Here is a 115,343-nt window from a genome sequence, read left to right as displayed (position 1 = left end):
ACCTTTTCGGTTTGCCTACGACGGGATTACGATTTTTTACAGTGTACGGTCCGTGGGGTAGACCCGACATGGCCCTGTTTATTTTCACGAAAGCGATCCTTGAAGGTTCGCCGATCCACATCTACAATAACGGGAAGATGAAACGGGATTTTACCTACATTGATGATATTGTCGAAGGGATCGTTCGTTTGATTCCCTTGAATCCTAAACCGAATCCGACTCCTTATAAGGTTTACAATATCGGTAACCATAGCCCTGTCGACTTGATCGCATTCATAGAAATCATCGAAAAGAAGCTGGGCAAAGTGGGAGACAAGCGTTTCATGCCGCTTCAACCCGGGGATGTCCCGGTAACTTATGCAGATGTTTCGGACCTAATGAAGGATACCGGTTTTAAACCGGATACGCCAATTGAGATTGGCATCGGAAATTTTATAGATTGGTATAAGGCATATTACCCTATTTAAGTGAGCGTGACGAGAATGAAAATACTTTTGGTGCCTAATGATCCTGGATGGGCTTTCGATAACCGGGCGAAGGATCTAATGGCGCTCAAGTGGAAGGGGATTCGATTTGATTTAAAGTATCAATGCGAAATCAAGTCCATTGATCACAAAAATTATGATCTGATCTATCCGCTCTCTTTGACGATTGCCCGAAAGTTGAATCGTGGAGGCGTCCCGTTTAACAAGATGGCAACAGGGATAACGTCAATTAGAGTTTATGAAAAGCAATTGATTGACAAGGGAATGTTCAAACCGGAATTTTTGCAATTTATAAACAAAATGCGTGGGATTAATGCCTGGTCAGACGAGATCGTTCGAACATTTAAACCTCATACCCCCATATACAAAACTCGGATAGGTATTGATACAAATTTATTTAAACCAAGGCGTAGAAGAAAAAAGGATTCCGATACGTTCAAGGTAGGCTGGGTAGGCCGGATAGATGAAGCCAAGCATCGAGAACTGAAAGGATATGACCTCGTGCTTAAGGCACTGAAAGGATTGGATGCAAAGCTTGAAATAAGATCCTATAAAGAGCATTACGTGCCGCGGGTCAAGATGGTAGACTTCTATCAGGATATTGATTGTTTCATATGTTCAAGCCGATCTGAAGGTCTTCCGAATCCCGTTCTGGAAGCAGCCGCTTGCGGTGTGCCTATCATCACGACAAAGGTAGGAATTGTTCCTGAATTGATTGAACACAAAAAGAATGGGATTATTATTCCGAGAACAGCTGAAGCAATGAGAAAGCAAATTAAATATTTGATGAAACATCCAGAGGAGTGTAAAAAGTTCGGGACAAATATCAGGGAAACGATCGTTAATAACTGGACATGGGACATTTGTAAAAAAGACTGGGAGGCATTCTTTAAGTCAGTCGTTTAGTGAAAAAGAAAGGAGGGATAGAAGCCGAATTTCAAACAAGGAAGCGGGCATAGCTTCCTTGTTTCTATCGAGAAGTGCTAGATAGGGGAATAAAATCCGAACGTTTCAGGAACACAGAATCGATACAACTAGGGGTGAGATCAAATTAGAGTACTATATCTTGTACCAAGGCCAAATGTAGGAGGATTGCAGACAACGCTGCGAAACCGAATTCTCGCACTCCAAAAATATGGCGTCAAATCGGAGGTCGCTTTTTTTGCTCGAGGTGATGGTGAATATATCTTCAACGATATCCCCCATTGCTTCATAGAATCCGTGGATCACTTTAAACGAAAGATTAATGACGGGAACTACAATTATTTGTCATTTATCTACTCCCTAGAATATCTTCCGCATGTACCTGATCGTTTTGCCGGAAAAATTATATATGAAGTGCGCGGATGGAATACACGCATTGCTCAGTACATCAGCAATCTCAATCAATACGGAAGAGTGGACGGCATTCTATGTATCGCCGAGTATTTGAAACCGATGGTTAGGCGGTTAGCGCCGAATATTCCGGTCTTTGTGGATGGCAATACGGTACATCCGATGTTTCATTATCGCAAGCCATCGGACAGAAGTTGGAAGGAATGCCCTGCTCCTCAAAAAGACCATAAAGTTATCGCATATGTTGGAAGGATTGAACGCAGTAAAAACTGGCGGGAATTTGTACGAATTTGTGCAAAGTTGAGAAAAACAGAAATTATAGAGCCTTGGATCATTTGCAATAGAGATACAACTAGAGAATATCCGAGATTACTCAGAAAAAGCTCTCGGAAAGGACTGGAGAATGTTCTTAAAGTAATTAGCCATGTACCAAATCATTATATGCCGGAAGTTTACTCTGTGATAAGAGATACAGGAGGTTGCATACTATCGACATCTACTAGAGAAGGATTAGGTAATCACATACTTGAGCCAATGGCGTGTGCGCTTCCAATTGTAAGCTCCAATGTACCCGGGAAAAATGAGATCATTACGCATAGACAAAATGGTTTGCTTTACCAACTTGGAGATATTGACAATTCTGTTCGGTATGTCAAAGAAGTAATAACTGACCAACGTTTACGTGATACGCTCCAAAAAAATGGTCTACGAAAAATAAGAAAGGAATTTAATGAAGAGAAATATGCAAATCGTTACTTGAAGATATTATCCAAACTTTCATAAGTTTCATAAACCAAGCCGGGCAGTTAAACTGCTCGGCCTGTTATTATACCACATGAATATGCTTGGCTTGTGAATTACATGTTTCATAATGGAGCTGTTGTTCACAGGGCAATACTCTTACACTATTAACCTATCGGCGGACTTGCCCGCGAATTTCACCATCCGGATTTTGGATCGTATGAACATTCACATAGGCATTGCCACGCTCGAATTCACGGATCAGATCTCGAATCGTTCTGCCTTGCAGAGGACCGATCAAATCCTGATTCGTCAATATTCCCTGGACGACTCCCCGTCTTACGGTGATACCGAATTTTGATGGCCCGAACAAAAAGGCGACAATGGGACCGTTTTCTCCGACTCTTCCGAGATGAATATGAGCTTGGGTAACACGGCTAATATTATTGACCACAAGTCTGAACCGAAGTTGGGTACCCGTTCTGTTGACCCGAAAAACCGTATTTCCAAAGGCTATCGTTCTAACAGGTGGTACCTCGTTTCTACCTAATAATGATGCCCTGAATGTTCTGATAGGTCTTCACTTCCTTCCTTTTTGATGCTCTAGTTTATTCAATTTCGATAGAGTTGTATGTTTATTGGTCCATTAGCTCAACCCAATTTTATTTCGGTGTAAGGTACGAACGCCGTTACAGTAAATAAACCTATACATAAAATGAGGAGGAAGTGTTCTTAATCCCAACTTGGCAGGTGAGAAACATGTCGAAACGAAGTCCTGCGAGTCCCTTTAACAGAAAAAAGAGGAGAGGATCCTTGTCCCCGATCATAAATGCCGAGTTTCCTAAGGTATCCGTCATCATTCCTGCCATGAACGAAGCGAAGACCATTGCGGCAGTCATTCGGCAAGCCAGCCAAGTGCACGCCAACACAGAGGTTATCGTTGTTGCCAATGGTTCAACGGACGGTACGGCAGAAATTGCTCAGAGCACCGGAGCGAGGGTGATCCACCTGCCGTTTCCGCTCGGTCATGACGTGGGACGAAGTATCGGCGCTGCAGCGGCTAGAGGAGACATCTTGCTGTTTACCGATGCAGACATCGTAATCAAAGCAAGTGATATGACCCCTTTGACAAAAGCCGTAGAAGAGGGGGTGGACGTGGCTTTGAACAAGTATTTGGGTCCGACCGATAAACATCACGTTCACAGCGTTATCCTTGCTAAGCATACGTTAAACATTTTGGTATCCAATCCCGATTTGAAAGGAGCTTCACTTACAACCATTCCACATGCAATGAGCCGAAAAGCGGTAAATCTGATTGGTATCGACAATTTGGCCGTTCCTCCGAAAGCTCAAGCCATGGCCATTTATAATGGCTTGAAGGTACGGGGGATTCATTACGTGGATGTAGGAAAAAGAAATCCCAGGAGGGGTAGAACCAGAGGGAATGATCCCCTTGAAACCCTGATTGTGGGGGACCATTTGGAGGCAATAAATTGGTTAATCTCTCAATCCGGCATGCGGGGGAATCGATCAGATCTCGCACGAAAAAGAGAAAGCGTGTGGTGATGAGATGGTGCGAAGAAAGCGGAGACGAGGTATGATACCCGCCTCAAGTTCTTTAAGGAGAGCAATGAAACCCATAAATAAAAGAGCTAGGACCAAGAGAAAACGGAGCGGTCATAAATTGGGGGCTCTTATTTTCAAGAATCGCCGGATTTCAAACGAAGCGGTCGACAATTGGAAAGAGAGAGCTTATGCTGCCGGTTATCAGCAAGCGGCCCATGAAGCTTCAACAACGGCGGATACCCCCCCCCATATCAAAGTGAACGAGAGCTGGAATCGCTGGTACCATTCAGTCAAACCGCTGCCATGGACGGTTTACCACGCAGCGGCGTCCAAATTTGTGGAAGGACACAGTAAGCATTCCGGAATATTTCTAGGAAATGCCGTTCTCCTGCCGACGGACAAAAGGGTAGCGGCGATCGTCTTGGTGATGAACGAGAAAGACACGATTATAAAATTGCTGGAGCAGCTTCATCGGCTGCCGCTTCATGAAATCATTTTTGTGGTGAACGGATCCACCGATGAAAGCTTTGAAATGATCCGAAACCAATCGAAAGCCATCATTGTACACTACCAACAAGCTTTGGGACACGATGTTGGCAGAGCGGTCGGGGCGAAGTTAGCCGATTCTGAAATTCTGCTGTTCCTTGATGGAGATGTTCCGATATTAGCAGAGCATCTCGTACCTTTCATTGATGCCATTGAACAGGGTAGCGATATTGCCTTAAATGATATTTCTCCATTGATCGGAATGTTTACCAACAGAGACTACGTAACCATAGTGAAGGAGTTTATTAACCGATCCATGGGCAGGGCGGATCTCGAAGCCAATTCGCTTACCGCGGTACCTCACGCGATGAGGAAGGAGGCTGCCCAAATCATCGGATACGCCAATTTATCTGTCCCACCGAAAGCGCAAGTCATTGCCCTTGAAAAGGGTTTGAAAATAAATGCACCGGCCAGCGTAGACGTCATTACGAAAAATCGGCTCCGAGCTCGAAATGTCGGACAACAAAATGCAGTTGCCGATTTGATCATCGGAGACCACATCGAAGCTCTCAAAACGGTATTCGACATAAAGGGGCCGCGGCTATCTTTTATGGATCAGATTAGACAAAGGCAGCTAACCAAGGTTTAGAAGGTGGTAGCTATGAAAAAAACAAGCATCATTATTCCGACTTTCAATGGCAGGGAGCTGCTAAAGGATTGCATTTATTCGATTAAACGCCATACGAATGAGCCTTACGAGATCATCGTTGTTGATAATGGTTCCTCCGACGGTACCGTTGACATCTGCCGTCAGGAGGGGATTACCTTCATTTCATTGGCAAACAACATTGGCTTTCCAGCTGCATGCAACAAGGGTTTGAAAATTGCAACCGGCGATACGCTGCTCCTGCTGAATAATGATGTCATCGTCACCCGCAACTGGTTGCAGAATATGTTGAATTGTTTGAACAGCGAAACCAAGATCGGAATCGTCGGGCCGCTTACCAACTATGCAAGCGGAAAACAACAGATCGATATGCCTTATACCAGCTTAGAAGAGATGTCGAACCAGCTGAATGAGCCGGATGCCAGTAAGTGGCTTCAAGTGGATCGAATCGTAGGCTTATGTTTCCTGTTTAAACGGGAATTGATGGATCGCATCGGACTGCTGGACGAACGATATTCACCAGGTCATTTTGAAGACGATGACTATTGTTACCGGGCCAGGAATGCGGGATATACGTTCAGGATCGCGGGCGATGTTTTCGTTTTTCATCATGGGAGTGCCAGTTTTGCCAAGCAGGACATGAGTCAAGTGAAGCATCTTATCGATACAAACAAACAAAAATTCATGGATAAATGGGGCGTCGATCCAACGATCTATGTATAATCATCTATTTTGCGAAAGGAAGGATTATATGAAGGGCGTCATTCTGGCAGGAGGTACGGGTACCCGGCTTTATCCATTGACCAAAGTCATAAATAAACATCTGCTGCCTGTCGGGAAGGTTCCGATGATATGTCATGGAATCGAGAAATTCAAAAAAGCGGGCATCGAGGAAATTCTCATCGTGATCGGCAAGCAATCGGCAGGTTTATATATAGACCTGATCGGCAGCGGAAAAGAATGGGGAGTCAGCGTCACATTTAAAGTCCAGGAAGAAGCCGGGGGAATTGCCCAAGCATTGTACCTTGCCGAACCGTTCATAACACCTGGCGAAAAGTTCGTTGTGCTTCTTGGCGATAATCTGTTTGAGGATCAACTAATCACCTTTGTGCAAGCTTTTGAAAAACAGGCCACTGGGGCGCGCGTGCTTCTGAAGAAAGTTCATGATCCGAAGAGATACGGTGTTCCCGTCTTGGAGAAAGACAACATCGTCATGATCGAAGAGAAGCCGGAGGAGCCTAAATCCGATTATTGCGTAACCGGTATTTATATGTATGATTCGACGGTGTTTGAAACGATCCGAACCATAAAACCATCGGCACGAGGCGAATTGGAAATCACCGACGTGAACAATGTGTATGCATCGAAGGGGCAGCTTACCTATGACATATTAGACGGATGGTGGACGGACGCCGGAACCTTCCAGTCCCTGTACCAAGCCAGTGGGCGATTGTGGTGAACCCTATTTCGGGAATGAATAAATCCGGAGGCCTGACCGCATGAGAACAATGAATGAGCATTTGCTGCTTCAGGGGGGAGAGCAATCCGCCCAGCTGGAAGGATACAGAAAAGGTTATTCCGTGGGACGGAGAGAGGGATACAGGCTCGGTTTTTCCGATGCGGTAATAAGGTCCTTACCCAAGGAAGAGGAGCAGGTCCGCGATCTCCGTATTCTTTATGTCACTGCAGGCATTGGCGTTCCTTATCCTGCGCTGGATCAGGCGGTGACTGACGCATTAAAGGGACTGGTTCGAAGTCTCTCGGTTGCGAGCCCTTCAGAAGATATCGTCCTTTTGGCTAAGAAATTCCAGCCGGACCTAGTACTTGCTTTAAACGGTGTCGTTTTGGAAGCCGATACGCTCAAATCGCTCCGGGATAGCGGATTTAAAACGGCCATTTGGTTTACGGATGACCCGTACTATACGGACTGGACGGTTTCGATCGCTCTCCGTTACGATTATATCTTTACGCTTGAATCCAACTGCGTATCATTTTATCGCGATTTAGGTTGTCAGCATGTGTATTACTTGCCTTTTGCAGTCAATCCGAACGTATTTTATCCGAAGCATGTGCCGACCTCCAATCAGACCGATATTTGTTTTATCGGAACGGCCTATTGGAACAGAGTGGAGTTAATGGATCATCTGGCCCCGATATTGAATAATAAAAAAGTCGTCATTTCCGGATGGTGGTGGGACCGGATGAAACATTACGCCCAGCTGTCCGACAAGATTAAGCTCGGCGATTGGATGACGCCGGAGGACACGGCAACGTACTACAATGGAGCCAAGATCGTCATCAACCATCACCGTTCTTCCGATGACGATACAATCAACGCCAACAGCAGAAAGGTAAAGGCGCTTTCCGTCAATCCCCGCACGTTTGAAATATCCGGCTGCGGCACGCTTCAGTTATCGGATATCCGCCACGATATGGATCAGTTATATTCCCCTGGTACGGAAATAGAAACCTACGGCTCTTATGATGAACTGATGGATAAAATCGACTATTACTTGCGTCATGAGGAAGAGCGACAGCGAATTGCTTTAAACGGCTTGATGAGAACGAGAAAGGATCATACCTACCATAAACGATTGAGCACGATGCTTCGTATCATTTTTCCTTGAGTCAAGCCAAATTGGATTGTTATACCCGTTTCCTAATGAGTTCCAAAGAATATATTGTGCGTAAGACGGGGTGATCATCATACGGCAGCACTTAGAGAAAAGAAGACACAGGCCGGTAAAGAGGCGACATAAGCGAAAAGTTATTCTTCAGAGAACAAAAGGCCAAACGCCAAGCGACTGTACCCAGAAATTGCTGGAGCAAGCGGCAGCTTCGTTTAATGAAGGCTTTGATACCGGCTACGACCAGGCGATGATGAGGTCGCAGCATTCGGAACCCGAAACGATGGTTAAACCCAGCTCGGGAGAGGACTACTCGAAGGGATTATATGAAGGAGGAGAAGGGATCGTGGACTCGATACTCCCGGAGCTAGAGATTCTTCCTGAAATTTCGGTTCGCCAGATTATCGAAGCTGGTATGGAGCAAATGAGTTCTCGGTATTATCGTCTTCTAAGCGCGGCGGAGGTCGCAAGGAGGCTTAACGAAGCTTTGGATTCAAGCTCCCCGTTGTCCGTTATCCGCTTAGGGGATGGGGAACTGCTTACGCTTGCGCAGGAGTTGGTTTTGAACATGGACGAAGTGCGCAAAGAAGGACATTTTTTAAGTTATGCCGGTGTTCGTTTACCTGATCTAAAAGCAAGAGATATGTTGGCAGCCTCCGTGAGAAAGGCCGATATCGTTGGCATTCCCAAACTAAGATTGCCGAACTTTCAACCACTGGGCTTTTCTGTTTTTAGAGCCCATGGCATTGATTATCGAAAGTTGCAACTAACGTTATCGACGGTCAACTATGCATTGCATTTGGAAGGTTTACTGGGAGGGATCCTTGCAGGACGTCGAGTTCTCGTGGTGGGCAATTCCGCTCCCGGTCTTTCACGGGTGCTGTCAGGCCGCGGAATCAAGGTGGCGGGCACGGTCGCCCCCGTGGAAGGAATCCACGATATTCCCAGAATCATGGATGAAATTCGAGGGCATCCATTCGACATCGCGCTGGTGGGTGCCGGCATTCCGGCTGTTATCATTACAGAGCGAATTGCCTCCGAGCTCGGAAAGGTCGCTATCGATTTCGGGCATCTGGCTGATTCCTTAGCAAGCGGGGAAGCAACCTTATGAACCGCATCAGCCATCATAAAACGGACGGTTACAACGACGGGTTTAACAAAGGCTTCCATTCCGGCTACAAGGATGGATACAGCCGGGGGCGGCATATGGGAATATCCCAATTCAGGAATGTTTTTGAGGGTACAAGTATCATTATACCGACCTATAATCAGCTTCCTTATTTAAAAGAATGCATTGAAAGTATCGCTCAATATACCGGCACCCCGTATGAACTCATTATTATTGATAATGCATCCGATGACGGAACTGCGGAATTCCTCAAATCTTCCCAAGGGCTCCGCTATCGAATCAATGAAGAAAATTTAGGCTTTGCAGGGGCTGTAAATCAGGGACTGATGATGGCAAAAGGAACAACGTTGATGATCTTAAATAATGATTCCGTTGTAACGACCAACTGGCTCTCGAATTTGCTCGTCTGTCTGCACAGCGACCCGCAGTTCGGGATTGTCGGTCCGGTGACAAATTATATCAGCGGAGAGCAACTTATTCATGTCAGCTACCACGATATCGCCGAGATGCAGCAATTCTCCAAATCATACAATCACTCTAATGCGCACAGCTGGACCGTTACAGAACGCTTGACAGGTTTTTGCATGTTGATCCGGCGTGATGATTTTTACCGATTGGGTTTTTTTGACGAGGGCTTTGAGATCGGCAACTGTGAAGATGACGATTATGGGCTGCGTGCCCGTCTTCTTGGAATGCAGCTCATTATCGCCAAGGATACGTTTATTCACCATTATGGCAGCGTCAGCATGAAGACGTTAAATTCCAGATTCGAACAAGTGTATGCGAATAATCTTACTTTCTACTCCAGCAAGTGGGAAGATCCTCAAGAGATGTTGTCCCTGAAGTGGCAGCGGAGCTTGAACCGGGACATGAAGCTGCGGACCGTTGATATGTATCCGACGTGTGTCTTCGTGACAGGGGCAGACTCGGTAATCTATTGGATTGAGAACGGAATCAGGCACCCGGTTCATGGAGCCGTCGGCATTCAGGCAGTACGGGTTTCACAGGTTGATCTCCGCTGCTGGCCGCTTGGGGATCCCATGGCTGCGGAGGAAGCCGTTGGGCGTATGAGGACTGTGTATTTTCCATCCACGGAATCTTGGGAGCAAGAAGGCAAACTGATCAAGCATAAGAACGGCAGCGTTTATCAGTACAAGGGGAATCGGCTGCAGCGATTCCTGAATCGGCTCGTCTTAGCGGCTTGGCGCCTTGATTTTTACGAGCCGCTGCTAGTGAACGAGCACGAAATCCAGCAACATGGGGAGGAAATTCCAATCATTTCTCCTCCGGTGATCAAGGCGGATAACATTTAATTAAGAGAAAAGGGTGAGACGGATGAGAGCAAGGAAAAAAAATGGCGGTGCTGCGTTGAAGAGAAAAGGAATCCGTGGAAGAGGCTTAAGAGGGAAGGGGGCGAATCGAGTTTTTGGGGGAAAGAGAAGAAAAGGTCCAGGAAGAATAGCTCCTCGACAAACGGCTGCCGAATACAATCAATCCTATGATGCGGGGTTTGATAAAGCGTATAACGAAGGATTTAACGTTGGTTATGCGGAGGGTATGGAGGCCGGTCATCAAGAAGCTTATAAAGGAGAAGGATAAGATGGCTTTAAGAAAAAAAATAAGGCCTCGAAAGCGAGCTGGAAAACGAAAACACCATCCTGTTCGTCTTAGCGCATATCAAAAGGGCAGTTTAGACGGTTTCCAGCGGGGAAAAGAGGAAGGGCTCGCTCAAGGGCGCGCCGATGCCCAGAAAAGGTCCCAACACGCTGTTGCCGTCATCGAGACGGCCCTGCCCAAGATGGACGTTCTGGTTATCGCGGCAGGCATGATACCGTCGCTTGAAATCGGCGTTATCCAGCCCCTCCAAACGCTGAATAAACAAGAGAACCTGCAATTCGACGTGAAACTGGAAACCGACGTGACCCACGAAATGATTGCGGCCGCGAACACGATTGTATTCGTTCGTAATGTGGAACCGGCGGCCTATGCATTACTAGAGCTGGCTCATCAGCTGAATAAAAGGACGGTCTATGTTATTGACGATAATTTCCTGGAGATTCAGCCAACCACTCCGGTGGGCGAATATTATAACGATCCGATCCGTCGAGAGACGTTTATTAAGTTTTTGAAAAACACGCAAATCATTAAAGTCGATGCACCTGATCTCGGCACCTATATTCATGAGCGGTACAATAGACACGTGATTTACTTCCCTGCCAGCATCGATTTCGAGTGGCTGGACCAGAACGAGAAGTCGGTTAAGGATCAGGGGCAAGTGGTTATCGGTTATGCAGGAGGGGACAAAGAGGAAGATTTCGTTCCCGTCATTTCAGCGTTGAACAAAATTTTGGATTATTACGGGGGATTCGTGAGATTGGAATTTTACGGCTACCTTCCGCCTTCGCTGGCTGATCATCCAAGCGTCAAATATGAAGGCGGGGGGATGGAATACAAGGAGTTTATGAAAAAGCTTAATAAGAGCAACTGGAACATCGGGATAGCGCCGCTTGCCAACAATTCATTTAACAAGGGGAAAACGAATACCAAATTCCGTGAATACGGTGCCTGCGGCATCCCGGGCATATACTCGAAGTCTCCTGTTTATACGCATTGGGTCGAGCAGGGCGAAACCGGCTACTTGGTTGAGCATACCGAGCAGCATTGGTATGAGGGAATCAAGGCCATGATTGAAGATCCGACGATGCGGCAGAGAATCAAGGAGAATGCGCATAGGGCAGCCCGGCAGCATTTTTCGCTACAGACATGCATCGATAATTGGAAGAAATTTATATTCAAAACGTAAAATCGGGGGAGAGAGCGGGAACATGGGGAAAAGAGGGAAAAGAGGGGATATAAACGTACTCATCGTCGGATCGGAAAAAATCGCTTCCTATAAAATCGGCATTGAGCAGCCCCTCCGCCATCTGGAGAAGATGGGAGTTTGCGACTTTGACGTCAGATCCGATGATGAGATGGACAGATCAAGGCTGGCTGAAGCGGATATCGTCCTCTTCTTCCGAACGGTTCAGCCCGAAGCTTATAAGTATCTGGAGATGGCCCGGGAGATGGGAAAAAGAACGGTGTACGTGATCGACGACCATTTTATCGCGATGTCTCCGGGCTCGGATATGGGACGATATTACCATGATTCTTCACGAAGAAAGACGTATGTTAAATTTCTGAAAAACGCCCAAAGCGTAAAGGTTGCTTCCAGTTTTTTTGCCAAACATCTTGAAACGCATTTTAGTCCCCAAAAAATAATCTATTTTCCGGGAAGCGTTGATTTCTCCGTTTTTTCCGGTTTGAAAAAGAACCGGAAAGAAGAAGGGAAAGTCGTAATCGGGTATGAAGGCGGAAAAAAACAAGTGGCTTTTGAACCTGTTATCGGGGCATTGCATAAAATCATTGGGAAGTACGGGGATAAACTCAGAATCGAGTTCTGCGGGTATGTTCCCGATGAACTCAGGGAGAAGCCGCAGGTGTTTACGGAATCCTACGATGAGAACTATAAAAACTTTCTGAAGCGCCTTTACCGTTCCAACTGGGATATCGGGTTAGCGCCGTTGGAGCGAACGCTGCTGCATGATTGCAAAAGCAACAATAAATTTCGCGAATATTCCGCTTGCAGGATTCCGGGCATCTATACATCTTCTCCGGCCTACGATGAATGGGTTGCCGGAAAGGAAAACGGCCTGATTGTATCCGGTGAGAGCGATGATTGGTACGAAGCCATGGTCCAACTGATCGAACAGCCGGAACTACGGCAGAGCATCGCGGAGCGTGCGGAACAAGTAGCATGGGCGAATTTTTCAGTGGAAGCTTGCGCCGAACGATGGCGTTCACAAATTCTAATGTCGGAATAACGTGGGATTATGAAAGGAGAGGTTCACTTGGACCATAAGCTGATACCCGTTCTTCAACCGAGTATAGGTCAAGAGGAGATCGACGCGGTGGCAGATGTTTTACGGTCAGGATGGCTTGGACTTGGCCCCAAAACGGAACAGTTCGAGCAGGAATTTGCCAAGTATGTCGGCAGCCGTTTCGCGGTTGCGCTCAATTCTGGTACGGCCGCGCTCCATCTGGCCATGGACATTTTGGGTATTGGGCCGGGTGACGAGGTCATCGTGCCTTCCATCACGTTCATATCCACTGTCCATGCGGTTAGCTATGTGGGAGCAACGCCGGTTTTTGCGGATATTGAACCCGATACGATGAACATATCGCCGGAAGATATCAAGCGGAAGATAACAGATAAAACCAAGGCAATTATCGTCGTTCACATGGGCGGGCATCCCTGCGATATGGATACCATCCATGAGTTGGCGCATGCCAATGGAATCAAGGTAGTAGAAGATGCTGCGCATGCATGCGGCGCGGAATATAAAGGCAAAAAGATCGGCTCCATCAGCGATATTACCTGCTTCAGCTTTCATGCCGTCAAAAATTTGACGAGTGGTGAAGGCGGCGCAATCACCTGCAATACCGAGTGGATGAACCGTAAGCTGCGTGAGAAGAGGTGGGTAGGCATTTCCCGCGATACGTGGATACGATCGTCACATGAGAAGGTGTATGCATGGCAGTATTTCGTTGATGACGTAGGATACAAATATCATATGAACGACATGCAGGCTGCCATCGGGCTCGTTCAGTTAAATAAGCTAAGCCAATTGAACGGGAGACGAAAAGAAATAGCGGCCCGTTACCAATCCGAACTGAAGGATTTGGAATGGCTGGAACTTCCTCATGAACAGCCGTATGCTCAAAGCTCCTGGCATTTGTTCCAGGTTAAATTCAGCAAGGAAAGCCAGAGGGACCGTATGATTGGACACTTGCAGGAACACAATATCGCGACGGGCGTCCATTATTATCCGTGCCATCTGCATCCGAGCTACCTGCATCTCAAAGCGATCGTGCCGCTCTCCTCGGAGATCTGGAAAAGAATTCTGACCCTTCCTATTCATCCGAACATTACGGAGGAGGACTTGGATCGGATCATAACCCGTATAAGGGAGTTTAAGCCATGAGAAAACTGTTGGTTCTAGGTGCGGGAATCTCCCAGCTCCCATTAATTGAAACCGCGAAAAGAATGGGATTATACGTTATTGTGGTGAGCCGTCAAGGAAACTATCCCGGGTTTGCCAAGGCAGACAAGGTTTACTACGAGGATACGACCCATATGGATAGGATTGTCGAAATCGCCCGGCATGAAGGAATTCATGGAATCTGTACAACGGGTACGGACGTGGCCGTCAAGTCGATCGGCAGAGTCGTGGATGAATTGGGAGTAAGCGGATTGAGTTATGAATCCGCTCTACTCTCCTCCAATAAATGGAAGATGAAACAGGCTTTTATGAAACATGGCGTACGAACGGCACGATTTCTGAAAGTCCAAACCTTGCAGGAAGCTTACAGCGCTTTCGAAGTATTGTCGCCGCCGCTTATCTTTAAGGCAGTGGACGGGGGAGCAAGCAAGGGCATTGTGAAGGTTGCCGATATGGCCCATGTGGAATACGCATTTGAAACCGTGCGCAAGGATACGAAACTGGATTTTTTCATCGTTGAAGAGTTTATTGAAGGAACCGAGTTTGGCGCACAGGCATTCGTCTACGATAACCAAATTCAATTCATCATGCCGCACGGGGATTTCGTCTTTTATGGGGATACCGGTGTTCCCATCGGTCATTATGTCCCATATGAATTGCCCGAAGAAGTGCAGCAAGATCTGTTTTCCCAGTTGAAACAAAGTATCGAAGCGCTGGAATTAAATCATTGCGCAATCAATGCGGATTTTATTTTGAAAGACGGGCATGTGTATGTACTTGAAATCGGAGGCAGAGCAGGAGCTACATGTTTGCCCGAACTGGTGTCCACTTTCTATGGATTCGATTACTATGAGCAGATCATCAAGGCTGCTCTTCGCATGAATCCGTCATTTCCCTCTCATACTTCACAGCCTTGTGCGTGTGAATTACTGATCTCCGATAAAGATGGGGATATTACTGGACTTGAGAACGGAAATGAACTGCATGAGAATATTATTCAAATATCATTTGATTATCATATAGGTGAGAAGGTAAATAAATTCAGGGTTGGCACTGACCGAATCGGCCAGATCATCGTGAAAGGGGACCGTTTGGAAGAAGTGCTGAGCCTGCTGGAAGAAGTTAAAGAGAAGATAAGAATCGATTTAGGTTAGATCTTATATATATCATTGCGAAATCTCGATCTGCAGCGGCGATCGGGATTTTTGCATTGGGGAGCGTTATTGCCTATAACCTAATTGGGGATTAGACATATAAATAATCGAGAGAGCGGCAACCGATCTTTTCGGTAAAGCTCTCTCAAATCCATGTACCGGAGGCAGCAGATGAAAATCACGGATACAAAGCTCCAAGGCGTGAAACGGATTGAACCGACCGTTCACCAAGACCATCGGGGATTTTTTATGGAAAGTTTCAATGATCGAGTTCTTAAAGGATGCGGCATTAACGACCATTTTATTCAGGACAATCACTCGATGTCACGTGAGGCAGGTGTTATTAGAGGGCTGCATTACCAACTGTCTCCCGAGGGACAGACGAAATTGATCCGCGTTGTAAGCGGGGCGATCTATGATGTGGTCGTTGATATTCGGTCGGGCTCCCCTACCTATGGACAATGGCAAGGTTTTATCTTATCCGCAGCCAATTTCATTCAACTTCTCGTTCCCAAAGGATTTGCTCATGGTTTTTGTACCCTTGTTCACGATACGGAGGTCATATACAAGGTCGATGCCTATTATTCGCCAGAGCATGATCGAGGAATAGCCTGGAACGATCCGGATCTCAATATCGATTGGCCTGTGAACAAACCTGTTCTCTCAGACAAAGATTCAAAGCATCCTCGATTGGATTTGGCAGAAAATAACTATATATACGAGGGGTGAGATCGCATGAAGATCGTTGTCACAGGCGGTGCGGGATTTATAGGCAGTAACTTTATACGATATATGCTGTCTCAACATCCGAATGACGAATTTATTAATGTGGATAAACTAACGTATGCCGGCAATTCAGGAAATCTGAGCGAAGTACGGACGAATCCTAAATATCGTTTTGTGAAAGCGGATATCAGAGACCGTGCAGCTTTAGAACCTCTCTTTAAGGAGGGGGTTGATGCGGTCGTTAATTTTGCGGCTGAATCCCATGTCGACCGCAGCATTTTGCAGCCTGAATTGTTTGTCTTGACGAATGTGGCAGGAACTCAGACGCTCCTCGACCTGTCGAGGCAGTATGGAGTCGGCAAGTTTGTCCAGGTCTCTACTGATGAAGTCTATGGAACGCTGGGAGCCACTGGCCTATTTACCGAAGAATCAACGCTTCAACCGAACAGTCCGTATTCTGCAAGCAAAGCAGGCGCCGATTTGATGGTTCGAGCTTATTATGAGACGTTTGGATTGCCGATCAATATCACGCGCTGTTCAAACAATTACGGCCCATATCAGTATCCTGAAAAGCTAATACCGCTAATCATTTACAATGCTTTGCATAACAAGCCCCTTCCGGTATACGGCGACGGTTTGAACGTTCGCGATTGGCTGTACGTGGAAGATCATTGTCGAGCTGTTGATCTGGTATTGCGTCATGGAGCCGCCGGCGAAATATATAATATCGGAGGACATAATGAACGGAATAATTTGCAGGTTATTCGAACGATCCTGTCTGAACTGAACAAACCCGAAACCTTGATTCGGCATATCCAAGATCGTCCCGGACATGATCGCCGCTATGCGATAAATGCAGATAAGATAAGGAAGGAACTCGGTTGGACTCCGCAATATCATTACGAAAGCGGCATTCGTGAGACGATTCGATGGTATCAGAAGAACCTGGCTTGGGTGGAACAAGTGCTTGAAAAGTCAGCAGATAGCGGTCATTAAGAAGGACTTCTTTAATTGAATGGATTAGTTAAAATGATCGCCGATGATTCCATCGGCGTTTTTTGTGCATAAATGGCCTGTAGCGCATTTTTCTCCATGTTAAAACCTTTCAGCATACCGCCTTTGTCCCGAGGTCATCCTATACGATGTTATTACATTCATTATAGAGATGGAGGATGAATCATGATTAAATCCAAAGCCCTCAACCTGACCGTCTCCACGGCACTGCTGCTCAGTATGGCTGCAGTAGCAGGGTGCGGTAACGCCAACGACGGCAACACGACTCGTACGAACAATGTGGACGGTGGCCGTATCGGCGTGAATTCCGTACGTAACAACCAGAACGTCGGCAGCACGCAGCAGCATGACTTGTCCAACCTGAAATACAGCAAGGCGCTGTCGAAAAAAGTCTCGGATATCAGCGGCGTAGGATCTGCCCATGTATTCGTAACGAACCGCAATGCCTATGTTTCGCTGTCCAGGGACGGCATGAACACCAACAACATCAACGGTCGCGTGACAGGCATGAGCACTGGGGCGAATCGTTCCGCTGACGGCATGATGAACGGTACGAACCGCACGATGAACGGCACAAATACAACGAATGTCAGAAACCGTACCTTCGGCACTTCGAGCACGGGCAGCGTCGGTCTTCTCCGTGGTATGGCCAATGACACCAGACGTGCGGTAGACAATACGACAGGCCTCGGCCGCAATGCCGATAACCGCGGCTTCGGGGTGAACGGAACGACAACCAATGGCGGCTTTGGCGGAAGCAATTATAATACGTTAAACGGCACGCGCACGAACGGTCTTATGGGAACGAACGGCACGCGTACCAATACCTTTACCGGAACAAACGGCGCAACCAACGACACGTACATGGGAACAGGCATCAATGGCGTTCCTTATGGGACCTACAATAATAATATGGGCATCATGAGCAACAATCGTGAAGAAGTGCCTCAGCACCTTCGTCAGGAAATTACGAGCAAAATTCGCAAGACCGCTCCGCATATCAGCCAAGTTTATGTTTCCTCCGATGAGGAATTTTATCAGCATGCCAATCGATTTGGAACGGACGGGAATGCGGCGAACACGGTTGGAACGCTTTCGCGCGATTTCGGCTCTTGGATCAACCGCGTTTTCCCGTTGAATCTCGGCGGTCGCGACGGCATGAACGATACCCGCGGCAACTTGATGAAGAACGATACGGACGACGGCTGGTTTGGCGGCAATCGTAACAGCCGGTAAAACCCTTATACCAAAAGGAGCTGCCCATTAGGATTGAAGTCATCCTAACTAAGGCAGCTCCTTTGCTTATTTGAAATGCGTGTTAAGGTAGCGGATTAATGCTTGCGTACTCCTTGAATCCAAACGCCTTGCAGCTCCAGGTCGCTGGAGAGCACCAGGACGTCGGCAAGTTTGCCGGACTCAAGGGATCCGATGCAGTCATCGATGCCGATTTTTCTGGCAGGATTCAGGCTTCCGACCCGGGAGGCCTGCTCAATGCTCAAACCGACCTCTCGGACCAGCAGCTGGAATCCTTTGATCATCGTCAGCGTACTCCCAGCCAGGCTATCCCTGTTGCTCTTAAGCGTGGCGATGCCGTTCTCGACAACGACCGGCAAATCGCCAAGCGTATATTCGCCGTCAGCCATTCCGGTAGCGGACATCGCATCGGTGATCAGAATCAGGTTGCCGTCCTGTTTCATGCGGGCCAGAATCCGAATGGCAGCCGGGTGAACATGGATGCCGTCGGCGATGATTTCGCAGCTTAGGCGATCATCGCCCAGCATCGCACCCACCACGCCAGGCTTGCGGTGATGCAGTCCTGTCATCGCATTAAACGTATGCACGCCATGGCTCAGTCCTGCCTCAACGGCCGCCTCCACTTCCTCGTAGGTGGCATCCGTATGACCCAGTGCGGCCACGATCCCGTGGCTGCTGAGCCAGGAGATGGCCTCCAGCGCTCCTTCGCGTTCCGGTGCCAGGGTCACCTGGCGGATCAGATCCGGGTATGTGGACACCCATTCTTCCAGCCAGTCGATATTGGCATGGACGATATGCTCCGGATTTTGTGCGCCTGGCCATTTCGGACTGATGAAAGGGCCTTCCAGATGTGCGCCTACCAGTTTGGTATAAGGCATGCCTTGGCTGCGGTAGTCGTTAACTTCCCGAAGAACGTGGTCGATGGCTGCCTTCGGCGCCGTCATCGTGGTGGCGAGCATGGACGTGGTTCCCTGGGAGCTGTGGAACGACGTGATTTTATCCAGGACATCCTTACTTGCATCCATGAAATCTTCGCCGTTGCCGCCGTGCACGTGGATATCAATAAATCCGGGAATAATGTAGCCGTCGGGTTGTTTGATCACTTCCGCTGCAGCCTGTTTAAGCTCGGCGGGAAGCCCGGAAACATCGCCGGCGTAAGCAATGTCCTCACCTTGGATCGCCAGCACGCCGTCTGAACAGAAGCCGTCTGGCGTCAAGACTTGACCGTACAACAATTGGACCGAATCTTTGCGTTCGCTGCTCATACCAGCAGTCTCCCTGCGCCTTGATCCAGAAGGACGACAACGTTCGGATGACATTGAAGCAGCGATGCCGGACACTCTGTGGTAATCGGCCCCGTCAATGCGCGGTGTACGATTTCCGCTTTATCCTCTCCTCGAACGAGCAGGAGAATTTGGCGGGCCTTCATGATGGTAGCAACGCCCATGGTAATCGCGTGCGTCGGGACATCGTCCAGGGTTGGGAAGAATCTTGCATTCGCGTTGCGTGTTTTTTCTTGCAGCTCAACCACATGGGTACCGCCGCTTAAGGATTCGCCAGGCTCGTTGAAACCGATATGTCCGTTATGTCCAAGGCCGAGGAGCTGAAGATCAACCGGGCCGTATTCTTCGAGCATTTTGTCGTAATTCAGACATTCTGCTTCCGGATCGGCAGCATTGCCGTTCGGCACATGGGTGCGATCCAACTGGATGTCGACATGATTGAAGAACTTCTCATTCATGAAAGTGCGGTAGCTCTCGGGATGATTCTCCGGAAGGCCAACATATTCGTCCAGATTATATGTCGTGGTTTGGGCGAAGCTGACCAGCCCCTGACGGTTCATTTCAATCAGCTTGGCATAGAGCCCAACCGGCGTGCTTCCCGTAGCCAGTCCCAGCGTTGCGCGCGGATTGGTGTGCAGCAGGCTGGAAATCAGGTTAGCGCCTGTTTGCACGAATTGTTCTTCGTCGCGGAATGTGTAAATATTCATTGGTTATTGTCCTCCTCGGCTTTTGCGATAATTTTGAACATTAAGATATGATTGCTCCAGTCGGGGGACATACGTGGAGAAGTCCCGGCTGGCCATTCCCATGAACAGGATGTCTATAATGTGAAGCTGAGCGATACGCGAAGCCATATCACCCCGGCGCATTCCTTCCTCGAGCGACGATGAATACAGCGTAATATCCGCGAGGGCGGAGATCGCGCTGCTCCGGTAAGAGGTGATGCTGATCGTGAAGGCGCCGGCGTCTTTGGCACAGGCCAATGCATCGATGGTCTCCGGCGTTTCGCCGGAGTAAGAAACGGCAACGGCCACATCGCTTGAGGTCAGTGTGGAGGCTGACGTGATCTGCATATGGGAATCCGCAAAAGCGGTGCAGTTTTTTCCGATCCGGATCAGCTTCTGGTAAAAGTCCTGCGCCACGATGGAAGAGGTCGCCACGCCGTACAGATCGATGCGTTTCGCGCGGCACAGGGCATCCACGGCGCGCTCCAGCTGACCCAGATCAAGCAGCTCCGTCGTATCCCGGATGGAAGTCAGATGATTGGATTCGATCGCCTCGACGATCCCTGCCAGCGGGTTGCCCGCCACGATGTCCTGATAGCGAGTGTTTCCCGTGCGCGAGGCCATTTCGGCATGAGCGATCTCGGCCGCAAGCTTGAGCTTAAAATCAGGATACCCCTTACACTGAAAATTCTTACAAAAACGGGTTACGGTGGCAGCGCTGACCTCGCACTGATCGGCAAGATCCTTAATGCCCATATGCACAATCTCGGATGGGGCTGTCAAAATGAATTCCGCGAGCCGTCGTTCCTGACGGGGCAGACCTTCCTTTTCGACAGAAATAATATGCAAGATTGGTGTCATCACAAGCCTCCTTCAAGGTTCCCGGTGAGCTTATTGCCTGGGCATAACGAATGGGATTCCGTTCTGAAAATTATTTTTAAAAATATGAAAAAATGAAGAAAATAATTTTTGCACCCCCATCATAGACCAACAAGCGGTGGGAAGCAAGGATAAAAATCGCTGATACGGGCCAAACGCCCAATTTATTCGCCTCTTTCGCACCTTCCCCCCTGATCTGACATAAGATGAGTTGACTGTATCCCTTAACCTTGTTAGACCACACATACCCGGGCAAGGAGGGGTGACACCATTGAAGGGGACCGACCATAACAGCAAGTTCTTGTTAACCCACCGTGAACGCGAAGTGTTTGAATTGCTTGTGCAGGACAAAACGACTCGCGATATCGCCGGGCAGTTGTTTATTAGCGAAAAGACGGTGCGTAACCACATCTCCAATGTCATGCAGAAATTAAACGTCAAGGGCCGTTCGCAAGCTGTCGTTGAGTTGATAAAACTCGGTGAGTTGAAGATCTGACACCATGCCGGTTGCATGAACGAAAGCACAGCGAAAGCCTTCCTTCCCGTTAGCTCGGGAGTGAGAAGGCTTTTTTGTGTTTTGGCTCCAAGAATCCGGTTATCGATGGTGACGGATAATGAGCAGGAACCTCTATTAACAATGAAGATATGGTAAAATGTTCGCAGTTGGTATTGGAGGCAGTACGATCGTTTGGGTCGAGCTTGGAATGCAAACCTGCATTTCGTTTTGTAGCTGTTTTGTACAAATAGCCTGCACATGTCGGAGGTGGAATAAACATGGGGTGGATGATCGGGATTACGGCCGGGGCCGTTTTGGTCCTCTTGGTATTGATTGGGTTTGGACGCAAGCGAAGGAGCGGAAGAAAGGGCAATGTCATCCAGCTGAAATCCAAAACGCGAACGAGCAGCGGGCAGCGTGGACAAGCATGCAGCAAGTGCCGCCGCAAGCGCCCGTTGACCTTTTATGCGGATGATTCCGGTGCCGTAAGAGGGCTGTGCACCGATTGCAAAAAGGAGCTGGGTCGTCATCAGGAATTGTATCCCGTATAGCGGAAGTTTCAGCGGTATATAAGAGGAAGTGCGAGGGAAAAATAACCTGCCCGCACTTCCTCTTTTTATAGTAATAAAGTACATATGGCTTCCGCCCCTGCAGATGAGCGAGGACTCCCTAACTTCTTCAAGATTGTGTATAGTGAATTACAGTTCCAAGCGAAAGGGAGGGTAAGAACGTGAACAGGTTTGGCAGGCTGAATACGCTGCGGAATCAAATCTTCCTCGGGTTTATGCTGGTGATGATCATCGTGTTGGCATTAGTCGGGGTTTTTGTATATGACCAGGTTTCCGCCCTTCTGCGCAACAGCGCCGAAAAGCATATCCAGCAGACGGCCGTGCAGGCCACGGGCAAGTTGGATGCGCTGCTTAAGCAGGTGGATACGCTGACGGCCCAAGTGTCCACGAACGCAACGGTTCAGCGTTATCTCGCGCAGGAGACCGCAGGTCATCCGATTACGTTCGGAGAACGGCAGTCCCTGCAGCAGGAAGTGCGCAAGTATGAGGCATACGCTACGGGCATCCGGTCGCTTGAATTGTATACAACGGATTATCGGCGGCTGTTCCCGCTCGACGAAGGCAGTTTGACCAGCCGGGTCGGGGTCGATTGGATTATAGCGGCTGACAAGGGCATGGGGAAGCTGGTATGGTTCGGCCAAGATCCCCGGGATCCGGACGTGGTGGTAGCGGTACGCCGAATCCGGCTGATCGACCATTCTTTTGTGCATGGCGGGTACCTCCTCGTGAAGCTGGAGAAGGACTATTTTGCGCTGACGGATTCTGCCGGCGGCATGGGCGGCGATTCGCGTGAAACGATGGGGCTGTTTGATCAGGCGGGCCATGAAATCTCGTCGGATTTTGCGACGGCGGTGGATTCGAAGGCGGTTCTGCACCGCGAAGGAGAGACCGTTACGGTCGGCGACGAGGACTATATCGCCGTACAGAGGCAGTCTGCGGCAACGGGCTGGAATTTGGTCATCCTGACGCCAGTAGACTATACGACCGAAGGGATATCGGTGCTGCGGACCGCGATTATCGTATCCGGAGCCGTCGGTGCGCTGCTGTTTCTGATCTTGAGCTTTATTCTGACGACGATGATCATCCGGCCGATTCTGAATTTGATCAAAGCCATGCGCGGCGTGAGGCTGGGAACGCTGAAGCCCATTGCCGTCACCTCGAAGACGATGGAGATCAATGAGCTTAACAATTCGTATAACCAGATGGTGGATTCCCTGAACGAATTAATCGAGGTCGTGTACCAGAAGGAGATCATACAGAGCCGGACGGAGCTTAAAGCGCTGCAGGCTCAGATCAATCCGCACTTTCTTTTTAACACCTTGGAAGCGTTTTACTGGGCGCTCGACGATCAAGGCGAAGAAGAGCTGGCCCAGATCGTGGTCGCCATGTCGGGATTATTCCGCTACGTCATCAACCGCAAAGACGAGGATGAATGGGTATCGGTGCGGGACGAGCTGGATCATGCCGAACGTTATTTGATGATTATGAAAATGCGGATGCTCGACCGGTTATCCTGGAGAATCGAGGCGGACGAAGCCAGCAAGAACGTGCCGATTCCGAAGCTGCTGATCCAGCCGATCGTGGAAAATGCGATCCTGCACGGCGTTGAGCAGCGACTGGGGCCAGGCACCGTCATTGTGCGCGCGCAAGCCTCCGATCAACCGGGCTACACGGTTGTTTCGATTGCCGATGACGGGCCCGGGATGGACGAGGAGACCGTAGCCTCGTTATATTCCTCCATGGAAAAAGGGTATGCGGAATCCGCTAAAAAAAGCGGCGTCGGCCTAGCCAATGTCGAGCAGAGAATCCGGCTGTATTACGCTTCCGAGCAGGCCGGCCTGCGCATTCACAGCGTGGTCGGTCAGGGGACGACCATTTCATTTCAAATACCGAACGATTTCCCGGCTATCGACGGGGAGGGGGAAAAGCATGAAAACGATACTGATCGTGGATGATGAACCAAGAACGAGGGAAGGGGTAAGAAAGACCCTGGAGGCGTGGTCGTCCGGCCGATGCAAAATCGTGACGGCTGCAAGCGGCGTAGACGCGCTGGAGTGGCTGCAGGAGCAGGTGGCGCATCTGGTGGTAACGGATATCCGCATGCCGGAAATCGGGGGGCTGGAGCTGATTGAGCGATTGCATGAACTGGAGCATCCGCCAGTCATTATCGTCATATCCGGCTACTCGGAGTTCGACTATGCCCGCAAAGCGCTGCAATACGGGGTCGTGGATTATCTGCTGAAGCCGCTGGATAAGCGGAAGCTGGTAACCGCGGTTGAATCGGCGCTGGAACGGCGGGAAAAGATCGATCGGATTGAGCGGATGGAGAAACTGGTCGACCCCAAGCTGCTGGAGGCGGCGCAGCAGGATAAGGGATACAGCGTCCAGGTGCAGGAAGCTCTGAAGTACGTGGATCAGCATCTTCAGGAACCGGTATCGCTGAAGGAAGTGGCGGAGGTGCTTCATCTGAATTCCAGTTATTTCAGCGTGCTGTTCAAAGAGCAGACCGGGCTCACGTTCAGCGAGTATCTGACGCGCCGCAGGGTGCAGCGGGCCAAGGAACTGCTGGCGGGGACGCCGCTGCCGATCTCGGAAATTGCGGAGAAGGTCGGATACCAGACGGCGAAATATTTCGTGAAAGTGTTCCGGGACCTTGAGGAAGTAAGCCCGAGCCAATATCGCCAAAGCGTATCCGATAACGGAGAGGAAATCCAATAAAAGTGGAATTAGTCCCAATCATTATGACCTTATACAATCTTCCCCTCACTGATAAAATTTGATTAAAGCGGTTTCATAACGCGAATAGCATACTAGAAAAGGGGTTGTAAACGTGTTCAATAAAAAATGGACGGTTCTGCTTTTGACATTGTGTCTCGCTTTGGTTGCAGCCGGCTGCGGATCGAACAGCAGCAGCACGGGAGAATCGGGCAGCGGCGCTAGCGAAGGCGATAAAGTTACGGTAAACTTCATGCACTTGTGGCCGGCGGGCGTCTCCGCGGGACAGAACAAAATCGTGAATCAGATCATCGAAGAATATCAAAAAGAGAATCCGAACGTGACGATCAAACAGGAAGTTCTGGATAATGAGCAATACAAAAACAAACTGAAGGTGCTTTCCGCATCGAACGAGCTTCCGGACGTAGGCGTGACCTGGGCAGCCGGATTCCTGAAGCCGTACGTGGAAGGCAACCTGTTTGCACCGGTCGACGATTTGCTGGACGGTCAGCTGGGCGACAAGTTCGTGGCGGGCACGACCGAGGCTTATGCGATTGACGGCAAAACGTATGCGCTTCCACTCGAGTTCAATATCGCTCCGGTTTACTACAACAAGGCGATATTCGAACAACACAACCTGGAGATTCCGCAAACCTACGAAGAATTCAAGACGGTCGTGAAAACGCTGTCCGATAACGGAATTGCTCCGATCGCGCTCGGCAACAAGGATCGCTGGACCGGTTCGCTCTGGTACATGTACCTGGCAGACCGGATCGGCGGACAAGAAACGCTGGCCGGTGCAATCAGCGGCTCTGGCTCGTTTAAGGACGAATCGCTCGTCAAGGCAGCCGCCGAAGTTCAATCGCTGGTCGATGGCAACGCGTTTGTCAAAGGCTTCAACGGCTTGTCCAACGAGGAAGCGAAGTCGGAATTCCTGAACGGCAAAGCGGCCATGTACATGATGGGTACCTGGGAGCTGCCGAACTTCACGACGAATGAAGAGATTCCGCAAGAATTCCGCGACAGCGTCGGATTCTTCAAATTCCCGACCGTCGAAGGCGGCAAGGGCGATATTAACAGCTGGGTAGGCGGACCGGGCGTCGGCTTGTTCATCGGCGAAAACTCGAAGGTGAAGGAAGAGTCCAAGAAATTCGTGGAGTATTTCGTGACCAAGTGGGGCGAGCAGTCGGTAACGGGTGCCGGCGTCATCCCGGCAACCAAGGTGGATACCTCGGCGCTTGAGCTTCCACAGTTGTACATCGATCTGTTCGATGAAATGAACAAAGCTAGCAGCATTACCTTGTTCGCGGATGTGCAAATGCAGGCGAATGCCGCCGAAACGCATCTGAACATGATCCAGGCGCTCTTCGGCAAAGCCGTCACACCTGAGAAATTCTCCGAAGAGCATGACGCAGCGATTTCCAAAGGGAACTAAGACTCGGGACAACGATGAAACAGGATGCGATTTATCCGGCAGCGATGCCGGATAAATCTTTCCTCAAGACCATAGGAAGAAAGGAGTCGGACACTTTGGATAAAGTGATGTCCAACAAAAAAATCATCGCGCTGTATGTTCTGCCTGCACTGCTTGTGATCATGGCTGTCGTGTATATTCCGATCATGCTAACCGCCTATTACGGACTGAACGAATGGAACGGAATCGGTGCGATGACCTTTATCGGGCTGGATAATTACCAGGCCCTGCTCTCGGACGGCAAGTTCTGGGACAGTGCATGGCACTCCCTGCTGTTAGCCGTATTCTCGGCTGCAAGCCTGATGATTTACCTGGCCGTGGCGATGGTGCTGGCCTCCAAGATCAAAGGCGCCAACCTGTTCCGCAAAATCTATCTCATTCCGATGCTGCTGTCCTCCGTTGCCATCGCGCAGCTTTGGCTGCGCATCTATCACCCGACGAACGGGATCGTGAACAGCTTCCTGGAGTCCATCGGGATCACGAACCCGCCCGCATGGCTTGCCGAACCGTCGCTTGTATTATTTGCATTGTTTATTCCGATTTTGTGGCAGTATGCCGGTTTTTATATCTTGATCTATTATGCAGCCTTGAAGAATATCCCGGCCTCGCTGGTTGAAGCAGCTAAAATCGATGGGGCAACCTCCTTCCAAATAGCGTTCCGAATCAAGCTTCCGCTCATCATGGAAGTGATCAAGGTGACGATCGTGCTGGCGGTGGTAGGTTCCTTGAAATACTTCGACCTCATCTTCGTCATGACGGACGGGGGGCCTAACGGCGCGAGTGAAGTCATGGCGTCCTACATGTATCATACGGCTTTCCGCGCTTATGATTTCGGTTACGGCAGCGCGATCGGGTTCTTCCTGCTTGTGATCTGTCTGATCGTAACGTGGGTCATTCGGAAATTAACGGCATCGAAAGAAACGATCCAATATTCATAAGGAGGGATGCTTCATGATATCCGGAGCCACTGGACAGCTCCAAGAAGGGCGCGCCCGTTCCGGAAACGGAGCTGGAGGCAGGATTGGATACGCGCTGTTGTACATCGTGCTGATCGGCGTAGCCGTATTCCAGCTGTTCCCGCTCGTATGGCTGCTGCTGTTCTCTTTGAAAAACAATCAGGAAGTATTCGATCTTCCGCCTCTGTCCCTTCCGATGAATCCGCGCTGGGAGAATTACGAGAAGGTATGGAGCGCCGGCAACATCAGCGTTTATTTTCTGAACAGCGTGTGGATCACCGTTGTCGCGACTGCGCTTACGGTCATTCTGGGAAGTCTCGTCACCTTCGCGATTACGAGAATGAAATGGAAGGGCAGCTCATTCGTGCTCGGGTTGTTTATGGTGGCCATGATGATTCCGGTTCACTCCACCTTGATTCCGCTGTTCAGCATTTTTAACAAGGCCGGTTTGACCGATCATCCGGTTTCTTTGATATTGTCGTACGTGGCTTTCAATATGCCGATCACGATCATGATTCTGCTCGGATTCTATTACACGCTGCCGAAGGAAGTGGAAGAGGCGGCGGTCATGGACGGCTGTTCGGTTCACCGGGTCTTCTTCCGGATCGTGCTTCCGATGACGGGCTCGGTGCTGGCGACGACTGCCATCATTAACATGATTTATAACTGGAACGAATTTATCTTCGTGAACACGTTCATCAGCTCGGATATGTTCAAGACGCTGACCGTCGGCGTCCAGAACTTTATCGGTCAGTACACGACCGATTGGGGCGCTATCGGCGCAACCCTGATGATCAGCATTTTGCCGATCCTGCTGATGTTCCTTTTCCTCAGCGATCGTATCGTGGAGGGCATTGCGGCGGGTTCTGTTAAAGGTTAAGTTTCTTCGAACTCATTAATATTCGGATAAAAAAAACAAGCCGTTTCAAGGGATTTCTTGGAGCGGCTCGTTTTCTATTGCATAATGTTTGGCTTGCAGGGCCGCTTGCCATAAAAAAAGCATCCCAAGGTTGGATTAACCTTGCGGATGCCCCGTACATGATGAAACTAACTTTTGCCTGCCGAAGCCTGTCGTTTAAACCCATCCCAATGCCCGCGCCGCCTTGGCGACCAGGAAGGTCACGCCGATGGCGATGGCCGTCGGAATGGCAAAGGACAGGAACGTCCACTTCGCGCTTTTCGTTTCCTTCCAGATGTTGACGAGCGTGGTTCCGCAGGGGTAATGGAGCAGCGAGAACAGCATCATGTTCAGCGCGGTCAGCCAGGTCCAGCCTTGGTCCAGGAAGATTTGCTTGAGGGCAAACATATCCTCCACCTCCGTCAGGGAGCCTGTTGCCAAATATCCCATCAGCAGGATCGGCAGCACGATCTCATTCGCGGGAAGCCCGATGATAAAGGCCATCAGAATGAAGCCGTCAAGTCCGAGCGCGCGTGCAAACGGGTCAAGGAAGCTTACAAAGTGAATCAGGATGCTGGAATCCCCGACGTAGATATTGGCCAAAATCCAGGTCAGCACGCCTGCGGGCGCTGCGACGATGATGGCTCTGCGCAGGACATAAATCGTTTTGTCGAGCGTAGACCGGAGTATGGTATTCAGGATTTTCGGTTTGCGGTATGGCGGCAGCTCCAGCGTGTAGTGGGAAGGAACGCCTTTCAATGCCGTCTTCGATAATCCCCATGACACCGTAAGCGTGACAACGACGCCGATCAACACCATGCCCATGACAACGGAGGCGGTCACGAGCGTCTGGGCTCCTCCCGAAAAGCCGGCCGCCATGAACAAGGAAGCCAGCAGGATCAAAGTCGGCCAACGACCGTTGCAGGGCACGAAGTTGTTGGTCAGAATGGCGAGCATCCGCTCCCGCGGCGATTCGATAATCCGTGTCGACATAATGGCGGCCGCATTACAGCCGAATCCCATCGCCATGGTGAGGGACTGCTTGCCGTGCGCTCCCGTTTTTTTGAACAGTCGGTCCAGGTTAAAGGCTACCCGCGGCAAATAGCCGTAGTTCTCGAGAAGCGCGAAGGCCGGGAAGAAGATGGCCATGGGTGGCAGCATCACGCTGACAACCCAAGCGGTCCCCCGGAACAACCCGAGTATCAGCACGCCATGGAGCCAGTCGGGAGCATGGATGGCCTGAAAAGCCAGGGTCAGGTATCCTTCAACCCAGCCAAAGAAACTGGCCAGCATGGAAGAGGGCACGTTTGCCCCGGCGATCGTCAAGTAAAAAATAACGCCGAGCATGGCCAGCATGATCGGGAATCCCCACAGCTTGGAGGTGAAGATGCGGTCCAGCCGCTCGGAACGGTACAGCAGCTCCCGGTTGGTTACGGTGACGGCGTCGCTGCACAGCTCCCGGGATTTTTTGAATAACTCGCCCACGATGTCTTCCCGGACATCCTCAACCTGATCAGAAGGAATGGCCGCTGTTAGAGCTTCCAAGCGCTTTAGCTGTTCCAAGTGAAATCCCCCCTTTATCCGCGGCCTTTAATCTCTCTTTCAACGTCGCAATCAGCTTGCGGTCTCCGTCGAGAAAGCGGATGGCCAGCCATCTGGCCGGATATTCGTCTCCGACAACGTCTCGTAATTGGGACTCTAATCCCGAAATTTGCGCCTCCAGCTGTTCGTTGTATTTCATCCGGTAGGGCTTAGTCGGAGTCTGTCCCGAGGACATCAGCAGCAGCTGTTCGGACAATACGTCCAGCCCCTCGTTGTTTCTGGCCGATATGGGAATGACGGGAACGCCGAGCTGATCCGCCAGCTTGCGCGCGTTAACCTGGATTCCTTTTTTCTTCGCTTCGTCCATCAGATTCAGGCAAACGATGACGCGGTCGGTCATTTCCAGCACTTGAAGGGCCAGGTTAAGGCTGCGCTCCAGCGCGGTTGCATCCAGGACCAGGAGGGTAACGTCCGGTTTCTCGAAAATAATATAATCGCGCGCCACTTCTTCATCGGCCGAGTTGGAGAACAAGGAGTACGTCCCGGGCAGATCGATGAACTGGAAGCGGGCGTCTTTGTATTCGTAATGGCCGCTCGCGAGACTGACCGTTTTGCCGGACCAGTTGCCGGTATGCTGCTTCAAGCCGGTGAGCGCATTGAAAAGCGTGCTTTTTCCCGTGTTCGGGTTGCCCGCCAGCGCGACGGTATACGTTCTCATGATGATATCACCTTACCCCATATTAACTGGCTCTCTTCTTTTCTTAACGCAATGACGGTGCCTGCTACTCTATAAGAGGTAGGATCTCCGAGCGGGCTGGCCTTCAGCACTTCGATGACGGAACCCGGAACGAAACCGAGGTCCAGAAGCCGCCGTTTATGTTCGCCGCGGATATCCACCTGTTCAATCAAAAATCGCTCTCCGAGAGCTGCCTGATGCAGATGCTGCCGATGTTTTGTCTCATCCATAAAGTTTAACCTCTCCCTAATAAATTGGGCCGAGCATATATTGTTTCCTTGAAGCAACTTTATGCCTATAGTATGACCGAATGCGTGTATTGTCAACTGGATTCATCCGATATTTATTCCGGTTTCATGCGGATGGTCCCCATGCAGCTTCCCTTGGAACTTCCATTTTATGCTTGAAAGGGAAGCAAGATGCGTGTAATATTTATATATGAGCAACTATTCATATAAATAAGGGGGATTCCTATATGGTTTGGGATGTTATCGTAATCGGAGCGGGACAGGCGGGATTGGCATCCGGCTATTGGCTGCAGCAGGCGGGGATGAAGTTTCTGATGCTGGATCGGGGATCGGAGGCGGGGGAGGTTTGGAAGACGCGGTATGATTCCCTGAAATTGTTCACGCCCAGAACGCATAGCGCGCTATATGGGATGGATATAGAGGGGGATCCGCACGGGTTCCCGGATAAAGATGAAGTGGCTTCCTATTTGAAATCCTATGCGGCACGGTTCAGGCTGCCCATTCAGTTCGCGACGAATGTAACATCGGTCCGCAAGGAAGGTGGAATGTTTATCGTCGATACCGATCGCAAAAGCTTCCATACCAAGGCGCTTATTATCGCAACCGGACCGTTTCAGCAGCCTAGAATCCCTGCGTTTGCAGCCTCTGTTCCGGGGGATGTTCTCCAGCTGCACTCGTCCGAGTACAAGAGGCCTTCCCAGCTTCAAGAGGGCGATGTGCTTGTCGTTGGCGGCGGAAACAGCGGGGCGCAGATCGCGGTGGAATTGTCCGGGGACCGGGAGACGTATTTGGCGCTTGGGCAGCCGCCGCGGTATTTGCCAATGGCTCTTTGGGGGAAGGGGATGTTCTGGTGGCTGGACAGGCTCGGCGTTCTCTCAGCCAGCAGTTCCTCCTGGGTGGGACGCAAGCTGAGGGGCATGGGGGACCCGATTTTCGGATATGAATTGAAACAAGCGGTCAAGTGCGGTAAAGTGGTGTTGAAAACGAGAGCCGTTGGTGCCGGCGCTTCCGGCATGCGATTCGAGGATGGGACGGCGCTCAAGGTCCGGAACATCGTCTGGGCTACCGGCTTTGCTGCCGGCTATGATTGGCTTTATATAGAGCAAGCGTTGGATCGCAAGAAGGCACTTATTCATACACGCGGCATCAGTCCGGTGAAGGGGCTGTATTATGTAGGCTTGCCTTGGCAGACGCATCGGGGCTCCGCGCTGCTGGCAGGAGTTTCACGGGATGCCCGCGAAATCGTTCAAGCCATTATGGAGAAGAGGGGATAAGTTTATGGAAAAAGAACACCATGAGCTGCTGCACGAAGACCAGGCCATGGAAGCGTCACGACTCCTGAAGGCCATTTCGGATCCGACGCGGATCCGGATTCTTCATTTGCTCTCACAGGAAGAATGCCCTGTCGGTCATATTGCCGAGGTGCTTGGCATGAGTCAGTCGGCGGTATCCCATCAGCTTGGCTATCTGCGAAGTTTGAGACTGGTCAAATACCGAAGGGACGGAAATATATATTATTACACGTATGAAGATGAGCATGTTATCGGGATTTTGCAGCAGGTGTTGGACCATATCTCTCATTAGAACATCCCGTCCTATTGAGGCTTGACATTCCGGCCGCACGGCTGTAATGTATTGGAAAATGAAATTCTGTGAATAACCATCATCAAGGACATGAGAATGCAAGATTCGGCGAGACAGAGAGGAAGCCCACGGCTGAAAGGCTTCTCCCCGCCAGGCTGCATTCTTCCTACCTTGTAGTTGCCCGCCGTAACCAAGCGGCGCCGGTTTGGCCCGTTACCGCCGCATGAAGCATCTTGCTAGAAGCGTCCAGACGGTCTGCAAGATGGAATCAGGGTGGTACCACGAGCACATTCGTCCCTAGGAGGCGAATGTGCTTTTTTTGCGTGCGGCTGGTGCTTATTCATGGATAGTAGAAGAAGGAGTATGAGGAAGATGCGGCAAAGCCAATTATTGATGACCACGATGCGCGATGTGCCGTCCGAGGCGGAAGCACTGAGCCATCAATGGATGCTCCGCGGCGGATATATCCGTCAAACGGCGGCAGGGATCTATTCGTACCTGCCGCTGGGCTGGCGGGTCTTGCGGAAGATCGAAGCGATCATCCGGCAGGAAATGGACGCAGCAGGCGGGCAGGAGCTTCTCATGCCCGCTGTCCAGCCCGCCGAGCTGTGGAAGGAATCGGGCAGATACGACGTATACGGCGCGGAGCTGATCAGGCTCTATGACCGCCATGACCGTGAATTCGTGCTTGGACCAACCCATGAAGAAGTGATTACGTCCATCGTACGCCAGGAGATTTCCTCGTACCGGAAGCTGCCGGTCAACCTGTACCAGATTCAGAGCAAATACCGGGATGAGCGACGCCCTCGTTTTGGTCTGCTCCGGGGCCGGGAATTCCTGATGAAGGACGCGTATTCCTTCGATCGGGACTGGGAGGGACTGGACGCGTCCTACCGGAACATGTATGACACGTATGAGCGAATCTTTAGCCGCTGCGGTCTGATGTTCCGGGCGGTGGAAGCCGATGCCGGCGCGATTGGCGGACAAGGGGAGACCCATGAATTCATGGCACTGGCCGACATAGGGGAGGATACCGTTGTATCCTGCAGCGATTGCCGTTATGCGGCGAATTTGGAACGTGCGGAGTCTGCGGCTCCGGGAGAGCCTGATGCCATGCGGGATTCCGTAAAAACCGGCGGCAGCTCAGCTATGGAGCGCATATTCACTCCTGGAGTGAAGAGCATTCAGGAACTGACGGATTTCCTCCAGGTCGGTGCGGAGCAATTGATGAAGACGCTGATTTACCGCGTGGACGGTGAACTGGTTGCAGTGCTTGTCCGTGGGGACAGGGAAGCAAACGAGACCAAGGTGAAGTCCTACTTGGGAGCAGAAGCTGCGGAAATGGCGAGTGCCGAAGAGGTCAAACAGGCGACAGGGGCACCTGTCGGGTTTGCGGGACCGGTTGGCTTACAACTAAAGATTATGGTCGATCATGAAGTGGCCGCCATGCCGGAGGGCATTACCGGTGCGAACCTGGAGGACACCCATCTGAAGGGGGTCCGCCCGGGACTTGATTTCTCGCTGGATTACGTCGGCGATTTCCGGAATGTGACGGAAGGAGAGCCTTGCCCGCGCTGTGGAGCACCGCTGCAGTTTCATCGCGGGATTGAGCTCGGGCATGTTTTTAAGCTGGGAACCAAATATAGTGACGCCATGAACGGCAAGTACCTGGATGCCGACGGCCGGGAAAAACCTCTGATCATGGGATGCTACGGTATCGGCGTTTCCCGCGTCATGGCGGCCATTGCCGAACAGCGAATTTCGGATGGACGTTTGGTCTGGCCGATGTCCGTCGCTCCGTTCAGGGTCCACATCATTCCGGTTGCGGTGAAGGATGAGACCCAGATGCAACTGGCCGAGCACATCTACCGCGAGCTGAGCGGTGCTGGTCTTGAGCCTCTTTTGGACGACCGGGACGAACGGGCCGGGGTCAAGTTTAAGGATGCCGACCTTGCGGGCGCTCCGCTGCGCATCATCGTCGGGCGCGGTGCGGCTTCGGGGGAGGTTGAATGGATGGGCGAGGATGGAATCAAGTTTAGCATGCTTGCCGAGGAAGCAATCCAGCGTTCCCGCGAGGAGGCAGCCCGTCAGCTGAAGTGAATGCTGTGGAGCCTCTAAGTATGAGGCCAATTATTCATGAAGTTGGAGGATGATGAGAAGGAATGAACTTGGAAGATCATGAAGTTGCAGAACGTGCAATTCCCGGAGATGGATTTCGTGAATCGAAAACAGAAAGTGCACAACTTTCAAGTCTCTAATAACGACTTACAGGATGGATAATGGAGCGTACGCAGCTCCTAGCTCAAGTGAACCTAGATTTCCTTAAAAGGAGAAGGCATCCCCAAGGTTGTATGACTTTAGGGGATGCTTTTTCGTTTATGAAGATGGTTCGTTTGCTAATAAGCCATAAGGAGCCGACCAGATGTTTAACGCTTTATGATGAAGTAGCATGAAGCAGCGGAGCGAACGAATCGATTCCGGAAAAGCGGCAGCGGTCCGCCTTTGCCATCGGATTTTTACAATCATTAAATACAGTAAGAAAAATCCGAGGGCAACAGCGATTGGAGGAACGATACGTACGCGCAGCGTCCTTTAATGAGACATAGTAACCCGCTCACATCAATCATTGAATCCTTGTACTAACATTGCTGCTACTCTGACACCTTATCTTTCCGTGAAATCGACACTTCGGCAAGGCGAGCAAACAAACCACCGCAGCCTTCTATACATATCCCGATTACAAGCTTATGATGAAGGAGTCGGATAATAAGTCATACTGCGGACGGAGGTTACATCTACGATGAATCAGGAAGAAAAGGGCTCCAGCCCGGATATTCATTATATAGAAGAGCATCAGCTCAGTCAGGTGAAAATTGCACTGTCCAACCCGTTACGATGGGTGAACAGCTATGTGCTGCGGGGAGATGACGGGGTGACCGTCATTGATCCGGGGCCGCGCACGGCTTCCTCGGAGCGGGAATGGCTGGCGGCGATGGAGCAGCTGGAGATGGATTTCAGCGACATCGTCTCCGTCGTGCTGACCCATCATCACCCGGACCACTACGGGCTTGCCGGGTGGTTTCAGGAACGTTCTGGAGCGAAGGTGTGGATGTCAGAGCGGGCGCATCGGGAAGCGATGCTGATGTGGGGAGCGGATTCCTCGATGGATCGTGCGCTCCCCGAGTTCTTTCGGCAGCATGGCATGCCGGAAACCAAGCTTGCCCTGCTGCCGGAGCATCTGAACAGCTTCTTTCCCCAAGTCGCGCCGCAGCCGGAGATCTCGTTCATCGGGGAGGACCTGCCGTTCCGGATGGGGAACCGGATCTGGATGCCGGTGCAAACGGCCGGCCATGCGCCGGGGCATCTGTCGTTCTTCCATGCGGACAGCGGCGTCCTGTTATGCGGCGATGCCGTGCTGCCGCAAATCTCGCCTAACGTGAGCCTGGTGCCCGGAAGCGACGCCGAGCCGCTGGCACTTTTCCTTGCAGGGCTGCGCCGCCTGCGGGAGCTGCATGTCCGGACGGCGTATCCCGGACACCGCCACCCGTTCACGCATTTCCGTGAACGGATCGACGCGCTCCTCCTCCATCACGAGGAGCGCCTGACCACCATCGCCGGCATGCTGAGCGCTGCCGGACGGCTCACCGCCTACGAGGTCTGCACCGCCCTCTTCGGCGATAAGCTCGGCATCCACCAGCTGCGCTTCGCCATGTGCGAAGCGCTGGCCCATCTCGCCGAGCTGGCCCGGCGCGGAGAAGCCGCGATGATCGAAACCGGGGACGGAATGTGCTATTTTTCTGTACGGAAACCGCCGCATTCCTGATATAATCAAGACATGAATAAAACCGTCTGCTTGTACGTTGGCTTCCATCATGCGTAGAAAGGGCGGTTTTTTGTTTAATAGATTCAGAAGGCTACATAATGGAGCATCCGATATTTTGAAGTGACCCTTAGGCTGCTGGCGTAACGGCCGCGATCAGGATGCTTGGCAAGTGTCTCCATGGCCTTTTTTAGAGAAGAGAAGGCAGGCGATACCTAAGATGGGGGCGGCCTTCCCTCATTCGAGTCAGAGTTTCTCTCTACCCCGCATATAGTTGATGTACCTTTGCTGTTTGGCAAGGCATTCCCTCAAGCGCTTTTTTCTTTAACACTGATCACCATGATCCACCCGCCATTTTTCGTATCGAAGCGTTCCCTTGGTTCACTCTGCAATTTTCATGTTATAGGATTCGTATCTCATTAAGCCCCTCAAAGGAGAATCTGTCATGAAGAAAAAAGAAGTAGTCGCGATGCTGCTCGCAGGAGGTCAAGGCAAACGGCTGAAGGGCCTGACCAAGACGCTGGCCAAACCGGCCGTTTATTTTGGGGGTACATACCGGATCATTGATTTTCCGCTGAGTAACTGCTCCCATTCGGGAATCGACACGGTCGGGGTACTCACCCAGTATGAGCCTCTGGTTCTGCATTCCTACATTGGCGTAGGAAGCGATTGGGATATGGATCGGCTGAATGGGGGCGTTTTCGTGCTCCCGCCGCATGAACGCGAGGACGGGACGACCTGGTACCGCGGGACGGCGGATGCGATCTTCCGGAATCTCAAGTTTATCGACCAGTACGATCCCGAGCACGTTTTGATTTTGTCGGGTGATCACATCTATAAGATGGATTACGACCTCATGCTGGCTTACCACAAGGAGAAAGATGCCGATTGCACCATCTCCGTCATCGAAGTAAGCCTGGACGAAGCGAAACGGTTCGGCATGGTGAACACGGATGAGGACTACCGGATTTTCGAGTTCGAGGAGAAGCCGGCGCATCCGAAGAGCACAACGGCTTCCATGGGCGTTTATCTGTTTCGCTGGAAGCTGCTGCGTTCTTATTTACTGCAGAATGCGGACCTTCCGGATACGAGCCATGATTTCGGCAACGACATTCTGCCGAGGATGCTCGCGGACGGCAAAACGCTGTATGCTTATCCGTTCGAAGGGTACTGGAAGGACGTCGGTACCATCGAGAGCTTGTGGGAAGCCAATATGGATCTGCTGAGCGAGCAGCCCAAGCTGGATCTGAACGATCCGCTGTGGCGCATTTACACCCGGAATCCGAATCAGCCGGCAGAGTATATTTCTCCGAACGGCGTCGTCCGGAACAGCATGATCAACGAAGGCTGCACCGTGTGCGGCGAGGTCGAGCATTCGGTCCTCTTTTATGGCGTGGAGGTGGGGGAAGGCAGCGTCATTACCGATTCTGTCATCATGCCCAAGGTACGCATCGGCAGCCATGTTCGCATACACCGGGCGATCGTGACCGAGGACATGGTCATTCAAGATCATGCCCGGATCGGTCCGCCGCCGGAAGATCCATCCCAGATCGTGCTTGTAAGCAGTCATGATGAAGACGTCCTGAAGCTGCTTCAATCGTCTTCGTCCCACAATAATCAAGGTTAGGACGGGTGCGCAGATGAGAGAACTCATGGGTATTATAAATTTGGAGCATGAACGGGATGTGCTGAGTGAATTGACGTATTACCGGTGCGGGGCCGCCGTCCCTTTCGCGGGAAGGTACCGTCTGATCGACTTTGTGATGTCCAATATGATGCACGCGGGCATTGAGGATATCGCCCTGTTCGTTCGCAGGAAATACCGCTCCTTGATGGACCATCTGGGCGAAGGGCGGCCGTGGGATATGCATCGCAAACGGGGCGGCCTGTTCATACTTCCGCCGGATTGGAACGATGAAACGGATGTGTCCGCCGGCGAGCTGCGGCATATTTATAACAATCTCGATTTTTTTGAGCGGGGGGCGGCGAAGTTTATCGTGCATTCCGGCAGCCAGCATATCAGCACGGTGGATTTGAACGAGGTGTACGAGTACCATCTGGAGCAAGGCGCCGACGTAACGCTCGTGTATACCAGGGTGAATGCACCGAGGGAGGAGCATCGTTCCTGCGTCCGCCTGGAAGTTGACGAGGACGGCATGGTCACGGACATTCATTATGAACACAAGCATGATGCGGTATATATGGAAATGTTCGTGATGGAGAAATCGCGCTTTCTCGAGATGGCCGATCATTGCATCGCCCATGGCGGCAACAACTTTTTTCGGGACGCGATCATGCAAAACCGGCACAAGCTGAACATTGCGGGATATGAATACCTCGGATATCACGCGGTGATCAACTCCCTGGAAAGTTATTACCGCACGAGCATGAACCTCCTGAATCCGAAGGCGTATAACAGCTTGTTCCGCAAGCAGGCGGTCCACACCAAGATCAAGTACGAGGTTCCCGCCAAATACCTGAATTCGGCCGATGTAAGCAATGCGCTGGTCGCCAACGGCTGCCAGATCGACGGGGAAGTGAAGAACAGCATTCTGTTCCGCGGGGTACAGGTGAAGCGGGGCGCAAGCATCCATAACTCCATCATTATGCAAAAATGCGTCATCGGCGAAAACGTAAGGCTCGAGAACGTCATACTCGATAAAGATGTGTTCATCTCTCGCGACCATAAGCTCCAAGGCGATTTTCGCAAACCTTTTGTCATTGCCAAGGACATTTCGATCTGATCCTAAAATAAAACGATCCGTCAGGAGGAACTTTCTTTTGTTTAACAACAAGGAAACATTCAAGCAGGTCTTTACGGAGCAATTGGTGAGTCGGTTGGGGAAGGGACTTGAGGAAGCAACGGCTGAGGATGTTTACAAAATCATCGGCGGCATGATCCGGGAATATGTCGGACGGGAATGGGCCGATGCCAACCGGAAATACCGGGATACCGGGCAGAAGCAGGTGTATTATTTCTCTCTGGAATTTTTGATCGGCCGGCTGATGGGCAACAATCTGCTGAACCTGGGCGTGCTGGATATGGTCCGCAGCGGCCTTATGGAACTGGGATGGAATTTGAATGAGATCGAGGAGCAGGAGCCGGACGCGGGCCTAGGCAACGGGGGGCTCGGACGCCTTGCGGCGTGTTTTCTCGATTCGTTGGCATCGCTTAGCTATGCAGGCCATGGCTGCGGCATCCGGTATAAGTACGGCCTGTTCGAACAGAAGATCATCGACGGCCATCAAGTGGAGCTGCCCGACAACTGGCTCCAGCGGGGGAACGTCTGGGAAGAACGTCGGGCAGACAAGGCGGTGGAAGTTCGCTTCTGGGGCCGCGTGGAGGTGGACGTGCAGGAGGGGCGGACCGTGTTTCGCACGGCGGACTACGAACGGGTCCTGGCCGTGCCTTATGACGTGCCGGTCATCGGTTACTGCGAGGGGCAGGTGAACACGCTGCGGCTGTGGAGCGCCGAGTCCGCCTCGGATATATCCAGAATCCGTTCGGCCCATCATCATAACAGCTATTATAAATTTTTGGAATACAACCGTTCGGTCGAATCGATATCGGAGTTTTTGTACCCGGATGATTCGGCATACGAAGGCAAGCTCCTTCGCCTCAAGCAGCAGTACTTCCTCTGTTCGGCCGGCGTTCAGAGCATTCTTAGAACGTTCGACAAGCTGGGCAAAACCTATCATGAGCTTCCCGAACATGTTGCCATTCATATCAATGATACCCACCCGACCTTAGTGATTCCGGAGCTGATGCGAATTCTGATCGACGACAAGGGCTTCGGCTGGGATGAGGCGTGGGACATCACGAGCCGGACCGTATCCTATACGAACCATACGCTGCTTAGCGAAGCGTTGGAGAAATGGCCTGCCGGCATGGTCCGTGAGCTGCTGCCGCGCATTTACATGATCATCGAAGAGATCAACAAGCGCTTCTGCGGCATGCTGCTGGACCGTTATCCTGGCGATCATGAGCGCATCTCCCAGCTCGCCATCTTGGAAAGCGACCAGATCCGCATGGCCAATTTGGCGATCGTGGGCAGCTATCACGTGAACGGCGTGGCCGCGCTGCACACGGAGCTGCTGAAGACGCAGGTCATGAAACCATTCTATGAGCTGTATCCGGAGCGTTTCAGCAACAAAACGAACGGGATTACCCACCGGCGCTGGCTGATGCACAGCAACCCCGGCCTGAGTCAATGGATCTGCGATGGTATCGGCGATTCATGGATTACGGATCCGCGTCGGTTAATTCAGCTCAAGGGACTGAGGAACGACTCCGCCTTCCAGCAGGGCATTCAGCGGATCAAACGGAGCAATAAAGAGCGGCTTGCCGATTATATCGCGAATAAACAAGGGATCGCGGTCAATCCCGATTCCATATTCGATGTGCACGTGAAGCGGCTGCACGGCTATAAGCGGCAATTGCTGAATATTTTACGCGTCATGCATGTGTATAACGAGATTAAGGATCAGCCGGGCATGGATCGCGTTCCCCGTACCGTTATTTTTGGCGCCAAGGCAGCACCGGGTTACTATTTGGCCAAAAGCATCATCAAACTCATTAACGTCGTTGCGGATGTCGTGAATAAGGATCCGCAGGTCAATGACAAACTTCAGGTGCTGTTTCTTGAAAATTATTCGGTCTCACTCGCGGAGAAGATTATTCCGGCAGCCGACGTAAGCGAGCAGATTTCCACGGCCGGCAAGGAAGCCTCCGGCACGGGAAACATGAAGTTCATGATGAACGGCGCGTTGACCATCGGAACGCTGGATGGGGCTAACGTGGAGATGTTCGAGCTGCTCGGCAGAGAGAATATGTTCCTCTTCGGATTGGAGCTGGAGGACGTGTTAGCGTATTACAGGACGGGAGCTTATGTATCCAGGGAGCGGTATGAGCAGGACCCGAGAATCGCCCGCGTGCTGAATCAGTTGATTTCCTCGGGCCCGTTCTGCTGCCACGAGCTGGAGTTTGGGCAGATCCTGCAGTCCCTGCTGGACCATAATGACGAGTTTTTTGTGTTAGAGGACTTTGCCAGTTATGTCGCAACCCAGTCGGCCATTGATGATGCTTATTTGAATGCCCGGTCCTGGACCGAGAAGTCGATCGTCAATATCGCGCACTCGGGACATTTCTCGAGCGATAATACGATTCACCGCTATGCATCCGACATCTGGAATGTTTCGCCTGTGAAGGTTGGCCTGAAGGGATAGTCTACGATATCGATGCATATAAAAGAACCTCGTCATAGAAATGGCGGGGCTTTCCATAGGTGCTCTATTGGATTGTTCTTCAACATAACATATGATCGAGACTCGTAAAAATGACTAGATAGATTTTACCGATTGATGTGAAGGGGCAGCCCGATTTTACATGCGGTGACCAGCCTTCTTATAAAGGAAGAAACTCAGCTTTCGGGTCCGAATCCCGGCTGCGTTTCTACCTGCTATCGTCTATGATTCTTTGAAATCAGCCCGTCGGTTCGAAAATGGTAGGTTGCGGTTGCGGATAAGCCGCACTCTTCCGGAAGGCAGGAAAAGGGAGATTCGCACGCTGAGCGAATCTCCCTTTTTGAAGTGGTTTATTCTTTTGGAAGCTCTTCGGTCGTACCGTACAGCTCGATCTCCCGGTCGGCTTGCTTGCGATGGGCGATCCGGCTGCTGGCGGCTGCGGCAACCGCGCCGACGATGTCGTCGAGAAAGGTATGTACGCGGCCGCTTGATTTATCATTCAATTGCTCAAGAATGCCGGGTTTGAGTTTGTCGATATACCCGTAATTGGTGAAGCCGATGCTTCCGTACACGTTAACGATGGAAAATGCCAGGACTTCATCCACGCCGTATAACCCTTCGTCATTGGCGAGCATTTCTTGAAGCGGGGATATAAGGTTGCCTTCCTCGGCTAAAATGTCCAATTGAATGCCGGTTAACACCGCGTTTTGCACTTCACGTTTGCTGAGTACGGCATCCACGTTCTCGATGCACTCTTCCATCGTCAAATTCGGGTAGTATTTTTTCTGAAGGATCATCACCAGCTCCGCGATTTCCTCCAACTTGATTCCACGCTTATGCAGCAGGCTCCGTGTCGCTTCCGCTACCTTCTTGCTGTTCAGGCTGTATGGAATGTTTGAATCGTTTTCTGCCATGATGGAACTCACCTCATTTTCGTGGTTGATGAAGATGCTTACGACGATTGTACTTTTTCCGCACCCCTTTGTCCAGAAAGGGCAAAACTGAGAGTTATTTTTTTGGAAAGGGCTCGTATACATAGGAGTACAACCTGTACAAAAAAATGTTAGGGAGGAACAATACATGAAACGTAATCCACGTACTCTTCGCAGGCTTTCCGCCGCCGGGCTGCTTGCTGTTCCGATCGTGATGTCCGGCTGCGGCATGTTATCCGGGAAGCAATCGGAAGCGATTGACCCGCCGCCTGCGCAAGTGGAGAAGCAGATGCTGAACACGGCCGGATCCACGGCGGCTCAAGGAGACATCGGCATGCAGACAACGGTATATCTTGCGGATGCACGGGGGATGCTGGCACCTGTAACCTTGGGCATTCCGAAGGTGGAGGGCGCCAGCGTGGTGAAGGAATCCCTTGAAGTGCTGGTGAACGGAGGCCGTTACGCGGGCTATGTTCCACAGGGCTTCCAGGCGGTATTGCCTGCCGGTACGCAGGTCCATAACGTGACAGTCGATCCGGAGAGCAAATTGGCGGTCGTCGAATTCAATAAATCATTTGCGGAATATAAAGCGGCAGATGAACGGAGAATCCTGGAGGCGTTGACGTGGACGCTGACAGGACATGAAGGCATCGAGCAGATGCAGGTATGGGTGGACGGCGTCAAACTGACGGAAATGCCGGTCAATCACACGCCGCTGGACCGTCCGCTTTCACGTTCGATGGGAATCAATCTTCAAAAAGCGGATGATGCCTTGTACACGAACTCTTCACCGGTCACGGTCTATTTCTCGTCGGTGACGCCGGAAGGCATTCAGTACTACGTGCCGGTCACAAGACTTGTTCCAACCGGACAAGACGCGGTGAAGGCGGCCTTAAACGAGCTGATTCGCGGACCGCAGTATGGCGACGGACTGGTTGAGGTCATCCCGGATGACACCACCGTTGCGGCGGTTGAAAAAGGGGAGGACGGAGCCGTAACCGTATCGCTTCAGGACAGCATGTTTGAACAGGGAGAGCAGGTTCCGACCGAGCTGCTGCAGGCCGTCGTGCTTACCGTAGCCGAGAATGCGGATGATGCCAAAGTGAAAATCCGGATGAACGATCTCAGGGAGGTGGTTGGAACGGATAGCCGAAATTATAGCGAGCCCGTCAGCCGTCCGGAGTTCATCAACGAAATCTCGATCTGACCGATTCTCCGCCAGCTTTGGGAAATTTCCCCCGCAAAAGGTGCTTTTGTGCCTGCACTTTGGTAGAATAGGGAATGCTAATCAGGATTGCGATAAGAAGTAGGAGGCAGAAAACATGAGATCTAACGGACGTAAGAGCGATGAGCTCCGACCGATGAATTTATCGACCCATGTGAATAAATATGCGGAAGGCTCCGTGTACATCGAGATGGGAGACACCAAGGTGCTGATTACGGCAACCGTGGACGAGAAAGTTCCCCCGTTTCTGAAAGGACAAGGAAAGGGCTGGGTGACGGCTGAATATTCAATGCTGCCCCGCGCAACACAATCCCGCAACCAACGGGAAGCCAATCGCGGTAAACTCAGTGGCCGGACGATGGAAATTCAGCGGCTGATCGGCAGAGCGCTCAGGTCTGTTGTGAATCTGCATGCTCTTGGCGAGCGGACGATTACGCTGGACTGCGATGTAATCCAGGCGGATGGCGGAACGCGGACCACCTCCATTACAGGAGCATTTGTAGCTTTAGCCATAGCTGTAAATAAAATTGCGGAACAACATAAATTAGCGGTATTCCCGATCACGGACTACCTGGCATCCATTAGCGTGGGCATTGCCGGCGGACAGGCGCTGCTGGATCTGAACTATGAAGAGGATTCCAAGGCGAAGGTGGACATGAACCTGGTCATGACCGGAAGCGGCAAATTCGTTGAGGTTCAGGGAACCGGCGAAGAGAGCCCGTTTTCCCGCGAGGAGCTGGATCAGATCCTGGAGCTGGGAGAACAGGGGATCCGCGAGCTTATCGAGCGTCAGCAGGAGGCGCTTGGCCCGATTGCGGCCAAGATCGGTTCCGTGAATGCGAGCACCGGAGTCTGATTCCATGAAACTGACACTTGGAGATACACTCATTGTAGCTACACGCAATCAGGGGAAAGTCAAGGAATTCGCGCATGCTTTTGCTGCTTTCGGCACGGATGTAAAGAGCATGTACGATTACCCTGATCTGCCTGATGTCGTTGAGGATGGAGCAACCTTTGCAGCCAATGCATTCAAAAAAGCCAAGGAAGTCGGCGACGCACTGGGATTGCCTGTGCTGGCCGATGATTCCGGATTGTGCGTGGATGCGCTGAACGGCGCGCCCGGCGTTTATTCCGCCAGGTATGCGGGTGAGCATGGCGCGGACGAGGACAATAACGAGAAGCTGCTCGGCGAGCTCGAACGGTTAAGGCTCGGCGAGGACACCGAGCAGCCCCTGCTAAGTCCGGCCCGGTTCGTCTGCGTTCTGGTGCTGTATGATCCGGTCTCGGGAAAAAAGCTCGAGGCGGAGGGGAGCGTAGAAGGTTGGATCACTTCGGATCCTGCCGGAGCGGGCGGTTTTGGGTATGACCCGCTCTTCTATTTGCCAAGCCATGAGAAGACGATGGCCGAGCTTTCCCTGGAGGAGAAGCAGGAGATCAGCCATAGGGGAAAAGCGCTGCGAAAGCTTGTAGCGGACCTGCAGGCGCTTAATTGATATACCATTCGCGAAAAAACCATACCGGCATGTGCCGGTATGGTTTTTTTGATTTGTCGAAGTCTATAAGGACTTAACGAATGGATACGTTATATTCTTTGAGCCAGAAATGAACCTGGGCCAGGTAGGCAAACAGCTGCGGACCTGACATCAATTGGCCGAACCAAGGCAGATTGGAGGAAGCATCCGGCGAAGATGCCAGCTCCCGGATCCGGGCGGTATCGATGAGCGGCAGGAGCGGCGAAGAAGGATCGTCCAGAATGGACAGCACCTGTGCTTTGACGGCCGCCAGATAGTTCGGATTATGGGTTTTTGGATACGGGCTTTTTTTGCGGTACAGAACGTCATCCGGCAGCACGCCTTCAAGGGCCTTGCGCAGAATGCCCTTTTCCCGGTCTCCTGTCGTTTTGATGCTCCAAGGGATGTTCCACACGTAATCGATTAGGCGGTGATCGGTATAGGGTACCCGGACTTCCAATCCAACGCCCATGCTCATCCGGTCCTTGCGGTCAAGCAGGGTTGGCATGAAGCGGGTGATATTGAGGTAAGACATGATCCGCATTTTGGCCTGCTGCCCGGTCTCCCCGTCCAGCTTAGGCACTTCGGCTACCGCATCGGAGTAGCGGTCTCCGAGGTATTCCAGCGGCTTGATCCAGTCCCGGATTTCGGCAGACAGCAGCCCGGCTCTCATATCCGGCGCGACGGACCACGGAAAGGTACCGGAATTGAGCATTTCTTCCCGGTGGAACCAAGGGTAACCGCCGAATATTTCATCAGCGGCTTCACCGGATATGGCGACGGTTGCGCCTTTTTTAATCTCGCGGCAGAAGAGAAGCAAGGAAGCATCCACGTCGGCCATGCCCGGAAGATCCCGTTTTTGCGTGGAGACATCCAGCGTTTCTACCAGTTCGGGCGTGTCGAATTCGATCCAATGGTGGTTCGTGCCCAGCTCCTCGTGCATCCGTTTAATCCATGGCGCATCCGCTCCCGGCTGGAAGGAATGGGACTTAAAGTGTTTGTTGTTGTCCACATAATCCACGGAGTAGGTGTGCACTTGTCCTTGGCCCGTCCGCTTGTAGTAATCGACGGCCAGCGAGGAAAGCGCGCTGGAATCGAGCCCGCCGGATAACAGGGAGCAGACCGGTACGTCGGAGACCAGCTGACGCTCCACGGTGTCGCGGAGAAGATCGCGAAGGAAGCTTGCCGTTTGGTCGGCATCATCCTCGTGGGGTTTGCTTTCCAGCTTCCAATAAGTATACTTGCGCAAGCCTTCCCGGTTAAAGATCATGGCCATGCCGGGCCGGAGCTCCGATATGTCCTTGTAGACGCCATGTCCAGGGGTACGCGCCGGGCCGATAATAAATACTTCCGCAAGCCCTTCGGCCCCTACGACGGGCTCCACCTTCGGATGCTGCAGCAACGCTTTCGGTTCCGAGCCGAATACAAGCGTTCCGTCAATATAGCTGTAGAACAGGGGTTTCACTCCCACCCGGTCCCGAGCCAAAAATACCTGTTCCCGGACGCTGTCCCAAATAGCGAAAGCAAATATTCCATTGAGGCGCTCCAAACACTCGGGGCCCCATTCGATATAGGAGACTAACAAAACTTCCGTGTCGCATTTGGTATTGAAACGATGACCGCGTCGTACCAATTCGTCTTTAAGCTCCGCAGCATTATATAATTCCCCGTTATATACAATGGCATAGACTTCCTCTTCCTGATGAATGATCATCGGCTGAGCGCCATTTTCGGGGTCGATCACGCTGAGTCTTCGGTGACCGAATGCGCACGGGTTGGAAATCCAGGTGCCGGATCCGTCAGGTCCGCGGTGAGCCAAACTTTCTGTCATTTTTACCAGCAGCTGCGAGTCCTGCGTCAAATCGCCGCTCCATTGTATAAAACCGGTTATTCCGCACATGACGGTTCATCCTCTCTTTGTCTTTGTCATACGCTGTCCACTCTTTTTCATCCTACGTCGCCAAAGTGATACAGATATATGCCGAAGGAAGGCATAAAATGTCTGTCCTTTTACGAAAACTAAGAAAGAGGACGAATATCAAAGAGAAGGAGAGATGCGTCCATGGAGAAGTCAACCTATTATGTTTCCGTGCAGAGCCGGTCCGTGCTGACCGACCAGGGAGCGAGCGCTTATGAATGGGAGATCGAAGCAACGCCGGAAGAGGCCGATCAAGTTCGGATTGAGCTGGATATGATGCAGGAGAAGGACGAAGAAGCGACAGGCTACATGTTTCCTTGGCCGGATACGCCGCAACAAAGCGCCAACGCCCTGTTTCAATCTTCCTTGGACAAGGTGTATCGAACCATTTATCAATTGGGTACGCCGGCTACGCGCCAGCAAATGGAAGAGCTGCGGCTGCTCTCCGATTTGACATGAAAATATGAAGGATCGTGCTGTCCCAGTACATCTTGATGAAGGAGAATGTATGATGTATGCAATCAGAGATGCAAAAATCCGCCGGATTACGGAAGTAAACGGCGCCCCGTGCGCAGAGGTAGAAGTCTATCCTGCCGCGGAAGGAGAAAGCGCATTGCTGGCTTATCTGACGCCATCTTCCCCATTGGGAGGCTACGAGCTGGTGAAAATTGTCCGCAGCAACGCCAGCATGGAGGTGGACTGGTTCGACAACAGCATGCATGATGCTTTTGTGGATGCCACGGACGAAGCATTCGAGAACAACGTTCAGTCCACGGCAGAGGAAGACCGCGATGCATTCAAGCAGCAGCTGCTTTCGACAGGCCAGCTATATGAGCAGCTGAACCAGCGGCTCAGCGAAGGCCCTCAATATTTCTAGAGCTTTGACGAACGAAGAGATCTGACCGGATACCATCGGCAGATCTCTTTTTGCATGTGCAGGTTCATCTATGAAAGATTGCATGGGGTTTTTACGCAGTTCTGCAAAAAAGGTCGAACAAAGATAGGTTTCTTGTCGATTTCGATTTCGCTGCGGTAGGGAGTATGGACCATCCGGTATCCTTGTTTACGAAATAGATACAAATAGGGCTTTTCCTCTATATGATTACTGGAGAATCCTCCCTATAATGTTGGATTAGTGTCATCTACTAACATAATGAACAAGGGGAGATTGGAATTGGGCAGATGGAATAAACATATCGTCAAGCTATGGGGAGCGGGATTCCTTGCGTTGTCGCTTACCTTGGGATCCGTGCAAATGCCGGCAAGCGCCGAAGCAACGCAGAACGTTACGGTTCTTGAATCGTCTCATGAGCTCGTGAACGGCAAGATGCGCGTGACGGCGGACATTCGCAACGGAGGAACCGGAGCGGAAGCGGGATTCTATGTTGTCGGTTACGATGCAAACGGCCAAGCGCTCGAGGCAGTCGGTGATTCCGAATATATGATGAGCGACGAAATCGGTACATATGAAGTGGACCTTGACAGCGGCAGCAGCGTCAAGCGGGTGGAAGTGCTCCCGGCAGGACCGGCTGGTGATCAGGCGCGGCTGCTGGCATCCGGATACTATACGAGCAACGGCGTGGTCAACGTTTCTGGCGTCGTGCAGAATTCTACGGTCGGGCACAATGTGGGTATGCTCGCCGTAGGGTATGATGCTTCCGGCAAAGCGGTCGAAGTGACATCGGCGGACAGCTACTTTGGCGGCAGCGATGTCGGCACCTTCGTCGTAGAGCTTAAAGCAGCGAAGCTGATCAAGAGCGTAAAGGTATCGGTCGTTGATCCGGTTGAAGATGCCGTGAAGCTGCTGCAATCCGGCAGCCGCCTGGAGAACGGAAAGCTTATCGTTACCGGTTCGATTCAAAACCGGAATAAAGGCGGGCAGGCCGGCGTCATCGTTGTCGGCAGCAACGCCGGCGGCAAGGTTCTGGAGGTCAACACGACGTCCGGGTATCTTTCATCCAACGAAATCGCGAATTTCCAGGCCGAGCTGGAAGGCGGCAAAGCCATCAGCGACCTGAAGGTGTTCCTGACAGGCAACAGCCAGACGCCTAAAATCATAGCCGAGGGCAGAACGACCATCAACAACAAGCTTGTCATTACGATCGGCGTGGAGAACGGGGATGTGTCGCAACGGATTACCGTGAAATCGACGGCGTACGATGCGAAGGGACGCTCCTTGGGAACCGATACGGACTCCATGTTCATGACCGCCAATGAAACGACGACCTTGCGCATTGATTACGATACTCGGGTCAAAAGTGTGAAGCTGAAATATTATGACCAATCCGGCAGAGAAATCGGAGAAGCGCCGATCCGCATCAAAATCAACGGCCAGCTCCAATCTTATGCGCAGTCGCCGGTGATGGTCGGAGGAAGCGTTCTTGTGCCTATGCGTCCGATCTTCGAATCCCTCGATGCTTCGGTCAAATGGGACCAAAAGACGCAAAGCGTATCCTCCTCCAAAGACTCGACCCAAATCAAGCTGAAGATGGGCTCCAAGCAAGCGGTCGTTAACGGGAAGACCGTCACGCTGGATTCGGCGCCACGGATGGTGAAGGGCACCACGATGGTACCGCTGCGTTTCGTGGCATCCGCGCTGGGCTGTGAAGTGAAATGGGACGGCAATGAGAAAATGGTATTGATTACGACCAAATAATGCGAAAAGGACCATGCGGTAAGCGCATGGTCCTTTTTTATAGGGTAAGTTCAATAAGCGTGCTCCCTCAGCACCTGAATGCCCATGATCACGTTATACACAAAAGCCCCGAAATAGATGATGCCGAACAGAATGAGGTATCCGATGACGGAACCGAAGGAGCCCGAGGTCACGGCCATGTAGATTAACGGGATCGCTGCTATAACGGGGAACAGATGGGAGAACAGGGCGCGGCGTGCGTGCTTGGCTACGTAGGCGTCCGGAGACAGAATCCATACAAGGACAGGGAGGATGAACGGTGCAAAGAAGATGCTGAAATACGATAAAGAGGATAAAAGCTGTCTCATGGTATCACGCTCCTGAAGTCATTCTCATGTTTACATATTACCCAGTAAGCAGGCTCCTGATTCGGTTAGGAGATCAACCCGAAAAAAAGTACTTTGAAAAAAACAAAAGATGCGATATAATATACTTCGTTACTGTTTAAAACATTTTCATACATATATGTCCCAGTAGCTCAGCTGGATAGAGCAACGGCCTTCTAAGCCGTCGGTCAGGGGTTCGAATCCCTTCTGGGACGTAAAAAAAAGACACCGTCATATGACGGTGTTTTTTACGTCCCGTGAGGATGAGAACCCCGAGTTGGGGTTCGTCGGAGCTATGCTTCGGTAGGAATACTTCGCAGTCGGCCTGGAAGGCCGTATCCCGACTGGGACGAAACGTCCGTGAGGATGAGAACCCCAATTGGGGGTTCGCCTGCGCATACGCTTCGTTAGGATTACATCGCAGTCGGCCAGGAAGGCCGTATCCCGACTGGGACAAAACGTCCCGTGAGGATGAGAACCCCGAGTTGGGGTTCGTCGGAGCTATGCTTCGTTAGGATTACATCGCAGTCGGCCAGGAAGGCCGTATCCCGACTGGGACAAAACGTCCCGTGAGGATGAGAACCCCGAGTTGGGGGTTTGCCTGCGCCTATGCTTCGTTAGGATTACTTCGCAGTCGGCCTGGAAGGCCGCATCCCGACTGGGACGAAACGTCCCGTGAGGATGAGAACCCCAATTGGGGGTTCGCCTGCGCCTACGCTTCGTTAGGATGTCGGCCTGAAGGTTTTCTTGCAAACGAAAGGTATTCGTGACACGATTAGAAACAGTGGAGGGGATACATGGGATGAATGACATCACTATGACTTTGGTAAGAGAGACTCACAAGGATCTTCAGGAGCTCATCGCGAAGCTGGACGATTACTTATCGACGTTATACCCGGCGGAAGGGATATTCGGGCTGGATCTGGCCGATCCCAAAGTAAACGAAACGCTATTCGTGGTGGCTTACCATGATGGCCAGCCTGTCGGCTGCGGAGCCATCCGGCCGCTGGATGCAGAATCGGTTGAAATTAAACGGTTTTTCGTGGATGTCCCGTATCGAAATAGGGGAGTAGCTTCCCGGATCCTGCTCTTTCTGGAAGAACAAGCGAAGACGCGGGGCTATCGTTTCTCGCGCCTGGAAACAGGCGAACCGCAGAAGGAATCCGTTCATTTTTACAAGAAGCTGGGGTATGCCCAGATTGAACCGTTTGGCGAATACATCGGGTGCGAATATAGTTTATGTTTTGAGAAGAGTCTGACATCCTAGCCATTTGGTCTTATAATAGAAGAAAAAATATTTTACGAACCCTATCGAGGAGGCATCGAGCATGCAGCTTACTAAAATATCACAGAATACCGCCATTCTATTGGAGCATGCCAGAAAATCGGGGCTGACTTCTTCCGATCTGCTGGAGGCTGTGCGCTCAGGAGACGCAGAGAGATTCCAGATCGCCAATAACGGTCATTTTCACTATGAGGAATTATTCTCTTACGCAAAAGAGCATGGGGAAGATTTGGAGAAAGCCGTTAGCGAGGGGTACCAAATTACGTTTAATACCCGGAACGGGTTGAAGATCTGGCTGGAGGAAGCCTTCCGCATCAGCTCGGAATCCGATTTCAGCGTGGGCGAGGGCATCATTGAAGGATTGAAGCTCCAGAAGGAGCAGTTGGCTCGCTTGAAGGAAGCGCTGGCTGTCAACTGGACCCTGCAGGAAGAGCCGGCGTCAGACGGCGTTCAGGTCAGATTGACCGTCAGAGGATTGCAATAAAATAAGATAGCCACCGTACTTGATCAACATAATAGTACGGTGGCTTTTTTATTAGGCATGATCCGCTCATTCATCAGAGTGAATTTACATCCGGCTCGGAGTAGGCAAACCCAGCACCTCCAGCGCTTCGCCAAGGGTGTTCTTGAATAAGGAAGTGAGCCATACGCGAAATTGGAGCACTTCCTCCTTCGCCTTCAGAATCGGGCATGCCGAGTAAAAATTGTTGAACAGGGAGCACAGCTCATAGGTGAAGTTGCAGATGGCACTAGGAGATAGATCCCGTCCGGCGGCATATAAGGTATCATGCCAGGTGCTGATATGCCGCAGCAGCGCATGTTCCGCTTTTTCCATGGCAGGGAACCGGGCAGGCACAGACGGCGTAACCTCGGCTTCTTGAGCCTTATTAAGCACGCTGAGTGCACGCGCGTAGGAATAGAGCAAATACACCCCCGTATTCCCCGATATTTCAGTGGCCTGCTTCAGATCGAACACCACCTCGGTTTGCAGTGCAAAGCGAAGCAGGTAGTAACGGATGGAGGCGGTTGCGATCGCATGGCTGGACAAACCGTTTTTATCGGATCGGGTGTCCTCGATGACCTTGGCTACTTGATGAATAAGCTCGGTGATTTTGATTCCGATTCCCTGACGTCCGGACATCGCATAGGATGCCTTACCGTCGGAAGTATCGATGCCGAGATCCGCTGCAGCGGAAGGGCTTAACGAGACTACGCCGTAACTGACATGGCGCAGCTTCTCAGCCTCTTGTTGGAAGCCCAGGCCTTCCAAAGCCTGCTTCACCATCGCCTGCGGGTACTGCTGCCTGTAATCAATGACGTTGATGACCATGTCCGCTTTGCCGTAAGAACGCTCCTCGCCGTGCGAGCTCGTCGTCCAAACCTGGTCGGTGAATTTTTTATATACAAAATCATTGGAAAGCACGCCGTATTTCCACAAGTGGTAGGCGATGTCCTTGGCGGTGTAAGTCAGGATGCCATTGGAGCGCACCAGCACTTTATCGATGCTGTGGTCCGACTCCGCCTCGTCTCCGGCTTCGGTTCCTGATTGCTTGAGCACCCAGCAGCCTGCAAGTTTACCCTCGGTTTCCTGATGGAAAAGCGGGGTATTCTTCAACAGCTCGAACGCGGACGCCCAGAATCCCTCCCTAACAATGCTGCTCTCCCATACAAGCAGATCGTATTCAATGCCGAACTGCTTCATCTCCTCAAGATGCTCCTTAACGATTCGCTCGGCAACAAGCAGTCCAATCCAGGAAAGGTTCTGATTGCCCTCTTCCAGTGCATGCAGAACCTCGGTCCGATGCTGAACCAGCCCCGGCTCCCTTTCGTAGGCTTTATTGGTGCTTGAATACACGTCCCAGCAGTAATCGCCGAACCGGGCATGCTCCTTCGTCAGCGGCGTGTGGAGCAAGCCGACCACCGTATCCGCCAGCTGATTGCCCAGGTCGTCGATATAATTATGCACCTCGACCTCGTAACCCAGCTTCCTCATCAATCTCACGAGCGTATCTCCGATACAGGAATTTCGAAGATGCCCGATATGGGCGGACTTATTCGGGTTGATGGACGTGTGCTCAATGACGATCTTTTCGTTAGCTGCCGGGGGGAGTTCAAAATGGTGGCTCGCCCAATACTCCCAATCGATGCGCAGATTCATAAAGCCCGGAGCGACAATCTCAGTCGAGCGGACGAGCTGTTTGTAGGATGCGTCCTGCTCGAGCTCGGCTTGGATCAGCTCGGCGATTTGCAGGGGAGCCTTGCGGAGCACCTTCGCAAGCTGCATCGCAACGTTGGTTGCGTAATCCCCATGCTCCATGCTGGCAGGCTGCTCGATCCGGATCGGAGTGGACTCCGGCAGTTTGGTGCCGTAAGCTTCGCAGACCTGGTTCACGGCTTGTTGAAGGCTCGAAATAATCTTATGACTTAACACGGTAAATCCCCCTTTAAAAAATAAAACGACTCGGAAAACCAAAAAAGCCCTCATCTCCAAAAGAGACGAGGACTTGTGCTCGCGGTACCACTCTTGTTGTTAAACCCCGCAAGGGTCTAACCACCTTCATACGATAACGGCGTAAGCCGGGGCTCCCTACAGCATGTTGCTTCGGAAGGCCATCTCCTGGGTCCGCTTCACGGCCGACTTTGTACCGGTTTCCACCCTCCCGGCTCGCTTGGACTAAAGTCAGTGCAGTTACTCTCCCAATCAACGAAAATAATATTCTCAAGTTTTTTCATATTATAACCATTCTATTTAGAAAAGCAACCCCCCAATGGCTAAATCTTTTCTGCAAATACTCGCAGGCGCCGGTAATCCGCGTAGAAAGCATCCTCTTGCCATAGCGTCGATTGAGCAGCTAGGCTGATGCGAGCGATCGCTTCGTCCTTCGATTCAGCCGAGAATCCGGCAAAAAAGCAATCGCCAAAATGCAGCAGCCAATGCTTTATGCCGTCCTTGCCTTCGGATAATCGCGTGGGACGGTCGAAATGATGGGCGAGATGCACGCGGAACCCTTGGGCTTCAAGCAGGCTGGCATACTGCCCAAGACTAGGAAAATACCACGGATTCCGGGCGTCCGCATCGATTCGATAATGATCGGCGAACACGGTTTTCAAGGCTTGGTAGATGCCGTCAATATTCCCTTTGCCTCCGAACTCGGCAACGAATCGGCCGCCGGGCTTAAGGGCTCCATGTACGGAGCGTACCACGCCTTCAGCATCCCTCATCCAGTGCAAGGCCGCGTTTGAGAAGACGGCATCGTATGGCGTTTCGGTTTCGAAGTTCTCGCCATCCCCGGTCAGAAACGGAAGTCCAGGATATTTGCTTTTGGCCCGCTCAATCATCTCGCTGGAATAATCCATGCCGGTTACATGTGCGCCCGATTTGGATATTTCATGAGTCAAGTCGCCGGTTCCGCAGCCCAGATCGAGAATCCGTTCTCCGGGTTGAGGCGCCAGCAGCTCTGCAGCTCCTTTTCCATAAGCAGATACAAACGATAGCTGTCGATCGTAATCGTAAGGTTTCCATACTTGCTCTGACATAACAACACCCCTCCACGCATGATTTATCCTCATTGTGACATGATCGGCTTATAATTAGAAATATATAAATTCGATAACACTGATAGGTTTAACTAATAAGAGGAGGAGCAAAAAGCCGCTTTGTCAGCGGTTTTATGCAGAGGACTATTTAACGGCAACAAGAAGCGCGCCAACGGCAATGAGTGCAACGCCGGCTGCGTTAATCCAGGAGATCTTCTCACCCAGAAACACAAAGGCCAGGATCACGGCAATAACCACGCTCAATTTATCGATAGGGCCTACCTGCGATACTTTGCCGTATTTTAACGCCAGAAAATAAAACAGCCAGGACAACGCGCCCGCGATGCCGCTGAGCACAATAAAGCTGAGTGCCTTTTTCTGAACCAGAATTTCTCCGAGCTCCGAGAATTTCCCCTGAACCGCTACGACCCCCAGCAGAAACAGGGCCATAATGACGGAGCGAATGGCCGTTGCCGAATTGGCATCGATGTTCTGCAGGCCTATTTTTCCGAAAATGGCCACAAGTGCCGCCGTGACTGCCGACAGCAATGCGTATACAAGCCATAATGGCATGCGTACCTCTCCTTTTTGACAAGATAAAGTCTCTGATTAATGTACCGGATTCCTTTATAATAGTATAGAGCAATTTGAAGGATCTCATGAATGTTTAAAGGATTGAACGACTTGGAAAGGGCTGGATGAAAAATGACACATCATATCGCGGCTTATACGGAAGCTTACCATGATCAGCTGGTGGAATTATGGCTTCGTGCCGTATCCCAAACGCACGATTTTTTGACGGAGGAAGATATCCGGTTCTATTATGGCATGATGCAAAGCGGGGCACTGAGGTCCGTGGAGATCTGGATGTGCTTGAATACGGAACAGGAAGCGATTGGGTTTATCGGACTGGACGGCTCCAAAATCGAGATGCTGTTTGTGGATCCCCTGCACCACGGCCAAGGGGCGGGAACGAAATTGATCCGGCATGCCGAACGGCTGAAGGGGCCCGGACTTCAAGTGGATGTGAATGAACAGAACCCCAAGGCCCACGCTTTTTATAAAAAATACGGATTCGTGCAGATCGGCCGTTCGGAGCTCGACGGTTCCGGAAAGCCGTTTCCGCTTATTCATATGCAGCTGCGGTAATGTCATGGGTCGGCACAGCTGAGTCCACGATAATCGCGAGTATAGTATTTTCGAAACGCAGCCTATCTTTGGTGAAAGAACATCGATAGACAATATATTTTAACCTATCCAATGAAAAAGGGAGTGCAGCTAAACTGGAGGAGTCAATGAAGTTTTTTCCGAGCAACCTGTCGTTCCGCTATCCTTGGCGCTCCTACCAGAAGCGCGTGCTCCACGGGCTTGACCATCATCTGAAGAATCGCCAATTGCATCTGGTGGCGCCGCCCGGTTCGGGGAAGACCGTTCTTGGATTGGAGGTCATGCTTCGGATTAATCGGCCGACGATTATATTGGCTCCCACCATCACCATTAAACAGCAATGGGCAAGCCGTCTGGTGGAGCTGTTTCTTGACGAAGATGTCCAGCCGGAGTGGGTCTCGACCTCGCTCAAGCGACCGGCATTGGTAACGATTACGACCTACCAAGCCCTACACAGCCTGATTAGTGCAGCAGGGCAGCCGACTTCTGCGAAGAAGAAGGTCATCGCGGGGATGGTGCAAGCGGACCAAACCGGTGATGAGAATCAGGAGTTTTCGGATACGGGCATGGAAGACGCTGAGGCTGAACCGGCCGGGAGGGACGCTGACCGCGAGGACGATATCACGGATGGCACCGAGGCTCAAGAAGCTCTGGATCTGTTGAAGCAGCAGGGATATCATACGCTCATTTTTGACGAGGCGCATCATCTTCGAATGTCTTGGTGGCAAAGCGCCATGCAGCTGTGCGAGATGCTGGACGAGCCGACCAAGATTGCGCTTACGGCCACTCCGCCATACGATGTCAATCCGAGGGAATGGCAGCGGTATATCGAGCTTTGCGGCCCTATCGACGAGGAGATCAGCGTGCCCGAGCTGGTTCGCCATGGGGAGTTGTGTCCCCATCAGGATTATATCAGCCTGACAAGGCCAACTCATGAAGAGGCCGCTAAACTGCGGGAATTTCGAATGCAGGCACAACAGGTCAAAGACGAGTTGGTCCGAGATGATTTTTTGGCGGATTTGATCGTACATCACCCCTGGATAACACGGTCCGAGGCGTACATGGAGGACATTTTGTCCTCCCCGGGGTATTACTCCAGCATGGTGCTCTATCTGCGAGCGGCCAATCGGCCGATCTGGAAGGAGGCGGTGAAGCTGCTCGGCATGGAAGAGAAGGAAGCGCCCGACTTTACGGAGGAGTGGCTGGAGGAGCTCCTTGGCGGCATGCTGTATAAAGACGCCCGTATTGATCGCGGACTGCCGGAGTTAAAGGCGTTGCAGAAGAGGCTCAGCCGGTTAGGGATGATTGAACGGCGGAAGGTGTATATGAGATCGACGCCTGCGATTGATAAAATGCTGGTCCAGAGCGTCTCGAAATTGCACAGCATCGGCCGCATTCTTGAATTCGAGCGCTCCATGCTGGGGGAGAGCATGCGGATGGTGATCTTGACCGATTATATCCGCAAGGAGGACCTGCCGAAGGATGCGGACGACGAGAAGCCGCTGAATCGGCTCGGCGTTGTTCCGATTTTTGAGCTGATCCGAAGGCAGCTAGCGGAGAAAAGCGGCTCACGGGGCGATCGCGAGTTGCCCATCGGTATATTGACAGGCTCCTTTGTGGTGCTCCCGGTGACGGCTATGCCTTTGGCTAGGGCTTGCGCCGATCGACGGGGCCTCCGCTTGTCGGAACGTCACCTTGCCCATGACGGCCGTTATGTAACGATGGATGTTCGCGATGCAAATCGCTCGGCTATCGTGGCTATTATAACGGAGGTGTTTTCAGAGGGGGGCATTCAGGTGCTGATCGGTACGGCGGCTCTCCTGGGCGAGGGATGGGATGCTCCCGGGATCAATTCCTTGATCATGGCATCGTATGTAGGCTCGTTCATGCTGTCCAACCAGATGCGGGGACGGGCGATTCGAGCCCAACGCGGGAACCCGGATAAGACCGGAGCGATCTGGCATCTGGCATGCGTCGATACCGCCAAAATCGATGGGGGCGAGGATTTGAGCTCGCTTGCGCGCAGATTTCGATCTCTCGTCGGTCTATCGATCTCGCATCAAACCATAGAGTCGGGCATGGAGCGCATGGGACTTGATCTTCGGAAAAACCAAACCGCAGAAAGCATCAGCGCCTATAACCGCGACACATGGGAGCGGGCGAGGCAGCGGCATCTTTTGAAGGAGCGATGGAATTCGGCGATTGCCCTTCACAGCTCCATGACGGAGGAACTGACGGTGGATCGGGAGCGTATTCCTAAGCCTTTGATTTTCTCGCATACGGTAAAGGCCGTGCTTGCTTTTGCCGTTGGTTTGGGGCTGGGCGCCTTCATCGAGACCTTAACGTCGCCGGTTTTGCTTCAATCGGACGCGCCGGCTTGGTTCAGCCTGCTATTCTCGGTCGCCATTGCCTTGATCGTATCCAGTCCTTGGATATTTAAAGCCGTCAAAATGGTAATGCGTCATCAATCGCTGGAGCGGAGCATTCGAGAAGTGGCTCTGGTCGTGTATACGGCGCTATACGATATGGGGCTGGTCGAAACCGAGCCAAGCCTTCACCGGTTGAGGGCGGAGGAGGAAGGAGAAGCCGTCGTGTGTTGGCTAAAAGACGGAACCACCCAGGAGAAGACGCTTTTCCTGAATTCGCTGCAGCAGGTGCTGGACCCGATCGAGAACCCGCGTTATCTTTTGTACCGCGAATCGCGCGGCTGGTTTGCGACCAGACGGGATTACCATGCCGTACCGGAGGAAATCGGACGTCGAAAAGAGCATGCGGAACGCTTTGCCCGGCTGTGGCGCAAGCATATCGGTCCGGCCGAGCTGGTCTACACCCGTACGCCGGAAGGCAGAAAAATGCTCCTGACCGCGCGAACGCGGGCTTTGTCCTCCATGTTCGTGAAGAAATCGGAGCGGGTTAGTGCTTGGAGGTAGAGGATCCGGAGTGTTCGCGGAATGTGAGGGAGTCATGGGATGGGGTGTGATGCACCGTGCTGCGCTGCCTTAACGGACCCAGGGGCCGTTAATTGAGGGAAAAACCCTCATACAGGTATGGTAGCGGACCAGAAGTCCGTTATTTGTGAAAATGAGGGTAATTTGACTGTGAATTAGCTAAATAACGGCTGTGGTGTCCGCTAAATTATAAATCGGGCCGTTTTTGATGAAATAACGAACCTACGGTCCGCCAAAGTCGTGTTAGGGTGTACGTCGTATTGGAATCGGCCATGACGTTCATATGTAGAATAATGTCGATAGTGCATCAGAAGGGATACGGCCCTTCGGGCCGACTGCGAAGCAATCCTCCCGAAGCGTAGGCTTCGACGAACCCCTTCTAGGGGTTCTCATCCTCACGGGACATAAAAAAACACCGTCATGTGACGGTGTCTTCTTTTTACGTCCCAGAAGGGATTCGAACCCCTGACCGACGGCTTAGAAGGCCGTTGCTCTATCCAACTGAGCTACTGGGACATAGAAATTTTTCAAGCAAAAAATATATTATCACATGCACAGGAGAAATTCAATCATTATTTTATGACATAAAGTTTTTCGGATTTGCAAGATTATTCGAGTATCATATCGGGTTATATTGATAAAATATACGCACGAAAAACTGAGGATTGCCGTCTTTATGTTGCCAGGGGCATGATGCACGCAAGCTGTTACGCCCTTTTTTAAACTTGGCAGTACATATGCTATAATCAACGAATACGAAAAACAGGACCAGAAAGGAGGTGTCCTTATCAAGGACTCTTACTCCCAAGAACAAGAGGATAAGAACATCATCCTGTTTCCGAAGACGCTGGATTATTACCAGATTCAGCTTACGGTTATGCTCGAGAACGAACGCTACGGTGAAGCGATGGAAGTGCTGCGTTTTCTGCTGAAGTGCGGGGGACAGAACGAACGGCACTATGAAGAGTGGAACTCGCTCCTCGAATGGCTTGAAGCCGCATTTCCGGAACAGGCCATGCCCCGTTCGGTCGATTTCGATGCTGAGCCTGACGAGGATGATCCGGACGAGTCCGAGATGGCGAGGCAGATGGTCAGGGACAAGGTTGCCCAGGATGCCGGATACGCCGACAAGCTGCTGGCTTCGGTCATGACCGGGCCGCTGACGGAGCAGACCATTTTGGCGCTGGAACAGCTCGCTTATCTGGACCGTCCGGAGATCGACGCGATTCTGGTCGAATGGCTGCATGATACGCCGCTTCATCCCCTGCTGCAATTCCGGGTGCTGCAAACGCTCCGGAGAAGAGGGATGGAAGGGCACGTAAGCCTTCATCGCGGGCAGGAAGCCGTCGAGATCGAGATCGAAACGGTTCCCTTGGAGCCGGGAGGCTTCCCGGACGCGATTACGAGGATTTTGGAGCGCGTTGCGGATCAGACCGAGGTTCATGAGCCGACGCTGTTTTATTTTGCCCAGGAATTATGGTCCCAGTTCATCATGGCGATTTACGGCACGGAGGACTACCATTCCATGCTGGACGAAGAAGAAACCACGCTCGATATATGGGCCGCAGCGCTGCATGACATCGTGTCGGAGAGCCTGAAAGGTTTTCGCAATGAGGAGGAAATCCGCCCGCTTTACGGCATCACGGACACCATGCGGTTCCGCTATGAGGGAGCCTATCGATCTCTCAAGCAATTCGTCGCTGCAGGCGTGGAAGATTAGCCAGAGCTGGAAAACGTTTACGGTATCGCGGCATAAGGGTTCGCCCTTGAAAAAGGATTTAATGTTGTTTATACTATAGTGGTTATTCGGTACGTGATACATTATTGCGTCGACCACGTGAATTATTTTGGAGGGGAAAGCATAAATGAAAGCAACTTGGGAAAAAATAGAGAAGAACCTTGGCGTTCTTGACGTTGAGGTTGATGCGGAGCGCGTTGCATCCGCTCTCGACAAGGCTTTTAATAAAGTAGCTAAAAAAGCAAATGTACCTGGATTCCGTAAAGGTAAAGTGCCTCGGCCGATCTTTGAAGCGCGTTTTGGCGTAGAGAGCCTGTATCAGGATGCAATCGACATCCTTCTTCCGGAAGTATACAGCGAAGCTGTGGAACAAGCGGATATCTTCCCTGTGGATCGTCCGGAAGTGGACATCGAGCAGTTCGCTAAAGGCGAAACTTTCAAGTTCAAAGCTAGAGTAACCGTGAAGCCGGAAGTTAAGCTTGGCGAATACAAGGGCGTCGAAGTTGCTGCAGTAGCTGCAGAAGTTTCCGACGAGGAACTGAGCGAAGAGCTTGAGCGTCTGCAACAACGTCATGCTGAGCTTACCGTTATCGACGAAGGTGCTTCCCAGTCCGGTGATATCGTTGTAATCGACTTCGACGGTTCCGTCGACGGCGTTCCTTTCGAAGGTGGACAAGCTGAGCGTTATTCCCTTGAGCTTGGAAGCAACACGTTCATTCCAGGCTTTGAAGACCAAGTCATCGGTATGGCTACAGGAGACTTCAAAGACGTGGAAGTGACCTTCCCTGAAACTTACCATGCTGAAGAATTGGCTAACAAACAAGCCGTCTTCAAAGTGAAAGTGCACGAAATCAAACGCAAACAGCTTCCTGAGCTGGATGATGAATTCGCTAAAGACGTTAGTGAGTTCGATACGCTTGATGAGTACAAGGAAGATCTGAAGAAGCAATTGCTGACTCGCAAAGAGCAAGAAGCCCAAGGCGTTCGTGAGAACGAAGCCGTTGAAAAAGCAGCAGCAAACGCTGAAGTTGAAATTCCGGAAGCCATGATTCAATCCGAAGTTCAAAACATGATGCGCGATTTCGACAACCGTCTTCGCCAGCAAGGCATGAACCTGGAAATGTTCCTAAGCTTCTCCGGCCAAACCAATGCCGATCTGGAAGGCCAAATGAAGGACGATGCTGAAAAACGCGTTCGCAACAACCTCGTGCTGGAGCAAATCGCGAAGGAAGAGAAACTCGAAGTATCCGAAGAAGAAATCAACAAAGAGCTGGAAAACATGGCTGATACGTACAAGCGTTCCGCTGATGAAATCCGCAGCATCCTCGGTGCTAACGGTTCCCTCGACAGCCTTCGTGAAGAACTGCTTCTTCGCAAAACGATCGACTTCTTGCTGGAAAACAGCGTAGAAGGCGCTCCTGTTGAGAAAAAAGAAGCAACTGAAGAATAATAAATAGGCGGCTTCCGAAGCTGCCCTCACATTAGATAAGGCACGTACATTTCATGCGTGCCTTATTTTTAACTAAGAATAGCCAATTTACTACTAAATGTGACATGAATTGGTTATAAATTTCGACATACATAATGAGACAAGTTGGCAGGATATAATTCTTGGCAAGTTCATAGAATGTAAACAGGGTTAAAAAATGACATCGTGCTTTGAACATGTTAGAATAACTTTTGTAACGCTGTAGTATATTTTTCAAGGAAAAGAGGTTGGTCGCATGAGTCTTGTACCTATGGTTGTTGAACAAACCAGTCGAGGCGAAAGATCTTACGATATCTACTCAAGATTACTGAAGGATCGCATTATATTCCTCAGCAGTGCGATCGATGACGATGTTGCCAATCTTGTTATTGCCCAGCTTCTGTTTCTGGCTGCGGAAGATCCGGAAAAAGACATCTCTTTGTACATCAATTCCCCTGGCGGTTCGGTAACGGCCGGGATGGGTATATATGATACGATGCAGTTGATCAAGCCTGATGTATCCACGATTTGCGTCGGCATGGCCGCCAGCATGGGATCATTGTTGCTTACTGCAGGAGCGCCAGGCAAACGATATGCTCTCGAGAACAGTGAGGTGATGATTCATCAGCCGCTCGGAGGCATTCAAGGTCAGGCATCCGATATCCAAATCCATGCAGATTGGATCATCAAGACCAGACAAAAACTGAATCAAATCTATGTGGAGCGCACGGGTCAGCCCCTTGAAAAAATCGAACGCGATACAGACCGCGACTTTTTCATGAGCGCGGAGGAAGCGAAGGCGTACGGTATTATTGATGATGTTCTGTCTTCACCGACCAAATCTTAAGGGGTGGTAATAGCATGTTTAAATTTAACGATGACAAAGGGCAGCTGAAGTGCTCCTTCTGCGGCAAATCGCAGGAGCAGGTCCGCAAGCTGGTTGCGGGGCCCGGTGTTTATATATGTGACGAGTGCATCGACTTGTGTTCGGAGATCGTAGAGGAAGAGCTCGGACACGAGGAAGAAGTGGATCTGAAGGATATTCCGAAACCGCGTGAAATCCGCGATATCCTGGATCAATACGTAATCGGACAGGATCAAGCGAAGAAATCCCTTTCGGTTGCCGTTTACAATCACTACAAGCGCATCAACACCCAGAGCAAGATCGAGGACGTCGAATTGCAAAAGAGTAATATTTTGCTGCTCGGACCTACAGGTTCCGGTAAAACCTTGCTTGCGCAAACGATGGCCAAAATTTTGAACGTGCCGTTTGCTATTGCAGACGCAACCTCGCTGACCGAAGCCGGTTACGTGGGTGAGGATGTTGAGAACATTCTGCTGAAGCTGATTCAAGCTGCGGATTATGACGTGGAAAAAGCAGAACGCGGCATTATCTATATTGATGAGATCGACAAAGTGGCCCGCAAATCGGAGAATCCGTCCATTACGCGTGACGTCTCCGGTGAAGGGGTTCAGCAGGCTCTCCTGAAAATTCTGGAGGGAACCGTTGCTTCCGTGCCGCCGCAAGGTGGACGCAAGCATCCGCATCAGGAATTCATCCAGATCGATACAACGAACATCCTGTTCATTTGCGGCGGTGCGTTTGACGGTTTGGAGCAGTACATCAAACGCCGGATCGGCAAAAAGGTCATCGGCTTCAATGCATCCGGAGAAAGCCAAAAGGATCTTAAGCCAGGTGAATACCTGACGATGGTTCTGCCGGAGGATCTGTTGAAATTCGGATTGATTCCGGAATTCGTCGGCCGTCTGCCGGTCGTGTCCACGCTCGAGCCGCTCGATGAGGCGACATTGGTCCGTATTCTGTCCGAGCCTAAAAACGCGCTGACCAAACAGTACCAAAAGCTGCTTGAGTTTGATAACGTGAACCTCAAGTTTGAGCCGGGCGCACTTGAAGCGATTGCCCGCGAAGCCATTAAGCGCAATACGGGTGCACGCGGACTGCGTTCCATCATCGAAAGCATCATGCTTGACGTGATGTATGAGGTACCGTCCAGGGATGACATCAAGGATTGCGTCATTACGGAGCAGGTCGTTCGGGATAAAGTGATCCCTGAGCTTCAAACCAAAGCTAACGAAGACGACAAGAAACAAGAAGAAAGCGCCTAATGCGTTATAGCGTTTTAGACGTGGAATAAATCTACGCTGATTCTCCACTTCCAGTTATGCCCAAACGGGCTTTGCTGGAGTGGAGCTTTGGCGTTATATGGGAGAGATCGTACCATGTTTTTGAGACAAGACACACGGCCCGTCAAGGTGGGGAACCTTACCATTGGGGGAAAGAACGAAGTCATTATTCAAAGCATGTGCACCACCAAAACAGCAGACGTGGAGGCAACCGTTGCCGAGATACTGCGCCTGGAGGAAGCGGGATGCCAGATCGTCCGGGTAACGGTAAACAATGAGGAAGCAGCTGCTGCCATCAAAGAAATCAAGAAACGCATTCATATCCCGCTCGTGGCGGATATTCATTTTAACTATAAGCTCGCCCTGATGGCGATCGAGAACGGTATCGATAAAGTCCGGATCAATCCGGGGAACATCGGTAAGCGCGAAAAGGTCGAAGCCGTCGTGAAGGCATGCAAGGAGAAGGGGATTCCGATTCGGATCGGGGTGAATGCCGGTTCCCTGGAGAATCACCTTCTTGAAAAATACGGGTATCCGACACCGGAAGCCATGGTAGAGAGCGCCTTGTATCATATCGGCATCTTGGAAGAACTGGACTTCCACGATATCATCGTTTCGCTTAAAGCGTCTGATGTGCCGATGGCCATTGCGGCGTACACCAAGGCGGCGGAAGTGATTCCGTACCCGCTTCATCTGGGGATTACCGAAGCAGGCACCCTCTTCTCGGGTACCGTGAAGAGCGCGGCCGGTCTTGGGGCGCTGTTGTCCCTAGGCATCGGCAGCACGATGCGTATTTCCTTGAGCGCCGATCCGGTCGAAGAGATCAAGGTTGGCCGGGAGCTTCTAAAATCCTTCGGTCTGATCTCGGATGCGGCAACCTTGGTATCCTGCCCGACTTGCGGACGGCTGGATATCGATTTGTTCTCCATCGCCAATGAGGTGGAGGAGTACATCTCGAAGATTAAAGTGCCGATTAAGGTTTCCGTCTTGGGCTGCGCCGTGAACGGTCCCGGTGAGGCCAGAGAAGCCGACATCGGTATTGCCGGCGCTCGTGGGGAAGGTTTGCTCTTCCGTTACGGAGAGATGATCCGCAAAGTTCCGGAAGCCACCATGGTGGAAGAACTTAAGAAAGAAATCGATCATATCGTGAAGGTGTATGAGGAAACCGGCGAAATCCCGGGGCGCAAGCACAAATCCACGGTCTGAGCTTGATAACTAAGTTATTGTAACAACCACTTATATTGAAACGGCAGTCTCTGGCTAATTGAGACTGCCGTTTTGTTGTATTGTAAGGGGAGACAAGGTATATCTTATAATTTCTTTGAACGATCTGTATTGATGACAAACAGAACAAGTAGCCTGGCTCGTTTATTTCTGATGCACGGTAAGAATTGCAGGAGTCCGTCTCAGTGTGTATTACAGGAATTAAGCTCTTTATTGAGCCTTTTATTGAGCTTCTTTTTATGAAGTTCAGCTCTCCCCTCTCCCCACCCCCCACGATGAAGAAGGATGCCATGCGCCGCACCAGCAGAGCGGACGAATCGATTCCGGAGAAGCGAAGCGGTCGGCTAAAAGTTTTCCGCAGGAAAACTCGCATCGGAAGGATAAGCTGTTGCCGAGTTTTTACATTGGTTCTTCTTATTCATGAAATTCGGAAACAACAGCGATCGGAGGAACGATACGTACGCGGAGCGTCTCACCTAAGCGTCTCCATCCACTTTTTGATACTTTTACGGCTTCGTCAAAACAACCTGATTCAATCATCCCCTCTTTTACAATTTGTTCCGCCTCCTGCGTTTTACCATCCGAGGAATCGGCAATACTACCATGTATTAACGTTTGGATGAAGACATAATGGAGTACAGGAGGAATGACTTGTGAATTTAAGTATCGTGATTATGCTGGTGCAGCTGTTTTTTGCAGTCATCATCGGCATTTATTTTTGGAATTTATTGCGTGGACAGAAGACAAGCAAAACAGCGGTGGACCGGGAATCGCGCAAGGAGCTGGATAAACTCCGCAAACTCCGGTCGGTATCGTTAACGAAACCGCTCGCCGAGAAAACAAGGCCGCAAACTATGGATGACATTGTGGGGCAAAAGGACGGCTTGCGCGCCTTAAAAGCCGCGCTATGCAGCGCGAATCCTCAGCATGTCATCGTATACGGCCCTCCGGGGGTCGGTAAGACCGCTGCTGCCCGCGTGGTGATGGAGGAAGCCAAGAAGAACCCCCAATCACCGTTTAAATACGACGCGAAATTCACGGAGATCGACGCAACGACGGCCCGTTTCGATGAACGTGGAATTGCCGATCCGCTCATCGGTTCTGTTCATGATCCGATTTACCAAGGCGCCGGTGCCATGGGGGTGGCAGGCATCCCTCAGCCGAAGCCGGGCGCGGTGACCAAGGCCCATGGGGGAATCCTGTTTATTGACGAAATTGGGGAATTGCATCCCATCCAGATGAATAAGCTTTTAAAAGTGCTGGAGGACCGCAAGGTGCTGCTGGAAAGCGCATATTATAATTCAGAGGATGCCAATACGCCCGCTTATATTCACGATATTTTTCAAAATGGGCTTCCGGCGGACTTCCGCCTGGTTGGTGCTACGACACGTTCGCCGGAAGAGATTGCTCCTGCACTTCGCTCGCGCTGCATGGAGATTTTTTTCCGTCCGCTTCTGCCTGAAGAGATCGGCAAGATTGCGGAGGATGCCATTCAGAAGATTGGCCTGAATGCTCCGCCGGAAGCGGTAGAAGTCGTGAAGCAGTACTGCTCCAACGGCCGGGAAGCGGTCAATATGATTCAATTGGCGGCCGGTCTGGCATTGACCGAGAAGCGGGATGCCCTCCGCGCGGCGGATGTGGAATGGGTAGCCAGCAGCAGCCAGCTGCAGCCAAGGCCCGACCGGAAAATACCGGAGAAGCCGCAGATTGGGGTAGTTAACGGATTGGCCGTATATGGCCCGAATATGGGGGCTCTGCTAGAAATTGAAGTATCTGCGGTTCCTGTCGAGGAGGGCCGGGGTACCTACAATATCACCGGGGTAGTGGATGAAGAGGAATTTGGCGGAGGCTCGCGCAAGCTGCGCCGCAAGAGCATGGCCAAAGGCTCGATCGAGAATGTGCTGACCGTGCTGGGCTCGATGGGCTTTACGCCCAAAAACTATGACCTGCATATCAATTTTCCCGGAGGAACGCCGATCGACGGCCCTTCCGCCGGCATTGCGATGGCTACGGCCATCGTGTCGGCCATCAAAGGGGTTGAAGTCGATAACAAGGTAGCGATGACCGGCGAGATAAGCATCCATGGAAAAGTGAAGCCGATTGGCGGAGTCATTGCCAAGGTGGAGGCGGCATTCCAGGCAGGCGCGACCCGCGTGATCATCCCCAAGGACAATTGGCAGACCTTGTTCCAGGATTTGAGCGGGGGCTTGCGGGTGATTCCGGTAGAATCCGTGGATGAAGTTTTCGGTCATATCTTTGGCGGTTCGTTTGCTCCTGAGGTGATACAGCTTCCCGGAAACGAGGTATTTCCATCCTCTTCCGCTTCATTGCTGCAGGCCACGCCTCCGCGCAACGGAAAAATAACGGATGCCGGAGGATGTTAAGCCTCGTATAGTTGGTTTTTTATACGCAGATTTGATAAAATAGGAATAGTGTCAACATTGAGAGCCATTGGAGGTGCGAAAGCGATGGGACCAAGTAAATCCAAAGGTCGTCGTTTTCCTTTACTGCCTTTAAGAGGTCTTCTGGTTTATCCAAGCATGGTGCTTCACTTGGACGTAGGCCGGGAGAAATCGGTAAAGGCTTTAGAAAAGGCGATGGTTGAAGACAATTTGATTCTCCTATGTTCTCAATCGGAAGTGAACATTGAAGAACCGACGCAGGATGATATTTTTCGGATTGGCACAGTTGCGAATGTACGCCAGATGCTTAAGCTTCCAAACGGTACCATACGTGTGCTAGTGGAGGGTATGGAACGGGCGGAAGTTATTGAATATACGGATCAAGAGGAATACTACGAGGTCATCGCTCGGGAGCTTCCCGAAGAGGAGAACCATGATCCTGAAGTCTCCGCATTAATGCGAACCGTACTGTCTCAGTTTGAGAATTATATCAATCTGTCGAAGAAAGTGACGCCTGAGACACTGGCGGCCGTTTCCGATATCGATGAGCCAGGACGGCTGGCGGACGTCATTACGAGTCATTTGTCGCTGAAGATCAAGGATAAGCAAGAAATTCTCGAAACAATCGACGTTCGCAAACGGCTCGAGAAACTTCTAGATATACTGAATAACGAGCGCGAAGTGCTGGAGCTGGAGCGTAAGATCAACCAGCGGGTCAAGAAGCAAATGGAGAAGACCCAGAAGGAATACTATTTGCGCGAACAGATGAAGGCCATCCAGAAAGAGCTTGGCGACAAGGAAGGCCGTGCCGGGGAAGTAGAGGAACTCCGAAGCCAGCTTCAGGAGCTTGAACTGCCGGAACGCGTCCAGGAGAAGGTAGAGAAGGAAATCGACCGACTCGAGAAAATGCCGGCGAGCTCTGCGGAAGGCGGCGTTATCCGGAACTATGTGGATTGGCTGCTGGCGCTGCCGTGGACGAACAAAACCGAGGATGATCTGGACATCGTCAAAGCGGAGCAAGTGCTGGACGAGGATCATTACGGTCTCGAGAAGCCGAAAGAACGCGTGCTGGAATATTTGGCGGTCCAGAAGCTGGTGAAGAAGATGAAGGGGCCTATTTTGTGCCTGGTCGGCCCTCCGGGCGTCGGTAAAACATCGCTTGCCCGGTCCATCGCCCGATCCCTGGAGCGCAAGTTCGTTCGCGTCTCGTTAGGCGGGGTAAGGGACGAGGCGGAAATTCGCGGTCACCGGCGCACTTATGTCGGAGCTATGCCGGGACGGATCATTCAAGGCATGAAAACAGCGGGCTCGATGAATCCCGTGTTCCTGCTGGATGAAATCGACAAGATGGCATCCGATTTCCGCGGGGACCCGTCTTCCGCACTGCTTGAAGTGCTCGATCCAGAGCAGAACAATACGTTCAGCGATCATTTCGTGGAAATTCCTTTTGACCTGTCCAACGTTATGTTTGTCACGACGGCAAACGTGCTTCATAACATTCCAAGACCGCTCCTGGACCGGATGGAAGTGCTGAACATTCCGGGGTATACGGAGCTGGAGAAGCTCCAAATCGCCAACCGTTACTTGCTGCCCAAGCAGAAGAGCGAGCATGGGCTTGAGCCTGAGCAGCTGATTCTGGACGAGGAAGCGCTGATGAAGGTGATCCGGGAATATACCCGTGAATCCGGCGTGCGGAATCTAGAGCAGCAAGTGGCGGCGCTGTGCCGCAAAGCCGCCAAGCAGATCGTGACCCAGCAATCGGAATCCATCGAGATCAAGGCTGCTGATATCAAGGATTATCTCGGCATTCCGAAGTTTCGTTATGGCATGGCCGAGCTTGAAGATCAAGTGGGTACGGTCACGGGGCTCGCATGGACGGAAGTGGGCGGCGAAACGCTGACCATTGAGGTAACCGTGGTGCCTGGTACCGGCAAGCTGACGCTGACGGGCAAGCTTGGTGACGTGATGAAGGAATCGGCTCAAGCCGCCTTCAGTTTTACCCGCTCGAAAGCGGTAGAGCTGGGCATTGATCCGGATTTCCATGAGAAGCTTGATGTCCATATCCATATCCCGGAGGGAGCCATACCGAAGGATGGCCCTTCAGCCGGCATTACGATTGCGACGGCTCTTATCTCATCTTTAACCAAACGGCATGTAGCCCGTGACGTGGCCATGACGGGTGAAATTACACTTCGGGGACGCGTACTGCCGATTGGCGGCTTGAAAGAGAAGTCGCTGGCAGCCCACCGTGCCGGGTACAAAAAAATATTGCTCCCTAAGGATAACGAACGCGACCTGCGTGATATTCCTGACAGCGTAAAGAACGACGTGGAGTTCGTTCCGGTATCCCATATGGATCAGGTTCTGGAGCATGCGCTCGTTGAACAAGCGGGAGTGCACTAGAGAGGAAAGTCTACATTATGAAAGTTACGAAAGCCGAGTTTGTCATCAGCGCTGTCGTACCTGCCCAATATCCTGAAGACGCCTTGCCGGAGATTGCTCTGGCAGGGCGTTCCAATGTGGGCAAGTCATCGCTGATTAACCGTATGATATCCCGTAAGAACCTGGCTCGTACAAGCGCCACGCCGGGGAAGACACAGCAGCTCAACTATTATCGGGTGAACGACGACCTGTATCTGGTCGATTTTCCCGGCTATGGTTATGCGAAGGTATCCAAGACCCAGCGTGCGGCATTTGGCGAAATGATTGAAAGATATTTGCTCAGCCGGGAAGAACTGAAGCTTGTATTATTGATTGTGGACATGCGTCACCCGCCTTCAAAAGACGATATCAGCATGTATGAATGGTTGCAGCATTACAACCGGCCGGTGTGCGTAGTCGCGACCAAGGCGGATAAAATTCCGAAAACGCGCCGCCAGAAGCATGTGAAGATCGTGAAGGAAACGCTCGGTTTCAAGCCCTATCATTCCTTTGTCATGTTTTCATCCGAGCTGGGTTTGGGTAAAGATGAGTTATGGGCCATTATGGAGTCCCATATGGGAACGAAGAATCATGAGGAAGAGCCGCACCCGGATTCGGAGAATGACAGCAACGAGCATGTCTGATCCGGATGGGTTTGTGATGTTTTTTCAAGGGTGCTATAGGGAATCGGTGCATTCTTTACAGGAAAGTGAGCATCTTGCGGGAAATATCACTCTGATTCCGGCTAATTCCGTTTTTTTATGAAATATGATGGATATTCTCATTCGAACGGCAGGAAAGACCGCTTGGATCTGCTGTATAATGGTAGTAAGTTAAAAGAATTGAGGGAGATTTTTATGGCTCAGCGGTTAGCCACAGAATATGTTAATGCCACAATGCAAATGACGGATATTCAAATGGATCAATTTCTGCAATATACCCAAGCTTTCCGGGTCACTAACCGGGTAAAAGTCATGGATAGCGGAGAGCAGGAGTTCGTGCTCGAAGATGAAAGCGGGGAAGAAGTTCATTTGCCCTTTGAACGCAAGAATGGCTTGTACGTCTGTGAGCTGTCATGCCGATTGGTTACTCCCCATCTGACGAATGCCGTACGCAAACTGTTTGCGGCTTTTAAGGGATCAGGTAAAGTGAATCGGATTTATCGCGGCTTTACGATGAGCTACGACTACCATGCGGGAACGGTGCATCGAATTACGCAAGTCGCCGGGAACGACAGCATTGTCATTTATGAGTACAAGAATACGGCAGGCGAGCTGCAGCGTCTCTTTAACAGCAATGAAGCAGAGAAAGAGATCGAATCCATTCAGCATCATATCAACGTGCTTCTGGACCAGCGGATTGCAGCAGGGAATGATAAACTGATTACGAAGACGATAGACGAAAGGCTGCGACGGTTTAATCAGCGCCTGTTCGTGCTTGAAGCTTAGGGAGGGCTGCCCCGCAAGGGGCGCTTTTTTTATGTGTATTTATCGTTAAAAATTCGGTTTCATGCATGTTTATGTAACATAGAGCGGGTGATATTTATTTCGTGGGCCGGAGACACCATGTGGTTCAAATGCACATATATTGAGCTGTAAAATATTTATGGGTTATTTTCGAAAAAGGTGTTGCATTTAAGCGTCATAGATGTTATTTTTAATCTCGTTGAAAAGAAAATAGGAACCAGGATTCACTCAGGACATGTAATGTTGCGAGAGATTATTCCCTCGGGAAGTGAATGACGTAGGTCCTAGCGGATGAAATTTTCAAACATTTTATTCCTAGGAAGGGGGAAACCGGAAGATGGAATACTCAACTTTCGGAAGACACGTTGCTGTTGATACTTGGGGAGTCGATTTTGAACTACTGAACAGTGCAGAATTTTTACAAGCTCAGATGGTGGAAGCCGCTGAAGCATGTGGAGCAACGGTATTGTCCGTCCAATCCAAGCAGTTTGAACCACAAGGTGCGACTGTGCTGGTGTTGCTGTCGGAAAGCCATCTCTCGATTCACACATACCCTGAGAGAGGTTTTGCTGCGATTGACTGTTATACCTGCGGGGAGACAGTAGATCCGCAGTTGGCTATTGACTATCTGGTATCCGCTTTGAAACCTGAAAAATGCTATGCTAAGAAACTCGTGCGCGGACTCGGCGAAATGACCGTGGAAACGCCTGAGATGAAACAGGCTGAGCTCGTTTAATCCAGCCCTTAAAAAAAACGCGTATTCTGATAACCATGGATATTTCCATGGTTATTTATTTTGTGAAGACGGGAAAGTTTCATGAAGATTCCATGCCGTCGTTCTCTGAAATGAGATTTCGTAGAAAATAATACGTATATCTAGGGTGTTCTATATCCACAATAGTAAGGTGCGATCTAGAGGAAGGATTGTTCAAGAATGGCATGAAGAAGTATGGGGATTTCATAAACATTTCATAAAATAGACAAGGCTGCCCAGCATACTGTGATATAATGAACAGGGTCAAGGCAGTCCGTTGTGAACGGCAAAACTACTCGGAGAAATAGGCAGGTGAACATGCAATGCACATCGTCGTTGTTGGGTTGAACTATCGCACGGCGCCCGTGGAAGTCAGAGAACGCTTTACATTCTCGGAAGAAGACATGCCTAAGGCGTTAGAGCAGCTTAATTCGACCAAGAGCGTATTGGAGGGCGTCATTGTCGCTACCTGCAACCGTACTGAGATTTATGTTGTGGTAGACCGCCTTCATATGTGCGGCTACTTTATCCGCAGTTTTATGGAACAGTGGTTCGGCATTAATCGTGAAGAATTTACGCAGCACCTCTATATATATGAAGACGAACAAGCCATTTCCCATCTGTTTAAGGTTACCTGCGGTTTGGATTCCATGGTCATTGGAGAGACGCAGATCCTGGGACAGGTGCGCAATGCTTTTTTGACGTCGCAGAAGCATGATGCCACCGGAACTTGGTTCAACATGTTATTCAAGCAGGCCGTTACGCTCGGCAAGCGGGCGCATTCGGAAACTTCGATCGGAGAGAGCGCGGTTTCGGTCAGCTATGCTGCGGTGGAACTGGGTAAACGGATTTTTGGCGCATTTAACGATAAAAAAGTGATGATACTCGGTGCAGGCAAGATGAGCGAGCTTACCGTGAAGCATCTTTATGCCAACGGCGCGGCCGAAGTGATCGTGGCCAACCGCACGCTTGGCCGTGCCGAGGAACTGGCTCGCAAGTTCAAAGGAACGCCGTGCACCATCGCCGAAGCTAAGAATTTGTTGAATGAAGTCGACATTGTGATTAGCTCCACAGGCTCGAATGAATATGTTCTGAATGCGGAGCGGGTTAAAGAGAGCATGAAGAAACGCCAGTCCCGCCCGTTGTTCATGATTGATATCGCGGTTCCGCGGGACATCGATCCGGCAGTCGGGGAGCTCTCCAACGTATTCCTGTACGATATCGATGATCTGGAAGGCATTGTGGAAACCAATCTGGAAATGCGCCGGGTGGAAGCAGCGAAGATCGAAGTGATGATTCAAGAGGAGATGGATGCATTCCACACATGGCTGAAGACGCTCGGTGTCAGACCGGCGATTCGGGCCTTGCAGGAGAAATCGAACGCCATTCATGAAGAAACGATGGAAAGCTTGTTCAACAAGCTGCCGGAGCTGGACGAACGCCAACGGAAAGTCATCCGTCGTTTGACCAAAAGCATCGTCAACCAGATGATGCACGATCCGATCAACCGGATCAAGGAGATGACGGGCGGCAAGCAGGGCGGCGAGGCATTGGATTATTTTTCACAAATCTTTGCGCTGGAAAGCTTGATCCATGAGAATGAGCAGGAAGCCCGCGGCCGCAACAAGAAAGCAACTGCACCCGTTAAAGCTGAACGGACGAAGAATGCTGTAGATCAGCAGGCAGAAGAGAAGCCGCTTAAGGTGTCTCTGGCCCCAGCCACCCTTTGAGGAGGGTGAGTATAACCCATGCTGTTAAACATAATTTATATCACCGGCATTTGTATCTATGCCCTGAGCCTTCTGTTTTATATCTCGGATTGCATTTCACGCAATTCGGTGGCGAAGCGGATAGGCACAGGGCTTCTTGTCATTACCGCGCTGCTGCAATTCGCGGGCATCGGCATCAGGGCCATGGAGGGCGGACATTTCCACTTCCCGGTATTTACGCTGTTTGATTTCCTGTTCCTGCTGGCCTTCTGCATTTCGATCACTTCGATTGCCCTGGCGTATATGAAACGCTCGGAATTTGCCGTCCTGCTCATCAACCTCGTCGGTTTTTGCGTGATGCTGGTCAATCGTTTGTGGTTCACGGCAGGAGATAATGCATTGTACAGCTGGGAGACGGAACACCGTCTCTTGCTGATTCATATTGCCCTGGCGAGCATCAGCTTCGCCGCTTTGACCGTCGGGGCCGTGTTTGCGGCGATCTACATGTTTCTCCATCGGAAGCTGAAGCACAAGCAGTGGAATGATACGGTCCGCAGGCTGCCGAGTCTGGAGAAGCTGGATGTGTATTCTTATAAAGCGCTGATGGCCGGTACGATTATTCTGGTCATGTCGCTTGTCTTGGCCGTAATGTCAGTGGCCATGGCCGGGCGGTGGACCCTGTTTTTGGATATCAAAGTATTGTCTACGCTGACGGCGCTAGCGATGTATATGGTGTATTTCATCAAACGCCGACTGTGGAGAAGGTCCGGCAGGGAGGCCGCCATATGGGCTTTAATCGGGTATGGATTCATTATATTGAACTTTTTTCTGAATACGTGGTCCGCTTTCCACAGTTGGTCAGGAGTGTGACGGCTGATGACGCATGACCATTATGTGCCCGTCCTGCTGAATTGCAGGGGACGTTTATGCTTGATCGTCGGCGGAGGCAAGGTGGCGGAACGCAAAGCGCTCACCCTGCTGAACGCCGGGGCAAGCGTACATATTGTAAGTCCTGTACTAAGAAGCGAGACGCTCCGGCATTTGGCGGGAGAGAAGGCCCTTCAATGGACGGAACGGAAGTACCGGCCAGACGATCCGGCAGGCGCGTTTATGGTCCATGCGGCAACGGATGACGCCAAGCTGAACCTGAAGATAGCCGAGGACGCCGATCGCCTTGGCGTGCTGGTTAACGTAGCCAGCGATGGCGATGCCGGTACGTTTATCAATCCGACGGTGCTGCGGCGGGGAAGGCTTATGCTGGCCGTGTCCACGTCGGGAGCAGGGCCGATGGCCGCACGCGATATACGCGATGAGCTCGAAGAACGGTTCGGACCGGAGTATGAGGATTATCTGGATTTTTTATATAGCATGCGTTCGATGATCAAGGATGAGGTGAAATCCGCCGACGCGCGCAGGCGGCTGTTGCAAAAGGCATACCGCATGGACATGCTCGGGGAGATTCGCCGCGGAGGTTATGTGCCGTGGAGTCCGGACGAAATCAAGCAGTGGATTGAGAAGAATCAGGAGGAATGAAGGATGCGCACAATCGTAGTTGGCAGTAGACAAAGTGCTCTGGCACTGACACAGACAGGACAGGTTATCGATGATTTGAAGCGTTTGGCCAAGGAGCACGGATTGGAATACGACTTCGCGGTCAAGAAAATCGTCACCAAGGGCGACCGCATACTGGATGTTACCCTTTCCAAAGTAGGCGGCAAAGGATTGTTTGTCAAAGAAATCGAGCAGGCCATGTTGGACGGCGAAATTGACATGGCGGTTCACAGCATGAAGGACATGCCTTCCGTTCTGCCTGAAGGACTGGTTTCCGGGGCGGTGCCCGCAAGAAAAGATCCTCGCGACTGCCTGATCTCCAAAGAAGGGACAACGCTGGATGACCTTCCTCAAGGTGCCAAGGTAGGGACAAGCAGTCTGCGCCGGTCCAGCCAGCTCAAGGCCTATCGGCCTGATCTGCAGATCGATTGGATCAGGGGAAACATCGATTCCCGGATTCGCAAAATGGAGGAAGGCGAGTTTCAGGCCATCATTCTGGCAACTGCGGGCCTGCAGCGCATGGGCTGGGAGGATCGGATCACGTCGTACCTGCCGGTTGAAGTCAGTCTGCCTGCCGTAGGCCAAGGCGCTCTCGGCATTGAGTGCCGTGAAAACGATGAAGAGCTGCTGCATCTGCTCTCTCTTTATAACGATGAAGTAACCGCGCGGACCGTCGCCGCGGAACGCAAGTTTCTAAGCGAGCTGAACGGCGGATGCCAGGTCCCGATCGGGGCTTACGCCGTCATGAAGAATGTGGAGGCAGGAGATTCCCGCGGCGAACAAAACGTTATACAATTAACAGGAATGGTAGGTTCTCCTGACGGCGAAATCGTCTTGAAGGAAAGCGCCGAAGGAACCGACCCTGAAGCGCTCGGAGTGGAAGTGGCTGCAAAGCTGAAAGCTAAAGGAGCGGAGAAGATACTGGCACAAGTTAGGGGTTGAGGGGATGGCAGGCAAGGTTTATCTCGTGGGAGCAGGTCCGGGCGATGCGCGCCTGATTACGATCAAAGGCAAAGAATGCATTGAAAAAGCGGATGTCGTGGTGTATGACCGATTAGCCAGTCCTCGGCTGCTGCGCTGGATGAAACCCGGAGCAGAGAAGGTCTACGTGGGCAAGCTTCCGGATCGGCATACGATGAAACAGGAACAGATCAATCAACTGCTGGTGGATTATGCTTTGGAAGGCAAGACGGTGGTCCGTTTAAAGGGCGGCGATCCCACGATCTTCGGAAGAGTCGGCGAAGAAGCGGAGCTGTTATATCGTCATGGCATCATGTACGAGATCGTCCCGGGGATCACCTCGGCGATCAGCGTGCCGGCTTATGCAGGAATTCCGGTGACGCATCGCGATCATGCCTCATCCTTATCCATCATTACAGGACATGAAAGCCCCGAGAAGCTGGACCGCATGATTCAATGGGATAAGGTGACCCATGCGACGGGGACTTTGATTTTTATGATGGGCGTGGCGAAGATCGGTTATATCAGCCGTCAGCTGATGAAGCATGGAAGACCTCCGGAAACGCCGGTGGCTCTAATAAGATGGGGAACCCGGGCGGAGCAGGATACGCTGACGGGAACGCTGGCAGACATCGAGGACAAGGTCAAGGCAGCGGATTTTCAGCCGCCTGCCGTCATCGTCGTTGGCGAGGTGGTGCTTCAGCGGGAGCACTTGAAGTGGGCGGAACGGCTGCCCCTGTTCGGCAAAAGGATTCTGGTCACGAGGGCAAGGAGCCAAGCCAGTTCATTGGTATCCCAAATCGAGGAGCTTGGCGGGGAGCCTTATGAGTTTCCCGTCATTGAAACGGTGATGCCCTCGAAGGGCGAGGTGCTTGCCGGGATTCAAGAAGCGCTGGACAAGCTGGGTACGTATGATTGGGTGTTCTTCACCAGCGTAAACGGCGTCGAGTTTTTCTTCCGCCACCTGAAGGAGCATGGACGCGATATTCGCTCCTTGGCCTCGGCGCGCATCGTTGCGGTAGGTCCCGCAACAGCCGATGCTCTTGGGAATTTCGGTATAACCGCCGAAGTGATCAAGGAGCGTTACCAGGCGGAGGGCCTTATCGATGCTTACGGTCCGGAGCTTCAGCCGGGCCAGCGCGTGCTGCTGCCTCGCGGTGATCTCGCGCGCCGATGGCTGCCGGAGAAGCTTATGGAAATGGGACTGCATGTGACGGAAGCCGTGATATACGAAAACATGCTGTGCGGCGAGGACGATGATGAGCTGCTGAAGCTGCTTCAAGACGGCGGCATTCATGCGGTCACGTTCACCAGTTCTTCTACGGTTACCAATCTGCTGAAAGTGCTGAAGGGGATGTGCGTGGCAGAGCCTGCCGATCTGCTGAAGGAATCGACGATTGCTTGCATCGGACCGCTGACCGCACAAACCGCGGAGGAAGCCGGACTGCACGTATCGCTCCTCGCCGAGGAAGCGACGGTCGACAGTCTGGTCAAGGCCTTGTGTGTTTGGAACGAGAGCGATCCACGCCGTATAACGACGCCATAATATCCTTATCTTTTAAATACATGATTTAAATTACATCTTATGGAGGTACAACGTCATGAGTTTTCCAATCGTACGCCATCGCCGGCTGCGTCAAAATGCCGGCATTCGCAGCATGGTCCGGGAGACCGTGCTTCATACGGAGGATCTGGTTCAGCCGATCTTCGTGACCTATGGCAGCGGTGTGAAATCCGAAATTTCCTCGATGCCGGGCGTATATCATTTTTCGCTGGATACCCTGAAGGAAGAAGTGGACGAAATCGTAAATCTAGGGATTCCTGCCGTGCTCCTGTTCGGGATTCCTGAGACAAAAGACAGTGTAGGCACGTCCGGTTTCGCGGATGACGGAATCGTCCAAGAGGCCACCCGCCTCATTAAGTCGTGGCATCCCGATCTTCTGGTCATTGCGGACACGTGCCTGTGCGAATTCACCGACCACGGCCACTGCGGCATGGTCCATACCTTCGAGCGTGACGGTCACACCTGCGGCGACGTATTAAACGACGAGTCGCTGGAGCTGCTCGTTCGCACGGCGGTCTCCCAGGCGAAAGCGGGAGCGGATATCATCGCACCTTCCAATATGATGGACGGCTTTGTCCAAGCCATTCGTACCGGACTCGATGAAGCCGGATTTTATAATGTGCCGATCATGTCGTATTCGGTTAAGTATGCTTCGGCTTTTTACGGTCCATTCCGCGAAGCCGCAGACTCCGCTCCGCAGTTCGGCGACCGCAAAACCTATCAAATGGATCCGGCTAACGTAAGGGAAGCGCTCCGCGAGGCGGAGACGGACGTGCTGGAAGGCGCGGATATGCTGATGGTGAAGCCGGCGATGGCTTACCTCGACGTTGTCCGATTGCTCAGAGACCAGTTTGATCTGCCGATCGTCGCTTACAACGTGAGCGGCGAGTATTCCATGATCAAGGCGGCGGCTCAGCAGGGATGGATCAGTGAGCAGGCGATCGTGATGGAGCTGCTGACGGGAATGAAGCGTGCCGGTGCGGACATTATCATTACGTATTTCTCGAAGGATGCGGCACGCTGGATGCGCGGCTAGCAACGATTAACGACTAAAGAGTTAGGAGTGCATAGAATGAGCCAAGATTTGCGAAAAGAAGAGTTGTCGCGTTCTGCTTTCGAAGAAGCGAAGTTATATATCCCGGGCGGCGTCAACAGTCCGGTACGTGCATTTAAATCTGTAGGACTCACGCCGATTTATATCGATCGCGGAGAAGGCAGCCGGGTATACGACATCGACGGCAACAGCTTTATCGATTATGTAGGTTCCTGGGGACCGCTGATTATGGGCCACGCACACCCTGAAGTCGTTGAAGCGCTTCAGGAGACTGCTGCCAAAGGGACCAGCTTCGGCGCGCCAACCCTGCTCGAAACGAAGATGGCGAAGCTCGTGTGCGAGCGCGTGCCGTCGATCGAGGTGGTGCGAATGGTGAATTCCGGCACGGAAGCCACCATGAGTGCCATCCGTCTGGCGCGCGGTTATACCGGGCGCAGCAAAATCATCAAATTCGAGGGCTCCTACCACGGTCACGCGGACAGCCTTCTGATCAAGGCGGGATCCGGCATAGCGACACTAGGCCTGCCTGACAGCCCGGGCGTGCCTGAAAGCGTGGCGTCCAACACCATTGCGGTTCCTTATAACGACCTGGAATCGGTACAGCTTGCCTTCGAGCGTTTCGGCGAAGAGATCGCGGCCGTCATCGTTGAGCCGGTGGCAGGGAATATGGGCGTGGTTCCGCCGCAACCAGGATTCCTGGAAGGCCTCCGCAAGGTCACTTCCGATTATGGCAGCATCCTTATTTTCGACGAGGTGATGACCGGATTCCGGGTGGACCTGAACTGCGCTCAGGGACGTTACGGCGTTACGCCTGACTTGACATGCCTGGGCAAGGTGATCGGCGGCGGATTGCCGGTCGGCGCATATGGAGGCAAGCGTGAGCTGATGGATCAGATCGCTCCGGCAGGACCGATCTACCAGGCGGGAACGTTAAGCGGAAATCCGCTGGCCATGGCAGCCGGATACACCACCCTGAAGCTGTTGACGCCTGACGTTTATGAGCAGCTGGAGGAACGGGGGGCCCGCCTTCAGGCAGGATTCGAGCGCAACGCCAAGGAATTCGGCATCCCGCTTACGATCAACCGGATCGGCTCCATGGTCTGCCCATTCTTCACGAATTCGCCGGTCGTGAATTTCGATACGGCCAAGACGAGTGACCTGGACCGTTTCCGCCGCTATTTTGCGGCGATGGTGCAAGAGGGAGTCAGCGTGCCTCCTTCCCAATTCGAGGGCATGTTCATCTCGGCGGCCCATACGGTGGAAGATATCGATGCTACCATCGAAGCTAATTACAACGCCTTCAAAAGCCTATGAGCTACGGGGGCAGCTGGAGTAAGCGCGGCGAATGGCTCGAGATGACGCCCGGCAAGGCACTGTTGGGCCAGCCGGATCGGGACGAGGCCGCCGCCAAGTGGCTTCTGGAAACGGTCGGTATGCCCGAGAAGCTGTATCGCAAGCTTCATCATGAGCAGGGGATACAATGGAGAGGGGACCGGCTTCGGCTGGTCCTTTTTCCTTATCGGGAATACGGCATCGAACCGAGGTGGCAGGAGCTTCAGGTGTTGTACGAGGACGATTTCTGCCTGGTCGTGAACAAACCGGCCGGTTTGGCGGTCCATCCAGACAACGAAAGCCGGGAGACAACGCTGAATCATGTCGTGGCCGCCTATTACGAAGCAGAGGGGATTCACGCGGCAGTCCGTCACATCCATCGGCTGGATAAAGATACGACGGGGCCGGTGCTGTATGCCAAGAACGAATATGCGCAGCTGAAGCTTGACGAGGCCATGCGCGAGAAGAAGATCGTTCGAATGTATGCGGCTATCGTTCAAGGGAGGGTATCGCAGGAGCTGAAGCGAATCGATCTCCCGATCGGCAAGGACCGCTATCACGCAAGCCGCCGGAGGGTTTCATTAACGGGACAGGCCGCGATCACGCATATTCTCTCAGCTGAAGCGTATCCGAAAGCCAGTCTGCTGCACATTCGCCTTGAAACCGGCCGTACGCATCAGATCCGGGTCCATCTAAGCCATATGGGACATCCGCTTCTGGGGGATGTTTTGTACGGGGGACCCGGGACGTTTGCGCGACAAGCGCTGCATGGCGAACGCCTGTTGTTCCATCATCCTTTTACGGGCGAGAGCATTGAGGTGCCGGCGCCGTGGCCTCAGGATATGATGGAGTTACGAGAGCGAATCATAGAGGGAGCGAACCGATAGGGGATGCTGCAGCGGCCCTGAACGCCCGCTAACTTCCATGCGCAATTCGCAAAAAAGTCATGCTCTCCTGTTTTCGGCATATAGATAAATTGAGTGGCAAAACTTAGGCTCATGCCGTGATGACAGATCACGGATAGTATATGCCAAAAAGGAGGACATTCCCGTGTTTGACCAGTCCTACGGATTGCGGTTCGATATTTACGAGCGTATTAATTTGACGGAAGATTTGCCGGGAATCGAAGAATTGGAAGAGGCGGAGTTGATCCCGCACATTCAGGTGATCAGCCAGCAGGACCAGGCCACGCTTCGGGGCCATTTGCTTCTAGCAGGCCTGTATAAAGGGGATACCGAAGCAGGAGAGACGGAGCCGCTCGAGCATTGGATTCCGGTCGAGATCACGGTCCCGCTGAACCGCGTATCGTCATTGGATGACATCGCGGTCGAGATCGAGAATTTTGACGTGGATCTGTTATCCAAGCGCAGCTTGAACATAACGGGGGTTTTATCGCTCAAAGGAATCCAGGCGGCGGCTCCGGGAGCTCGTGACCAAGTATGGACCAATGAGGAATTCACAGTGGTACATGCTCCTGAAGCGAATGATACGTATGCAGGCGGAGAGCAGCAGTTCGCAGCCAATCCGTATGAACCGTATCAAGGCGGCGGAGCCAACGCTGAAACGATTACGCCTTCTTATTTCAGCGAGGCTCAGCCTAGAGCCCAAGAGTCCGAGTCGGATGCGCGCACGCAGCAGTATCTGGCATCTTGGGCGGAATACGAGAATCAAATTCAAGATACGCAGGACTCGGACCGAACGGTAAGCATCTCCAGTACCCCTGAAGCCCAAGATACGGTCGAATATGCCTTACATAATGAGACGGAATTTCAGTCAGCTGAGCCGTCGACTCCGAGTGTATGGCAGTTCGAACGGGCTGCGGCCCAGCCGGAGCCGCAGCAGGAAGAACCGGCAGCCGATTTCCCGGGCGTTACTGAGCGCAATGGCGAAGAGGTTCAAGCCCTGCCGGTATTGGATTCCCCGGAAACGGAGGAAGCCCAGCCTGTTTTTGCCGAGGAAGCCGAGCCGTTGGAGGAGATAGAGGAGGAGGTTTCCGTTCAAGTCGAAGAGGCTCCGTCCAAACCGGAGCTAAAGGTTGCCTTCAACGCGAAGAACAGCACCACTAACACCGCTTCGGGCGTAGGCTTCTCCTCATTGCTTCAATCGAGCAGAACGGTTCAGGATCAGGAACAAGCAGCTCGAGACGAGGAAGAGGCCATCGAAGAATCGGTGGATGCCGTTTCGTCCGAGGATGTGGAATGGAAGAGTCTGTTCCTGGGCAACCGCCGGGAGGAAACGCCGTTCCGCAAGGTCCGGATGTGCATTGTTCAGCGTGAGGAGACACTCGACGTGATTGCGGAGCGTTATCAACTGACGCCGCGAGAGCTCTTGTTGTATAACCGCATGTCCGAACAGAATGTGGAAGAAGGTCAGGTATTATACATTCCCCAGTAATCGGGAAGTCGTCATGGGGCTAGAATGAAGCAGGCCGAGGCAGGCAGCCTTGGCCTGCTTTTTGTGCTGCGGGGAACCGGTTTGGAGGAGAGGAAGCAGAGCGAGCTTGGATTGTATGTTACAGCGAACAAGGATTTATTTGAATCGGCAGGTATGATGTCTAAATCGTTCGGAAACACTCGAAATATTGACTATATGGAACAACCACGTTATATTTGAATAGTATATGTACAGGTATTCCAAAAGCTAGAACAACGTTGAACGGGAAGAGTAGGAAGGTATGGCCTTCAGAGAGCGGAATTGCTACCAAGCGCTGTGAGATTCCGCAGGAACCAGCTTGCCGAAGTCGCCCCGGAGTTGCGGACTTGAGATAGAGTAGGATCGATTGCTACCCTGGTTAGAGTTCGCCGGCCGCAGCCGTTATCTGCGTAAAGTGTCGTGCTTGACCGAAAGCCTTTCATGTTCTTCATGGGAGGACAACGGTTGCTGAACCATGTAAGCACGAAACAAAGGTGGTACCGCGAGAGAACAGTCTTTCGTCCTTTGAGGACGAAGGGCTTTTTTTGTTTCACGCCAACTATGATATCCACGAACACGCCCGGAGGCTAAAACGTTTCGGGTTGGCAAAACTGATTAACAGTATCGGAGGTACGAAAATATGGATCAAAAACAAAACCAATCCCAGTTAGAAATGCCGACGACGTATGATCCGAAGGCAGCCGAACAAAAATGGTATCCGTACTGGAAGGAAGGCGGCTTTTTTGAAGCCGGCAAGCGACCGGACGCGGAGCCTTACACGATTGTTATTCCTCCTCCTAACGTTACGGGCATGCTCCATATCGGCCATGCGCTTGACTTTACGCTGCAGGACATCCTGATTCGCGTGAAGCGGATGCAGGGCTACGATGCGCTGTGGCTCCCCGGTTCCGACCATGCGGGCATCGCCACGCAAACCAAGGTAGAGCAGAAGCTTCGCGAAGAAGGCGTTACCCGTTACGATCTGGGACGCGAGAAATTCCTGGAGAAGGTGTGGGAATGGAAGGACCTGTACGCAAACACCATCCGTGATCAATGGTCCAAGATCGGCCTGTCCCTCGATTACTCCAGAGAACGTTTCACGCTCGACGAGGGATTGTCCGAAGCCGTACGGGAAGTATTCGTCAAGCTTTACGATAAAGGGCTCATCTACCGCGGCAAACGCATCATCAACTGGGACCCGGCTGCCCGCACGGCTTTGTCCGATATTGAAGTGGAGTACAAAGAGGTCAACGGCCATTTGTATCACCTGCAATATCCGCTGAAGGACGGCAGCGGCTCCATTACCGTGGCAACCACCCGTCCGGAGACCATGCTCGGCGATACGGCGGTCGCCGTTCATCCCGAAGACGAGCGCTATAAAGACATGATCGGCAAGACATTGGTGCTGCCTATCGTGGGCCGCGAGATTCCGGTTATTGCGGATGAGTACGTGGAGAAGGACTTCGGCAGCGGTGCGGTTAAAATTACGCCGGCGCATGATCCGAACGACTTCGAGATGGGGCTGAGACATGACCTGCCGCAAATTACCGTAATGGATGAATCCGGAACGATGAATGAGTTTGCCGGCAAATACCAGGGCCTTGACCGTGCAGAATGCCGCAAGCAGATCGTCAGCGACATGAAGGAATCGGGCGTATTGCTTCGCATCGAAGACCATGTCCATCAGGTTGGCCATAGCGAAAGATCCGGTGCGGTGGTCGAGCCTTACCTGTCGACGCAGTGGTTCGTTAAGATGCAGCCGCTTGCGGAAGCAGCCGTGGATGCGCAAAAATCCGGCAAGGGCGTGAACTTCGTGCCTGACCGGTTCGAGCGAACCTATCTGCACTGGATGGAGAATGTACGCGATTGGTGCATTTCCCGTCAATTGTGGTGGGGTCACCGGATCCCGGCGTGGTATTCCGAATCCACGGGCGAAGTGGTTGTTGCCATGAATGAAGAGGAAGCCCGCGCGAAGCTGGGCAAGGATGATCTGAGACAGGACGAGGATGTGCTGGATACCTGGTTCAGCTCCGCGCTCTGGCCGTTCTCGACCATGGGCTGGCCGGACCAGGACAGCGAGGATTTCAAACGTTATTATCCGACCAGCGTTCTCGTAACGGGTTACGACATCATCCCGTTCTGGGTGTCGCGGATGATTTTCCAAGGACTTGAATTTACAGGGCAAATGCCGTTTAAGGACACGCTGATCCATGGCCTGGTTCGGGATAGCGAAGGCCGCAAGATGTCCAAGTCGCTGGGCAACGGCATTGACCCGCTCGAGGTTATTGAACAGTATGGCGCAGACGCTATGCGTTATATGATATCGACCGGCAGCACGCCGGGTCAGGATCTTCGATTCCGCTGGGAACGCGTGGAGCAAGCGCGTAACTTCGCTAACAAAATCTGGAATGCGTCGCGGTTTGCGCTCATGAACCTGGAGGGCTTCACGGCGGCGGATATCGACATTTCCGGAGAGCTGGGAACAGCGGACCGGTGGATTTTGCACCGTTTGAACGAAACTTCCCGCGACATTACGCGTCTAATTGATGCCTACGAATTTGGCGAAACCGGTCGACTGCTCTACAATTTCATCTGGGATGATCTGTGTGACTGGTATATCGAATTTGCCAAGCTGTCCCTATATGGCGAGGATCAAGCAGCCAAGAAAAAGACGCAGTCGGTGCTTGCCTATGTGCTGGACCGCACGATGCGCTTGATTCACCCGTTCATGCCGTTCATCTCCGAAGAGATCTGGCAGCATTTGCCGCATGAAGGCGAGACCGTTATGCTGGCTTCTTGGCCGACCTATGATGAGGCGTTTGAGAATACGGAAGCTGTTACCGAAATGAACCTGCTGATGGATGTGATCCGTGCCGTACGTAACATCCGGGCGGAAGTGAACGTGCCGATGAGCAAAAAAGTAGAACTGCAATTGAAACCGGTAAGCGGGCAAATTGCCGGCATTATCGATCGCAATTCCGATTATATTCGCCGCTTCTGCAACACGTCGGAGTATGAGTCCTCCCTTGCGCTTGAGGCGCCGGATAAAGCGATGACCGCCGTGGTGACAGGTGTTGAGATGTATCTGCCGCTTGCCGGACTGATCGATATCGCTCAGGAGATCACGCGTCTGGAGAAGGAAATTCAGCACTTGAACAGCGAAGTCGAGCGTGTGGAGAAGAAGCTGAACAATCCTGGTTTCGTATCGAAAGCACCCGAGAAGGTGATTGAGGAAGAACGGGCGAAACTCGCGGATTACTCGGACAAACGAAGCAAAGTGATTGCGCGCATCGAAGAATTGAGAGGCTAATGGGCAAGATGAATCTGGACCAGAAGGTGAGAACGATGGTTGATCAATCGGCAGCTGCAGCGGCAGCTCCGTTCCATACCTATGAGGAAGCGGTAGCTTGGATCAATGGGCTGATTCCGTTTGGGATCCGCCCTGGCATGGATAGAATTCAGCGATTGATGGAGCTGCTCGGCCATCCGGAGCGTCGATTAAAATTTATCCACGTGGCCGGAACGAACGGAAAAGGCTCCACATGCGCTTTTTTAACAAAGGTTCTGCTTCAAGGGGGATTCACGGTAGGCACCTATACGTCCCCCTATATTACGAAGTTTACCAATCGGTTTCAGTATAACGGCGAAGACATACCGGAAGAGACGCTGCTGGAACTCGCGAATCGCTTAGAGCCGCTTGTTGCCGAAATTGCGGGCTCCGGGCTTGGATCGCCCACGATGTTTGAGGTGTCCACGGCTCTTGCGATCCTGTATTACGGCGAGGTGTCTTATCCGGACGTGGTGGTATGGGAGACCGGACTTGGCGGTCGTCTTGACGTGACCAATATCGTTCATCCCATCATTTCGGTGATCACGAACATCGGCATGGACCATACCGACGTTCTGGGCGATACCATTCAGGAGATCGCCATGGAGAAGGCCGGCATCATCAAGCCCGGAGTGCCCGTGGTGAGCACGGTCACTCAGCCTGAGGCAGTCGAAATTCTGAAAGAAACGGCTGCCAAAAACCGTACAAGTCTGTACCTCGTAGACGAGCAATTCTCTTATGAACGGCTGCGCGGGAACGAAGAAAGCCAGACTTTCCGTTTTAAGGGACCGTTCCGGGATATGGATTTGGATATTTCGATGCAGGGCGAGCATCAATGCGCCAATGCCGCGGTTGCCATGATGACGCTGGAGGTGCTTCGCCAGTACATGGCCTTTATCGTGGATGAAGAAGAATTGCGTGCCGGGTTTAAGGATACGTTCTGGGCGGGAAGACTGGAGCAAGTGCAGTCCTCCCCGCGGATTGTTCTCGATGGCGCGCACAACCCCGAAGGGGCTGAATCCTTGGCCAAAAGCTTGCCGCAGATCTATAAGTATCGGAAACTGAACTTAATGATGGGAATGCTGGCAAATAAGCATCATGAATCGTATTTGCAGCATATACTGCCAATAGTGGATACGCTTATCCTGACTGAACCGGATTTCCGGAAGAAACTGGACGCCAAGGCGCTTGGTGACATCGTAGAGCAGGTAAGGGAGAAATACGCCAAACATACACTGCAAATCATCATAGAACCAAATTGGAAAAACGCACTTGAAGAGTTGAAGTCACGGACGGAAGCGGAGGATCTTGGGGTGGTGTCGGGCACGTTGTACCTGATTGCCGACGTGCGTTCCAACCTCCTGGGCCTTTCCGATTCTGAAAAAGGTTGGTGATATCTGTTGAATACATCAGAACATGTTCATTTTATAGGAATTGGCGGCTACGGGATGAGCGCCATAGCGCGAGTAATGCTGGAGATGGGTTATAAAGTCACGGGTTCTGACGTGGCATCGCAAGAATTGACAGAAAAGCTGGCGGCCAAGGGCGCCAAAATATACATTGGACATACCGCCGAGCAAGTCCAAGGCGCGGACCTTGTGGTGTACTCCACGGCATTGTCCAAAGACAACGTGGAGCGGGTCGAGGCAGAGAAGCTGAACATTCCTGTCCTTCACCGTGCGCAGATGCTGGCGCGTCTTTTGAACGAACGCAAAGGCGTGGCCGTAGCGGGAGCGCATGGCAAGACAACCACTTCATCCATGATTGCGCTCGTGATGGAAGAATGCGGAGTCGATCCGACATTTATCATCGGCGGGGAAATTATGAACGTGGGCACGAATGCCAAAGCGGGCGAAGGCGAGCATGTGGTAGCCGAAGCCGACGAGAGCGACGGTTCATTCCTGCAATACCATCCATGGCTCGGCGTCGTTCTGAATATCGAAGCCGATCACCTGGAGAATTACGAAGGGGATTTCAATCGTCTCAAGGCCGCCTACGTGCAATTCCTCAGCCAGATCAAGGCTGACGGTACAGCCGTGGTTTGCGCCGACGATAACAACATTCAGGCGATTTTGCCTGACCTGAAATGCAACGTGACCACATACGGCATTCATGCGGATGCGGAGTATACGGCAACCAATCTGGTGCTGGGCGACCGTCACGTCAGCTTCACGATGCTTCATAACGGCATGGAGCTGGGCACCGTCGAGCTGTCCGTACCGGGCAAACATAATGTCTACAACGCCATGGCCACGGTGATATGCTGCTTGAAGAGCGGTATCTCGTTCGAGGCGATTGTAGAGGCCATCGTCAAATTCAACGGGGCTAAGCGCCGCTTCCAGGTGCTTGGCGAAGCTGAAGGCATTCTGGTGATTGACGACTATGCGCATCATCCGACCGAGATCGAGGCGACGATCAGTGCCGCTAAAGCTACGGGCAAACGGATCATTGCCGTATTCCAGCCGCAGCGGTATTCGAGAACCTTCTTCCTGCTGGATGCGTTTAGCCGCGCGTTCGGAGAAGCGGATGAGGTGATCATCACCGATATTTACTCTCCTGCCGGCGAGAAGCAGATCGAGGGCATCAGCTCGGGTAAGCTGGTGGAGCTGATCGTTCAGAACAGCAATGCCGGTGCCCGCTATTTGCCTACGAAGGAAGATGTCCTGAACGATCTCAAAGGTCGCGTAAAAGAAGGCGACCTGGTTCTCACGATGGGAGCGGGCGACATCTGGAAGGTCGGCGCGGCTTTAGCGGAGTTCATTAAGGGCAAGAAATAAAGGTTGCCTGCTTCCTTTGCTGCTTCGCTGCAGCAGGGGACTGCATTGGCTTTGCCTCTTATGAGGGGACAAAGCCAGCATCGATAACGATACGAAGGGCTGATCAAGATCATTTCTTGGTCAGCCCTTTTGTTTTTCGCATACTCATAAGTTGCCAAGCTTGATCATATAGCTAGGTGTAGAAGGACAAGTGAGGTGTGTGGATATGAATAAAGCACGGATGACGATACGTTTCGATCACGATCCGCCGAAGGGCAGGAACAAAGACCATGCGCGAGAGGAACACGACGCGAACCAAAACGTTCCGGCGGGCCAAAACCCCCGGGTCTACGACCGCCATTCCGTCTTCGACGAATATGACACAGCGACAGCAAATCGGTTTACCGATACGGACACTTCGTACGAACCTCAGAGGAGCGTTCAGCAGGATCATCTGCGCGTCGTTCCGCCGCTCCGGGAGGAGCGGGATACCCGGGACGTGGACAATCGTGACTGGAGACCATCGCGCAATCATCGGTCCAGGGGACGGCTGGCTGAGGAAAGACGGCGCCTGGACCATGATAACGGCTGGCCGTACGACGATGCCCCTGATGCCCCTGTAGAATCGGATACATACCATCACGTGCACGAGGAGCTCTACGACCTCCATGATGATGCATTTTCCGGGAGAATGACCCCCGAAGCGAACGACCCCCATTGGAATCTCGGGCCCGAGTCGGATCTATATGAGACATCTGCCGGCGATTACGGTTATTATCGCTCACGCAAACCCACCTCCTTCTGGAAGATGGCGGTGTCCGTGACCGCCGCCGTCATCACGGGCCTGCTGTTCGGGTACATGGTGCTGTCCATGTTTAACGGCGGCGACGCCGGCGAGAACCCGGCAACGGGGCAGCTCGAGAGCAATGATGCAGGGAACTTAGCACCGACCGATCCATCCGGGGGAGCGGGGGCATCACCGACGCCTGATATGACCGAATCGGCTGTTCATATTCCAGAGCAAAACTTTTATCTGCTTCAATACGGCGTGTTCAGCACGCCCGAGCGGGCAGCGCAGGCGATCGGGGAACTGCAGCAATCCGGTATTGCCGCCGGCGGCGATCTGGACGAGGAGAACCGCGTGTATGCGGGCATCTCGCCCGACCGCGAGCAGGCGAAGCTGCTCAGCAATCAGCTTAAGGCCGAAGGGGTTGAATTATACGTTAGAGAGATCGCGCTGCCGGGCATAGAGTCAGCGGCATTCGCTGGCGAGGAGCAGACGCTGACGGACTATTTTACGATAAGCGGGGAGCTGGTATCGGAGCTTAGCCAACTATCGGCATCCTTGCTGGGCCTGCAGGAGCCCGGCGCAGCGACGTCGGAGCATATGAATACCATCACGAATCTGCATCAGCAATGGATCCAATCGGTCAAGCAGCTGGCCGCAGGCTTGGGTCCGGAGACCGGGGCCGCGCTGCCGGCCATGGAGCAGTCGATGAACAGTTCGATCACGGCGCTCTCCGAATACAACAAAAATCAATCCAAGGGGCATTTGTGGGAGATTCAAACAGGCATGATGAACTATGTCATGGGCCAAAAGAAACTCCTGGATGGCCTATAAATTCAAATTTACGTCAAATCCGGCTTGGAACTGGAAATAGTTCCCCATGCCGGATTTCTGTTTGTATTGCTTATCGATTCACCGTATAATAATTAGGGTGTCAAAAAATGGCGAGGGAAGAGGATGCATGAAGAAAAATAAAGGAATGCTCATCTTGTTTTTGCTGCTGGGGTGGCTGACGGGAACATGGCTTGCCAAGGCGCTTCAACCGGTCAAGGCTCTGTCGTTTCTGACGTCTACTACACCGATCAAGTGGTCGCCTTCAGCTGATTTTGACATTATTCGTTATGACATTAACCTTGAACTTAACTTTTGCCTGCTCAGTCTGCTCGGCATTATTGCTGCCGTCTGGTTATACCGCAGGCTCTAAGACATGACAAAGGAGATTATCCCCCTTGAATGAGAAGAGAAACCGCCGCATTATATTGGCTTCCACCTCTCCTCGGCGTCAGGAATTGATTGCCTCCCTTCGTATCCCATTCGAGATTATGCCAAGTGAAGCTGACGAGGACACACCGCAAGGGTGGTCGCCAGAGCGAATTGTGGAGTCACTGGCGCTGCGCAAAGCGGAAGCGGTTCTCCGAAAGCTGACGGATGATCCCGGAGATGGTATCATTGTGGGAAGCGACACGATTGTGGTCGTAGATGACCATGTCCTCGGGAAGCCGGAGGATCAAACTGATGCTGCAAGGATGTTGTCCATGCTTCAAGGACGGGCACACTTCGTTTACACGGGAGTGGCTTGCATCGACCGGCGTTCCGGTCGGGCCAAGGTATCTCACCGCGTGACGACCGTAAAGATGAAATCGTTAAGTGATGATGCGATCGCGGCTTACGTAAAGAGCGGGGAACCTGCCGACAAAGCAGGCTCGTATGCGATTCAAGGCCTGGGTGCAACCATCGTGGAAGGAATCGAAGGCGACTACTTTAACGTTGTCGGCCTGCCGCTTTCTCTGCTCTCGGACATGCTGTCTGAAATGGGGATGGATGTACTCACCGATTCATAGATATAGAACACGGCATCCGAAGCCAACGGAATCATGGAAGCTTCGGTGACCTGCTGATTTAAATCTTAGAAAAGAGGGGAATATATGGAGTCGCCAACGCTATTGCTGCGCGACATCCCCCATGATGAACGACCAAGAGAGCGCATGATGCAATATGGGGCGAGCGCTTTAAGCCATGCAGAATTGCTGGCGATACTGCTTCGGACCGGTACCCGCCAGGAATCTGCCGTACATATAGCCCAGCGGCTGCTGGGGGAAGCAGGCGGCATCCGGCAGCTCGTTGATCTTAGCATCGAGGAAATTACGCAAATCAAAGGAATTGGAACCGCCAAGGCTGTTCAGCTGAAGGCTGGCATCGAGCTTGGACGGCGCTTGGCCGCATCGAGACATGTAGAGCCGGTTATTATCCGCAGTCCGCATGACGCGGCAGAACTGCTCAGTGAACAGATGCGGTATTTACAGAAAGAGCATTTTGTCTGTGTATTTTTAAATACGAAAAATCATGTCATTGCCCAGGAAACGCTATCGATGGGGAGCCTTAACGCCTCCATCGTTCATCCCCGCGAGGTGTTCAGAGCGGCCATCAAATGCAGCAGTGCATCCCTGGTGTGCGCGCATAACCATCCGAGCGGAGATCCGACGCCCAGCCCGGAGGACATTTCGCTGACTGCACGCTTAGTGGAGGCAGGACAGATTGTCGGGATCGACGTGCTGGATCATCTGATCATCGGGGACGGATCGTTTGTAAGTTTGAAGGAACGGGGCTTGATGTAATATAATAGTTCAGATTGACGAAGAAAGGGAGATACATCATGTTAGGTGGTTTTACGAAAGATTTGGGAATCGATTTGGGGACGGCAAATACGCTGGTTTATGTCCGTGGAAAAGGAATTGTCGTAAGAGAGCCTTCCGTGGTTGCTCTGCGTACAGATACAAAGAGCATTGAAGCCGTCGGGGAATCGGCTAAGAAAATGATTGGACGGACGCCAGGCAACATTCGTGCCATTCGTCCGATGAAAGACGGCGTCATTGCCGATTTTGATACAACGGCTACGATGATTAAATACTTTATTCGTCAAGCGCAGAAGCAGCGTTCCATCTTCCCGCGCCATCCGAACGTGATGGTATGCGTACCTTCCGGCATTACGGCGGTCGAGCAGCGTGCGGTTGAAGATGCGACCAAGCAAGCGGGTGCACGCGAAGCCTACACGATCGAGGAGCCTTTTGCAGCGGCAATCGGTGCAGACTTGCCCGTGTGGGAGCCTACGGGCAGCATGGTCGTAGATATCGGCGGAGGCACGACCGAGGTTGCGGTCATTTCCCTTGGCGGGATTGTAACCAGCCGCTCCGTGCGCGTTGCGGGCGATGAAATGGACGAGTCCATTATTTCTTATATCAAACGCCAATACAACTTGATGATCGGTGAACGCACTTCCGAGCTGCTCAAGATGGAAGTAGGCTCCGCGATGCCGCTGGAGACCGTGGAAACGATGGAAATTCGCGGCCGCGACTTGGTGACGGGTCTGCCGAAGACGATCACGATTACATCGGATGAGATCAGCGAAGCGTTGGCAGACACCATTAATGCCATCGTTGAAGCCGTTAAGGTTACCCTTGAGAAATGTCCTCCGGAGCTTGCTGCGGATATTATGGACCGGGGCATCGTGCTTACGGGAGGCGGCGCATTGCTTCGCAACCTGGACAAGCTGCTTGCCGAAGAGACCGGCATGCCGGTCATCGTTGCGGAGAATCCGCTGGATTGCGTGGCCATTGGCACAGGTAAAGCGCTCGAGAACATTCACTTGTTTAAATCCCGGAGCAGCTCTGCCGTCCGTTCCAAACGGTAGAAACCAAAATAAAAGTGTAAACCCCTAATGTTGGGAGAGAAAACAGTAAGTTAGAGGGTGTTGCAACTGTTTAAGCTGCTAGGCAATAAGCGTTTGTTCATTATGCTCATCGGGCTGGTAGCGTTTATCGCTATTATGGGGTTTACGCTCGGCCCGAGAGCTTCTTTATCTTGGCCTGAAAAATTCGTCAAAGATACGGTCGGTTTTGTGCAAAGTGTGTTTTATAAGCCCGCTGCTTATATAGCGGGTTTCTTTGAAGATGTACGGAACATGAAGGAAATCTATGAAGAGAATGAGGAACTGCGAAGAGCGGTAGCCCAATATTCCCGGGAGAGCGCCAGTTACAACAACATGAAAGCTAATTACGAGGCGCTGAAGGATCAACTTAATTTTACCGAAAACCAGAAAAATAGGGACAAATACGAATATCGTACTGCACAGGTTCTCAGCGTCAACTCGGATCCAAACAACCGTACGCTTGTCATTGATCTGGGCGAACGAGATGGAGTCAGAGTAAACATGTCGGTTACCACAGTGGATGGCATGGTTGGCATCATCAGCAGCGTGAGCAATTTCACCTCCACGGTGAAACTGCTGACCACGATGGACGCCCAGGATCCGAATCCGCAGCCGATTTCGGTCACGGCCATCGGCAAAGAGGATAAGACGTTCGGCGTGGTCGAGAGCTACGATGAGAAGACCAACACGCTGCTCATGACGCGTATTACAGAAGATGATCCGATTAAGCCCAAAGATAAAATCATCTCATCCGGTGCCGGAGGCGTTATACCGCAAGGCTTGATTATCGGTGAGGTGAAAAGCGTTCAGGTAAGCCAATACGGTCAAAGCAGAACGGCTACGATCGAACCGGCGGCCAAGTTTGACGACTGGAAGTATCTGATCGTTGTCTTTACGCCTGAGGAGCCGGAATAGTATGGCACGTAAACAGATTCTGGTCCTGCTGCTGTTCGTGCTGTTTATTCTGCAGGGCACGGTGTTTTTCTGGTTAACGCCAAGCTCGCTGCAGCTTCAGATTTATCCTAATTTCGTGTTGGTTTGTTTGTTTTTTGTATCGATTTATTACCATCGCCACACGGGGCTCGTGCTCGGACTCCTATTCGGCATGCTTCACGATATCGTGTATTACGGCGAGATGATTGGCACTTATTCGTTTGCTATGGGCGTATCCGCATATCTGGTGGGGCTTGTCTTCAAGTCCCCGCGGGCGCCGCTGCCCATGATGATGACCATTGTCATTCTGGGAAGCTTGTTGTTTGACAGTACGCTTTTTGGCATATATAAGGTATTTCGACTCAACCCGACTTCTTATAATTGGTCACTGCTTCATCATATGCTTCCCAATCTCCTTGTTCATTTTGCCTTTGCTCTGGCAATTTACGTTCCCTTACGCAAGCAGATTGAGCTGGTAACGAAGAATCAGAGAAGGAAGGCAACCTGAACCCTCTCCAATATGACATTTTACTAGACTAGCAGGAACTTGTAGGTTTGAGCGCGAAATGTATAGGGATGGGAGGGACAGGCTTATGGCTGTAAAATCCAATCATGTGACGATTAAGGGCATCAAAGATGGCCTGGTATTCCTGCTTGACGATCAATGCGAGCTGGAGGAATTGCTTGGCGAGCTCCGCTATAAGCTGGAGCATAGTCATCAGAATATTCTGACCGGACCCATCATTCATGTGGATGTGAAGCTGGGTTCCCGGCAAATTTCCGAAGAAGAGAAGCAGACGATTCTTGACATATTGAAGCAAAAGGGCAACTTGCTGATACGCAATGTGGAATCGCCGCCGCTTGCGTCCGAGCTCGTTCCGGAGGAAAAGCTTGCGCTTAAGACGGGGATGGTGCGTTCCGGACAGGTGCTGCATCATGACGGCGATCTCTTGTTCCTCGGCGATGTGAATCCAGGCGGGACGATTACGTGCACCGGCGACATTTACATATTGGGCGCTCTGCGCGGAACCGCGCACGCCGGTGTAGAGGGCAACGAGGAAGCGATTATAGCGGCTTCGTATTTTGCCCCTACCCAGCTTCGTATCTCCCAGATGATCAGCAGACCGCCGGATGAATGGGAAACGCGGGAAACGGTCATGGAGTTTGCGTATTTGAAGGACGGAAGCATGGAGATCGACAAGATCAGCAACATCTCACGTTTGGGTCGGGATTTTAATGTGTTTAAAGGGGTGTAGAACATGGGAGAGGCAATCGTCGTAACTTCAGGTAAAGGCGGAGTCGGTAAAACGACGACATCGGCGAACATCGGCACAGCTTTGGCACTGCTCGGAAAAAAAGTGTGTCTGGTTGATACGGACATCGGTCTTCGCAATTTGGATGTCGTGATGGGCCTGGAAAACCGGATTATATACGATTTGTGCGACGTTGCGGAAGGGCGATGCCGACTTAACCAGGCGCTGATCAAGGACAAGCGCTTTGATGAGCTGTATATGCTTCCTGCAGCCCAGACCAAGGACAAGAATGCCGTTTCTCCGGAGCAGGTCAAAGATATCGTACTTGAATTGAAAAAGGAATTCGAATACGTCATTATCGATTGTCCGGCCGGAATCGAGCAGGGATTCAAGAATGCCATCGCCGGCGCGGACAAAGCGATTGTCGTCACGACGCCCGAGAATGCGGCCGTAAGGGACGCGGATCGGATTATCGGCCTGCTGGAGAGCTCGCATGTCGAGTCTCCGAAGCTCGTGGTGAACCGGATTCGCCCGAATATGGTGAAATCCGGGGACATGCTCGAAATCGAAGATGTGCTGCAGGTGCTGAATATCGATCTGATCGGTATCGTGCCTGATGATGAAATGGTCATTAAAGCGGCCAACATCGGGGAGCCTACGGTGATGAACCCGGATTCCCAGGCAGCCATCGCCTATAGAAACATCGCCCGGCGTATCCTTGGCGATACCGTTCCGCTGATGCAAATCCATCAGAAAAAAGGAATGTTCACCAAATTCAAAAAGTTTTTTGGAATGGGTTAAGGGTTTCGACCAAGAACCGGTGCCGGGAGGCATCGGTTTTTTTTGTTTTTCACCTTCGGCGGTCTGAGCGGCTTTCGCAGAACCCGTCCGCCTCTTCATCAGGGCTTGTTCTAAATCTCTCTCATCTCCTCATAGGATAGAGTAAGAAAACAAGCCCCAAGGGGGAGAGAACAATGGACATCAAAACTTCCGTCAAGAACCGAAGAGAAGCCCGCATTCGCGAACTGCTGGAAGGGGAGCAGTTCACGGCGCAGGACGATAAGCCGTCTTGGACGGCGCTTCCCGATAGAACACCCGCTAATCCCCATAATCCAAAGACAGGCTTCATCAAGGACAACATAGCGAACCCGTCCCCACGTTACGCAGAGCATGAACCGGATCCCGAGCGGCTTTGGAAGCAAGGGCATCGCGGTTGGTATGATACGCCGGATCCCGGTGCTCCGGGAGAACCGCCAAGAAAAGCTTCGTTCCTGTCGGGCTTGATCCGCCGCGTTGCCGTCAGTGCACTGGTGTTTGGATTGGCATGGGGCGTATTTTCGTTTCAGCAGCCGTGGGCCCTTCGCGCGCAGGCATTTATCATTGAAGGGCTGAGCCATGAGATGGATTTCCAGGCGGCTCAGGTATGGTACGAGGAGCATTTTGGCAGCGCGCCGTCCTTTATTCCGATTTTTGGACAAACCGACGAGCATTCGACGAAGGTGAATGCCGGGACCTCTTTGGTTCCTCCGCTTTCGGGAAGGGTGGTTCAATCCTTTGCCGTTGATCTGAAAGGCATCGTTCTGGAAGCCGGAGGGGGTTCTTTAGCGGACCGGGCGGTTAAAAGTATAGAGACCGGGCGCGTCCTTGAGGTTAAAGAACATCCTGAGAACGGGATTACGGTACGCATACAGCATACGGGAGAGCGAACGGCGACATACAGCAGGCTGGCGGAAACCGGGCTTAAGGCGAATGACTGGGTCCAAGGCGGAGATATTATCGGGACTTTGGCATCTTCAGGCACAGGCAGCCCGCCCTCCCTTTATTTCGAACTCAAAGAGGGGGATCGTGACGTCGATCCGGCGGAAGTGATTCCGTTTGATTAAGTTTAAGGGAACGGTCTTGTCGCTGCATCCGCTCTTTGTCATTGTCATGCTGGCATCCGTATTCACCGGTCGCTTCCTGGAGTTGCTGACCCTGTTTATTATCGTGTTTATTCATGAATTGGGACATGCCGCCGCCGCGGCAGCGATGGGGTTCAAGGTACGAGCCATTCAGATGCTGCCGTTCGGCGGCGTTGCTGTCATTGAAGACGACGGCAGGATGACTGCGATGAAGGAGATCATCATTGCGCTTGCGGGACCGCTGCAAAATGTCATCATGATCGGCATTACCCTGGCCTGCCAATGGGCGGGGTGGGGTGACGAGCAGCTGCTGTCTTACATCATTCAAGGGAATCTCGTCATCGCGTTGTTTAACCTGCTTCCGATTCTGCCGCTGGACGGCGGCAAAGTGCTGCAGGCCGTCATCAGCCTGCTCGCTCCTTATCATGCCACCTTGCTGTGGGCTTCCCGCGCAGGCATTTTGTGCAGTTTAATTATGATCGGTTACGGATTGCAGCCGTTATTCTCTGGAGACGGCATTCGTTTAAATGTGCTGATGATCGGCCTTTTCCTGGCGTATTCCAATTTCGAAGACTATCGGAACGTCCATTACCGGTTTTTAAGATTTTTGGTCAATCGGAGCGAGGTTTATGAACGGAATTTGGACGGACTCGGTCCTGCCCAGCCAATCGTTGCAGATTCTTCGAAACCTTTGGATGATATCATGCGTCTATTTAAACGAGAGAAGTATCATTTGATTTATGTCATGAGCGGACGCGGCAGCCTGCTTGCCGTTGTTCCGGAGCAGCATGTGATCTCTTCTTATTTTGCATCAACTGGTCCGCCCTGGTATGCGTAAATCGTAAACATCATGAGGAAGACGGGGGGCGGGCCAAGATTCTTTATCCATTCATGTCATCAGAGATTGTGTTAGGATAAAACAATAGAATATCGTCTTCCATTTGAGAGGTGAAGCCATGAGGCAAATGATAGTTCATTGTGAACATGAGACCATTCAGATGGCCCTCATCGAAGATGGGAGGTTAGCCGAATTCGCCGTTGAGCGGAGTCGTGAGCAAAGTGTTGTCGGAAGCTTTTATAAAGGCAGGGTCGTGAACGTGCTGCCGGGGATGCAGGCGGCTTTTGTAGATATCGGGCTGAAAAAAAACGCGTTTTTATATATCGATGATGTGCTCCATCCGCATTTAGAGAAGCAGCCCAAGCAGAAGCCTTCGATCTCGCAGCTGCTGACGGCGGGGCAGGAATTGATCGTGCAGGTCATGAAGGAACCCAGAGGCGGCAAGGGAGCGAGGGTAACGACGCATTTTTCGCTTCCGGGCAGATGCATGGTGTATATGCCGACTGCGGACTATGTTGCCGTCTCCAAGAAAATCGGACGCGATGCGGAAAGGGCCCGGCTGAAGAGCATCGGCGAGCAGCTTCGCACAGATGAAGAGGGAATCATCATCCGAACGGTGTCGGAGGACGAGCCCCTGGAATTCATAAAGGGAGATCTGGAGTATCTGCGAAAAGAGTGGGCCCGGATTCTCGACAAGGCGGAATCTGCGCCCGTTCCGGCGCTGCTGCATCGCGATTTAGGCCTGCTGCAGCGGTTTCTGCGCGATGCCTTTGATCCGCTGCATGACGAGCTTGTGATCGACAGCAAGCAGAAAGGCGAGGAAACCAAGAGTTATTTGAAGGAAACCGTTCCGGGAATGGAGCCTAAGGTTACATATTACTCGGAAGGAGGCCCGATTTTTCAAGCGTACGGGTTGGACGAGCAGATGAGAGCCAGCTTCGCAAGGAAAATCACGCTTCCCGAGGGCGTGACCATCGTCGTAGACCAAACCGAAGCCATGACGATCATCGACGTGAACACAGCCAAATATATCGGCGGGGATAATTTCGAGGAAACGGTACTGAAGACGAATCTTCTGGCTGCGCAGCAGATCGCAAGGATTCTTCGCCTCTGGGATATCGGGGGCATTATTATCGTGGATTTCATCGATATGGATCATGAAGAGCACCGGCAGCAGGTGGTTTCAGTCATGGAGGCCGTTATGCGCAAAGACCGCACGAAGAGCTTTGTGGTCGGCTGGACCAAGCTGGGACTGCTGGAAATGACCCGCAAAAAAGCCCGGGAAAGCTCGTCGCTCCCCTTTGCCAAGCCTTGCGGAACCTGCGGAGGCCGGGGCGTGGTTATCGAAGAATGATGTTGACGGTGAACGGGGAATATGATATTATCATTGGGTATGTGTCTAGTGATAGGTTGCTGCACATGCTGTAACCGCTCCGGTTGGGTTCACAAGAACGTTCCTTTTAGGACGGACACCTTTATACCAGGCGAGTCTGAGACATAGGGAGGTGCAAGCAAATGTACGCTATTATCGAAACAGGCGGTAAACAATACAAAGTTCAAGAGGGCGACGTATTGTTCATCGAGAAGCTGACTACAGGTGACGGCGAGAGCGTGACTTTCGACCGTGTACTGGCCGTTTCCAAAGAGGACGGATTGGTAGCAGGAACTCCGGTTGTTTCCGGTGCGACTGTAACTGCAAAGGTAGAGAAGCACGGTAAAGGCCGTAAGGTCGTTGTATACAAATACAAGCCGAAGAAGAACTACCACAAGAAGCAAGGTCATCGTCAACCTTACACTAAAGTAACCATCGAGAAAATCCAAGCGTAAGAAGGTGCGGTAATTGATTACTGTACAAGTACTGCGCGGGGAAGATGGACGGATCCATAGCTTCAAGGTAACGGGGCACGCGGGATATGCCGATCCAGGTGAAGATATTGTATGTGCTGGAGTTTCCAGCATTACCGTGGGAACGGTGAATTCCATTGAAGCGTTAACCGGAACCGTTATGGAGACCCGGATGAAGGGCGGCTTTCTTAGCGCGAATCTTCCGCCTACGGCAGATGATTCCGTCTCCGGCCAAGTTCAACTGCTTCTCGAATCCATGGTTGTTATGTTACAGGGAATTGCCGATTCGTACGGCAAGTATATAAGAATACAAGAATTGACTACTTGAAGAAGGAGGTAGACAACATGTTGAAATTGGATCTTCAGTTATTCGCATCGAAAAAAGGTGTAGGTTCCACAAAGAACGGTCGTGACAGCGAATCGAAACGTCTTGGCGTGAAACGTGCAGACGGTCAAGCAGTGACTGGCGGCAGCATCTTGGTTCGTCAACGCGGAACGAAAATTCATCCAGGCACGAACGTGGGTATCGGTAAAGACGATACTTTGTTTGCGAAAGTTGACGGCGTTGTGAAATTTGAACGTTGGGGTCGTGATCGCAAGAAAGTGAGCGTCTACCCGGTTGATGTCGCTCCAGTAGCGGCTGCAGTTGAAGCTTAATCGTTTCTTATGCTGCATACAGAAGAAGCCTTTCGGCATCGTTGCCGGGGCTTCTTTTTTTGTAAATTGCGCAAAGAATGATCATCCAGGGGATGAACCGTCCTGAAAGTCTATGATATACTGGGATTTGGTGAATGTAACCAATTGCTGTTGAAAGACGAGGAGAAGCGATGAAATCCTGGAAATGGATAGCAGCTGTGGCGGGGTTAACCTCCGTAATACCGGTGGCATGGATGGTATGGAAACCATCCTTGGCTGCAGGAGCAGTGTTGACGGCTTGGGCTGTCGCCGCGTCTGCCTGCGGAGCATGGCTTGTCCGTAAATCGGACGAGCGCAGGCAGCAAGCCATCATTCGGAATATGGAGCAGACGGCGATTCAGATGTTGAATCACCATCGTCATGATTGGATGAATGAGCTTCAAATTTTGTACGGCTACATTCAACTGGGGAAGCATGATAAAACCGTGGGTTCTGTGGAAAGAATAAAGGACAGGATGGCGACGGAGAGCAGGATCTCCAAGCTTGGCATTCCTTCACTGGTTTTTTATTTACATTCATACCGAACGTACAGCAGCAACCTGCAGCTCTGCGTTGAAGTGGTGGACCAGGTACAGCTGGAAGACAAAGTATCGCCACAAACGGCAGAGTCTTTTACCGAAGCGATCATTCAAACGGTGAGAGCCTTTCAATTGAGCGGAACGGCGTCATGGGGGGATACCCGGCAGTTAACATTAACATTTATGCAGCAGGAGCAAGAGCTGATCGTATGGGCTCTAGGAGAAGGTTCCTTTGGAGACCCGGAGGGCTTGAAGCTTCAGATTGAACAATCCGTAAAAGGCGAAGGCATTCGGGTGGAGCAGACGGAGCCGGGGGAGACCTCGTACCGCTTGTATCTGCCGTTTGTGACTTGAGGAAGGTGATTTCATGTTTGTAGATAAGGCAAAAGTATATGTAAAAGGCGGCGACGGCGGCGATGGGCTCATTGCGTTTCGCCGTGAGAAATACGTTCCTGAAGGCGGACCTGCCGGCGGCGACGGCGGCAAGGGCGGCGACGTGATTTTCCGGGTGGACGAAGGACTGCGCACGTTGATGGATTTCCGTTACCAGAAGCATTTCAAGGCCAAGCGCGGGGAAAAGGGCCGCAATAAGAGCCAGCATGGGGCCAATGCGGAGAGCATGATTGTCCGTATTCCGCCGGGTACCATCTTAACGGATGACGATACCGGTGAAGTGATTGGCGATTTGACCCGTCACGGTCAACAGGTTGTTGTTGCCAGAGGCGGCCGCGGGGGCCGCGGAAACATCCGCTTTGCCACGCCGAACAATCCGGCGCCCGAGCTTGCCGAGAATGGAGAAGAGGGCGAAGAGCGCTACGTAACCATGGAACTTAAAGTGATGGCTGATGTAGGTCTCGTCGGATTCCCGAGCGTTGGCAAATCCACCCTGTTGTCTGTTGTATCCGCGGCTCAGCCGAAGATCGGGGCATATCATTTCACGACCATCACGCCGAATTTGGGCATGGTTGAGGTCGGCGACGGGCGCAATTTTGTCATGGCTGACCTGCCTGGCCTGATTGAAGGTGCCCATGAAGGCGTGGGACTTGGCCACGAATTCCTCCGGCACGTGGAACGAACCCGCGTCATTATCCACGTCGTGGATATGGCAGGCACGGAAGGACGGGATCCGTTCGAGGATTGGCAAAAAATCAACGATGAGATTAGGCTCTATAACCCGGTTCTGATCGAACGGCCGCAAATCGTAGCCGCCAATAAAATGGATATGCCGGAAGCAGAGGAGTACTTAACGGCCTTCAAAGAGAAGGTGAAGGAGATTCGCCCTGACATCGAGGTGATGCCGATCTCCTCGCTGACCCGTCAGGGGATCCAGGAACTTCTTTACCGCACGATCGATGTGCTGGAGAGCATTCCGGATGAGCCGGCGATTGAAGAAGTATCCGAAGTTTCCGAGCGCAAGGTGTATAAATTCAAAGCGCAGAACGACAATTCCTTCACCGTCACCAGAGACAATGAAATGTATGTGGTGCACAGTGAGCGAATTGAGCGAATGCTGAAACGGATGCAGATGAATTCGCATGATGCGATCCTGAAGCTTGCCAGAACGATGCGTCATATGGGCATTGATGAAGAGCTGCGGAAACGGGGCGCGACGGAAGGCACCATCGTACGGATCGGCGATTTCGAATTCGAATTTGTCGAAGGCAGCAGTTACTATTGATGTTCAGATGAATATATGTATAACAAAAATACCGCAAGGTCTGTCTACAGCAGGCTTGGCGGTATTTTTTTTCGTGAGCGAAGGAGGCTTCCCATAAATCGTGAATCAAGCGTGCGCAGCCGTATATTCCATTGGCTGGGAGTCTGGCTCGAAATGCCGGATCAAGCTTTCCAAATTTTGCATCCACTTATCGGGTAAATCGTATACAATAGTAGTACAATAGTACCTTTTCCATAGATCTCAGGATGGAAGGAACGGCGCAAAAAGGAGAGTAGAACTATGGCTATTATTGAAGTCGTAAAATACGAAGGCCCGCCGGATGTGTTTGCCTGGCGTTATCCGAATCAGGAGTTAGGCACCTGGACCCAGCTTATTGTTCATGAGACGCAGGAGGCGATCCTGTATAAGGGGGGGCAGGCACTGGACTCTTTCCCGGCAGGGCGGCATACGCTGAGTACGGCAAACATCCCGATTTTATCCAATGTCATCAATCTTCCATTCGGAGGGAAGTCTCCCTTTACGGCAGAAGTCTGGTTTGTGAACAAACTTCGTTCGCTGGACGTGAAATGGGGGACCAGCTCGCCGATCCAGCTGCAGGATCCGAAATACAACATCATCGTATCGCTCCGAGCCTTTGGCCAATTCGGCGTTCAAATCAGCGATCCGCGAAAATTTCTGGGAACCATGGTCGGTACCCTGCCAACCTTTGATCAGGGAACGCTGGTCAAATATTACCGCGGCGTGCTGATGTCCAACATTACGGAAATCATATCCTCCTATATCGTTCGGAAAAAAATCAGCGTTGTGGAAATCAATGCTTACATAGCGGAAATATCCAAGCACATCATGGAAGCGATTGCGCCTTCATTTGAAGAGATGGGGATTACCCTGCTGAATTTTTATGTGGATTCCATCAATATACCGGAGCATGATCCTGCAGCTGTCCGAATCAAGGAAGCGTTGGCAAAAAAAGCGGAGATGGATATCATCGGTTATACCTACCATCAGGAAAGAACCTTTAATACGCTTGAGGGAGCGGCGAAGAATCCCGGAAGCCCGGCTGCGGCCATGGGGACGGGGCTGGGCATGGGACTCGGAATGGTCGGTCCGATGTATGAGACCGTCGGCCATATGTTTGACCATGCCAAGCCTCAAGAGAAGAACGATAAGCAAATCGAGCAGAAGGCATGCACCAAATGCGGAATGCTGAACGGGGAAGAAGCGCGGTTCTGTTCGGGCTGCGGCCAGTCGTTTCAGACTCAGGCCGATGAAGCGCCGGCGAAAGCCATCCTGTGCAACGATTGCGGGCAGCCCCTGGCTCCGAATGCAAAGTTCTGCCTTCACTGCGGCGACCCTTACCATGCATGCCCGAAGTGCGGACATGATCACCCGGCTGGCGCTGCCGAATGTCCGGATTGCGGTGCACCGCTGCCGATGCCTTGCCGGGCATGTGGAGAATTGGTGGATGCCGAAGCCAAGTTTTGCCCGCACTGCGGGTCGAGTCACGCGCTGACATGTCCGGGGTGCGATCATGAGATCAAACCGGGCCAGAAGTTTTGCATGGAGTGCGGTCATAAATTGATGTGAAGCGAAAGCGGGGGAATCAGGTGAATACAAGAACCAAGGATCGAAACGGGGCATGGCTGGCAGCCATTGCGCTTCCGTTTGTCACGATCCTCTTATTTGGATGGGTCGGCGGGATGTTTCAGCCGAATTCTTGGATATCGGGGGTTGCCGTCGGATGCGCCGAAGCGGCCGTTCTCCTATTTATCCGCTCTGTCATCGGCAGGGGGAAGGCAGCTTCGTCAGGCACCCCATTTTATATTGCTTCCGGCATCATAATTGGTATCTATACGGTGTCCGTTGTGCTGGAGGTTATTTTGCTGGGATACTTATTTAAGCTGCCTGTATCCTCGTATTTCATGATTCATCTGATTACGCTTTTTGGATTTTTCGTTGTTCTTGGGCTCGTATTCCTGGCGGCAAAATATGCGGGCGCACAGGAGCGAAAGGAAAGCGATCATCTCGCGGTCAAGAGAGAGACTGTAGCCTGGATCGGGGAGATTCGCAGAAAGCTAAGCGAACTGCCGGGAGAGAACATGCCGTCGTTGGAACGGCAGATAGCCGAGCTTGAAGAGACGCTGCGTTATAGTGATCCCATATCACATACCTCCTTATATGAAGAGGAGCAGTTGATTCAGCAAAAAATTGCGATGCTGGAGGACCAAGTAACGTTGATCGGCGAGGCGCAAGCTGAACAGCGCAAGGAACTGGCAGAGCAAACCGTTCCTATCATCCGCGATATTCTCCGAACGGTGCAGGATCGCAATACGTTGCTTCTGAAGGCAAAGGCGGGATCAACCTAATGCAGATGATAGAGGGGATAGCATATGGGAGCTTCTAATCTGAAGCGTTTTAAACTTAAGTTCACGAAAATGGATTATTCGATCATCGCGTTGGCCGTGCTTTTTTTTCCGCTGGCCATCGTGCTGGCAGCCGTTCGGGTCCTTGTCACCCATCGGCACAACCGTTGCAAGGGGAGGAACAACCGTCTCTTCGGCTGGGTGCTTGCCATTACCTATGGAATCATAGAATTGCTCATGATTCTTGCGACGATTGATGACAAAGATATCGAAAGCCTCTATTCGGCCACCGTCGTTTGGGGCGTAATCATTCTGGTCCCAGCCATGATCATGCTGGTGATCGCCAATAAGGAAGACAAGAAATTCGGCAGCTTGCTTCAATTCTATTCGAATGCCATCCTGCATCGAGGGCTCGTCCAGGTCGAACATATTGCCCGTGAGGCGAGACAATCGCCTGCACACGTGATCCGGGATATCACGTTCATGTTTGAAGAGCGTATGCTGCCTAACGGAAAGCTCGACAACGGAGTTGTTCTCATCCCGTCCTTGCACAGAAAGTCCGAACCATTCCGTGGCAAATTCGTTTCGCGCAGCGGGCAGCGCGTGCAGTATTCATTGGGCGATACGACTGCAGGTCCGGCCCCCATATCCCGAACCGAACCTGCGTCCGATCCGGCTCCTAAATCCGTGGAATGCCCCGGCTGCGGAGCAAGAACGGTCGTAACGCATGTGGAGGGGAAGGAATGCGAGTATTGCGGTACCGTGATTGTGGCATAGCACGTCGGATGTACCATTTAAAAGAGAAGAGACTGGGGAGAACTTCGTATGAGCGTTCCGGTAAAGCCTTTTAAATCGCAATTTACCTCATTCGATTATTTTATTATTGGACTGACGTATGTGTTTTTTCCATTAGCTTTGATTATCGCTGCGTTTCGTATTCTGCCCACGCAGCAGCATCACAGTTATCAGGGAAGGAACCTTAGATTGGTCGGATGGGTATTGTTCGGCACTTATATTGTTATCCTGGTAATCAATTTAGTGACGAGCGAATCCAGCGAGCAGTTCTTAAACGATAATTTAGCGATGGCGTTGTGTATATTAATCCCCGCGTTGTTTTTGCTGGTTGCTGCCGACTTCTTAGACAAGAAATTCCGGAAGCTGCTCGGAATTTACAGGGAGGCTGTCTTGCAGCGGCGGCTAATTTACATCGAGCATATCGCGATCGTTGCGAACCAAAGTCCGGCCCATGTGATCCGGGATTTGAACTATATGTTGAAGGAGCGCATGCTTCCTGCCGGGAAGATTGAGGATGGCGCGCTGGTGATCCGTTCGCTGCATAGAGAGCCGGTAAACCCCGTTGAATCTCAAACGAAGACGGAATCCAAGTCTGTGGCATGTTCCGGCTGCGGCGCAAGAACCGTGATTTCACGGCATGAGGAAAAAGAGTGCGAGTACTGCGGCTTGACCATGAGATACACCAGTTAGCTTGAAGTGATCGGCAGTCTCCGGAATACCGGGGGCTGTTTTTTTAACGCATCATTTGCAAATTTGACGTGAATACCGATGAGTTCCGTTTCGAATTGCGATATAGTATAGGCTATAGGGTTGGCCCGGAAATATCGGGCTCGCTAAAAATGGGTCACTTATGTATTGCCCTTACGGGGTATATCCAGTATAATGTCCACTATACGAATACAGTAGTCTTTGAGGAGAGGACGTTTGTGAAGGAACGCTACTATCTGGTCCGGGAAGACATCCTTCCCGAGGCTGTAGTTAAAACGATGCAAGTGAAAAAACTGCTGGCGTCGGGAGACGTGAGGACGGTTCATGAAGCCGTCGAGCAGGTAGGGCTTAGCCGCAGCGCTTTTTACAAGTACAAGGACGGCATCCACCCTATCAATCAATTGGAACGTGATGAAATCGTAACGATTTCCATCGATATGGAACATCGCTCGGGCATGCTATCCGAGGTGCTGGGGCTGGTAGCGGGTGAAGGCGGGAACGTGCTAACCATTCATCAGAGCATCCCGCTGCAAGGAATCGCGAATGTCGTTATTTCCGTCGAAGTTTCCCGGCTGAATGAGGAGCTGGATGATCTGCTTGACGGATTGAGGCGGATAGCCGGAGTCAGAAGAGTGCAGATGATAGGGCAAGGTTAGGGTAGAAACGACGAATAAATAGATATCTATGTGATGGGATACAGGAGGTAGTGTATTAATGAAACCGGTCAAAGTAGGGCTTTTGGGATTAGGAACCGTAGGAACAGGCGTTGTCCGCATCGTTGAGGGGCATCAGGAGGATTTGAGCAGTCAGGTCGGTTCGCCGATTACGATCGAGCGCATCGCCGTCAAACATTTGGAGAAGTACCGCAGCGTCAATGTGGATCAGAGTAAATTAACGGAAGATCCCTGGGCGGTCATTCGCGATCCCGAGATTGATGTCATCGTTGAAGTGATGGGCGGGATCGAGCAGACGAAAACCTACATCCTCGAAGCGCTTGAGCGCGGCAAGCACATCGTAACCGCCAATAAGGATCTGATGGCCCTGCACGGTGCCGAAATATTGGCCAAGGCGCAAGAAAAGCAGTGCGACGTGTTCTACGAGGCAAGCGTAGCCGGCGGCATTCCCATTATCCGTACGCTGATTGAAGGCTTCTCATCGGATCGTATCATGAAAATCATGGGGATCGTGAACGGTACGACCAACTTTATCTTGACCAAGATGAGCCAGGAAGGCGCCTCCTATGAGGATGTCCTGGCAGAAGCTCAGGAGCTGGGGTACGCGGAAGCCGATCCGACATCCGATGTGGAAGGCTTGGACGCGGCCCGCAAAATGGCAATACTCGGTACCCTCGGTTTCCGCACGAACGTTGAGCTCCAGGATGTATCCGTCAAGGGCATTTCGCAGGTTACGAAAGATGATATCGCTTATGCCAAACGTCTGGGCTACGAGATGAAACTTCTCGGTATCGCGGAGCGTCAGGACGATGAATTCAGCATCAGCGTCCAGCCGACGATGGTTCGCAAAGGTCATCCCATCGCCGCCGTGAACGGCGTATTTAACGCGGTGTATGTATACGGGGAGGCCGTCGGCGAAACGATGTTCTACGGAGCGGGCGCGGGCGAGATGCCAACCGCGACATCCGTTGTGGCAGACCTGGTGGCGGTCATCAAGAATCTGAAGCTCGGCGTTAACGGTCTGAAAGCCATCGTTCCTTATAAACCGAAGAAGCTCAAAACCGATGAGCAGATCATGTACAAGAATTTCATCCTGCTTCATGTGGACGATAAAGCAGGAGTGCTGGCGCAAATAACGCAGGTGTTCGCTCAATATAACGTTAGCTTGGAGTCCGTTGTTCAGCAGCCGAACGAGCACAACCCGGACGCAGAGATAATCATCGTTACGCACAATGCGAGCAAAGCCAGCATGGACGAAGTGCTGAATCACTTTGAAGGGCTGGAAGTCATTCGCCGAATCAAAAGTGTTTACCGCGTTGAAGGATAAGGATTAGCATCCATTAAATCAACATATATAATTTTTTCATAAGAAAAGGAGAACATGAGAGATGCCGTATGAAGGATTGCTGCAAACCTACAGAGAATATTTGCCGGTAAATGAGCGTACCCCGCTGCTAACGCTTAAGGAAGGGAATACCCCGCTCATCAAAGCCGTGAATCTATCCGAAGAGCTCGGAATCGATTTGCATTTCAAATTCGAAGGGCTGAACCCGACAGGTTCATTCAAAGACCGCGGGATGGTCATGGCCGTCGCGAAAGCAATGGAAGAAGGAAGCCGTACCATCATGTGCGCTTCGACGGGCAATACATCGGCTGCGGCTGCTGCTTATGCCGCTCGCGGCGGATTAAACTGCATCGTGATCATTCCGAACAACAATATCGCGCTGGGCAAGCTCGCGCAGGCGATGATTTACGGAGCGAAGGTGATCGCGATTGAAGGGAACTTTGACCGCGCGCTGGAAATCGTTCGCGAGATCACGGCCAAGCACCCGATTTCGCTGGTAAACTCCGTGAATCCTTATCGTATCGAAGGCCAGAAGACGGCTGCATTCGAAGTCGTTGACCAGTTGGGCAAAGCTCCGGACGTACTGGCCATTCCGGTCGGCAATGCGGGGAACATCTCCGCTTACTGGAAAGGATTTAAAGAATACCACGCAGCGGGTAAATCCACTTCCCTGCCGAAGATGCTTGGGTTCGAGGCGGAAGGCGCCATGGCTATCGTCAAGGGTGAGCCTATTCCGAATCCGGAAACGGTAGCGACGGCCATCCGCATCGGGAACCCGGCCAGCTGGAAAACCGCGGTTGCCGCGGCTGAGGAATCCGGCGGACAAATTAATTACGTCACGGACGAGGAAATCTTGGAAGCATACCGCAAAATCGCATCGCGTGAGGGGATTTTTGCCGAGCCAGGATCGGCCGCCTCCATCGCAGGCGTTTATAAAATGAAGCGAGAGGGATATTTTAAAGGTGGGGAATCCGTTGTCTGTGTGCTGACAGGACATGGGCTGAAAGATCCGAATATCGCGATTTCTACCGTGAACGCCGAACCGCTCGTCGTATCGGATACGGAATCGGCCGTAATGGATGCCATTGCTAAGCTTGAAGGAGCTGCGCGGGTATGAGTTTGTCCCAAGGCGTCCGGGTGAAGGTTCCGGCCAGCACGGCTAATTTGGGACCCGGATTCGATACGCTCGGCATGGCATTGTCCCTGTATTCCTGGATCGAGATGAAAGCGTCGGAGAAGACCGTGTTCCATCTTCATGGCGATGAGATGGGCGGTCTGCCGACCGATAAGAGCAACCTGATCTATAAGGTGGCTCAAATGGTTTTTGAAGAAGCGGGACAGGCAGTTCCTGATCTCGAGATTTCCATGTATTCCGAAATTCCGCTTACCCGCGGCCTTGGCAGCAGCGCATCGGCGATCGTAGGCGCGCTGGCTGCAGCCAACGCTCTAATCGGGTCACCACTGCCGGATTCCAAGCTTTTTGATATGGCGACGAATCTTGAGAAGCATCCTGATAATGTGGGGGCTTCTTTATTTGGAGGAATCATTGCCGCCGTATGGGATGGATCCCATGCGGATTATATGCGCATTGAACCTCCGGCGGACCTTGGAACGCTCGTGGTGATTCCCGATTTCGAGCTGGCGACATCCAAAGCAAGGGAAGCGCTGCCCGCCCAGGTCAGTTTAGCGGATGCTGTATATAATATTAGTCGGTCCTCCTTAATGACCGCTGCTCTTTCGGCAGGCAGACTGGACTTGATTCGTGCCGCGATGAAAGACCGGATTCATCAGCCATACCGTGCGCCGCTTGTACCGGGGATGTCCAAGATTTTGGCCGAAGCGCCTGATCATGGGGCACTCGGCATCGCGCTGAGCGGAGCGGGTCCGACGATGATTGCGCTGGTGGACCGGAACGAACCGCGTGCAGAAGAATTGGGCGCGTATCTCACGGAGACGATGAAGGCGGAAGGAATCCAGTCTTCGTGCTACCCATTGAATCCAGTTGCGGAAGGCGTCCAGCTCTTGGATGATATTAATAATAGATCCTTTTTGGATATGATTAGAGGGGAAGTTACCGCATGAAAAAAATAGCCTTGTTGCCCTCAGGATCGGTATCTCATGAAGCGATACTTTATCTCCTAAATGGCGAGCCGGTGGAATTTGTCCACCATAAACTGATCTCTGATGTATTTATGTCAACAGTAGAAGGAAAAAGCGATTACAGCGTGATCCCGATCGAGAACACCATTGAAGGCTCCGTAAGCCTTCATATGGATTGGCTGGTCAATGAGGTGGATCTGCCGATGCAGGTGGAGTGGGTCTATCCCTCCATCCAGAACCTGATCGGTAATGCTGCCGAATTCCGTTCAAGTGACGGAACGATGGATTACAGTCAGATCAAAAAGATCTGGTCCCACCAAGTTGCGACAGCCCAGTGTCGTCAGTTCCTAGCGAAGGCTGCACCGCAGGCTGAGTTGGAGCAAGTGGGCAGCACCTCCGAAGGGGTTAAGATCGTAAAGGAGAATCCCGGCCGGGGATGGGCGGCAATCGGCACTTCGCTAGGCGCGGCCACCCACGAATTAAACGTGCTTGCCGAGCGTATTACCGACCATGATAACAATTACACACGGTTTGTGCTGATCGGACGCGAGCCGATATTGGTCAACCGTTCGCCGGAACATATCAAGACCAGCATTCTCGTAACGCTTCCAGAAGACGTGCCGGGAGCGCTGCATCAGGTGCTTTCCGCTTTTGCGTGGCGTCGCCTGAACCTGTCGCGGATCGAATCCCGTCCAACGAAGAAGAAGCTCGGTAATTACTATTTTTATATCGATGTCATGGCCGCAGCGGATTCCGTTCTGTTGGTTGCCGCCATGGGAGAGATTGAAGCGCTGGGATGTCTGGTTCGAGTGCTGGGCTCTTATCCGGGTTACGCCTATGAGAGTGAGAAAATGGAGGTTAAGTAAATGTCGGAGCAATGGATCTATTTAGATGGAGAATATGTCACGAAAGAGAATGCTAAAGTATCCGTTTTTGACCATGGGTTTCTGTACGGAGACGGCATATTCGAAGGCATTCGAATATATAACGGCAACATCTTTAAGTGCAAAGAGCACTTGGACCGGCTGTATGATTCCGCCAAGTCCATCGATTTAGTCATCCCCCTGGCATATGAAGAACTGCTGGAGGCTATGGCCGAGACCATTCGACGCAATGACATGCGGAATGGGTATATCCGTATCGTGGTATCCCGCGGTGCCGGCAATTTGGGGCTGGATCCGCGCCGCTGCCCTAAACCGACCGTGTTGATCATTGTGGAGCAGCTGGCGATTTATTCCGAAGAAGCTTATCTCAATGGCCTGAAGGCCGTCTCCGTTGCCCAGCGGCGTAACATACCGGATGCGCTTAACCCGAAAATCAAATCCTTGAACTATTTGAACAATATCCTCGTGAAGATCCAATCCAACTTTGCGGGAGCGGATGAGGCTATTATGATGAACGCGCAGGGATATGTGACGGAAGGCTCCGGGGACAACATTTTCATCGTCAAAAACGGCGTGGTCACTACGCCTCCGTGCTATCTTGGCGCACTCGAAGGCATTACGCGCCAGGCCATTATCGATTTATGCGAGAAACTCGGCATTAAACTGAAGGAAGAGCCGTTCAGCATGCATGACGTATATATTGCGGACGAAGTATTTTTTACGGGCACGGCTGCTGAGGTCATTGCGGCCCGCGAAATCGACGGACGGATCATCGGAAAAGGCCAGGCTGGTCCCGTTACGCTGCAATTGCTGGAGGAATTCCGCAAAATTGTGGATCAAGACGGTTATAAAGTATGGGAATCCTAGGGTTTCAGGACAACTAAATAAACGACTTAAACATCCTTTCATGTCGATGAAAGGATTTTTTTTGCCCAGAGGGATGTCAATCGCCTATTCCGTGCATAGGATGTAGTAACGAAAGCGGGCGAATTACATGACGCCTAGAAGAGTGTAGGAGGTTTTAGCGGCGTGAAGATACACATCGTCAAGGAAGGCGACACCCTATATGAGCTGTCCAAAAAATACGACGTACCTTTAGCGAAAATCATCGATGCCAATCCACAGCTGGTGGATCCGAATAAGCTCGATGTCGGTGCCAAGATCAAAGTTCCGACCGAGCCCGTTCAGGTCCCCGACGGCAGCCAACCCATTATCCATAAGCATACGGTAAAGCAGGGAGACTCCCTCTGGAAACTGTCCAAGGCATGGGGAGTCACTCTGAAGGAAATCATCAATGCCAATCCCCAGCTTAAAAATCCGAATGCCCTGCTGGTGGGAGAAGTCGTCAACATCCCTTCATCAGGCGGTTCTATGGAGTCCGGCGTTGATGACGGGGTTTCCATGAGCAGTGGCAGCGGTGCAGCTGCAGGCAAGAAGAAACCCGGCAGCAAGGATTACACCGGAGTTAAGGAAGAAATAACAGCGCCGATCGAGCAGCCTCCGGTCGTTCCTGAGGTTAAGGAGCCTGAGCCGCCGATTCTGCCGAAGCTTCCGGAGATTTCGCCTTTCCCCGAGGAGCCTAAGAAAATGGAACCGGAATACAAACCGGAGATATTACCTGAAATCAAGAAGCCGATCATCATGCCGGAAATCAAGAAACCAGAGATTATGCCAGAGGTGAAAAAACCGGAAGTGATGCCGGAATTTAAAATGCCCGTAATCATGCCAGAGTTTAAACCAGATTTCAAACCAGAATTCAAACCGGAGTTCAAGCCAGAGTTTAAACCAGAGTTTAAACCCGAATTCATATCTCCATATAAACCTATGGAGCCGGAGTATACGTATCCTGTCAAAACCATGCCGTTACCGCATCCTGTTCATCCCATAGCCGAACCATGTCCGCCTTTTGCCCAGATGCCGATGCAGATGATGCCTCATCCGTGTCCGGAGTTTCCTTTTAAAGAGGCACCCGCATTTGCAATGCCTCCATTCGGTCTTCATGAAGGTCCCTGCGGGTGTCATGAGCCTATGAAATGGCCGGGCGCCGATTATGGCAATGCCGTCCATCCGTATCACAACATGCCGCAGGAAGTGATGCCTGTTTCCTACAATGAAGGCTGGGAAAGTACAGTTTCAGGATATCCGGGTCTTTCTGAACAGCCGATGAGCATGGAATATTCCCAGTTCTCGATCACGGAATCTTATACAGGGAATATGGTTTCCGACTACCATCCATATCCTGAGCATCATCATACCGCAATGACATATGGTTATGTTCCGTCTCCTTGCGGATGCCACGGGGGAGAAGTGGGTTCACACCATCACATGCCGCATTTCGGGTACCCACAACATGGGCATCGTCCATACGCGCCTGACATGGGGGCATCGTATCAACCGTGGCAGGGGGGAATGAACTACAATGCTGGTGCATACGGCTCTCCGTCTGTACCTATGGGAACACATGGAGCCTATCCTTCATTTGTAAATCCATATGAACCGAACTGGAATGATCGACAAAATGACCAGCCGATCGATTCCGAATTCAATGCTACAGCTCCTTTCGAAACGAAGCAAAGCAATGTGACGGTTAGCAGTGAATTTGAAAACGCTACGGGGCCATCCATATCCGGAGAGGCCGGCATTGAAGAGAATAACAAGCCGAAAGCCAAAGTCCATCGTCAGCAAACCAAAACAGGACCGGCAGCCAAGAAATCGCGCAAGCCGCAATCTTCTGCCAGAACCAAGCGCGACAATCCTTGGATAAGAGGTTAAATCATTGTGTTGTGATTATAGTTAAACAAGAGGGGGCCGATTTTCGGTCTCTTTTTGTTTGCTGTACGATGTATTGTCTATGAATCTCTTCATCGTTGGAAGGCAATATAAAAGAATTGTTGTATTGGAATAAATTGTGTATTGCCTTCGAATCGATAAATATGATACATTATAAATCCAGTCGCGAAACGTAAGGTTGCGCTGGAACAGAGGTCAGCCGAGAGTGATGAATGAAATTAAAAACTTTCTAAAAAAACCTCTTGCATTATCGAAACAAACATGATATATTATAAGAGTTGCTGATGCGAACGAGATTCGCTGGCG

105 protein-coding genes, 2 tRNA genes and 2 other annotated features (1 of these 109 running past the window's edge) are annotated in these 115,343 nt (G+C 51.7%); of the genes, 93 read left to right on the top strand and 14 right to left on the bottom strand.

Features of this window, described 5'->3' with window-relative positions; all coding sequences use genetic code 11:
* The 3 genes from RB297_RS12870 to RB297_RS12860 all read left to right on the top strand — a co-directional run.
* On the top strand, positions 1 to 467 hold the 3' end of the coding sequence (locus RB297_RS12870; protein WP_096775345.1) for an NAD-dependent epimerase. It extends 499 nt beyond the left edge of the window; only the last 467 of its 966 coding nucleotides appear in the window; its start codon lies off the left edge, out of view; the stop codon is at positions 465 to 467.
* Positions 468 to 482: 15 nt separating this feature from the next.
* The gene (locus tag RB297_RS12865) at positions 483 to 1,391 is read left to right on the top strand and encodes a glycosyltransferase family 4 protein (protein ID WP_096775346.1); all 909 of its coding nucleotides are present in this window, start codon (positions 483 to 485) and stop codon (positions 1,389 to 1,391) included.
* 186 nt (positions 1,392 to 1,577) lie between these two features.
* Positions 1,578 to 2,603, top strand: coding sequence for a glycosyltransferase family 4 protein (locus RB297_RS12860; RefSeq protein ID WP_375120640.1), 1,026 nt, complete (start codon positions 1,578 to 1,580; stop codon positions 2,601 to 2,603).
* Between the two features lie 130 nt (positions 2,604 to 2,733).
* Here RB297_RS12860 and RB297_RS12855 read toward each other — a convergent pair whose 3' ends face one another.
* Entirely contained in the window at positions 2,734 to 3,135 is a 402-nt protein-coding gene (locus RB297_RS12855) for a CHRD domain-containing protein (protein ID WP_096775348.1), read from the bottom strand.
* 185 nt (positions 3,136 to 3,320) lie between these two features.
* Here RB297_RS12855 and RB297_RS12850 point away from each other — a divergent pair, with 185 nt between their 5' ends.
* From RB297_RS12850 to RB297_RS12780, 15 genes are all read left to right on the top strand, one after another.
* Entirely contained in the window at positions 3,321 to 4,127 is an 807-nt protein-coding gene (locus RB297_RS12850; protein ID WP_375120639.1) for a glycosyltransferase family 2 protein, read from the top strand.
* A 118-nt stretch (positions 4,128 to 4,245) separates the two neighbouring features.
* The gene (locus tag RB297_RS12845) at positions 4,246 to 5,262 is read left to right on the top strand and encodes a glycosyltransferase family 2 protein (protein WP_255250583.1); all 1,017 of its coding nucleotides are present in this window, start codon (positions 4,246 to 4,248) and stop codon (positions 5,260 to 5,262) included.
* Positions 5,263 to 5,274: 12 nt separating this feature from the next.
* Positions 5,275 to 6,003 carry a glycosyltransferase family 2 protein gene (locus tag RB297_RS12840; RefSeq protein ID WP_096775351.1) on the top strand — a complete coding sequence of 243 codons (729 nt, stop codon included), beginning with the start codon at positions 5,275 to 5,277 and terminating at the stop codon, positions 6,001 to 6,003.
* A gap of 28 nt (positions 6,004 to 6,031) precedes the next feature.
* The gene (locus RB297_RS12835; protein ID WP_375120638.1) at positions 6,032 to 6,739 is read left to right on the top strand and encodes a sugar phosphate nucleotidyltransferase; all 708 of its coding nucleotides are present in this window, start codon (positions 6,032 to 6,034) and stop codon (positions 6,737 to 6,739) included.
* 40 nt (positions 6,740 to 6,779) lie between these two features.
* Positions 6,780 to 7,907, top strand: a complete 1,128-nt coding sequence (locus RB297_RS12830; RefSeq protein ID WP_096775353.1) for a CgeB family protein — start codon at positions 6,780 to 6,782, stop codon at positions 7,905 to 7,907.
* A gap of 346 nt (positions 7,908 to 8,253) precedes the next feature.
* The gene (locus tag RB297_RS12825; protein ID WP_255250584.1) at positions 8,254 to 9,018 is read left to right on the top strand and encodes a GT-D fold domain-containing protein; all 765 of its coding nucleotides are present in this window, start codon (positions 8,254 to 8,256) and stop codon (positions 9,016 to 9,018) included.
* The gene (locus RB297_RS12820) at positions 9,015 to 10,349 is read left to right on the top strand and encodes a glycosyltransferase family 2 protein (protein ID WP_375120637.1); all 1,335 of its coding nucleotides are present in this window, start codon (positions 9,015 to 9,017) and stop codon (positions 10,347 to 10,349) included. The genes RB297_RS12825 and RB297_RS12820 overlap by 4 nt, the downstream gene beginning before the upstream one ends.
* Positions 10,350 to 10,371: 22 nt before the next feature.
* Entirely contained in the window at positions 10,372 to 10,635 is a 264-nt protein-coding gene (locus RB297_RS12815) for a hypothetical protein (protein WP_041621943.1), read from the top strand.
* Position 10,636: 1 nt separating this feature from the next.
* On the top strand, positions 10,637 to 11,839 hold the full coding sequence (locus RB297_RS12810) for a glycosyltransferase (RefSeq protein WP_375120636.1): 1,203 nt from the start codon (positions 10,637 to 10,639) through the stop codon (positions 11,837 to 11,839).
* A gap of 22 nt (positions 11,840 to 11,861) precedes the next feature.
* A complete protein-coding gene (locus RB297_RS12805; RefSeq protein WP_096775357.1) occupies positions 11,862 to 12,899 on the top strand; it encodes a glycosyltransferase family protein in 1,038 nt (345 codons plus the stop codon).
* Positions 12,900 to 12,908: 9 nt separating this feature from the next.
* Positions 12,909 to 14,060: a DegT/DnrJ/EryC1/StrS family aminotransferase gene (locus RB297_RS12800; RefSeq protein ID WP_375120635.1), complete on the top strand. Its 1,152-nt coding sequence runs from the start codon at positions 12,909 to 12,911 to the stop codon at positions 14,058 to 14,060.
* A complete protein-coding gene (locus RB297_RS12795) occupies positions 14,057 to 15,232 on the top strand; it encodes an ATP-grasp domain-containing protein (RefSeq protein ID WP_096775359.1) in 1,176 nt (391 codons plus the stop codon). The genes RB297_RS12800 and RB297_RS12795 overlap by 4 nt, the downstream gene beginning before the upstream one ends.
* Before the next feature lie 171 nt (positions 15,233 to 15,403).
* Positions 15,404 to 15,961 carry a dTDP-4-dehydrorhamnose 3,5-epimerase gene (gene rfbC / locus RB297_RS12790; protein WP_375120634.1) on the top strand — a complete coding sequence of 186 codons (558 nt, stop codon included), beginning with the start codon at positions 15,404 to 15,406 and terminating at the stop codon, positions 15,959 to 15,961.
* Between the two features lie 6 nt (positions 15,962 to 15,967).
* Positions 15,968 to 16,954, top strand: coding sequence for a dTDP-glucose 4,6-dehydratase (gene rfbB, locus RB297_RS12785; protein WP_096775361.1), 987 nt, complete (start codon positions 15,968 to 15,970; stop codon positions 16,952 to 16,954).
* 183 nt (positions 16,955 to 17,137) lie between these two features.
* Positions 17,138 to 18,208 (top strand): sporulation protein, encoded by a 1,071-nt coding sequence (locus RB297_RS12780; protein WP_375120633.1) that lies wholly within the window; start codon positions 17,138 to 17,140, stop codon positions 18,206 to 18,208.
* Between the two features lie 95 nt (positions 18,209 to 18,303).
* Here the strand turns inward: RB297_RS12780 and nagA are convergent, their stop codons facing one another.
* From nagA to RB297_RS12765, 3 genes are read right to left on the bottom strand one after another with little or no spacing between them, the layout of a single operon-like run.
* Positions 18,304 to 19,491 carry an N-acetylglucosamine-6-phosphate deacetylase gene (gene nagA / locus RB297_RS12775; protein ID WP_375120632.1) on the bottom strand — a complete coding sequence of 396 codons (1,188 nt, stop codon included), beginning with the start codon at positions 19,489 to 19,491 and terminating at the stop codon, positions 18,304 to 18,306.
* Complete coding sequence (nagB, locus tag RB297_RS12770) at positions 19,488 to 20,216, bottom strand: glucosamine-6-phosphate deaminase (RefSeq protein WP_096775364.1); 729 nt, start codon at positions 20,214 to 20,216, stop codon at positions 19,488 to 19,490. The genes nagA and nagB overlap by 4 nt, the downstream gene beginning before the upstream one ends.
* A 3-nt stretch (positions 20,217 to 20,219) precedes the next feature.
* Positions 20,220 to 21,095 carry a MurR/RpiR family transcriptional regulator gene (locus tag RB297_RS12765; RefSeq protein ID WP_096775365.1) on the bottom strand — a complete coding sequence of 292 codons (876 nt, stop codon included), beginning with the start codon at positions 21,093 to 21,095 and terminating at the stop codon, positions 20,220 to 20,222.
* Between the two features lie 289 nt (positions 21,096 to 21,384).
* Between RB297_RS12765 and RB297_RS12760 the strand changes: the two genes are divergently transcribed.
* The 7 genes from RB297_RS12760 (at position 21,385) to RB297_RS12730 (ending at position 28,203) form a co-directional block, all read left to right on the top strand.
* Entirely contained in the window at positions 21,385 to 21,609 is a 225-nt protein-coding gene (locus RB297_RS12760) for a helix-turn-helix domain-containing protein (RefSeq protein ID WP_006208732.1), read from the top strand.
* A gap of 278 nt (positions 21,610 to 21,887) precedes the next feature.
* Positions 21,888 to 22,160: a hypothetical protein gene (locus tag RB297_RS12755; RefSeq protein ID WP_375120631.1), complete on the top strand. Its 273-nt coding sequence runs from the start codon at positions 21,888 to 21,890 to the stop codon at positions 22,158 to 22,160.
* Between the two features lie 179 nt (positions 22,161 to 22,339).
* On the top strand, positions 22,340 to 24,133 hold the full coding sequence (locus RB297_RS12750) for a cache domain-containing sensor histidine kinase (protein WP_375120630.1): 1,794 nt from the start codon (positions 22,340 to 22,342) through the stop codon (positions 24,131 to 24,133).
* Complete coding sequence (locus RB297_RS12745; RefSeq protein ID WP_096775368.1) at positions 24,108 to 24,896, top strand: response regulator transcription factor; 789 nt, start codon at positions 24,108 to 24,110, stop codon at positions 24,894 to 24,896. The genes RB297_RS12750 and RB297_RS12745 overlap by 26 nt, the downstream gene beginning before the upstream one ends.
* Positions 24,897 to 25,008: 112 nt before the next feature.
* Entirely contained in the window at positions 25,009 to 26,328 is a 1,320-nt protein-coding gene (locus RB297_RS12740) for an extracellular solute-binding protein (RefSeq protein WP_096775369.1), read from the top strand.
* 95 nt (positions 26,329 to 26,423) lie between these two features.
* A complete protein-coding gene (locus tag RB297_RS12735) occupies positions 26,424 to 27,305 on the top strand; it encodes a carbohydrate ABC transporter permease (protein ID WP_090910779.1) in 882 nt (293 codons plus the stop codon).
* 13 nt (positions 27,306 to 27,318) lie between these two features.
* Positions 27,319 to 28,203, top strand: a complete 885-nt coding sequence (locus RB297_RS12730; protein ID WP_375120629.1) for a carbohydrate ABC transporter permease — start codon at positions 27,319 to 27,321, stop codon at positions 28,201 to 28,203.
* A gap of 195 nt (positions 28,204 to 28,398) precedes the next feature.
* On the opposite strand, the gene RB297_RS12725 is transcribed toward RB297_RS12730, so the two are convergent.
* From RB297_RS12725 to RB297_RS12715, 3 genes are read right to left on the bottom strand one after another with little or no spacing between them, the layout of a single operon-like run.
* Positions 28,399 to 29,784: a nucleoside recognition domain-containing protein gene (locus RB297_RS12725; RefSeq protein ID WP_375120628.1), complete on the bottom strand. Its 1,386-nt coding sequence runs from the start codon at positions 29,782 to 29,784 to the stop codon at positions 28,399 to 28,401.
* On the bottom strand, positions 29,735 to 30,481 hold the full coding sequence (locus RB297_RS12720) for a FeoB small GTPase domain-containing protein (protein WP_096775371.1): 747 nt from the start codon (positions 30,479 to 30,481) through the stop codon (positions 29,735 to 29,737). Before RB297_RS12720 ends, RB297_RS12725 begins: the two co-directional genes overlap by 50 nt.
* Positions 30,478 to 30,729, bottom strand: a complete 252-nt coding sequence (locus RB297_RS12715) for a FeoA family protein (protein ID WP_015733973.1) — start codon at positions 30,727 to 30,729, stop codon at positions 30,478 to 30,480. Before RB297_RS12715 ends, RB297_RS12720 begins: the two co-directional genes overlap by 4 nt.
* Before the next feature lie 245 nt (positions 30,730 to 30,974).
* On the opposite strand from RB297_RS12715, the gene RB297_RS12710 reads away from it, so the two are divergent.
* The 7 genes from RB297_RS12710 to RB297_RS12680 all read left to right on the top strand — a co-directional run bounded on the left by RB297_RS12710 (position 30,975) and on the right by RB297_RS12680 (position 41,377).
* Positions 30,975 to 32,021, top strand: a complete 1,047-nt coding sequence (locus RB297_RS12710; RefSeq protein ID WP_375120627.1) for a flavin-containing monooxygenase — start codon at positions 30,975 to 30,977, stop codon at positions 32,019 to 32,021.
* A 4-nt stretch (positions 32,022 to 32,025) separates the two neighbouring features.
* Positions 32,026 to 32,331: an ArsR/SmtB family transcription factor gene (locus RB297_RS12705; RefSeq protein WP_375120626.1), complete on the top strand. Its 306-nt coding sequence runs from the start codon at positions 32,026 to 32,028 to the stop codon at positions 32,329 to 32,331.
* 372 nt (positions 32,332 to 32,703) lie between these two features.
* Positions 32,704 to 34,431 (top strand): proline--tRNA ligase, encoded by a 1,728-nt coding sequence (locus tag RB297_RS12700; RefSeq protein ID WP_375120625.1) that lies wholly within the window; start codon positions 32,704 to 32,706, stop codon positions 34,429 to 34,431.
* Between the two features lie 700 nt (positions 34,432 to 35,131).
* A complete protein-coding gene (locus tag RB297_RS12695) occupies positions 35,132 to 36,154 on the top strand; it encodes an MBL fold metallo-hydrolase (RefSeq protein ID WP_375120624.1) in 1,023 nt (340 codons plus the stop codon).
* A 442-nt stretch (positions 36,155 to 36,596) separates the two neighbouring features.
* Entirely contained in the window at positions 36,597 to 37,778 is a 1,182-nt protein-coding gene (locus tag RB297_RS12690) for a glucose-1-phosphate adenylyltransferase (RefSeq protein ID WP_375120623.1), read from the top strand.
* A gap of 13 nt (positions 37,779 to 37,791) precedes the next feature.
* Positions 37,792 to 38,895: a glucose-1-phosphate adenylyltransferase subunit GlgD gene (glgD, locus tag RB297_RS12685; RefSeq protein WP_213580554.1), complete on the top strand. Its 1,104-nt coding sequence runs from the start codon at positions 37,792 to 37,794 to the stop codon at positions 38,893 to 38,895.
* Between the two features lie 37 nt (positions 38,896 to 38,932).
* Positions 38,933 to 41,377, top strand: coding sequence for a glycogen/starch/alpha-glucan phosphorylase (locus RB297_RS12680; RefSeq protein ID WP_375120622.1), 2,445 nt, complete (start codon positions 38,933 to 38,935; stop codon positions 41,375 to 41,377).
* Positions 41,378 to 41,745: 368 nt separating this feature from the next.
* Here the strand turns inward: RB297_RS12680 and RB297_RS12675 are convergent, their stop codons facing one another.
* The gene (locus RB297_RS12675) at positions 41,746 to 42,309 is read right to left on the bottom strand and encodes a phosphatidylglycerophosphatase A family protein (protein WP_015733980.1); all 564 of its coding nucleotides are present in this window, start codon (positions 42,307 to 42,309) and stop codon (positions 41,746 to 41,748) included.
* Positions 42,310 to 42,475: 166 nt separating this feature from the next.
* Between RB297_RS12675 and RB297_RS12670 the strand changes: the two genes are divergently transcribed.
* From RB297_RS12670 to RB297_RS12660, 3 genes are all read left to right on the top strand, one after another.
* Entirely contained in the window at positions 42,476 to 43,534 is a 1,059-nt protein-coding gene (locus RB297_RS12670; RefSeq protein ID WP_375120621.1) for a GerMN domain-containing protein, read from the top strand.
* A gap of 115 nt (positions 43,535 to 43,649) precedes the next feature.
* Positions 43,650 to 44,408 carry a ribonuclease PH gene (gene rph / locus RB297_RS12665; RefSeq protein WP_015733982.1) on the top strand — a complete coding sequence of 253 codons (759 nt, stop codon included), beginning with the start codon at positions 43,650 to 43,652 and terminating at the stop codon, positions 44,406 to 44,408.
* A 4-nt stretch (positions 44,409 to 44,412) separates the two neighbouring features.
* Complete coding sequence (locus RB297_RS12660; RefSeq protein WP_375120620.1) at positions 44,413 to 45,045, top strand: XTP/dITP diphosphatase; 633 nt, start codon at positions 44,413 to 44,415, stop codon at positions 45,043 to 45,045.
* A gap of 73 nt (positions 45,046 to 45,118) precedes the next feature.
* Here the strand turns inward: RB297_RS12660 and asnB are convergent, their stop codons facing one another.
* Positions 45,119 to 46,963, bottom strand: a complete 1,845-nt coding sequence (gene asnB / locus RB297_RS12655; protein ID WP_375120619.1) for an asparagine synthase (glutamine-hydrolyzing) — start codon at positions 46,961 to 46,963, stop codon at positions 45,119 to 45,121.
* A 162-nt stretch (positions 46,964 to 47,125) separates the two neighbouring features.
* On the opposite strand from asnB, the gene RB297_RS12650 reads away from it, so the two are divergent.
* The 3 genes from RB297_RS12650 (at position 47,126) to RB297_RS12640 (ending at position 49,637) form a co-directional block, all read left to right on the top strand.
* Positions 47,126 to 47,440: a hypothetical protein gene (locus RB297_RS12650; protein WP_375120618.1), complete on the top strand. Its 315-nt coding sequence runs from the start codon at positions 47,126 to 47,128 to the stop codon at positions 47,438 to 47,440.
* 52 nt (positions 47,441 to 47,492) lie between these two features.
* Complete coding sequence (locus tag RB297_RS12645) at positions 47,493 to 47,858, top strand: hypothetical protein (RefSeq protein ID WP_036662602.1); 366 nt, start codon at positions 47,493 to 47,495, stop codon at positions 47,856 to 47,858.
* 297 nt (positions 47,859 to 48,155) lie between these two features.
* Complete coding sequence (locus RB297_RS12640; RefSeq protein WP_375120617.1) at positions 48,156 to 49,637, top strand: copper amine oxidase N-terminal domain-containing protein; 1,482 nt, start codon at positions 48,156 to 48,158, stop codon at positions 49,635 to 49,637.
* Between the two features lie 50 nt (positions 49,638 to 49,687).
* On the opposite strand, the gene RB297_RS12635 is transcribed toward RB297_RS12640, so the two are convergent.
* Positions 49,688 to 49,984, bottom strand: coding sequence for a magnetosome magnetite crystal formation protein family (locus RB297_RS12635; protein WP_015733988.1), 297 nt, complete (start codon positions 49,982 to 49,984; stop codon positions 49,688 to 49,690).
* Positions 49,985 to 50,143: 159 nt separating this feature from the next.
* Here RB297_RS12635 and RB297_RS12630 point away from each other — a divergent pair.
* The 3 genes from RB297_RS12630 to RB297_RS12620 all read left to right on the top strand — a co-directional run bounded on the left by RB297_RS12630 (position 50,144) and on the right by RB297_RS12620 (position 51,771).
* Positions 50,144 to 50,217, top strand: a tRNA-Arg gene (locus RB297_RS12630).
* Positions 50,218 to 50,804: 587 nt separating this feature from the next.
* Positions 50,805 to 51,269, top strand: a complete 465-nt coding sequence (locus tag RB297_RS12625) for a GNAT family N-acetyltransferase (protein ID WP_096775384.1) — start codon at positions 50,805 to 50,807, stop codon at positions 51,267 to 51,269.
* Positions 51,270 to 51,330: 61 nt separating this feature from the next.
* Positions 51,331 to 51,771, top strand: a complete 441-nt coding sequence (locus RB297_RS12620; protein ID WP_096775385.1) for a hypothetical protein — start codon at positions 51,331 to 51,333, stop codon at positions 51,769 to 51,771.
* Between the two features lie 84 nt (positions 51,772 to 51,855).
* On the opposite strand, the gene RB297_RS12615 is transcribed toward RB297_RS12620, so the two are convergent.
* The 3 genes from RB297_RS12615 to RB297_RS12605 all read right to left on the bottom strand — a co-directional run bounded on the left by RB297_RS12615 (position 51,856) and on the right by RB297_RS12605 (position 55,397).
* On the bottom strand, positions 51,856 to 53,718 hold the full coding sequence (locus RB297_RS12615) for an arginine--tRNA ligase (protein ID WP_375120616.1): 1,863 nt from the start codon (positions 53,716 to 53,718) through the stop codon (positions 51,856 to 51,858).
* Positions 53,719 to 53,776: 58 nt separating this feature from the next.
* Positions 53,777 to 54,001: a binding site (T-box leader), on the bottom strand.
* Between the two features lie 58 nt (positions 54,002 to 54,059).
* A complete protein-coding gene (locus RB297_RS12610; protein ID WP_375120615.1) occupies positions 54,060 to 54,824 on the bottom strand; it encodes a class I SAM-dependent methyltransferase in 765 nt (254 codons plus the stop codon).
* A 144-nt stretch (positions 54,825 to 54,968) separates the two neighbouring features.
* Positions 54,969 to 55,397 carry an EamA family transporter gene (locus tag RB297_RS12605; RefSeq protein ID WP_015733993.1) on the bottom strand — a complete coding sequence of 143 codons (429 nt, stop codon included), beginning with the start codon at positions 55,395 to 55,397 and terminating at the stop codon, positions 54,969 to 54,971.
* A 132-nt stretch (positions 55,398 to 55,529) separates the two neighbouring features.
* Between RB297_RS12605 and RB297_RS12600 the strand changes: the two genes are divergently transcribed.
* Together RB297_RS12600 and RB297_RS12595 are read left to right on the top strand one after the other, a co-directional pair.
* Positions 55,530 to 55,973: a GNAT family N-acetyltransferase gene (locus RB297_RS12600; protein ID WP_375120614.1), complete on the top strand. Its 444-nt coding sequence runs from the start codon at positions 55,530 to 55,532 to the stop codon at positions 55,971 to 55,973.
* A 146-nt stretch (positions 55,974 to 56,119) separates the two neighbouring features.
* Complete coding sequence (locus RB297_RS12595; protein ID WP_375120613.1) at positions 56,120 to 58,921, top strand: DEAD/DEAH box helicase family protein; 2,802 nt, start codon at positions 56,120 to 56,122, stop codon at positions 58,919 to 58,921.
* Positions 58,922 to 59,381: 460 nt separating this feature from the next.
* Here the strand turns inward: RB297_RS12595 and RB297_RS12590 are convergent.
* Positions 59,382 to 59,455 (bottom strand) — tRNA-Arg (locus tag RB297_RS12590).
* Between the two features lie 361 nt (positions 59,456 to 59,816).
* Here RB297_RS12590 and RB297_RS12585 point away from each other — a divergent pair.
* From RB297_RS12585 to RB297_RS12340, 50 genes are all read left to right on the top strand, one after another.
* Positions 59,817 to 60,659, top strand: a complete 843-nt coding sequence (locus RB297_RS12585; protein ID WP_375120612.1) for a hypothetical protein — start codon at positions 59,817 to 59,819, stop codon at positions 60,657 to 60,659.
* Between the two features lie 145 nt (positions 60,660 to 60,804).
* Positions 60,805 to 62,127, top strand: a complete 1,323-nt coding sequence (tig, locus tag RB297_RS12580) for a trigger factor (protein WP_096775390.1) — start codon at positions 60,805 to 60,807, stop codon at positions 62,125 to 62,127.
* A 274-nt stretch (positions 62,128 to 62,401) separates the two neighbouring features.
* Complete coding sequence (gene clpP, locus RB297_RS12575) at positions 62,402 to 62,992, top strand: ATP-dependent Clp endopeptidase proteolytic subunit ClpP (RefSeq protein ID WP_009590407.1); 591 nt, start codon at positions 62,402 to 62,404, stop codon at positions 62,990 to 62,992.
* A 14-nt stretch (positions 62,993 to 63,006) separates the two neighbouring features.
* Complete coding sequence (clpX, locus tag RB297_RS12570) at positions 63,007 to 64,272, top strand: ATP-dependent protease ATP-binding subunit ClpX (RefSeq protein ID WP_009590414.1); 1,266 nt, start codon at positions 63,007 to 63,009, stop codon at positions 64,270 to 64,272.
* 114 nt (positions 64,273 to 64,386) lie between these two features.
* Complete coding sequence (gene ispG / locus RB297_RS12565; RefSeq protein WP_009590416.1) at positions 64,387 to 65,496, top strand: flavodoxin-dependent (E)-4-hydroxy-3-methylbut-2-enyl-diphosphate synthase; 1,110 nt, start codon at positions 64,387 to 64,389, stop codon at positions 65,494 to 65,496.
* Positions 65,497 to 66,188: 692 nt separating this feature from the next.
* On the top strand, positions 66,189 to 67,898 hold the full coding sequence (lonB, locus tag RB297_RS12560) for an ATP-dependent protease LonB (RefSeq protein WP_375120912.1): 1,710 nt from the start codon (positions 66,189 to 66,191) through the stop codon (positions 67,896 to 67,898).
* Positions 67,899 to 67,982: 84 nt separating this feature from the next.
* Positions 67,983 to 70,319, top strand: a complete 2,337-nt coding sequence (lon, locus tag RB297_RS12555) for an endopeptidase La (RefSeq protein ID WP_090910454.1) — start codon at positions 67,983 to 67,985, stop codon at positions 70,317 to 70,319.
* Positions 70,320 to 70,336: 17 nt separating this feature from the next.
* Positions 70,337 to 70,981 (top strand): ribosome biogenesis GTP-binding protein YihA/YsxC, encoded by a 645-nt coding sequence (gene yihA, locus RB297_RS12550; RefSeq protein ID WP_375120611.1) that lies wholly within the window; start codon positions 70,337 to 70,339, stop codon positions 70,979 to 70,981.
* 213 nt (positions 70,982 to 71,194) lie between these two features.
* On the top strand, positions 71,195 to 71,785 hold the full coding sequence (locus tag RB297_RS12545) for a hypothetical protein (RefSeq protein WP_015734002.1): 591 nt from the start codon (positions 71,195 to 71,197) through the stop codon (positions 71,783 to 71,785).
* A gap of 355 nt (positions 71,786 to 72,140) precedes the next feature.
* A complete protein-coding gene (gene speD, locus RB297_RS12540; RefSeq protein ID WP_006208786.1) occupies positions 72,141 to 72,539 on the top strand; it encodes an adenosylmethionine decarboxylase in 399 nt (132 codons plus the stop codon).
* 341 nt (positions 72,540 to 72,880) lie between these two features.
* Positions 72,881 to 74,287: a glutamyl-tRNA reductase gene (hemA, locus tag RB297_RS12535; protein WP_009594030.1), complete on the top strand. Its 1,407-nt coding sequence runs from the start codon at positions 72,881 to 72,883 to the stop codon at positions 74,285 to 74,287.
* A gap of 18 nt (positions 74,288 to 74,305) precedes the next feature.
* Complete coding sequence (ccsA, locus tag RB297_RS12530) at positions 74,306 to 75,136, top strand: cytochrome c biogenesis protein CcsA (RefSeq protein ID WP_009594011.1); 831 nt, start codon at positions 74,306 to 74,308, stop codon at positions 75,134 to 75,136.
* Between the two features lie 6 nt (positions 75,137 to 75,142).
* Positions 75,143 to 75,799, top strand: coding sequence for a precorrin-2 dehydrogenase/sirohydrochlorin ferrochelatase family protein (locus RB297_RS12525; protein ID WP_096775395.1), 657 nt, complete (start codon positions 75,143 to 75,145; stop codon positions 75,797 to 75,799).
* Between the two features lie 3 nt (positions 75,800 to 75,802).
* Positions 75,803 to 76,759, top strand: coding sequence for a hydroxymethylbilane synthase (gene hemC / locus RB297_RS12520; protein WP_145038565.1), 957 nt, complete (start codon positions 75,803 to 75,805; stop codon positions 76,757 to 76,759).
* Positions 76,760 to 76,763: 4 nt separating this feature from the next.
* Positions 76,764 to 78,323 carry a uroporphyrinogen-III C-methyltransferase gene (gene cobA, locus RB297_RS12515; RefSeq protein ID WP_375120610.1) on the top strand — a complete coding sequence of 520 codons (1,560 nt, stop codon included), beginning with the start codon at positions 76,764 to 76,766 and terminating at the stop codon, positions 78,321 to 78,323.
* A 55-nt stretch (positions 78,324 to 78,378) separates the two neighbouring features.
* Complete coding sequence (gene hemB / locus RB297_RS12510; protein WP_096775398.1) at positions 78,379 to 79,377, top strand: porphobilinogen synthase; 999 nt, start codon at positions 78,379 to 78,381, stop codon at positions 79,375 to 79,377.
* Between the two features lie 36 nt (positions 79,378 to 79,413).
* Entirely contained in the window at positions 79,414 to 80,709 is a 1,296-nt protein-coding gene (gene hemL / locus RB297_RS12505) for a glutamate-1-semialdehyde 2,1-aminomutase (RefSeq protein ID WP_096775399.1), read from the top strand.
* A complete protein-coding gene (locus RB297_RS12500; RefSeq protein ID WP_096775400.1) occupies positions 80,706 to 81,614 on the top strand; it encodes an RluA family pseudouridine synthase in 909 nt (302 codons plus the stop codon). The genes hemL and RB297_RS12500 overlap by 4 nt, the downstream gene beginning before the upstream one ends.
* Before the next feature lie 163 nt (positions 81,615 to 81,777).
* The gene (locus tag RB297_RS12495) at positions 81,778 to 83,121 is read left to right on the top strand and encodes a LysM peptidoglycan-binding domain-containing protein (RefSeq protein WP_375120609.1); all 1,344 of its coding nucleotides are present in this window, start codon (positions 81,778 to 81,780) and stop codon (positions 83,119 to 83,121) included.
* Positions 83,122 to 83,369: 248 nt separating this feature from the next.
* Positions 83,370 to 83,668 (top strand) — a binding site (T-box leader).
* 111 nt (positions 83,669 to 83,779) lie between these two features.
* Positions 83,780 to 86,449, top strand: a complete 2,670-nt coding sequence (locus RB297_RS12490) for a valine--tRNA ligase (protein WP_096775402.1) — start codon at positions 83,780 to 83,782, stop codon at positions 86,447 to 86,449.
* Between the two features lie 8 nt (positions 86,450 to 86,457).
* Entirely contained in the window at positions 86,458 to 87,861 is a 1,404-nt protein-coding gene (locus RB297_RS12485) for a bifunctional folylpolyglutamate synthase/dihydrofolate synthase (protein ID WP_096775435.1), read from the top strand.
* A gap of 6 nt (positions 87,862 to 87,867) precedes the next feature.
* Positions 87,868 to 89,244 (top strand): UDP-N-acetylmuramate--L-alanine ligase, encoded by a 1,377-nt coding sequence (murC, locus tag RB297_RS12480; RefSeq protein ID WP_036662695.1) that lies wholly within the window; start codon positions 87,868 to 87,870, stop codon positions 89,242 to 89,244.
* 205 nt (positions 89,245 to 89,449) lie between these two features.
* A complete protein-coding gene (locus tag RB297_RS12475) occupies positions 89,450 to 90,844 on the top strand; it encodes an SPOR domain-containing protein (RefSeq protein WP_375120608.1) in 1,395 nt (464 codons plus the stop codon).
* 127 nt (positions 90,845 to 90,971) lie between these two features.
* Positions 90,972 to 91,214, top strand: coding sequence for a DUF4321 domain-containing protein (locus tag RB297_RS12470; protein ID WP_009594010.1), 243 nt, complete (start codon positions 90,972 to 90,974; stop codon positions 91,212 to 91,214).
* Between the two features lie 25 nt (positions 91,215 to 91,239).
* Positions 91,240 to 91,851 carry a Maf family protein gene (locus RB297_RS12465; RefSeq protein ID WP_192569327.1) on the top strand — a complete coding sequence of 204 codons (612 nt, stop codon included), beginning with the start codon at positions 91,240 to 91,242 and terminating at the stop codon, positions 91,849 to 91,851.
* 84 nt (positions 91,852 to 91,935) lie between these two features.
* Entirely contained in the window at positions 91,936 to 92,625 is a 690-nt protein-coding gene (gene radC / locus RB297_RS12460; protein ID WP_009593994.1) for a RadC family protein, read from the top strand.
* A gap of 38 nt (positions 92,626 to 92,663) precedes the next feature.
* Positions 92,664 to 93,698: a rod shape-determining protein gene (locus RB297_RS12455; RefSeq protein ID WP_009593998.1), complete on the top strand. Its 1,035-nt coding sequence runs from the start codon at positions 92,664 to 92,666 to the stop codon at positions 93,696 to 93,698.
* A 57-nt stretch (positions 93,699 to 93,755) separates the two neighbouring features.
* Positions 93,756 to 94,631, top strand: a complete 876-nt coding sequence (gene mreC, locus RB297_RS12450; protein WP_090910438.1) for a rod shape-determining protein MreC — start codon at positions 93,756 to 93,758, stop codon at positions 94,629 to 94,631.
* A gap of 1 nt (position 94,632) precedes the next feature.
* On the top strand, positions 94,633 to 95,157 hold the full coding sequence (gene mreD, locus RB297_RS12445) for a rod shape-determining protein MreD (protein ID WP_192569326.1): 525 nt from the start codon (positions 94,633 to 94,635) through the stop codon (positions 95,155 to 95,157).
* An 85-nt stretch (positions 95,158 to 95,242) separates the two neighbouring features.
* A complete protein-coding gene (locus tag RB297_RS12440; RefSeq protein WP_015734015.1) occupies positions 95,243 to 95,905 on the top strand; it encodes a septum site-determining protein MinC in 663 nt (220 codons plus the stop codon).
* Positions 95,906 to 95,908: 3 nt separating this feature from the next.
* Entirely contained in the window at positions 95,909 to 96,703 is a 795-nt protein-coding gene (minD, locus tag RB297_RS12435) for a septum site-determining protein MinD (RefSeq protein WP_009594006.1), read from the top strand.
* Between the two features lie 173 nt (positions 96,704 to 96,876).
* Positions 96,877 to 97,785, top strand: a complete 909-nt coding sequence (locus RB297_RS12430; protein WP_096775408.1) for a M23 family metallopeptidase — start codon at positions 96,877 to 96,879, stop codon at positions 97,783 to 97,785.
* Positions 97,778 to 98,641, top strand: a complete 864-nt coding sequence (locus RB297_RS12425) for a M50 family metallopeptidase (RefSeq protein ID WP_192569324.1) — start codon at positions 97,778 to 97,780, stop codon at positions 98,639 to 98,641. Before RB297_RS12430 ends, RB297_RS12425 begins: the two co-directional genes overlap by 8 nt.
* Positions 98,642 to 98,759: 118 nt before the next feature.
* Complete coding sequence (locus RB297_RS12420) at positions 98,760 to 99,995, top strand: Rne/Rng family ribonuclease (RefSeq protein WP_015734019.1); 1,236 nt, start codon at positions 98,760 to 98,762, stop codon at positions 99,993 to 99,995.
* Positions 99,996 to 100,156: 161 nt separating this feature from the next.
* On the top strand, positions 100,157 to 100,468 hold the full coding sequence (gene rplU, locus RB297_RS12415; protein ID WP_375120607.1) for a 50S ribosomal protein L21: 312 nt from the start codon (positions 100,157 to 100,159) through the stop codon (positions 100,466 to 100,468).
* 13 nt (positions 100,469 to 100,481) lie between these two features.
* Positions 100,482 to 100,814: a ribosomal-processing cysteine protease Prp gene (locus RB297_RS12410; RefSeq protein WP_015734020.1), complete on the top strand. Its 333-nt coding sequence runs from the start codon at positions 100,482 to 100,484 to the stop codon at positions 100,812 to 100,814.
* A 17-nt stretch (positions 100,815 to 100,831) separates the two neighbouring features.
* A complete protein-coding gene (gene rpmA / locus RB297_RS12405; RefSeq protein WP_015734021.1) occupies positions 100,832 to 101,143 on the top strand; it encodes a 50S ribosomal protein L27 in 312 nt (103 codons plus the stop codon).
* Between the two features lie 170 nt (positions 101,144 to 101,313).
* Positions 101,314 to 102,054, top strand: coding sequence for a Spo0B domain-containing protein (locus RB297_RS12400; protein ID WP_228468774.1), 741 nt, complete (start codon positions 101,314 to 101,316; stop codon positions 102,052 to 102,054).
* Positions 102,055 to 102,067: 13 nt separating this feature from the next.
* Positions 102,068 to 103,378 carry a GTPase ObgE gene (gene obgE, locus RB297_RS12395; protein WP_192569323.1) on the top strand — a complete coding sequence of 437 codons (1,311 nt, stop codon included), beginning with the start codon at positions 102,068 to 102,070 and terminating at the stop codon, positions 103,376 to 103,378.
* A 279-nt stretch (positions 103,379 to 103,657) separates the two neighbouring features.
* Positions 103,658 to 104,965, top strand: a complete 1,308-nt coding sequence (locus RB297_RS12390; protein ID WP_096775412.1) for an SPFH domain-containing protein — start codon at positions 103,658 to 103,660, stop codon at positions 104,963 to 104,965.
* Between the two features lie 20 nt (positions 104,966 to 104,985).
* Positions 104,986 to 105,744 (top strand): hypothetical protein, encoded by a 759-nt coding sequence (locus RB297_RS12385; RefSeq protein WP_375120606.1) that lies wholly within the window; start codon positions 104,986 to 104,988, stop codon positions 105,742 to 105,744.
* Between the two features lie 24 nt (positions 105,745 to 105,768).
* Entirely contained in the window at positions 105,769 to 106,518 is a 750-nt protein-coding gene (locus RB297_RS12380) for a hypothetical protein (protein WP_375120605.1), read from the top strand.
* 48 nt (positions 106,519 to 106,566) lie between these two features.
* Positions 106,567 to 107,226, top strand: coding sequence for a hypothetical protein (locus tag RB297_RS12375; protein WP_096775414.1), 660 nt, complete (start codon positions 106,567 to 106,569; stop codon positions 107,224 to 107,226).
* 236 nt (positions 107,227 to 107,462) lie between these two features.
* A complete protein-coding gene (locus tag RB297_RS12370) occupies positions 107,463 to 107,900 on the top strand; it encodes an ACT domain-containing protein (protein ID WP_009594028.1) in 438 nt (145 codons plus the stop codon).
* 58 nt (positions 107,901 to 107,958) lie between these two features.
* Positions 107,959 to 109,245: a homoserine dehydrogenase gene (locus RB297_RS12365; RefSeq protein ID WP_015734027.1), complete on the top strand. Its 1,287-nt coding sequence runs from the start codon at positions 107,959 to 107,961 to the stop codon at positions 109,243 to 109,245.
* A 61-nt stretch (positions 109,246 to 109,306) separates the two neighbouring features.
* A complete protein-coding gene (thrC, locus tag RB297_RS12360) occupies positions 109,307 to 110,380 on the top strand; it encodes a threonine synthase (protein WP_009594024.1) in 1,074 nt (357 codons plus the stop codon).
* A complete protein-coding gene (gene thrB, locus RB297_RS12355; RefSeq protein WP_213580569.1) occupies positions 110,377 to 111,345 on the top strand; it encodes a homoserine kinase in 969 nt (322 codons plus the stop codon). The genes thrC and thrB overlap by 4 nt, the downstream gene beginning before the upstream one ends.
* Positions 111,342 to 112,229, top strand: a complete 888-nt coding sequence (pheA, locus tag RB297_RS12350; RefSeq protein ID WP_009594007.1) for a prephenate dehydratase — start codon at positions 111,342 to 111,344, stop codon at positions 112,227 to 112,229. Before thrB ends, pheA begins: the two co-directional genes overlap by 4 nt.
* Positions 112,230 to 113,114 carry a branched-chain-amino-acid transaminase gene (ilvE, locus tag RB297_RS12345; protein ID WP_015734030.1) on the top strand — a complete coding sequence of 295 codons (885 nt, stop codon included), beginning with the start codon at positions 112,230 to 112,232 and terminating at the stop codon, positions 113,112 to 113,114. It begins immediately after the preceding gene.
* 162 nt (positions 113,115 to 113,276) lie between these two features.
* A complete protein-coding gene (locus RB297_RS12340; protein ID WP_375120604.1) occupies positions 113,277 to 115,019 on the top strand; it encodes a LysM peptidoglycan-binding domain-containing protein in 1,743 nt (580 codons plus the stop codon).
* Positions 115,020 to 115,343 lie beyond the last annotated feature (324 nt).

The sequence above is a fragment of the Paenibacillus sp. CR_12 genome (assembly GCF_041953985.1).
Classification (GTDB): domain Bacteria; phylum Bacillota; class Bacilli; order Paenibacillales; family Paenibacillaceae; genus Paenibacillus_AQ; species Paenibacillus_AQ lautus_A.
The sequence above is the reverse complement of the archived record's forward strand: the minus strand, read 5'-3'. Positions and strand labels throughout refer to the sequence as shown.

Coding starts and splice junctions, on each gene's coding strand:
- RB297_RS12865 (WP_096775346.1), top strand. CDS start 483: ATGAAAATACTTTTGGTGCCTAATGATCCTGGATGGGCTTTCGATAAC.
- RB297_RS12850 (WP_375120639.1), top strand. CDS start 3,321: ATGTCGAAACGAAGTCCTGCGAGTCCCTTTAACAGAAAAAAGAGGAGA.
- RB297_RS12840 (WP_096775351.1), top strand. CDS start 5,275: ATGAAAAAAACAAGCATCATTATTCCGACTTTCAATGGCAGGGAGCTG.
- RB297_RS12835 (WP_375120638.1), top strand. CDS start 6,032: ATGAAGGGCGTCATTCTGGCAGGAGGTACGGGTACCCGGCTTTATCCA.
- RB297_RS12830 (WP_096775353.1), top strand. CDS start 6,780: ATGAGAACAATGAATGAGCATTTGCTGCTTCAGGGGGGAGAGCAATCC.
- RB297_RS12820 (WP_375120637.1), top strand. CDS start 9,015: ATGAACCGCATCAGCCATCATAAAACGGACGGTTACAACGACGGGTTT.
- RB297_RS12815 (WP_041621943.1), top strand. CDS start 10,372: ATGAGAGCAAGGAAAAAAAATGGCGGTGCTGCGTTGAAGAGAAAAGGA.
- RB297_RS12810 (WP_375120636.1), top strand. CDS start 10,637: ATGGCTTTAAGAAAAAAAATAAGGCCTCGAAAGCGAGCTGGAAAACGA.
- RB297_RS12805 (WP_096775357.1), top strand. CDS start 11,862: ATGGGGAAAAGAGGGAAAAGAGGGGATATAAACGTACTCATCGTCGGA.
- RB297_RS12800 (WP_375120635.1), top strand. CDS start 12,909: ATGAAAGGAGAGGTTCACTTGGACCATAAGCTGATACCCGTTCTTCAA.
- RB297_RS12795 (WP_096775359.1), top strand. CDS start 14,057: ATGAGAAAACTGTTGGTTCTAGGTGCGGGAATCTCCCAGCTCCCATTA.
- rfbC (WP_375120634.1), top strand. CDS start 15,404: ATGAAAATCACGGATACAAAGCTCCAAGGCGTGAAACGGATTGAACCG.
- rfbB (WP_096775361.1), top strand. CDS start 15,968: ATGAAGATCGTTGTCACAGGCGGTGCGGGATTTATAGGCAGTAACTTT.
- RB297_RS12780 (WP_375120633.1), top strand. CDS start 17,138: ATGATTAAATCCAAAGCCCTCAACCTGACCGTCTCCACGGCACTGCTG.
- nagA (WP_375120632.1), bottom strand. CDS start 19,491: ATGAGCAGCGAACGCAAAGATTCGGTCCAATTGTTGTACGGTCAAGTC.
- nagB (WP_096775364.1), bottom strand. CDS start 20,216: ATGAATATTTACACATTCCGCGACGAAGAACAATTCGTGCAAACAGGC.
- RB297_RS12765 (WP_096775365.1), bottom strand. CDS start 21,095: ATGACACCAATCTTGCATATTATTTCTGTCGAAAAGGAAGGTCTGCCC.
- RB297_RS12755 (WP_375120631.1), top strand. CDS start 21,888: ATGGGGTGGATGATCGGGATTACGGCCGGGGCCGTTTTGGTCCTCTTG.
- RB297_RS12745 (WP_096775368.1), top strand. CDS start 24,108: ATGAAAACGATACTGATCGTGGATGATGAACCAAGAACGAGGGAAGGG.
- RB297_RS12730 (WP_375120629.1), top strand. CDS start 27,319: ATGATATCCGGAGCCACTGGACAGCTCCAAGAAGGGCGCGCCCGTTCC.
- RB297_RS12720 (WP_096775371.1), bottom strand. CDS start 30,481: ATGAGAACGTATACCGTCGCGCTGGCGGGCAACCCGAACACGGGAAAA.
- RB297_RS12715 (WP_015733973.1), bottom strand. CDS start 30,729: ATGGATGAGACAAAACATCGGCAGCATCTGCATCAGGCAGCTCTCGGA.
- RB297_RS12710 (WP_375120627.1), top strand. CDS start 30,975: ATGGTTTGGGATGTTATCGTAATCGGAGCGGGACAGGCGGGATTGGCA.
- RB297_RS12705 (WP_375120626.1), top strand. CDS start 32,026: ATGGAAAAAGAACACCATGAGCTGCTGCACGAAGACCAGGCCATGGAA.
- RB297_RS12700 (WP_375120625.1), top strand. CDS start 32,704: ATGCGGCAAAGCCAATTATTGATGACCACGATGCGCGATGTGCCGTCC.
- RB297_RS12695 (WP_375120624.1), top strand. CDS start 35,132: ATGAATCAGGAAGAAAAGGGCTCCAGCCCGGATATTCATTATATAGAA.
- RB297_RS12690 (WP_375120623.1), top strand. CDS start 36,597: ATGAAGAAAAAAGAAGTAGTCGCGATGCTGCTCGCAGGAGGTCAAGGC.
- glgD (WP_213580554.1), top strand. CDS start 37,792: ATGAGAGAACTCATGGGTATTATAAATTTGGAGCATGAACGGGATGTG.
- RB297_RS12675 (WP_015733980.1), bottom strand. CDS start 42,309: ATGGCAGAAAACGATTCAAACATTCCATACAGCCTGAACAGCAAGAAG.
- RB297_RS12670 (WP_375120621.1), top strand. CDS start 42,476: ATGAAACGTAATCCACGTACTCTTCGCAGGCTTTCCGCCGCCGGGCTG.
- rph (WP_015733982.1), top strand. CDS start 43,650: ATGAGATCTAACGGACGTAAGAGCGATGAGCTCCGACCGATGAATTTA.
- RB297_RS12660 (WP_375120620.1), top strand. CDS start 44,413: ATGAAACTGACACTTGGAGATACACTCATTGTAGCTACACGCAATCAG.
- asnB (WP_375120619.1), bottom strand. CDS start 46,963: ATGTGCGGAATAACCGGTTTTATACAATGGAGCGGCGATTTGACGCAG.
- RB297_RS12650 (WP_375120618.1), top strand. CDS start 47,126: ATGGAGAAGTCAACCTATTATGTTTCCGTGCAGAGCCGGTCCGTGCTG.
- RB297_RS12645 (WP_036662602.1), top strand. CDS start 47,493: ATGTATGCAATCAGAGATGCAAAAATCCGCCGGATTACGGAAGTAAAC.
- RB297_RS12635 (WP_015733988.1), bottom strand. CDS start 49,984: ATGAGACAGCTTTTATCCTCTTTATCGTATTTCAGCATCTTCTTTGCA.
- RB297_RS12625 (WP_096775384.1), top strand. CDS start 50,805: ATGAATGACATCACTATGACTTTGGTAAGAGAGACTCACAAGGATCTT.
- RB297_RS12620 (WP_096775385.1), top strand. CDS start 51,331: ATGCAGCTTACTAAAATATCACAGAATACCGCCATTCTATTGGAGCAT.
- RB297_RS12610 (WP_375120615.1), bottom strand. CDS start 54,824: ATGTCAGAGCAAGTATGGAAACCTTACGATTACGATCGACAGCTATCG.
- RB297_RS12605 (WP_015733993.1), bottom strand. CDS start 55,397: ATGCCATTATGGCTTGTATACGCATTGCTGTCGGCAGTCACGGCGGCA.
- RB297_RS12600 (WP_375120614.1), top strand. CDS start 55,530: ATGACACATCATATCGCGGCTTATACGGAAGCTTACCATGATCAGCTG.
- RB297_RS12595 (WP_375120613.1), top strand. CDS start 56,120: ATGAAGTTTTTTCCGAGCAACCTGTCGTTCCGCTATCCTTGGCGCTCC.
- RB297_RS12585 (WP_375120612.1), top strand. CDS start 59,817: ATGCTCGAGAACGAACGCTACGGTGAAGCGATGGAAGTGCTGCGTTTT.
- tig (WP_096775390.1), top strand. CDS start 60,805: ATGAAAGCAACTTGGGAAAAAATAGAGAAGAACCTTGGCGTTCTTGAC.
- clpP (WP_009590407.1), top strand. CDS start 62,402: ATGAGTCTTGTACCTATGGTTGTTGAACAAACCAGTCGAGGCGAAAGA.
- clpX (WP_009590414.1), top strand. CDS start 63,007: ATGTTTAAATTTAACGATGACAAAGGGCAGCTGAAGTGCTCCTTCTGC.
- ispG (WP_009590416.1), top strand. CDS start 64,387: ATGTTTTTGAGACAAGACACACGGCCCGTCAAGGTGGGGAACCTTACC.
- lonB (WP_375120912.1), top strand. CDS start 66,189: ATGCTGGTGCAGCTGTTTTTTGCAGTCATCATCGGCATTTATTTTTGG.
- lon (WP_090910454.1), top strand. CDS start 67,983: ATGGGACCAAGTAAATCCAAAGGTCGTCGTTTTCCTTTACTGCCTTTA.
- yihA (WP_375120611.1), top strand. CDS start 70,337: ATGAAAGTTACGAAAGCCGAGTTTGTCATCAGCGCTGTCGTACCTGCC.
- RB297_RS12545 (WP_015734002.1), top strand. CDS start 71,195: ATGGCTCAGCGGTTAGCCACAGAATATGTTAATGCCACAATGCAAATG.
- speD (WP_006208786.1), top strand. CDS start 72,141: ATGGAATACTCAACTTTCGGAAGACACGTTGCTGTTGATACTTGGGGA.
- hemA (WP_009594030.1), top strand. CDS start 72,881: ATGCACATCGTCGTTGTTGGGTTGAACTATCGCACGGCGCCCGTGGAA.
- ccsA (WP_009594011.1), top strand. CDS start 74,306: ATGCTGTTAAACATAATTTATATCACCGGCATTTGTATCTATGCCCTG.
- RB297_RS12525 (WP_096775395.1), top strand. CDS start 75,143: ATGACGCATGACCATTATGTGCCCGTCCTGCTGAATTGCAGGGGACGT.
- hemC (WP_145038565.1), top strand. CDS start 75,803: ATGCGCACAATCGTAGTTGGCAGTAGACAAAGTGCTCTGGCACTGACA.
- cobA (WP_375120610.1), top strand. CDS start 76,764: ATGGCAGGCAAGGTTTATCTCGTGGGAGCAGGTCCGGGCGATGCGCGC.
- hemB (WP_096775398.1), top strand. CDS start 78,379: ATGAGTTTTCCAATCGTACGCCATCGCCGGCTGCGTCAAAATGCCGGC.
- hemL (WP_096775399.1), top strand. CDS start 79,414: ATGAGCCAAGATTTGCGAAAAGAAGAGTTGTCGCGTTCTGCTTTCGAA.
- RB297_RS12500 (WP_096775400.1), top strand. CDS start 80,706: ATGAGCTACGGGGGCAGCTGGAGTAAGCGCGGCGAATGGCTCGAGATG.
- RB297_RS12490 (WP_096775402.1), top strand. CDS start 83,780: ATGGATCAAAAACAAAACCAATCCCAGTTAGAAATGCCGACGACGTAT.
- RB297_RS12485 (WP_096775435.1), top strand. CDS start 86,458: ATGAATCTGGACCAGAAGGTGAGAACGATGGTTGATCAATCGGCAGCT.
- RB297_RS12475 (WP_375120608.1), top strand. CDS start 89,450: ATGAATAAAGCACGGATGACGATACGTTTCGATCACGATCCGCCGAAG.
- RB297_RS12470 (WP_009594010.1), top strand. CDS start 90,972: ATGAAGAAAAATAAAGGAATGCTCATCTTGTTTTTGCTGCTGGGGTGG.
- radC (WP_009593994.1), top strand. CDS start 91,936: ATGGAGTCGCCAACGCTATTGCTGCGCGACATCCCCCATGATGAACGA.
- RB297_RS12455 (WP_009593998.1), top strand. CDS start 92,664: ATGTTAGGTGGTTTTACGAAAGATTTGGGAATCGATTTGGGGACGGCA.
- mreD (WP_192569326.1), top strand. CDS start 94,633: ATGGCACGTAAACAGATTCTGGTCCTGCTGCTGTTCGTGCTGTTTATT.
- RB297_RS12440 (WP_015734015.1), top strand. CDS start 95,243: ATGGCTGTAAAATCCAATCATGTGACGATTAAGGGCATCAAAGATGGC.
- minD (WP_009594006.1), top strand. CDS start 95,909: ATGGGAGAGGCAATCGTCGTAACTTCAGGTAAAGGCGGAGTCGGTAAA.
- RB297_RS12430 (WP_096775408.1), top strand. CDS start 96,877: ATGGACATCAAAACTTCCGTCAAGAACCGAAGAGAAGCCCGCATTCGC.
- RB297_RS12420 (WP_015734019.1), top strand. CDS start 98,760: ATGAGGCAAATGATAGTTCATTGTGAACATGAGACCATTCAGATGGCC.
- rplU (WP_375120607.1), top strand. CDS start 100,157: ATGTACGCTATTATCGAAACAGGCGGTAAACAATACAAAGTTCAAGAG.
- rpmA (WP_015734021.1), top strand. CDS start 100,832: ATGTTGAAATTGGATCTTCAGTTATTCGCATCGAAAAAAGGTGTAGGT.
- RB297_RS12400 (WP_228468774.1), top strand. CDS start 101,314: ATGAAATCCTGGAAATGGATAGCAGCTGTGGCGGGGTTAACCTCCGTA.
- obgE (WP_192569323.1), top strand. CDS start 102,068: ATGTTTGTAGATAAGGCAAAAGTATATGTAAAAGGCGGCGACGGCGGC.
- RB297_RS12390 (WP_096775412.1), top strand. CDS start 103,658: ATGGCTATTATTGAAGTCGTAAAATACGAAGGCCCGCCGGATGTGTTT.
- RB297_RS12380 (WP_375120605.1), top strand. CDS start 105,769: ATGGGAGCTTCTAATCTGAAGCGTTTTAAACTTAAGTTCACGAAAATG.
- RB297_RS12375 (WP_096775414.1), top strand. CDS start 106,567: ATGAGCGTTCCGGTAAAGCCTTTTAAATCGCAATTTACCTCATTCGAT.
- RB297_RS12365 (WP_015734027.1), top strand. CDS start 107,959: ATGAAACCGGTCAAAGTAGGGCTTTTGGGATTAGGAACCGTAGGAACA.
- thrC (WP_009594024.1), top strand. CDS start 109,307: ATGCCGTATGAAGGATTGCTGCAAACCTACAGAGAATATTTGCCGGTA.
- thrB (WP_213580569.1), top strand. CDS start 110,377: ATGAGTTTGTCCCAAGGCGTCCGGGTGAAGGTTCCGGCCAGCACGGCT.
- pheA (WP_009594007.1), top strand. CDS start 111,342: ATGAAAAAAATAGCCTTGTTGCCCTCAGGATCGGTATCTCATGAAGCG.
- ilvE (WP_015734030.1), top strand. CDS start 112,230: ATGTCGGAGCAATGGATCTATTTAGATGGAGAATATGTCACGAAAGAG.